This is a genomic window from Paenibacillus sp. WC2504, from assembly GCF_052682475.1.
Genome location: NZ_JBQZFH010000001.1, coordinates 4075731 through 4191073 on the forward strand (window position 1 = coordinate 4075731; position 115343 = coordinate 4191073).

107 protein-coding genes and 9 pseudogenes (2 of these 116 cut by a window edge) are annotated in these 115343 nt (G+C 40.1%); 80 read left to right on the forward strand and 36 right to left on the reverse strand.

Annotation, left to right across the window (positions count from 1 at the left end; translation table 11 throughout):
* The 11 genes from ACUN27_RS18250 to ACUN27_RS18300 form a co-directional block, all read left to right on the forward strand.
* On the forward strand, positions 1 to 658 hold the 3' portion of the coding sequence (locus ACUN27_RS18250; protein WP_326062855.1) for an ROK family protein. It extends 500 nt beyond the left edge of the window; only the last 658 of its 1158 coding nucleotides appear in the window; its start codon lies beyond the left edge, outside the window; the stop codon is at positions 656 to 658.
* Between the two features lie 48 nt (positions 659 to 706).
* A complete protein-coding gene (locus ACUN27_RS18255) occupies positions 707 to 1837 on the forward strand; it encodes an extracellular solute-binding protein (RefSeq protein ID WP_379174926.1) in 1131 nt (376 codons plus the stop codon).
* A 59-nt stretch (positions 1838 to 1896) separates the two neighbouring features.
* Positions 1897 to 2979, forward strand: coding sequence for an ABC transporter ATP-binding protein (locus tag ACUN27_RS18260; protein WP_315956068.1), 1083 nt, complete (start codon positions 1897 to 1899; stop codon positions 2977 to 2979).
* 15 nt (positions 2980 to 2994) lie between these two features.
* Positions 2995 to 4725, forward strand: coding sequence for an ABC transporter permease (locus ACUN27_RS18265; RefSeq protein WP_445559340.1), 1731 nt, complete (start codon positions 2995 to 2997; stop codon positions 4723 to 4725).
* Positions 4726 to 4900: 175 nt separating this feature from the next.
* Positions 4901 to 7399, forward strand: coding sequence for an NEW3 domain-containing protein (locus tag ACUN27_RS18270; protein WP_445560637.1), 2499 nt, complete (start codon positions 4901 to 4903; stop codon positions 7397 to 7399).
* Positions 7400 to 7484: 85 nt separating this feature from the next.
* Positions 7485 to 8234 (forward strand): creatininase family protein, encoded by a 750-nt coding sequence (locus tag ACUN27_RS18275; protein ID WP_445559341.1) that lies wholly within the window; start codon positions 7485 to 7487, stop codon positions 8232 to 8234.
* 21 nt (positions 8235 to 8255) lie between these two features.
* Positions 8256 to 9767 carry an argininosuccinate lyase gene (gene argH / locus ACUN27_RS18280; RefSeq protein ID WP_315956071.1) on the forward strand — a complete coding sequence of 504 codons (1512 nt, stop codon included), beginning with the start codon at positions 8256 to 8258 and terminating at the stop codon, positions 9765 to 9767.
* Complete coding sequence (locus tag ACUN27_RS18285; protein ID WP_315956072.1) at positions 9764 to 10753, forward strand: N-acetylglucosamine kinase; 990 nt, start codon at positions 9764 to 9766, stop codon at positions 10751 to 10753. Before argH ends, ACUN27_RS18285 begins: the two co-directional genes overlap by 4 nt.
* An 18-nt stretch (positions 10754 to 10771) precedes the next feature.
* Positions 10772 to 11536 carry a PIG-L deacetylase family protein gene (locus ACUN27_RS18290; RefSeq protein ID WP_326062859.1) on the forward strand — a complete coding sequence of 255 codons (765 nt, stop codon included), beginning with the start codon at positions 10772 to 10774 and terminating at the stop codon, positions 11534 to 11536.
* Between the two features lie 12 nt (positions 11537 to 11548).
* The gene (locus ACUN27_RS18295) at positions 11549 to 12328 is read left to right on the forward strand and encodes an SDR family NAD(P)-dependent oxidoreductase (RefSeq protein ID WP_315956074.1); all 780 of its coding nucleotides are present in this window, start codon (positions 11549 to 11551) and stop codon (positions 12326 to 12328) included.
* Positions 12329 to 12982: 654 nt separating this feature from the next.
* Positions 12983 to 13204, forward strand: a complete 222-nt coding sequence (locus ACUN27_RS18300) for a hypothetical protein (protein WP_445559342.1) — start codon at positions 12983 to 12985, stop codon at positions 13202 to 13204.
* A 625-nt stretch (positions 13205 to 13829) separates the two neighbouring features.
* Here ACUN27_RS18300 and ACUN27_RS18305 read toward each other — a convergent pair.
* On the reverse strand, positions 13830 to 15095 hold the full coding sequence (locus ACUN27_RS18305; protein ID WP_127458674.1) for an IS110 family transposase: 1266 nt from the start codon (positions 15093 to 15095) through the stop codon (positions 13830 to 13832).
* A 368-nt stretch (positions 15096 to 15463) separates the two neighbouring features.
* On the opposite strand from ACUN27_RS18305, the gene ACUN27_RS18310 reads away from it, so the two are divergent.
* Positions 15464 to 15805, forward strand: a complete 342-nt coding sequence (locus ACUN27_RS18310) for a hypothetical protein (protein WP_315956076.1) — start codon at positions 15464 to 15466, stop codon at positions 15803 to 15805.
* 184 nt (positions 15806 to 15989) lie between these two features.
* Complete coding sequence (locus ACUN27_RS18315; RefSeq protein ID WP_445559327.1) at positions 15990 to 17276, forward strand: IS110 family transposase; 1287 nt, start codon at positions 15990 to 15992, stop codon at positions 17274 to 17276.
* Between the two features lie 593 nt (positions 17277 to 17869).
* Here the strand turns inward: ACUN27_RS18315 and gpmA are convergent.
* Complete coding sequence (gene gpmA / locus ACUN27_RS18320; protein WP_315956078.1) at positions 17870 to 18643, reverse strand: 2,3-diphosphoglycerate-dependent phosphoglycerate mutase; 774 nt, start codon at positions 18641 to 18643, stop codon at positions 17870 to 17872.
* Between the two features lie 501 nt (positions 18644 to 19144).
* Positions 19145 to 20351: pseudogene (locus tag ACUN27_RS18325) on the reverse strand (IS110 family transposase).
* Positions 20352 to 20626: 275 nt separating this feature from the next.
* Between ACUN27_RS18325 and ACUN27_RS18330 the strand changes: the two are divergent.
* The 4 genes from ACUN27_RS18330 (at position 20627) to ACUN27_RS18345 (ending at position 22851) form a co-directional block, all read left to right on the forward strand.
* Positions 20627 to 21088, forward strand: coding sequence for a VanZ family protein (locus ACUN27_RS18330; protein WP_445559343.1), 462 nt, complete (start codon positions 20627 to 20629; stop codon positions 21086 to 21088).
* 161 nt (positions 21089 to 21249) lie between these two features.
* Positions 21250 to 21555 carry a hypothetical protein gene (locus ACUN27_RS18335; protein WP_445559344.1) on the forward strand — a complete coding sequence of 102 codons (306 nt, stop codon included), beginning with the start codon at positions 21250 to 21252 and terminating at the stop codon, positions 21553 to 21555.
* Between the two features lie 285 nt (positions 21556 to 21840).
* Positions 21841 to 22395: a hypothetical protein gene (locus tag ACUN27_RS18340; RefSeq protein ID WP_445559345.1), complete on the forward strand. Its 555-nt coding sequence runs from the start codon at positions 21841 to 21843 to the stop codon at positions 22393 to 22395.
* 225 nt (positions 22396 to 22620) lie between these two features.
* Positions 22621 to 22851: a hypothetical protein gene (locus ACUN27_RS18345; RefSeq protein ID WP_315956082.1), complete on the forward strand. Its 231-nt coding sequence runs from the start codon at positions 22621 to 22623 to the stop codon at positions 22849 to 22851.
* A gap of 823 nt (positions 22852 to 23674) precedes the next feature.
* On the opposite strand, the gene ACUN27_RS18350 is transcribed toward ACUN27_RS18345, so the two are convergent.
* From ACUN27_RS18350 to ACUN27_RS18360, 3 genes are all read right to left on the reverse strand, one after another.
* Positions 23675 to 24037: a YmaF family protein gene (locus ACUN27_RS18350; RefSeq protein ID WP_315956083.1), complete on the reverse strand. Its 363-nt coding sequence runs from the start codon at positions 24035 to 24037 to the stop codon at positions 23675 to 23677.
* 1507 nt (positions 24038 to 25544) lie between these two features.
* Positions 25545 to 26051, reverse strand: coding sequence for a hypothetical protein (locus ACUN27_RS18355; protein WP_445559346.1), 507 nt, complete (start codon positions 26049 to 26051; stop codon positions 25545 to 25547).
* Between the two features lie 841 nt (positions 26052 to 26892).
* Positions 26893 to 27609 carry a VIT1/CCC1 transporter family protein gene (locus ACUN27_RS18360; RefSeq protein WP_445559347.1) on the reverse strand — a complete coding sequence of 239 codons (717 nt, stop codon included), beginning with the start codon at positions 27607 to 27609 and terminating at the stop codon, positions 26893 to 26895.
* Between the two features lie 959 nt (positions 27610 to 28568).
* On the opposite strand from ACUN27_RS18360, the gene ACUN27_RS18365 reads away from it, so the two are divergent.
* The 13 genes and pseudogenes from ACUN27_RS18365 to ACUN27_RS18425 all read left to right on the forward strand — a co-directional run bounded on the left by ACUN27_RS18365 (position 28569) and on the right by ACUN27_RS18425 (position 35521).
* A complete protein-coding gene (locus tag ACUN27_RS18365; RefSeq protein WP_445559348.1) occupies positions 28569 to 29348 on the forward strand; it encodes a sulfite exporter TauE/SafE family protein in 780 nt (259 codons plus the stop codon).
* 13 nt (positions 29349 to 29361) lie between these two features.
* Positions 29362 to 30510: an MBL fold metallo-hydrolase gene (locus ACUN27_RS18370; RefSeq protein ID WP_315956087.1), complete on the forward strand. Its 1149-nt coding sequence runs from the start codon at positions 29362 to 29364 to the stop codon at positions 30508 to 30510.
* 27 nt (positions 30511 to 30537) lie between these two features.
* Positions 30538 to 30852, forward strand: coding sequence for a rhodanese-like domain-containing protein (locus ACUN27_RS18375; protein ID WP_315956088.1), 315 nt, complete (start codon positions 30538 to 30540; stop codon positions 30850 to 30852).
* 28 nt (positions 30853 to 30880) lie between these two features.
* The gene (locus tag ACUN27_RS18380; protein WP_315956089.1) at positions 30881 to 31453 is read left to right on the forward strand and encodes a sulfurtransferase TusA family protein; all 573 of its coding nucleotides are present in this window, start codon (positions 30881 to 30883) and stop codon (positions 31451 to 31453) included.
* A 29-nt stretch (positions 31454 to 31482) separates the two neighbouring features.
* Positions 31483 to 31881, forward strand: coding sequence for a DsrE/DsrF/DrsH-like family protein (locus ACUN27_RS18385; RefSeq protein WP_315956090.1), 399 nt, complete (start codon positions 31483 to 31485; stop codon positions 31879 to 31881).
* 121 nt (positions 31882 to 32002) lie between these two features.
* Entirely contained in the window at positions 32003 to 32227 is a 225-nt protein-coding gene (locus tag ACUN27_RS18390; protein WP_315956091.1) for a sulfurtransferase TusA family protein, read from the forward strand.
* Between the two features lie 201 nt (positions 32228 to 32428).
* A complete protein-coding gene (locus tag ACUN27_RS18395; RefSeq protein WP_379175275.1) occupies positions 32429 to 32644 on the forward strand; it encodes a DsrE/DsrF/DrsH-like family protein in 216 nt (71 codons plus the stop codon).
* Positions 32645 to 32659: 15 nt separating this feature from the next.
* A complete protein-coding gene (locus ACUN27_RS18400) occupies positions 32660 to 33043 on the forward strand; it encodes a peroxiredoxin family protein (RefSeq protein WP_315956092.1) in 384 nt (127 codons plus the stop codon).
* Between the two features lie 104 nt (positions 33044 to 33147).
* Positions 33148 to 33564 carry a rhodanese-like domain-containing protein gene (locus tag ACUN27_RS18405; RefSeq protein WP_445559349.1) on the forward strand — a complete coding sequence of 139 codons (417 nt, stop codon included), beginning with the start codon at positions 33148 to 33150 and terminating at the stop codon, positions 33562 to 33564.
* 59 nt (positions 33565 to 33623) lie between these two features.
* Positions 33624 to 34106, forward strand: a pseudogene (locus ACUN27_RS18410) (DsrE/DsrF/DrsH-like family protein).
* A gap of 39 nt (positions 34107 to 34145) precedes the next feature.
* Positions 34146 to 34406 (forward strand): metal-sensitive transcriptional regulator, encoded by a 261-nt coding sequence (locus ACUN27_RS18415; protein WP_315956094.1) that lies wholly within the window; start codon positions 34146 to 34148, stop codon positions 34404 to 34406.
* A 25-nt stretch (positions 34407 to 34431) separates the two neighbouring features.
* Entirely contained in the window at positions 34432 to 34647 is a 216-nt protein-coding gene (locus ACUN27_RS18420) for a rhodanese-like domain-containing protein (RefSeq protein WP_445560638.1), read from the forward strand.
* Between the two features lie 490 nt (positions 34648 to 35137).
* The gene (locus tag ACUN27_RS18425; RefSeq protein ID WP_315956095.1) at positions 35138 to 35521 is read left to right on the forward strand and encodes a DUF302 domain-containing protein; all 384 of its coding nucleotides are present in this window, start codon (positions 35138 to 35140) and stop codon (positions 35519 to 35521) included.
* A 792-nt stretch (positions 35522 to 36313) separates the two neighbouring features.
* Here the strand turns inward: ACUN27_RS18425 and ACUN27_RS18430 are convergent.
* Complete coding sequence (locus tag ACUN27_RS18430) at positions 36314 to 38581, reverse strand: discoidin domain-containing protein (RefSeq protein ID WP_445559350.1); 2268 nt, start codon at positions 38579 to 38581, stop codon at positions 36314 to 36316.
* Between the two features lie 1012 nt (positions 38582 to 39593).
* On the opposite strand from ACUN27_RS18430, the gene ACUN27_RS18435 reads away from it, so the two are divergent.
* The 5 genes from ACUN27_RS18435 (at position 39594) to ACUN27_RS18455 (ending at position 44908) form a co-directional block, all read left to right on the forward strand.
* Positions 39594 to 40379: a GNAT family N-acetyltransferase gene (locus ACUN27_RS18435; RefSeq protein WP_445559351.1), complete on the forward strand. Its 786-nt coding sequence runs from the start codon at positions 39594 to 39596 to the stop codon at positions 40377 to 40379.
* 278 nt (positions 40380 to 40657) lie between these two features.
* Positions 40658 to 40864, forward strand: coding sequence for a reverse transcriptase domain-containing protein (locus tag ACUN27_RS18440; protein WP_445559352.1), 207 nt, complete (start codon positions 40658 to 40660; stop codon positions 40862 to 40864).
* A gap of 465 nt (positions 40865 to 41329) precedes the next feature.
* A complete protein-coding gene (locus ACUN27_RS18445; RefSeq protein ID WP_445559353.1) occupies positions 41330 to 42616 on the forward strand; it encodes an IS110 family transposase in 1287 nt (428 codons plus the stop codon).
* A 561-nt stretch (positions 42617 to 43177) separates the two neighbouring features.
* Positions 43178 to 43954: a hypothetical protein gene (locus ACUN27_RS18450; protein WP_445559354.1), complete on the forward strand. Its 777-nt coding sequence runs from the start codon at positions 43178 to 43180 to the stop codon at positions 43952 to 43954.
* A 441-nt stretch (positions 43955 to 44395) separates the two neighbouring features.
* Positions 44396 to 44908: a DUF1003 domain-containing protein gene (locus ACUN27_RS18455; protein ID WP_127458603.1), complete on the forward strand. Its 513-nt coding sequence runs from the start codon at positions 44396 to 44398 to the stop codon at positions 44906 to 44908.
* A gap of 707 nt (positions 44909 to 45615) precedes the next feature.
* Here the strand turns inward: ACUN27_RS18455 and ACUN27_RS18460 are convergent.
* Both ACUN27_RS18460 and ACUN27_RS18465 read right to left on the reverse strand, forming a co-directional pair.
* Positions 45616 to 45771 (reverse strand): hypothetical protein, encoded by a 156-nt coding sequence (locus ACUN27_RS18460; protein ID WP_315956274.1) that lies wholly within the window; start codon positions 45769 to 45771, stop codon positions 45616 to 45618.
* A gap of 82 nt (positions 45772 to 45853) precedes the next feature.
* Complete coding sequence (locus ACUN27_RS18465) at positions 45854 to 46618, reverse strand: ATP-dependent DNA ligase (RefSeq protein ID WP_445559355.1); 765 nt, start codon at positions 46616 to 46618, stop codon at positions 45854 to 45856.
* Positions 46619 to 46967: 349 nt separating this feature from the next.
* On the opposite strand from ACUN27_RS18465, the gene ACUN27_RS18470 reads away from it, so the two are divergent.
* The 3 genes from ACUN27_RS18470 to ACUN27_RS18480 are packed head-to-tail and all read left to right on the forward strand — an operon-like array spanning position 46968 to position 48991.
* Positions 46968 to 47336 (forward strand): hypothetical protein, encoded by a 369-nt coding sequence (locus tag ACUN27_RS18470; protein WP_315956272.1) that lies wholly within the window; start codon positions 46968 to 46970, stop codon positions 47334 to 47336.
* Between the two features lie 6 nt (positions 47337 to 47342).
* Positions 47343 to 48614, forward strand: coding sequence for a DNA polymerase IV (locus ACUN27_RS18475; RefSeq protein WP_445560639.1), 1272 nt, complete (start codon positions 47343 to 47345; stop codon positions 48612 to 48614).
* Positions 48611 to 48991 (forward strand): YolD-like family protein, encoded by a 381-nt coding sequence (locus ACUN27_RS18480; protein ID WP_445559356.1) that lies wholly within the window; start codon positions 48611 to 48613, stop codon positions 48989 to 48991. The genes ACUN27_RS18475 and ACUN27_RS18480 overlap by 4 nt, the downstream gene beginning before the upstream one ends.
* A gap of 227 nt (positions 48992 to 49218) precedes the next feature.
* On the opposite strand, the pseudogene ACUN27_RS18485 reads toward ACUN27_RS18480, so the two are convergent.
* Positions 49219 to 49798 (reverse strand): annotated as a pseudogene (locus ACUN27_RS18485) (IS110 family transposase); the annotation flags it as partial.
* A 566-nt stretch (positions 49799 to 50364) separates the two neighbouring features.
* On the opposite strand from ACUN27_RS18485, the gene ACUN27_RS18490 reads away from it, so the two are divergent.
* The 7 genes from ACUN27_RS18490 (at position 50365) to ACUN27_RS18520 (ending at position 56769) form a co-directional block, all read left to right on the forward strand.
* Positions 50365 to 51786 (forward strand): PQQ-dependent sugar dehydrogenase, encoded by a 1422-nt coding sequence (locus ACUN27_RS18490; RefSeq protein ID WP_445559357.1) that lies wholly within the window; start codon positions 50365 to 50367, stop codon positions 51784 to 51786.
* 131 nt (positions 51787 to 51917) lie between these two features.
* Entirely contained in the window at positions 51918 to 52520 is a 603-nt protein-coding gene (locus tag ACUN27_RS18495; RefSeq protein WP_445559358.1) for a hypothetical protein, read from the forward strand.
* Between the two features lie 63 nt (positions 52521 to 52583).
* Entirely contained in the window at positions 52584 to 52826 is a 243-nt protein-coding gene (locus ACUN27_RS18500; protein ID WP_315956268.1) for a hypothetical protein, read from the forward strand.
* Between the two features lie 85 nt (positions 52827 to 52911).
* Positions 52912 to 53403, forward strand: coding sequence for a DinB family protein (locus tag ACUN27_RS18505; RefSeq protein ID WP_315956267.1), 492 nt, complete (start codon positions 52912 to 52914; stop codon positions 53401 to 53403).
* A gap of 750 nt (positions 53404 to 54153) precedes the next feature.
* Positions 54154 to 55716 (forward strand): FMN-binding glutamate synthase family protein, encoded by a 1563-nt coding sequence (locus ACUN27_RS18510; protein ID WP_315956265.1) that lies wholly within the window; start codon positions 54154 to 54156, stop codon positions 55714 to 55716.
* A 369-nt stretch (positions 55717 to 56085) separates the two neighbouring features.
* Positions 56086 to 56256 (forward strand): hypothetical protein, encoded by a 171-nt coding sequence (locus ACUN27_RS18515; RefSeq protein ID WP_315956264.1) that lies wholly within the window; start codon positions 56086 to 56088, stop codon positions 56254 to 56256.
* A 183-nt stretch (positions 56257 to 56439) separates the two neighbouring features.
* The gene (locus tag ACUN27_RS18520) at positions 56440 to 56769 is read left to right on the forward strand and encodes a hypothetical protein (protein ID WP_445559359.1); all 330 of its coding nucleotides are present in this window, start codon (positions 56440 to 56442) and stop codon (positions 56767 to 56769) included.
* Between the two features lie 561 nt (positions 56770 to 57330).
* Here the strand turns inward: ACUN27_RS18520 and ACUN27_RS18525 are convergent.
* Positions 57331 to 57767: pseudogene (locus ACUN27_RS18525) on the reverse strand (transposase).
* Between the two features lie 143 nt (positions 57768 to 57910).
* Positions 57911 to 59509, reverse strand: coding sequence for a COG4705 family protein (locus tag ACUN27_RS18530; protein WP_445559360.1), 1599 nt, complete (start codon positions 59507 to 59509; stop codon positions 57911 to 57913).
* 402 nt (positions 59510 to 59911) lie between these two features.
* Here ACUN27_RS18530 and ACUN27_RS18535 point away from each other — a divergent pair, with 402 nt between their 5' ends.
* The gene (locus tag ACUN27_RS18535; RefSeq protein ID WP_445559361.1) at positions 59912 to 60460 is read left to right on the forward strand and encodes a DUF1003 domain-containing protein; all 549 of its coding nucleotides are present in this window, start codon (positions 59912 to 59914) and stop codon (positions 60458 to 60460) included.
* 517 nt (positions 60461 to 60977) lie between these two features.
* Here ACUN27_RS18535 and ACUN27_RS18540 read toward each other — a convergent pair.
* Positions 60978 to 61946, reverse strand: coding sequence for an FTR1 family iron permease (locus tag ACUN27_RS18540; protein ID WP_445559362.1), 969 nt, complete (start codon positions 61944 to 61946; stop codon positions 60978 to 60980).
* A 559-nt stretch (positions 61947 to 62505) separates the two neighbouring features.
* On the opposite strand from ACUN27_RS18540, the pseudogene ACUN27_RS18545 reads away from it, so the two are divergent.
* The 3 genes and pseudogenes from ACUN27_RS18545 to ACUN27_RS18555 all read left to right on the forward strand — a co-directional run.
* Positions 62506 to 62883 (forward strand): annotated as a pseudogene (locus ACUN27_RS18545) (YheC/YheD family protein); the annotation flags it as partial.
* A gap of 538 nt (positions 62884 to 63421) precedes the next feature.
* Positions 63422 to 63730: a hypothetical protein gene (locus ACUN27_RS18550; protein WP_445559363.1), complete on the forward strand. Its 309-nt coding sequence runs from the start codon at positions 63422 to 63424 to the stop codon at positions 63728 to 63730.
* Between the two features lie 425 nt (positions 63731 to 64155).
* Positions 64156 to 64740: an undecaprenyl-diphosphatase gene (locus ACUN27_RS18555; RefSeq protein WP_445559364.1), complete on the forward strand. Its 585-nt coding sequence runs from the start codon at positions 64156 to 64158 to the stop codon at positions 64738 to 64740.
* A gap of 488 nt (positions 64741 to 65228) precedes the next feature.
* On the opposite strand, the gene ACUN27_RS18560 is transcribed toward ACUN27_RS18555, so the two are convergent.
* A complete protein-coding gene (locus ACUN27_RS18560; RefSeq protein ID WP_445559365.1) occupies positions 65229 to 66341 on the reverse strand; it encodes a glycosyltransferase in 1113 nt (370 codons plus the stop codon).
* Positions 66342 to 66943: 602 nt separating this feature from the next.
* On the opposite strand from ACUN27_RS18560, the gene ACUN27_RS18565 reads away from it, so the two are divergent.
* The 10 genes and pseudogenes from ACUN27_RS18565 (at position 66944) to ACUN27_RS18610 (ending at position 74911) form a co-directional block, all read left to right on the forward strand.
* Positions 66944 to 67636: a response regulator transcription factor gene (locus tag ACUN27_RS18565; protein ID WP_445560640.1), complete on the forward strand. Its 693-nt coding sequence runs from the start codon at positions 66944 to 66946 to the stop codon at positions 67634 to 67636.
* A complete protein-coding gene (locus ACUN27_RS18570; protein WP_445560641.1) occupies positions 67614 to 68921 on the forward strand; it encodes a sensor histidine kinase in 1308 nt (435 codons plus the stop codon). Before ACUN27_RS18565 ends, ACUN27_RS18570 begins: the two co-directional genes overlap by 23 nt.
* A 136-nt stretch (positions 68922 to 69057) precedes the next feature.
* Positions 69058 to 69480 (forward strand): LPXTG cell wall anchor domain-containing protein, encoded by a 423-nt coding sequence (locus ACUN27_RS18575; RefSeq protein WP_445559366.1) that lies wholly within the window; start codon positions 69058 to 69060, stop codon positions 69478 to 69480.
* Between the two features lies 1 nt (position 69481).
* Positions 69482 to 70147, forward strand: coding sequence for a PspA/IM30 family protein (locus ACUN27_RS18580; RefSeq protein ID WP_445559367.1), 666 nt, complete (start codon positions 69482 to 69484; stop codon positions 70145 to 70147).
* A 234-nt stretch (positions 70148 to 70381) separates the two neighbouring features.
* The gene (locus tag ACUN27_RS18585; protein ID WP_445559368.1) at positions 70382 to 71518 is read left to right on the forward strand and encodes an MGDG synthase family glycosyltransferase; all 1137 of its coding nucleotides are present in this window, start codon (positions 70382 to 70384) and stop codon (positions 71516 to 71518) included.
* Between the two features lie 29 nt (positions 71519 to 71547).
* The gene (locus tag ACUN27_RS18590) at positions 71548 to 72873 is read left to right on the forward strand and encodes a polysaccharide deacetylase family protein (RefSeq protein WP_445559369.1); all 1326 of its coding nucleotides are present in this window, start codon (positions 71548 to 71550) and stop codon (positions 72871 to 72873) included.
* A gap of 1 nt (position 72874) precedes the next feature.
* The gene (locus tag ACUN27_RS18595) at positions 72875 to 73543 is read left to right on the forward strand and encodes a TVP38/TMEM64 family protein (RefSeq protein WP_445559370.1); all 669 of its coding nucleotides are present in this window, start codon (positions 72875 to 72877) and stop codon (positions 73541 to 73543) included.
* A 222-nt stretch (positions 73544 to 73765) separates the two neighbouring features.
* Positions 73766 to 73861, forward strand: a complete 96-nt coding sequence (locus ACUN27_RS18600) for a hypothetical protein (protein WP_445560642.1) — start codon at positions 73766 to 73768, stop codon at positions 73859 to 73861.
* Positions 73862 to 73997: 136 nt separating this feature from the next.
* Positions 73998 to 74689 (forward strand): annotated as a pseudogene (locus ACUN27_RS18605) (response regulator transcription factor).
* A 42-nt stretch (positions 74690 to 74731) separates the two neighbouring features.
* The gene (locus ACUN27_RS18610; protein ID WP_445559371.1) at positions 74732 to 74911 is read left to right on the forward strand and encodes a hypothetical protein; all 180 of its coding nucleotides are present in this window, start codon (positions 74732 to 74734) and stop codon (positions 74909 to 74911) included.
* A 52-nt stretch (positions 74912 to 74963) separates the two neighbouring features.
* On the opposite strand, the gene ACUN27_RS18615 is transcribed toward ACUN27_RS18610, so the two are convergent.
* On the reverse strand, positions 74964 to 75473 hold the full coding sequence (locus ACUN27_RS18615; protein ID WP_445560643.1) for a C40 family peptidase: 510 nt from the start codon (positions 75471 to 75473) through the stop codon (positions 74964 to 74966).
* A 440-nt stretch (positions 75474 to 75913) separates the two neighbouring features.
* Between ACUN27_RS18615 and ACUN27_RS18620 the strand changes: the two genes are divergently transcribed.
* Positions 75914 to 76255, forward strand: coding sequence for a hypothetical protein (locus tag ACUN27_RS18620; RefSeq protein WP_445559372.1), 342 nt, complete (start codon positions 75914 to 75916; stop codon positions 76253 to 76255).
* A 57-nt stretch (positions 76256 to 76312) separates the two neighbouring features.
* Positions 76313 to 76633, forward strand: a complete 321-nt coding sequence (locus tag ACUN27_RS18625; protein ID WP_445559373.1) for a YheC/YheD family protein — start codon at positions 76313 to 76315, stop codon at positions 76631 to 76633.
* Between the two features lie 105 nt (positions 76634 to 76738).
* Here ACUN27_RS18625 and ACUN27_RS18630 read toward each other — a convergent pair.
* The 3 genes and pseudogenes from ACUN27_RS18630 to ACUN27_RS18640 all read right to left on the reverse strand — a co-directional run.
* Positions 76739 to 76981: pseudogene (locus tag ACUN27_RS18630) on the reverse strand (sensor histidine kinase); the annotation flags it as partial.
* A complete protein-coding gene (locus tag ACUN27_RS18635) occupies positions 76867 to 77244 on the reverse strand; it encodes a hypothetical protein (protein ID WP_445559374.1) in 378 nt (125 codons plus the stop codon). The pseudogene ACUN27_RS18630 and the gene ACUN27_RS18635, both read right to left, overlap by 115 nt.
* Before the next feature lie 672 nt (positions 77245 to 77916).
* The gene (locus ACUN27_RS18640; protein ID WP_445559375.1) at positions 77917 to 78615 is read right to left on the reverse strand and encodes a response regulator transcription factor; all 699 of its coding nucleotides are present in this window, start codon (positions 78613 to 78615) and stop codon (positions 77917 to 77919) included.
* A gap of 167 nt (positions 78616 to 78782) precedes the next feature.
* Here ACUN27_RS18640 and ACUN27_RS18645 point away from each other — a divergent pair, with 167 nt between their 5' ends.
* The 3 genes from ACUN27_RS18645 to ACUN27_RS18655 are packed head-to-tail and all read left to right on the forward strand — an operon-like array spanning position 78783 to position 81293.
* Positions 78783 to 79703: an ABC transporter ATP-binding protein gene (locus tag ACUN27_RS18645; protein ID WP_445559376.1), complete on the forward strand. Its 921-nt coding sequence runs from the start codon at positions 78783 to 78785 to the stop codon at positions 79701 to 79703.
* Entirely contained in the window at positions 79687 to 80643 is a 957-nt protein-coding gene (locus ACUN27_RS18650) for an ABC transporter permease subunit (RefSeq protein ID WP_445559377.1), read from the forward strand. Before ACUN27_RS18645 ends, ACUN27_RS18650 begins: the two co-directional genes overlap by 17 nt.
* 41 nt (positions 80644 to 80684) lie before the next feature.
* The gene (locus ACUN27_RS18655; RefSeq protein WP_445560644.1) at positions 80685 to 81293 is read left to right on the forward strand and encodes a DedA family protein; all 609 of its coding nucleotides are present in this window, start codon (positions 80685 to 80687) and stop codon (positions 81291 to 81293) included.
* Positions 81294 to 81299: 6 nt separating this feature from the next.
* On the opposite strand, the gene ACUN27_RS18660 is transcribed toward ACUN27_RS18655, so the two are convergent.
* Positions 81300 to 81545, reverse strand: coding sequence for a phosphatase PAP2 family protein (locus ACUN27_RS18660; protein WP_445559378.1), 246 nt, complete (start codon positions 81543 to 81545; stop codon positions 81300 to 81302).
* On the reverse strand, positions 81442 to 81963 hold the full coding sequence (locus tag ACUN27_RS18665; protein WP_445559379.1) for a phosphatase PAP2 family protein: 522 nt from the start codon (positions 81961 to 81963) through the stop codon (positions 81442 to 81444). Before ACUN27_RS18665 ends, ACUN27_RS18660 begins: the two co-directional genes overlap by 104 nt.
* Before the next feature lie 114 nt (positions 81964 to 82077).
* Here ACUN27_RS18665 and ACUN27_RS18670 point away from each other — a divergent pair, with 114 nt between their 5' ends.
* Entirely contained in the window at positions 82078 to 82875 is a 798-nt protein-coding gene (locus tag ACUN27_RS18670; protein ID WP_445559380.1) for a COG4705 family protein, read from the forward strand.
* 473 nt (positions 82876 to 83348) lie between these two features.
* On the opposite strand, the gene ACUN27_RS18675 is transcribed toward ACUN27_RS18670, so the two are convergent.
* Positions 83349 to 84107, reverse strand: coding sequence for a deacylase (locus ACUN27_RS18675; protein ID WP_445559381.1), 759 nt, complete (start codon positions 84105 to 84107; stop codon positions 83349 to 83351).
* A gap of 239 nt (positions 84108 to 84346) precedes the next feature.
* On the reverse strand, positions 84347 to 85081 hold the full coding sequence (locus ACUN27_RS18680; RefSeq protein WP_445559382.1) for a YheC/YheD family protein: 735 nt from the start codon (positions 85079 to 85081) through the stop codon (positions 84347 to 84349).
* Positions 85082 to 85837: 756 nt separating this feature from the next.
* Here ACUN27_RS18680 and ACUN27_RS18685 point away from each other — a divergent pair.
* Both ACUN27_RS18685 and ACUN27_RS18690 read left to right on the forward strand, forming a co-directional pair.
* Positions 85838 to 86107: a C40 family peptidase gene (locus tag ACUN27_RS18685; RefSeq protein WP_445560645.1), complete on the forward strand. Its 270-nt coding sequence runs from the start codon at positions 85838 to 85840 to the stop codon at positions 86105 to 86107.
* A gap of 15 nt (positions 86108 to 86122) precedes the next feature.
* On the forward strand, positions 86123 to 86890 hold the full coding sequence (locus tag ACUN27_RS18690) for a YheC/YheD family protein (protein WP_445559383.1): 768 nt from the start codon (positions 86123 to 86125) through the stop codon (positions 86888 to 86890).
* 286 nt (positions 86891 to 87176) lie between these two features.
* Here ACUN27_RS18690 and ACUN27_RS18695 read toward each other — a convergent pair.
* Positions 87177 to 87310 (reverse strand): annotated as a pseudogene (locus ACUN27_RS18695) (IS110 family transposase); the annotation flags it as partial.
* A gap of 155 nt (positions 87311 to 87465) precedes the next feature.
* Between ACUN27_RS18695 and ACUN27_RS18700 the strand changes: the two are divergent.
* Positions 87466 to 87750, forward strand: coding sequence for a hypothetical protein (locus ACUN27_RS18700; protein ID WP_445559384.1), 285 nt, complete (start codon positions 87466 to 87468; stop codon positions 87748 to 87750).
* A 76-nt stretch (positions 87751 to 87826) separates the two neighbouring features.
* Here the strand turns inward: ACUN27_RS18700 and ACUN27_RS18705 are convergent, their stop codons facing one another.
* Positions 87827 to 88183: a helix-turn-helix domain-containing protein gene (locus tag ACUN27_RS18705; RefSeq protein ID WP_445559385.1), complete on the reverse strand. Its 357-nt coding sequence runs from the start codon at positions 88181 to 88183 to the stop codon at positions 87827 to 87829.
* Between the two features lie 132 nt (positions 88184 to 88315).
* Between ACUN27_RS18705 and ACUN27_RS18710 the strand changes: the two genes are divergently transcribed.
* A complete protein-coding gene (locus tag ACUN27_RS18710; RefSeq protein WP_445559386.1) occupies positions 88316 to 88798 on the forward strand; it encodes a DUF6042 family protein in 483 nt (160 codons plus the stop codon).
* Positions 88799 to 88836: 38 nt separating this feature from the next.
* Complete coding sequence (locus ACUN27_RS18715) at positions 88837 to 89832, forward strand: DGQHR domain-containing protein (RefSeq protein WP_445559387.1); 996 nt, start codon at positions 88837 to 88839, stop codon at positions 89830 to 89832.
* 68 nt (positions 89833 to 89900) lie between these two features.
* Here ACUN27_RS18715 and ACUN27_RS18720 read toward each other — a convergent pair whose 3' ends face one another.
* The gene (locus ACUN27_RS18720; RefSeq protein ID WP_445559388.1) at positions 89901 to 90155 is read right to left on the reverse strand and encodes a helix-turn-helix domain-containing protein; all 255 of its coding nucleotides are present in this window, start codon (positions 90153 to 90155) and stop codon (positions 89901 to 89903) included.
* A gap of 151 nt (positions 90156 to 90306) precedes the next feature.
* Here ACUN27_RS18720 and ACUN27_RS18725 point away from each other — a divergent pair, with 151 nt between their 5' ends.
* The 6 genes and pseudogenes from ACUN27_RS18725 to ACUN27_RS18750 all read left to right on the forward strand — a co-directional run.
* Entirely contained in the window at positions 90307 to 90978 is a 672-nt protein-coding gene (locus ACUN27_RS18725; RefSeq protein ID WP_445559389.1) for a TnsA endonuclease N-terminal domain-containing protein, read from the forward strand.
* Positions 90971 to 92929, forward strand: a complete 1959-nt coding sequence (locus tag ACUN27_RS18730; protein ID WP_445559390.1) for a hypothetical protein — start codon at positions 90971 to 90973, stop codon at positions 92927 to 92929. Before ACUN27_RS18725 ends, ACUN27_RS18730 begins: the two co-directional genes overlap by 8 nt.
* Positions 92930 to 92944: 15 nt before the next feature.
* Positions 92945 to 93967: an AAA family ATPase gene (locus ACUN27_RS18735; protein ID WP_445559391.1), complete on the forward strand. Its 1023-nt coding sequence runs from the start codon at positions 92945 to 92947 to the stop codon at positions 93965 to 93967.
* Between the two features lie 66 nt (positions 93968 to 94033).
* Complete coding sequence (locus tag ACUN27_RS18740) at positions 94034 to 95578, forward strand: tyrosine-type recombinase/integrase (protein ID WP_445559392.1); 1545 nt, start codon at positions 94034 to 94036, stop codon at positions 95576 to 95578.
* Positions 95579 to 96014: 436 nt separating this feature from the next.
* Entirely contained in the window at positions 96015 to 97517 is a 1503-nt protein-coding gene (locus tag ACUN27_RS18745) for a TniQ family protein (RefSeq protein ID WP_445559393.1), read from the forward strand.
* Positions 97518 to 97888: 371 nt separating this feature from the next.
* A pseudogene (locus tag ACUN27_RS18750) lies at positions 97889 to 98398 on the forward strand (transposase); the annotation flags it as partial.
* A gap of 74 nt (positions 98399 to 98472) precedes the next feature.
* Here the strand turns inward: ACUN27_RS18750 and ACUN27_RS18755 are convergent.
* The 11 genes from ACUN27_RS18755 to ACUN27_RS18805 all read right to left on the reverse strand — a co-directional run bounded on the left by ACUN27_RS18755 (position 98473) and on the right by ACUN27_RS18805 (position 113017).
* A complete protein-coding gene (locus ACUN27_RS18755; RefSeq protein ID WP_445559394.1) occupies positions 98473 to 99576 on the reverse strand; it encodes a GerAB/ArcD/ProY family transporter in 1104 nt (367 codons plus the stop codon).
* 38 nt (positions 99577 to 99614) lie between these two features.
* A complete protein-coding gene (locus ACUN27_RS18760) occupies positions 99615 to 100736 on the reverse strand; it encodes a Ger(x)C family spore germination protein (protein ID WP_445559395.1) in 1122 nt (373 codons plus the stop codon).
* Positions 100726 to 102219: a spore germination protein gene (locus tag ACUN27_RS18765; RefSeq protein ID WP_445559396.1), complete on the reverse strand. Its 1494-nt coding sequence runs from the start codon at positions 102217 to 102219 to the stop codon at positions 100726 to 100728. Before ACUN27_RS18765 ends, ACUN27_RS18760 begins: the two co-directional genes overlap by 11 nt.
* A 371-nt stretch (positions 102220 to 102590) precedes the next feature.
* Positions 102591 to 103778: an epoxide hydrolase family protein gene (locus ACUN27_RS18770; RefSeq protein ID WP_445559397.1), complete on the reverse strand. Its 1188-nt coding sequence runs from the start codon at positions 103776 to 103778 to the stop codon at positions 102591 to 102593.
* A 343-nt stretch (positions 103779 to 104121) separates the two neighbouring features.
* A complete protein-coding gene (locus tag ACUN27_RS18775) occupies positions 104122 to 105273 on the reverse strand; it encodes a Ger(x)C family spore germination protein (RefSeq protein ID WP_315950309.1) in 1152 nt (383 codons plus the stop codon).
* On the reverse strand, positions 105270 to 106754 hold the full coding sequence (locus tag ACUN27_RS18780) for a spore germination protein (protein ID WP_445559398.1): 1485 nt from the start codon (positions 106752 to 106754) through the stop codon (positions 105270 to 105272). The genes ACUN27_RS18775 and ACUN27_RS18780 overlap by 4 nt, the downstream gene beginning before the upstream one ends.
* A gap of 5 nt (positions 106755 to 106759) precedes the next feature.
* On the reverse strand, positions 106760 to 107845 hold the full coding sequence (locus ACUN27_RS18785) for a GerAB/ArcD/ProY family transporter (protein ID WP_315950304.1): 1086 nt from the start codon (positions 107843 to 107845) through the stop codon (positions 106760 to 106762).
* Between the two features lie 101 nt (positions 107846 to 107946).
* On the reverse strand, positions 107947 to 109029 hold the full coding sequence (locus tag ACUN27_RS18790) for a Ger(x)C family spore germination protein (protein ID WP_445559399.1): 1083 nt from the start codon (positions 109027 to 109029) through the stop codon (positions 107947 to 107949).
* Positions 109026 to 110114, reverse strand: coding sequence for a GerAB/ArcD/ProY family transporter (locus ACUN27_RS18795; protein WP_445559400.1), 1089 nt, complete (start codon positions 110112 to 110114; stop codon positions 109026 to 109028). Before ACUN27_RS18795 ends, ACUN27_RS18790 begins: the two co-directional genes overlap by 4 nt.
* A 25-nt stretch (positions 110115 to 110139) precedes the next feature.
* Positions 110140 to 111591, reverse strand: coding sequence for a spore germination protein (locus tag ACUN27_RS18800; protein WP_315950299.1), 1452 nt, complete (start codon positions 111589 to 111591; stop codon positions 110140 to 110142).
* Positions 111592 to 111661: 70 nt separating this feature from the next.
* Positions 111662 to 113017 (reverse strand): aminotransferase-like domain-containing protein, encoded by a 1356-nt coding sequence (locus ACUN27_RS18805; RefSeq protein WP_315950297.1) that lies wholly within the window; start codon positions 113015 to 113017, stop codon positions 111662 to 111664.
* A gap of 117 nt (positions 113018 to 113134) precedes the next feature.
* Here ACUN27_RS18805 and ACUN27_RS18810 point away from each other — a divergent pair, with 117 nt between their 5' ends.
* The 4 genes from ACUN27_RS18810 to ACUN27_RS18825 all read left to right on the forward strand — a co-directional run.
* Positions 113135 to 114103 carry a DMT family transporter gene (locus ACUN27_RS18810; protein ID WP_445559401.1) on the forward strand — a complete coding sequence of 323 codons (969 nt, stop codon included), beginning with the start codon at positions 113135 to 113137 and terminating at the stop codon, positions 114101 to 114103.
* 129 nt (positions 114104 to 114232) lie between these two features.
* Positions 114233 to 114568, forward strand: a complete 336-nt coding sequence (locus ACUN27_RS18815; RefSeq protein ID WP_315950294.1) for an ArsR/SmtB family transcription factor — start codon at positions 114233 to 114235, stop codon at positions 114566 to 114568.
* Positions 114565 to 115095 carry an SRPBCC family protein gene (locus tag ACUN27_RS18820; RefSeq protein ID WP_315950292.1) on the forward strand — a complete coding sequence of 177 codons (531 nt, stop codon included), beginning with the start codon at positions 114565 to 114567 and terminating at the stop codon, positions 115093 to 115095. Before ACUN27_RS18815 ends, ACUN27_RS18820 begins: the two co-directional genes overlap by 4 nt.
* Positions 115092 to 115343, forward strand: partial view of an SRPBCC family protein gene (locus ACUN27_RS18825; RefSeq protein WP_315950291.1) — the 5' portion only. It continues 177 nt past the right edge of the window; the window shows 252 of its 429 coding nt (coding positions 1-252); its start codon is at positions 115092 to 115094; its stop codon lies off the right edge, out of view. The genes ACUN27_RS18820 and ACUN27_RS18825 overlap by 4 nt, the downstream gene beginning before the upstream one ends.

Sequence of the window (115343 nt, forward strand, 5' to 3'; positions counted from 1 at the left end):
GCCAAGCACAGGTTGGATGGGGCTGCCTGTTCAGCAAGAAATGGAAGAAAGATTGCGTATTCCAGTATTCATTGAAAATGACGTAAATTTAATGACCATTGGTGAATTTCATCAGGGGATTGGCTTTGGTATTCGTAACCAAGTTCATATGTATGTAGGTACAGGAATCGGTGCAGGAATTATTATTGACGGTCAATTTTATCGAGGCTTTCGTGAAGCTGCTGGTGAGATTGGCTATATGATGATTGGACCTGTAGGACGAACCCGACGCGGTGAATATGGCATTTTCGAAAGAAATTATTCGGTTTCTGGCATCATTGAAAAAGCAAGGTTGATTCTTACAGGCTGGAATGAAGATACGAGTGTAATCATCGAACTTATGAGGCAATCGGATTGCGGGAATCGGGAAGCGGAGCAGCTTTTGGAAGACATATACGTTCACTGGGCTCATGGCATGGTTAATATGATTAGTGTGTTGGATCCAGAGTTGTTAATCATTAACGGAGAAATGGTCAACATCGGCGAAAAGGGGATAAAGAAGTTAAACAGGCTTCTCGCTGAATGGGTTCCCTTTGTACCACCTGTCAAAGTTGCAGCATTAGGTATAAAAGCAGGAATTATTGGAGCGATTCAAATTGTTTTGGAAACCCTTACATAAACCTACATAATGAATCACCAAAAATAATTTACTGGAGGAATTTAAACGATGAGAATGACAAAGGGGAACGTATCGAAATGGGTTACCAGCATACTTCTTTGCACTGTTATGACAGCAGTTACAGCGTGTGGGAGCGCGGTTCCTAGCGGTGGGCAAGCAACCAAGCAGCCGGATAAACCGGCGGAATCGGCTAAATCTGCCGAAACTCCAAAGGCCTCAGAGAAGCAAAAACTCGTCATTTACACAGCTAGAGATAAAAACGTTGTCGATGAGATTGTTCCAAAGTTTAAAGAGAAGAATCCAAATGTTGATGTTGAAGTGCTTACGATGGGCGCTCAGCAAATTATGGAACGTGTCCGTGGAGAGAAAGCTAATCCGCAAGCAGATTTCTGGTGGGGTGGAACCCAATCCTCGCTCATGACAGCGGCAGATGAAGGACTTCTGGAAAGCTTCAAACCTAGCTTCGGCGACAGCATACCGGCGCTCTATAAGGATGCGAAGGACCGTTGGTACGGCGAAATGCTGCTGCCTGAGGTTATTATGTATAACTCTAAAGCGCTGAAAAAGGAAGATGCACCTCAGGATTGGGATGATCTGCTTGATGCTAAATATAAGGGGAAAATTATCATTCGCGGTGTTCTTGCATCCGGTACGATGAGAACAATCTACTCAGCAATGGTTTTTAAAGAAGGTGGAGCTACAGATCCGAAGAAAGGCTACGACTGGCTGAAAAAGCTGGATGCAAACACGAAAGAATATGCGCAGGATCCTACAAACTTATATTTGAAGCTAGCGCGTGAAGAAGGAACTCTGTCTCTGTGGAATATGCAAGATATTATGATTCAGAAGGAATTGCAGAAGCAGCCATTTGACTTTATTTATCCGAAAAGCGGTGCGCCGATTCTGGTAGATGGTGTAGGTATTGTTAAAGGTGCAAAAAACATGGACGCAGCTAAAAAGTTTTATGAATTTCTATTTGACTCCAAGTTGCGAGTGGAATTAGCCGAGAAACTATTCCAAATTCCTACCAGAACGGATATTAGCAAAGATACGCTTCCTGCTTGGTTGAAGGGCGTTGAATTAAAGCCTATGCAACTGGATTGGACAGTTATGGCGAATAAGGAAAAAGACTGGATGCAGTACTGGGATGAAAACATCAGAGGTAAAGGCGGTAAATAAGTCAAATTGGATGGCGGAGGATCCCCTCCGCCACGATTACAACAAGGGAGGTGGCCTGCTTGATTGATGTGGCTTTGGAACAGGTAAGTAAAGAATTCGGCAAAGTAAAAGGTGTTCAAAATGTAGATGTCAGAATTAAACCAGGAGAATTTTTCACTTTTCTTGGTCCGAGCGGATGCGGGAAAACAACGACGCTTCGGATGATCGCCGGATTCTATTATCCGAGCGCAGGACGCATTGTTTTCGGGCATGAAGATGTTACGGTCCTGCCTCCGAATAAACGTAATACGGGGATGGTATTTCAAAACTATGCACTTTTCCCGCATTTGACTGTATTTGAAAACGTAGCGTTCGGCCTGGAGGTTAGAAAAAAGTCGAAACTGGAAATCGCCGAGAAGGTAGAGCGAGCCTTAAGACAGGTACATCTGGGTGATTTCGCACATAGAAGAATTGACCAATTGTCAGGCGGTCAGCAGCAGCGTGTTGCTCTAGCGAGAGCCCTTGTGATTGAACCCAAAATATTACTTTTGGATGAACCCCTATCTAATCTAGACGCTAAGCTCAGAGAAGAAACACGTTTAGAGATTAAGCGTCTACAGATTGAGCTTGGAATAACTACGATCTACGTTACTCATGATCAAGCGGAAGCGATGTCGATGTCAGACCGCATTATGGTCATGCATGGCGGCGTCGTTCAGCAAATTGGGACACCCGAGGAAGTATATCACCACCCGGTTAATCGGTTCGTAGCTTCGTTCATCGGTGAGTCGAATTTGTGGGAGGGCGTTATTGAGGAAATCCGTGGGGAGGAAGTCAATGTCCGAGTTGCCCCTGGCCTCGTACTAACGGCTTTAGCACGTAATTGTTCACCTAACACAACATTGACAGTTGGCACAAAAATTACCTTATCCATACGTCCTGAGTCAGTTCGTGAAGCACTGCCGGAGGAGCAGCTTCGAACGAATGCGGTGATTGGTAAGGTGATGATTTCAGAATTTACGGGCATCAGCGTCAATTATTTGCTACAGGTGCAGGGGCTCTCGCTGAAAGCTATGTTTGTCAATCACAAAACACATGTCCAGCAGCGTGGGGACGAGTTATCTATCTATATTCCCAAAGAAAGTGTATACCTGCTGGGGTAGACGAGGGATCCGACAATGAAATCTGAAATGCAATCCTACACGCAGCCTGTCACTCGTAGACGTTCAATCGTACATTCACCTAATTTCGTTTATATACTAGTAGCACCTCTATTTCTTGTATTACTGGCATACGTGCTATTTCCCTTATGTCAGACCTTTCTACAAAGTGCCTTAGTGGATGGGCAGTTTTCGATGAAAAGCTACGCCAAGTTCTTTAGCTTGGAGCATACTGCAAATCTGGAAGCTCTTTGGACGAGTATTTATTTATCGGTTCTTAGTGTGATAACGTGCGCACTCGTTGGGATCACCATGGCTTTCTTGCTTGAGCGTTATGAATTCCCAGGGCGGAAAATATTAACCGTACTCGTTATGGTTCCAATGGCTTTGCCCCCGTTAATCGGTGTGCTGTCCTTTACGTTTTTATATAGTGAGAGCGGGATCATTCCCCGAGCCCTGAAACTTCTGCTTCATCTGGATCACGTCCCTTTTTCGCTTAAAGGTGTGTGGGGAGTGCTCGTTGTTCATACGTTTACCATGTATACGTATTTCTACATGACAGCTTCGTCCGCAATCAAAGGCTTGGATCCATCCCTGGAGGAAGCGGCGTCCAGTCTTGGAGCCGGAAGATTATATATTTGGCGGCGAGTTATTATTCCGATGCTGACACCAGCTATTATTGCTTCATCTCTATTGGTTTTTATGGTTTCTATGGCCTCTTATACGGCACCTCTCATCTTTGGAATAGAACGGACTATGACAATGCAAATTTACTTGTCGCGTACAAATGGCAATCTGGATATGGCTGCGACGCAATCGACGATTTTATCGTTCGTCTCTATTCTATTTTTGATTTTAATGCGATGGTACCAAAGTCTCCGTAATTATCAAAATTTGAGTAAAGGCGTCTCTGTGCACAGGACAGAGGTGAAAACGGTATGGGGTCGATATCTGGCGATGCTGCTTTCCTTCCTGGGTGTCATTGTCCTGCTTCTGCCGATTTTCGTCATTATTCTAATCTCTTTTTCAGTTGATGGAAAATGGACTACGCAAATATTACCGCCAGAGTACACTTTTAAGCACTATGTGGAGCTTTTTACGGATAGCAAAACGTGGCGTCCGGTCGTTAACAGTTTCAAAATGAGCTCCATTGCCACATTAGGCAATGTCATATTTGGCGTAGCGGCTGCTTACGCGATGGTTCGTTTGAAATTCAGAGGAAAATCGGTAATGGACATTTTTATTATGCTTCCATGGGCGCTGCCGGGTACAGTTGTAGGTATTAATCTGATAACTGCATTCAGTACACCGTCAGTATTCAGCTTTAACCAAGTACTGGTAGGAACCTTCTGGATTTTGCCTATCGCCTATTTTGTTCGCCATTTACCTCTGGTTTTCCGCTCGACATCCGCTACCTTGATACAAATGGACCCTTCTACGGAAGAGGCGGCACGCAATTTGGGGGCTACCTGGTGGTACAGCTTCCGGCGCGTGGTTTTCCCAATGGCGCTTAGCGGCATACTGGCCGGGACACTGCTTGCGTTCGTGGATGGCATTGGAGAATTTGTGGCTTCAATTTTGCTTTTTAAAACAAGTACCGTTCCCATCTCGGTAGAAATATTTCAGAGAATGTACTCTTTCGAATTCGGCACAGCTTGTGCATATGGCGTTTTACAGATCGTTCTGATTATCATTGTTCTCTTTATTTCGCGTAAGATTACAGGGGATAAAGCAGGTAGCGCATTCTGACCATCACTGATGATCTTCAAGCAGGCTCGGTCATATCGTGGGAACACCTAGGAGTTCACAACCACGTCATGATATACAGCGGGAAATTGGCCATTTCTTGCCGTGTGAGATAGGAATGATCAAAGGAGGAGTTCAATTGAGTGGTAAGTCGAAATCAAGCCCCAAATTAGTATCTATGATAACGAGCGTTGCGATCGCAGGAAGTATGCTCTTACCTGCAATAGCAAGTCCAGCTTATGCAGAACGAGGCGTAGTAGATCTATGGAAATCGATCAAGCCGTTAGCGACCATTGCAAGTGCCATGAATACCGGTGCCCATCCAGATGACGAGCACAGTGCTGTTCTTGCTTATCTATCTCTTGGCAAAGGCGTCAATACGTTCAGCGTTATTGCAAACCGTGGCGAGGGTGGACAAAATGAAATCGGCAGCGAACTGGGGAATCCCCTGGGAATCATCAGGACTCGCGAACTGCAGGAAGCCTCTAAAATCACTAACGTAACACTAGGTATGCTTAGTGAACAAATTAATGATCCGATTTTTGATTTTGGATTTTCTAAAAGTGTAGAAGAAACGCTCCAACATTGGGGAGAGTCCGTTGCGTACGAACGTTTGATACGTAAGATCCGTGAGGATCGTCCGGATGTCATCATTCCATCATTCCTTAATGAAGATTCGACGCATGGCCATCATAGAACGATTAACGTTCTTACTGTTCGGGCTTACAAAGATGCCGCTGACCCGAATGTATTCCCTGAGCAGCTAAAGAATGGTCTGCAGCCTTGGCAGGTTAAGAAGTTATATTTGCCAGCAGACGCCAAGAAATATAACGTCATGGTTCCAGTAGGCGATTATGATAACATCTACGGCGCTTCTTATGTGCAGTTGGGTGAGGAATCGCGCTTTATGCATAAGAGTCAAGGTATGGGCAGAGTCGTAGATGAAGGTCCCTCAGGTAATTACTATACGCTAGAATCAAGTACGGTAAAAACGAATGATAAGGAAGCAAGTTTCTTCGATGGAATTGCCTTCACTTTTGCCGACCTGGCTAAAGAGGTTGAAACCAAAGGCAAAGATAATAAAATAACGAAGGACTTACAACTGCTGCAAAAAGACAGTGAAGAGGTTATTAAGGCGTATCCAAACTTTACGGAAGTGGCCCGGGAAGTTCACGAAATGAAAAAGGATGTCCAAAACGCCTTAGCAGATGTGAAGTCTTCCAGTCTTGATCAAGCCGTGAAGGATGATTTGTTCTATCGATTGAATGTGAAAGACGTACAATTGAACAAAGCTAGCATGGAAGCCACTTCGTTGGTTGTTAAAGTGAAACCAGAAACGGGAGAGTTAGTAGCGGGGCAAACGGCCAAGGTCGTGGTTTCTGCTTTCAACGGTGGCGATGTGGACCTGAAAAGCATTCAATTAAACTTGAATGTTCCGCAAGGGTGGGAAGCGAAGGCCGCAGGGCCGGTTACATTCGATTCGATTGGCAGGAACCAAACGGTTTCCGTTACGTACAATGTGACCGTACCTAAGGATGCTGCTGAGTTCAAGCCTTATGCCGCACCGAATCTAACGGCTGATGTTACATACAAGGCGTTTGATACATCAAGTACGGTTAGAGCAGTTCCGCAAAATGCGGTTGCCGTTCTTCCAGCGTATGCGATGTCTCTTAGCCCTAGTGCAACTGTATTTAATACATTGAAATCGGATGAGGCGATTCCGGTTAAAGTTACAGTACGTAACTATACGCCAGGAGCTTCCAAGGCATCTATTTCTTTGAACTTGCCGGAGGGCTGGACGACTGAGCCGTCTGTAGAAGATATAAGTTTTGCTACTAAAGGCGAAACAAAATCCGTATCCTTCACGGTCAAAGGCTCCTCCAAAGTGGCCACAGGTAAGTACTCAATTACGGCGGTAGCTAAGAATGAAAATGTTCAAAGCAATGAAGGCGTTCAAGTGATTTCATATCCGCATATCGGTACAACGTATTTAATTCAGCCTGCCGAACTGAAAATTCAAGCGTTTGATTTGGTTGTTCCACAAAACTTAAAAGTTGGATATGTATCAAGTGGTTTTGACAACATAGATGAATATTTGCGTCAAGTAGGTGTTAATGTTGTGAAGTTGGATGACAAGGCAATCCAATTCGGCGATCTCTCGCAGTATGACACGATTGTTCTTGGCATTCGTGCATATGCTTTCCGTCCGGAGCTGATTCCGAGTAATCAACGTCTGTTGGATTATGTGAAGAACGGCGGAAACCTCGTGGTTCAATATCACAAGCCCGAAGATAAATGGAAGCCTGAGCTTGCGCCTTATCCGATTAAGATTGGTGAGCCGCTAATTAAATGGCGGGTAACCGATGAAAATTCCAAGGTTACGATGCTGGCCCCGGATCACCCGATCTTCAATTACCCAAATAAGATTACAAGTGCAGATTGGGATTCGTGGATTCAGGACCGTTCCGCTTATAATCCTGCAGAATGGGGCAATGCGTACACGGAGTTGATTTCTAACGGAGATCCGGGTGAAAAAGAATTCACAGGTACTTTCTTATCAGCTCCTTACGGAAAAGGTGTTTACACCTACAGCTCACTGGTTTGGTATCGTGAAATTCCAAATCTGGTTCCGGGCGCAATTCGTATGTTCGTTAATATGATTAGCCAAAAACAGTAATACAGCAATGAGCTAACCAATTACATATGGAGGTCACGATCAGTGTCCTCCATATGTATCATGATTTGGAGGTTGTTCAGGGGATATGAATGTAATGAATGTTCATGGGCGAGAGATAGATGAAGTTAAGAATACAGCGCAATTTGCTGTGGTTCCACTGGGTTCTTTAGAATATCATGGACCACATTCACCGTTGGGTACGGATGTTATCTTGGCTGAGGGCTTTGCACAAAAGGTAGATTTTGCTCTTAAGCCCTTAATCTATCCTGTAATATCATATACGCCTTGTCCAGGCAAAACCAAAGATTATCCTGGTACGGTTTCGGTCCGCCCCTCTGTTTTTATTGATTACTTATCAGACATCGTAGACGGAATTTGTCAGTTGGGCATTCGAAATATCGTCTTACTCAATGCTCACGATGGCAATATGGGTCCTTCCAGGACCGTAGCCGAATCCATCACCGGTATCTATCAAGACGCGAGCTTCTTGTTAATCAACTGGTGGCAAATGGTTGAGACTGGCTTTCCTGAGCAAATGGGGTTATTTCAAGGGACTGCGGGCAGAGGCCATGGGGGTCCATACGAAATGTCTACCGTTAAGGCTTTTCGACCGGACTTGGTTTCCGTACAGGATTCAGATTTGGAATTAGATTCATATTCACCTTTAATTTCAATACCCTATGTTTTAGTGGAGGGCACACCCCAAGGATGGGATGGATATACAGGTAAAATTAGGCAAACTTCCTATGAAGCTGGGGAGACGATCGTGGAAGAAGCCGTCCGGAATATGAATCAATTAATCGCGAATTGGCTTGAGATGAGAGCAAAACAATGATAGGAAAGGACGAATTGCATAATGAGATATCGTGAACAATTGCTGCAATCGGAAGGATCTTCTTTTCCGGGAAAAACGTATACGGAGGTTGTACTGGAGCCAGCTTTCAATGAAGCCAAAGAAAATCTGCTTAGCCCCATGATGGCAATCAATAAAGCACATCTGATCATGCTAAGTGAGCAAAAACTGATCACGGAAGAAGAAACCAAACAAATAGCTAAAGCCATTCAGAGTCTTGATACGGAGGCTTTGCGACGTAGCACCTATACCGGAGAGTTCGAAGATTTATTTTTTCAGGTCGAGCATCAGCTGCTGGTACATGCTGGGGATATTGCTGGAAATTTGCATCTTGCGAGAAGCCGCAATGATATGGGAATTGCGATCTATCGAATGGTGCTCAGAGAGAAACTAGCGGTAACACTGTCATCTGCACTTCTGTTGAAGGACCATTTACTGGATTTTGCAGAGGAACATTTGGGCACAGTGATGATTGGCTATACACATACGCAGCAGGCTCAGCCAACGACTCTCGCTCATTACATGACGGCTGTTATCGATTCCTTAAATCGTGATATTCGACGCATGAAGGCGGCTTATGCCAACTGTAACCGAAGCAGTATGGGAGCAGCGGCATTGACGACATCAGGATTTGCTATCAGCCGGGAACGTATGATGGAACTGCTTGCTTTTGATGAACTTATCGAAAATTCATACGATGCAATAGGCGGAGCTGATTACTTAGGAGAAATCGCGACAGCCATTCAGCTGGCGGCTATTAATTTAGGGCGGGTTGTGCAAGATCTTCTCTTGTGGTGTACGCAAGAGTTTGCGGTGCTTAAGGTAGGAGCTCCTTACGTACAAATCAGCTCCATCATGCCACAGAAACGCAACCCCGTCTCACTCGAACATATGCGGGCGTTATTGTCGAGCTGTGTCGGTAATACGAATACGATTCTTTCCATGATTCATAACACGCCTTTCGGAGATATTGTAGATACCGAGGATGATATGCAGCCGTATGCTTGGAAAAGTTTAGATATATTGGATAAAATGTATAGATTGTTAGCCGCCGTTATGGGCACAATGGAGGTCAACAAGGAAGTGCTTCGCCAGAGGACGGAAGGAAGCTTCGCAACAGTCACCGAGCTGGCGGATACATTAGTAAGATCGGATGCGCTGTCATTCAGAAAAGCCCATCATATTGTCAGCGATGTGGTGAAAAAAGCGCTTGCTAATGGTTTAAACGCGAATCAAATCACGCTTCAATTGGTGAATGACGCTGCAAGACAAATCATTGGGCGGGTTGTGTCCCTGAATGAGGAAGACTTGCGCAGAGCGATGGATCCCGTTCATTTTGTGGACATCCGTACGTTGCCGGGAGGCCCAAATCCTAAAGAAATGAAAAGAATCATAAATGACCGCAGGCTTCAATACTCGTCACATTTTCAATGGCTGCAAGAGGCGCGGGAGAAGAGCCGGTGTGCCATTCAGCATCTAGATGAAGTCATTCTTCAATGGAGTGAAGCCTTATGAAGAAATTAAGAGTTCCACTACTTGCTTTTGATGGAGGAGGTACCAAAAGCATTGTCGTTCTCACGGATAGGGAAGGAAACGTTTTAGGACAAGGAAAAGCAGGTCCATGTAATTATCAAGGGGTTGGCAAGAAAAAGGCGGTGCGGGAAATCGCTCATGGTATTCGCGAGGCGATACTGGATCTTGGTATAAGCGAGGATCTCGCATTACTCCCTTCAATCGAGATCGACTGCGCTGTTTTTGGAATCGCCGGCTTGGATACGGAATATGACAGGAAAGTGATTATGGAAATGGTGCAGGAAACTCTCTCCCTTCTGACTATCCAAGTAGGGCACTTATTGGTTCATAATGACGGATTAGCCGCATTATTAGGCGCAACCGAAGGCCAGCCCGGAGTGCTTGTCATTGCAGGTACAGGCTCGATCGTATTTGGTATCAACGAGTTCGGTCAAACGGGTAGGACTGGCGGATGGGGGCATCGGGTAGGGGACGAAGGAAGCGGCTATTGGATCGGCAAACAGGCCGTGACAGCAATCCTTCGGATGAATGATGGTCGGGGCGAAGCAACTAAACTACAAGAATGGGTGCTGCCGCATATGGGTTTTAACCATGTGGAAGAACTGTTCAATTGGGTCTATAGTGCGGACTACTCCGTGGATAAATTAGGGGAATTATCTCAGTTGGTTAGTTTAGCGGCGATAGCCGGTGATCATGAGGCTAAACGCATTTTATCCGCAGCTAGCGAGGAATTGTTTGTGAGTGTACGTGCTATCATTCAGCAATTAATGCTAACGGATAAACCGTTTAAGCTAATCCTGCAGGGCGGCGTTCTGCGTAATATTAGCCTGGTTCGGAAACAGTTGATTTCCCAAATCGAGGAATATGCACCCCAAGCTCAAATTGTTGACATGCAGGGGGAACCGATAAACAGCATTATTTCGATGGGGCTAGTTTATCTAAAGTCTTCGATCAGCGAATTGAATTGAAGGAAGGAGTTGAATGATGTGAGTAAGAAATTATTATTCGTGTTTGCTCATCCTGATGACGAATCCTTTGCAGCCGGAGGAACCATGGCTAAAGCCCATAACCAGGGGCACGAGGTGTTTTTAATATGCGTCACTTCGGGCTGTAAAGGGAAGTCCGGTGAATTTCAATTTAGCTCGCGAGAACAGTTAGCATTGCACCGCGAGGAAGAATTACGGAAGGCATGCTCCATACTTGGCGTTACCGATTTAATTTTATATAGATATCCAGACGGGACTCTCAAGGATCAAGATCCGGATATACTGGCCGAGCGAATTAGTCAAACGATTATTGCTTTAAAGCCAGATGTAATCTTATCGTTTCCGCTCGACGGGGTCACCGGACATCCGGATCATATTGCCGTTTCACTCGCATCAAAAAAGGCCGTAATCTTATCGGAGGCCTATTATCCCCCAGATCAGCTGCCCAAATTTTATTATATATCCGTTCCTCACTATTATGATCATTGCAAGGATGTAGGACCACTGAGTACATGCATCATTACAGGAAAAGTAGATATCAGTGAATTCAGATCATTGAAGGGGCAGGCACTGCAATCTTATAAGAGCCAAATCTACTCGGTAAACCGGGCCTACCCGGGTGTGATGCAGAACGATTTTTCGGTTATTGGGCCTTATGAATACTACACCTTAATACGTGCCAACGGTAATCAGGTCGACCTGACGGCAGAAAAGTTCTCAAACAAATTAATGATTATCGATTTATTTGATAAATCTAGCTTTTAAAAGGATTATTAAATGCATATCAATCAAGCAAAAAACGAAAAGGAGCTCACTATGAAAGCACTCGTCACTGGAGCAAATAAAGGAATCGGTTTCGAAATCGCTCGAAGTCTTGGTAAGCGTGGCTATGACATTCTCGTTGGAGCGCGTGATGAAGCCCGTGGGCAGGCAGCAGTCGAAAAACTTGCCGCAGAAGGCATATCAGCAACGTTCATCAAGATTGATTTGAATAATCTTGACAGCTTGCACGCAGCGGCTAAAATGGTTAATTCGCTCGATATTTTGGTCAATAATGCTGGAATTCCTGATAGTGTCAAGCCTGGGCGCGCGGCGCTCGACCTCGTAAAGCGCACATTTGACTATACAACTGAGGATTTACGTACGACGATGGAAACGAATTTTCTCGGCACACATGAGCTCATCAAAAGTCTGCTGTCATCTCTGACAGACAACGCGAAAATCGTCAATATCACCGTTCCGATTTCGCCGACCGACTTTTGGCACCCGCTCGCTTACATTACGAGCAAAGCAGCACTCAACGTGATGACACTGACTTACGCTTACGAGTTTGAAAAAATGGGCAGCCATCGCCAGATTTTCGGCATCATGCCTGGCGCAGTCGCAACCGACTTGAACGGCATGGAAGCTGGTGCGCACGGCGGATTCGTCAAGTCTCCCGAAGCCGCTGGGCAGATAAGTACCGACATTATCCTGTCTGATAAGAATCAAAATGGTCAAATTATTCAGTACGATGGAAAGATTGTTACAGATTATGAGATTCAACTGAGAGGTTAGAAACATCAAGTTCTGTCAGTGGTACTACTTCGACTGGCACTTTAGTTACTTAGGGCTAGCTTAATGGTTTACACAGCCTCTCCGATAGGACAAAATTTCGTTTCAATCGTCACGTTCGAGCACTTCAATGGGGATATAAGTTTATCCCAAGCATCACGGCCTCTAGCTCCACGAAGGGACCAATCCTTTCATGGCGCATTTTTATGAATGTCTTCCCTAGATTGGTGAACTGAACGACTTTTTCATTGATGGAGATACCATTTGTTTCTGGATTTCTTCTTGGGCCTTCCGACTCTTAACTAAAAGTGAAATGGTAGTTTTATTCATAATGGTGTCATTTCAATTCCCTTCTTCAATGTATAACTAGACAGTCATTAACTTATTATAAATTTCAAAATAGCATTCTCCAAAAGGCTTCGAATCCAGCCATACAAAGTCTGTCAGCGTTAGCCGAGTCACAGATCATGAAGTCGGTCGTTACTTCCGCTAATGGATAACGAAAGCGGAAAAGGTAGGGAGCAGCACGCCACGCGGCAGATGTTCCTTGTTTTCGTTAAGCAAAAGGGCAGGATTCCTAAATAGACAAAAGAATTTATTACTTCAGATATATTTAGAAAGAATATAAAAAGGGTTGTACATTTGAGAAACGATATATTGGATATGGTTAACTCATTTCCATTTAAAGAGGTTTCTGTCGGTTACCGAACAGTGACTTTATTTTCATCTGACGAATTAGAAAAAGCACAAATTGGATATTGCATTGATACAAACGGACAGTCCCTTACTGGTAATGGTGATGGAGATTGGCTGCAATCATGGCTTGTCATTGGTTATGAAGACGAAACAGGAGACCCCATTTTCATAGATATTTTTTAACAACAAAACCGCTACAGAGTAAAAAAACAACTTATTAATTTTTTTCAGAAAAGAAATGGCATATGGTGTTTTGACATGTCGGTTGTCAAGAACATTGTCCGAATGAGGTCCGCATAAACCGCGGGCTTTTTTAGTTATCAGATCAAGTTCTTGTCATTTGGCGATGACAAGAACTTGATCCGATTACCGATTCGTGACAAGAACATTGTCCGATTACCGACAAGCAATACGCCTGTAACTTACTAAACTCCCTCGGTATGATTTAATTTCCTCACGCAAGCTCGTCTATTCGCAGGATTTCATCCTTTAGGTTTCGATGCTGAATGAAAAGGAGCGAGATATATTTAGGGTGTTTCGTTAAAAGGGCATGCGGGAATAGAGGTGGAGTTGAATCACCCAGTTCATTCCAATTACTGCACGTATTCTCCACGGTGCCCTTAGCGATTTTCACTCCCATGTCTTGACGGGTCAATAGCCCTTTCATTCCTTCGTCACATCTATCTAAGGGGTGGAGGTCGGTCTTTCTAACGGAATGGGTCGGAGCCCTTTTGTTTAACGTATCCCGATACTCCGTGCTTTCTTTGTCTCCTGCGAATACGCCAACTTGCGTGAGATAAGGTTTATGTTAAGCTGCTAATGCAAAGATTTTATCGGGTTTGTATGCGACATCACTACGAGCCATTCCTACTAAGAGTCGAGCTAGCTTACCACATAGCTTCATGATAGACTTCATCTTTTTAAGCTTTTTCACCTGAACATTGTAGTGATGTAAGGCTTTAAATTCTTGGTTACTCATGACCATGCACATCGTAATTAAATAGAGAAAGTGACGTAGCCGTGGACGGCCTCGTTTACTGAGCTTCAGTTGTCCCTTCCATTTACCCGAGCTTGCTTCGGTTATATTAAGTCCTGCATGACGGAGTAGAGCGTTCCCGTGCGCATAACCTCGAAGATCTCCAGACTCTCCTAAAACACCAGCTAGAGCAATTGCACTTATTCCAGTAATGGCAAGGATTTTGCCTGAGTAGGGGATACGTTCAACAACGTCTTTGGCTTCTTTTTCGATCCTCTGCAGTTGTTTAGTGGCTAAGTCGTGCTCCTCTAGGAGCTGCTCTAGATGGAGCTTGTAAGCATGTGTTGCCTGCCTAGATCCAACCGTTTTCTTGGCCAGATCGATGAGTAGATGAGCTCTACGCACACCTGAATGCCGTTTCATTGATTTCTGCCATCCTTTAATGACATCGTCAGGACTTAGTTTACATAGCTCAGCTGGGAGCGGAAATAGCCGAAGGGTTAACAGTGCACCTTTGCAAGTTAAGATCTTAAAAACTTGTCTCAGTTCAGGAAAGACAATGTCGACCCAGCGGTGGATCTGGTTAACGGCACTTACGAGTCTTTTAACGACCGTTTCTCGGTTAGCCATAAGCACTCGTAGCTCCTCGTATTCGGAAGAATGGAAGCGGACAGGGGAGTAGTAGCCGTTTTTCACCATGTCGGCAATAACTAAAGCATCTTTTTTGTCGCTTTTAGAGCGTGTGTTGTCGCGGTTTTCTTTATTCTTTTTAACTAGATGAGGATTAACAAGTACGGCTTCAATGGCTTTGTTTTTGAGCCACCCGGCAAGGCTTAGCCAGTAATGGCCAGTCGGTTCCATACCAACGATGACTTGAGATAATTTAAATGAAGCTAGCAAGTCGCGAATCCAACGGTCGAGGGACTTGAAACCATCCTCGTCGTTACTAAACACTAAAGGATTACCAAGAGCGACACCTCGAAAGTTAACCGCTCTGGCAACGTGGGCCTCCTGAGCAATGTCTACACCAACAACAATATGATGAAAGGTAATGTTTTCAATGAGTTGATTTTGCTTATCTTGTGATTTAAACTTCATAGTAGAGCGTCCTCCTGGATGATGGAATTAAAGGGCTTTTGACCCGTTGCGTACTTCCATCGTACCGAGGCGCTCGTTTTTTTACAAAGCTGAAATTTATCCATCTACAGGAATCTAACGAGGAACTTTTGTTCAATAAACACAGCAATAGGAGGCTGCCAGTATGAACGGCAGCCTCCATTACATTAACGGGCAGTTTAGCGTGGTGATTGGCTCAAAAAGTGAAGTAAACTAATGGTACTAAGAACCAAAAATGGGGTGTCGTTTCACTCGAATGTTCTCATATCGAAACGAATTTATATTAGAAGGAGGAGAGTAATTGGATAATTATCCAAAGTGCGTAACGAAGGAAGCCATTGAAAGTCTTGTTGAAAAAGTTAAGTTTACCTGAACCAGGGCCATTTACCCAAGATTGGGAATACGAAGTGGCAGATGATACAAGAATAAATGAATTTCTTTCCTTTTATGAAAGCTCAAGTCTTAATGAAGAGGAAAAATTTGCTTTGATGATCATAATTATTGGTTCGATCAATGATGCTATTGAAAAGACGGATGTTGATGAATCACTATTGAGAAAAGCGAAAGAGCTACTATTAAAAGATATAGTTATCCATACAAATACAATATTATATTGGTCATTAGAAAATCAGGATTTAGAGGATTGTTTTGCTATAACTCCATTCATTAGGTGTGTTAAAGAGATGATATAAACCGTACCGGTTGGAATGAAGGATGTGCAAGCATAGAGAAGGAGAAATTGGTCCGAGGCAGTCTAAGTTGAGCTAAACATTCCTGTATAGCCTAAGAAATGGGCTTTGTCAAAAAAGGAGCGCCTCGGTATGATGGGTTTGTCGACGGGTAGATACCCAACACCATCAAGGAGGCGCTCTTATTATGAAGTTTAAGCAATCAGACGGTCAAAATCAACGTATTGAACGAATTACTACTTCACATCTTGTTGTGGGCATTGATATGGCAAAGGAAACTCAAGTAGCTCAAGCTACAAATTTTCGGGGAATTGTCCTTACAAACCAGCATCTATCATTCAAAAACACTATCCAGGGATTTGAGAAATTACAGCGTTGGATGGAAGGTTTGCAACAAAAACATCGACTGAAGGATATCATAATTGGCATGGAGCCGACGGGACACTACTGGTACAGTTTAGCTAACTGGCTTGCCCAGAAAGGCCTAAACGTCGTTTTAGTTAATCCAGCAACGACGAAACGAAACAAAGAGAACCGAGATAATTGTCCTTCCAAGAGTGACCCAAAGGATGCCCTTGTTATTGCGGATGTTGTTAGCCGTGGCTATTATTATGAATACATTCGGCAAGCAACTCATTTTCAGAGGTTACGAACCCTAATGAATGATCGAGAATTTTGGGTTACAAATAGTGTTCGGATGCAGAATCGGATCATACGCTGGCTGGATATACGCTTCCCTGAGTATGCTTCTGTGTTTAAAGATTGGACCTGCCCACGCTCCATAGCTACACTCAAAGAGTTCCCGTCTCCGTTGGATCTAAAAGGTCAATCTACATCAGAAGTTATTACAGGTTGGCGAAAATATATGAAACGAGCTGGCGGCTCCACAGGTATTCAGAAGGCAGCTGAGCTACTCTCTAAAGCGGTTCAAAGCGTGGGGGAAACTGTAGCGCTGAATGAGGCCAAACAGGATCTGCATCGCTTACTAGAAGAGTACGAGCGTATTGACGGTATATTGAACCAAATAGCAAAAGAAATCGCGGCTTTGCTTGGTGAGATCCCGATTGCTAGCCAGCTTCGTTCCATTAAAGGTTTGGGCACGATCTATATTGCAGCAATTCTGGCTGGTGCCGGTGATCTGACGCAGTACGTTCACGGTCGTCAATTGCTACGAAAAGCCGGTTTAAATTTGGCAGAAAGCATGTCTGGAAAGCGTAAAGGCCAGATCATACTCTCCAAACGAGGAGATTCCACACTCCGAAAATATTTGTATCTGGCTACCTTAACATTAGTGGGAACAAATCCTATATTTAAGCAATTACATCTGAATAATGTGCAAGTTAAACATATGAGTAAGCAGAAGTCGATATTTAAACTGCTTGGAAAACTGGCACGAATCTTAGTTGGCTTGGTGCATTCCGAGGAGTCATTCACTCCTGAAAAAACAGTCATTCCGTATACCCACGCTGCCTAACATCTTCGAACTAATGTAAATTGATTCATTCGCAGGACTTCAAAAAAGAAAGCACGGAGGACCGAGTTCGTTCTTCATAAGGGCACAGACCCATCCGCTAAACGCTATCGGTCTCCACACCTTGGATAGGTGTAACGAAGGAATGTAAGGGCGTCGACCCGTAGAGCCTTGGGATGGTCAATCTCCAAGGGATTGTGGAGTATGCGTGCAGTAGATTATTGAAATGGGGAAATGTTCCAATGTTTCTTCTGTTCCCGCATGCCATAGAAGGGTTCATTACGGTCTCAACAACCTAGTATTCTTAAGATTACTATATTTCAAGGTGATGAAATCCTGCGAATGAATGAGTTTACGTGAAATAAACCCTTAAAACTGAGGGACGCAGAACGATATCTCAATAAACACGAAGAAACGGCAGCCGCATAAGGACTGCCGTTTTCTCAACTAAACGGGCGGGATAGATTAAGATTATACGCAGGGAAACGTACTATAAGTAAGGGCAAGTTATATATCTTCCGCGCCTTGATTATAGCCGCTGTCGATCGCGACATGCTGAATGGACGCGATCAAGGCCACTTCTCCGAAGTCGCCTCTCACTCGGACGGAAGCGGTGACTGCCCGACATTAATAGTGGGGGGCATATGGGAAGGAATCGTTCCTTCCGGCATCTCGCCGTCAATGCCCAAGAAATAATGCCGGATCGGCGATAATTGCTCGTTCAATTCGTACACGAGCGGGATGCCGGTCGGTATGTTCAGATCGGCGATCCCGTCGGCAGGGACTCGATCCAGATGCTTCACCAACGCCCGTAACGTATTGCCGTGAGCCGCAATGAGAATGTGCTTGCCGGACGAGAGAGCGGGGGCGATTATCTCCTCCCAGTACTTTAACACTCTGCACTCCGTATCATCGAGATTTTCCGTTAACGGAAATTCCCCTTCTTTTAAATTCCTGTAGCGTGGCGCGGACGCTTCGTATCGGGCATCGTTTTGATCCAATGCAGGCGGGCGAACGTCGACGGACCTGCGCCACAAGTGAACTTGCTCTTCTCCGTATTTCTCGGCCGTCTCGGCTTTGTTCAATCCTTGCAGGGCGCCGTAATGTCGCTCGTTCAGCATCCAGCTTTTGAATTCCGGAATCCACGTCAAATCCATTTCTTGAAGAATGATCCACATCGTCCGAATCGCACGCTTCAGAACGGATGTATGTGCTGCGTCGAAAACGTAACCCTGCTTTCTCAGGATGATTCCGGCTTGTCTTGCTTCTTCGAGTCCGTTCGGAGACAAATCCACGTCTGTCCAGCCCGTAAATCGGTTCTCGAGATTCCATTCGCTCTGTCCGTGGCGGATCATTACTACTTTGATCATGCGGAATTCTCCTTGTATTAGGATAAGTTGCCCAACTCCATCATAGTTGTCAGCTTTGGCGAAAGCAAATGACCATAAAAATGGTCAGTATATAGTAATAGCGTCTACTTCCGAAGATTTAGTGCGAGTGGATACGAGAGATTTTATTAGAACTATTATAATTAATGATTCTTGTTGCCGTTTCCTGGCTACGAACGAACGTTCAGAAGGTGTGCTCATCAATCAATATAGTTATCTAAGGGCACAAAAGTAAGACATTTGTGCCGCGAGCAAACGACACAAATATGGGCACATTGTATGTATATGACACAAAAGATGGGACATTGCAGTGACTTTACGGATAATCGTCAAGAATTGATACTAAACTATTCCAGCTAATAGCTTGTCAATATTTAATTATAAAATGCAGAATCATACGGTGGTATACTGAGAAAAGGGCATAGGAAAGAGCCGTCCTACATAGCACGGAAACACATTCCATATACTTCCATTATACACTGTTTACTCTAAACGGAATGTTTCCTTAGTAGTCAAAATAGCAAAAATCCAGTGGATGAGTTTATTCACACAAGCAATTATTGCTATTTTGAACAGCTTTCCCTCAGCACGCTTTTTATCATAATAAGCTCTTAGTTTTTTGTTTCTATTACTACGGATACCACATCGTACCGCTTGATATAGGGCAGTACGAAGCCTTCTGGACCCGTGTTTAGTTATTTTATTTATGGTTGCTGTAAACTTGCCTGAAGAAAAGACACTAGGATCTATACCAGCAAAGGTAACAAGTTTCTTTGCATGATTAAACCGATCGATTTCCCCAATTTCAGCTAAAATTGTTGCAGCAATTTTAGTACCAATACCGGATATCGATTGGATTAAATCATACTCAATCAACTCTTCAGCCAGGGCTTCTACCGATTTATTAAGGTCTGTCTGCTAGATGGTCCTGGTATTGAAGAAGCAATTTGATGAGCAGCTGCATGGAGATTAGATGACTTGGAAAAGCTGTCTGTTTAAAGGGATTTCGCTTTGCAGCAGCTACCAAGATTTGAGCTCGCTCCAGACACCATAAAGCCGATTTGCCGCGTCCCGTAAGGTATCCTATAGTCGCAGCAATCTCTTTCTCATCCAGTTCCAAAACCTCTCTAGACGTTGGGTGTAAGTCTAGAAGTCGAAGGGAAACTTTTGAATAAAGGTCACCAAACACGCCATGATATTCCGGGAAAACTTGATCCAATATGGCCTGAAATTGTAGTTTAGCTTGGACATACATACCTGTTAATGATTCATATTGGCGAGTTAAGTAGCGTAATTTCATGAGGTGCTGACCCCGTTTTTTGTAGGGTTCAAACTCTTCTTTATAAAACAACGCCCCTAAAAGAAGGGCATCAGCGGCATCCGTTTTCAATCGTCACAAATTGGTTTTCTTGGCGTTATGTGAGATTAAAGGATTAATGACGATATTCAGATACTGATGCTCATCAAGAAACTGAACAACTGGACTATGATAATGGCCTGTTGCTTCCATCACAATCGAATGACGTATTCCTGCAGCTGATTCCACCATTCTTATATAATTCAGAAAAGATGCTAGTCCATCAACATCATGATTAAACCTAAAAATCTTTCCATGAGGTACTCCACGATCTAAAAAAACCTGTGCATGGCTTTCTCCCTTGGACACATCCAAACCAATTACTGGATTCATTGATCAACTCCCATAACATTTTAACCGGAAACCCCTAACCCTCTTGTCTTCCACACTATCGCATGTGATACGGGATCAACCGTCCCAACCAGCCTAGCCATGGTTGAACAAGTAGGGGGGATGAACTGAATAGCTCTCGGGATCCAAGTCCCACGTGGCAGAAACGTTCGATCCCCGGCTACTGCTATCTTACGACCTTACAAAAAAGAGGTCGACCAGAAAGATCTGGTGACCTCATAATACGAACGGATAGTTACAATATATGGTAGAATGGGATGAGTAAATTGAATGGAAGTTTGGAGGGAGAAGAAGCGTCAACTATCATGAGTAAAATAAATTCAAAGCATATCTTCATTCTGTATTTATTCGGCTTAGTTAACTTTGTGATTGTAAAATTCTTCGGTGATATAAAAAGGGTAATCAATAGGATTGCTAGTAATAAAGCACAGAAAGCTATGGGTTATTGGAATTTAGAATTGATTCCCTTTAGGACGATATTTTCATCTATTGATTCTTACATCCGAGTAGGAATGGTGCCTTCATCGATCAATCTAATCGCGAATATTGCTTTATTTGTTCCTATGGGGTATTTAATTCCGATCGTTGTAAGAAGACCATCATTAATTAAAACGATTATAATTTCGTTCGCGATTATTCTTGGCATTGAAATAATTCAATTTGCAACCTATTTGGGATCAGCGGATATTGATGATGTGCTACGTTTATATGATTTCTAGAGCACTTCAGAATAAACTGACTAAGGGTATCGCAACTAACGGGGAACGATAGCTCATACACCAACCAAAGATACTTGATTAACCGGAAGCCTTGCTGCACATGAAAGTTAATGAAAGTATATGTGAAAAAGGTTTATTATTACTTATGTGGAGGAATGCATTTGAACCTAGAAAATCAGGAATTGCTTTTCAGTATTTTCCACGATGGTGGTGTAGAAGACATCAGGAATACCGTTGACGGCATTGAATGTACCATCGACATTATGTATCTTGCTGAACTAATTAAGCCACAATTTCGAGGCATTATTATAAAACTTATTTATCCTGCTGAGTTGTACTTAGAAGACGTTGACACGAGTGAGACGATTCGGGACTTTAAGGAACTAAACAAACTTCATATTGAAATCTTGAAGGCACAAGTAATTGAGGATAAGGTAAAGGCTTTTTGCAGTATCAACGAAGGGTAGTCCTTTGGATATCTTAACGTTAAAGCAAGTGAAATCTACATTTATGACCCCGAGCGTAATTTAATTTCACTTGAAGACTTAAAAACAATTTGTAATCAATATTGGGATGACTTTAGCAACCGAGCCGATGATTATCTAATATAGTGCAACCCCTACGCGGATGCTGCAAGTCGGCGACCGTCGTTGAGCTAACGGCGAACGAGAGTTCAATTAACAGATAGACTTCACAGGTTATTAAAGGGCTCTCGGAGATAGATAAGAACAATAAAATTAGGAGTAAGTACTATGACAATGTTAGATTACATTAAGAAATTCAAATCACTAATAAGAGGCTCTTACATCAACCAGGCTAATGAACTTGATGAAAATGAAGGAGTATTTTTAAAGGAGATTACATTCGAAGTTAAAGCCAATAAAGAGGATTTAGATACTTTCCCTAATGGACTAATCTCTTGGATCAGTATAGAATCACCTGAAGATGAACTTGCACGATTGAGGAAAAAGAACGAAGTAGTTTTAAATTATAAAAGCATCTATATAATCATAGACTACCCATTAAAAAAGCCCAAAGTATTTGAAATAAATAATTCCAGATTATTAAGATCAGACTTAATCAATCAGATCAGTAAAATATATCATAATATTTATCAGGAAGAAGAAGATACGTCCAGCATTAAAACAATTCCAGTGATGGAGAGAGGGAAACTTAAAAACAGGAATGAAACAAACGGCAAATACGGTATCTGGGGTCATGATCTTCGAGATCTAGATTTAGGTTCAGTCAATGTCGTTAAGAAAAATAATGGAGAAATTTATTTATACCTTAATATCGAATCTTAAAGAAAAAATTAATTGTGAATGCTTTTTTTTAGAGCATTAATTATCATAACCGATACGCCATTGAGCTAACGAGGAACTATAGTCCAATCATAAAATGACGGCAGCTGGCACAAGAACCGCTGCAGTTTTCCGTTGGAGTAACGTAAGTATAGTTAAGCATTCTTGTGGGAAATTATAGTACAATGGCACTCATTGAAGGGAATGATATTAATAAGCCAATGGAGGATGAGAGATATACATAAACCAAATATGGGACTAAGAATTGCTTATATCATTCCAAATGTCTTTATGTATATTTTAATCTTTGGTCTCTCAGTGTTTGTGTTTACGAGTGTAGAAGAGCTAAAAGATGTCAATCGACTGGAAATATGGCTTTTTAACCTTGTTATTTTATTGTTAGCTGCACTTTTTGGTTCTTACCGAATTTGGTCTTGGGTAAAGCGGGGAAAGCTGTAGTATGAATTCTAAACAAAGGATAAGTATTTACTAATTAGATCGTACTTTTAGTTAAGCCTTTGCACTAAAGAGAGAACACTAGCACAACTCACAACTTATGCGTTAAGGTTAAACCCTCCCAATTCTAGTGTAGAACATTTATGACACAAACATGACTAGTTGAGAAATCGATATTGCGTTAAGTGAACATTATTGGAAAACTTTCCATTTAAGGCGTGTTAAGATTGATGGATAAGGCTTCTTGTCATGTCGGGCCCCAGTTCAATCAACTGACAGAAAAGCAAATAAACGCGCTGTTGGTGCGAGTTGTGCAGGTTATGGTATTAACATCGCAGCAGCTATGTTGGTGCTTGTGAATTTGTACCACCTTATAACACCCAGAAAAATAACCACGAATTCCCACTATGTGCCCACGCATTATTTTACAGCTTGAATATTATATTTTAACCCGTCACAGCCACTCATCTTATATTTCACCTTAAAAAGGTCATCTTGAGATTAAGATGAGTGATTTTTTTATGATAAAAGACAACGAGAAGAAACGAACGGTCCGCATTCTATTTAGCGGCCGCATTTTCTCGTTGTTCTTTGTGTTGGTTAAGGAATTACCATACAAAAGCTGATGTGATGATAACCAAAAGAATAAAAAGAATCAAACTAGCTGCGGCGCTTGAACCGTAACCTGCTAATAAAGCGAGAAACTTGAATTGGTTCTTCGAAATGTAAAAAGCATTAGATAAAGAAAAAAGCAGTCCGTTCCACGTCAAATGGCGGGCTGCTTTGATCTATCAACTTGACCATTTGCTTCACATTCATTTGTTCCTTAAACAAGAGGTGCTTGAATCAATGTAGCGAAGTTAAATTGGTGAACATGACCATCATTTAGTGTAGTTTGGCCTGTAACAAAATGTACATGTTTACCATTCCCTACTGAAATAGCTGGTCCCGTTCTAATTCTTTTCAGATTATGAAAATGGTTTAAGAAATCGGTCTTCGTGAGATCAATTTCATGGACATGACTATTTCCAACGCGAATCGCTTGCCCTGTAACACCTGCAAAGCGATGGTTGTGGCGGTCTGAGCCTCGTTCAGCCAGTTTCGTACTACCTTCAAACTCATGAACGTGCCTCTGCACTATGGCCGCTATTTTCATTTTTATTTTTATTGTAGGTTTTTTCTTCTGCATCGTTTACATTGCCTCCTTTTGGGATGTTGACTTCACAACATCCTATTAAGGTATATCTATATAAGTGCTAGGCAAACATAAACGTTCTTCAGATTTTTTTGTTTTGTCATTCCTATTTCAGAAACAAACCAGCAAACCCTTGAGTTTACTGGTTTGTTTCACTTCAAAACCAATTTGTCACCATACAATTCTTATTGGTTTACAAATAAGTCTTGAAGTGTAGACAATAAAGTTTTGATGTATAGAATATGACGTATCTGGGATCTTTTTTAGAAACAATCCGATTGATGTCGGTTAAAAATAGCGTATCTTCGATATCTTACACTAGACAAGCAATAAAAGAAATTCTGAGCAGTACATAACCTAGCCTAGACGGAGGCAGATGCGGAGCCGGTTAAGTCGACTGGGGGGGAGTGTTAGGGGAAACCCGACCATTGGGCGGTTGGGGATCGTCTTCAAATGCTTCAAAAGCGACGGAGAGGTTGCGTCGAGTCCGGGTTCCACGTTTCACAATTATTTTTTGTCCTAGTTTTAAAAATCAAAAATATCGTCCCTTGAAGTAAATAATTACAAGGACTGTTAGTAATTAAGTGGGTTCAAGTTGAATTGATTCAGGTATTTTCTTGTCTTGATTTTCTACGGTTTTTATGATTTCAGGGACGGACTTGGGTATTTTCTTGTCGTTGTACTGACTTGTCGGGTGACAAGAACATTGTCTCATTAAATGCCGCTTAAATAGCGGCTTTTTGTGTTTATCTTGTCAAAACCAAATGACAAGAACTTTATCCAATTCCCGACGGGGGGAGGGTAGAGGTGATGAAATTGTAATCATTCTGGACATATTCATTGAACTAACGGGCAGTAGAGCGTGGTGGGATGGCTATTTAATATCACCGTCTATTAGTGATACGGGTCACCGTAATGTTTCTAAGTGCAAAGTTCATTTTGACCACAATATATATATCAGCATATAAAGACAAAACCACTCCTGCCAATGGAGTAGTTTCTTTGGATAGAACTTCTCTTTTATTAAAGAACTAACTTACCTAGATTAATACATCGGTAAAAGAGTAAAGTCAAACTTAGAGTAAATAAATAAATTGGGATTGAAAATATTATTGAATATCCATTCTTGTATGTGATCATTTTAAAAACAACACTGATCCATTCGACTCCTAGAGATAAAATACACCAAACAACTACGTATAATACGACACTTTTCGTTTTTATTCCAAACAATTCATAAAAATAAATAAAGAAATAGGAAAATGGAGAATAAAGAAAGTAAGAAACTAAGTCAAACATGTCGTAATGAGGCGAATCGTTTACTTCATAAAAGTCAAACACCCCTCCTCCGATCGTAAAATCCCAAAACTTCGCTACAGTGAACCCCCACAAAAAAAGCAGAAAGGTAATTTCTGGTTTTAATTTCCTTGGCAGAAAGTACGAGAAAGTATACGTACAAACTATAGCAATGGTGATAAACCACTCGTTCATATCAAAATGTTCATATGGAGTCAGATTCATTGAGCACCCCATCTTTTTTTTGTCCAAAAGTATGGCGATACCAAGCAAGCATCACGTATGCAATAACCATTAAAATAATGTAACAAATAGACGAGTAGCTTAAAAACCAATTGATATATGTAATGATTTTATAATGCAGAAGTAACGATTCAAGCAAAAGGAGCAAAATTACATATCCCGAGCCAACTAATACTTTACTAAAAGGCGTTCGGTAAGCAAGGAGCAAGCGGAGAAAAAATAATACTACAAAGGGAATTGTGACACTGCGATATAACAAAAAGGCGATATATTCAGGGATCTTCTGAGATATTACAATCAACTTCATCTCTTCAGTCATAATCCATGTAGCATCAATGATGACGTTGAGGATAATCATAAACAAAAAAAATTCCTCTTTCTTTTTAAGTTTTCTAGAAAAAATAAAATATGATGTAACAAATAACCCAGTTATAAATATAAAAATGATTATTCCAACCAACTTTAGCATTCCTCATCTCCTAAATACTTTAAGGACTCAGATCCATTCAAAGAATTTCGTAATAATTTTCATTCTCGCCATTATCCCTGGTATTATTCAACTGAATGCATGCGGTGATAAATTCCAAACGGTACAAATTCTTTTAACTCGACACTCGTCTAAAATTATTGACCACATCCGAGATAGATCGGGATGTTTTAACCGTAGGGGTAAACCTCTGTGTTTTTTGTGTAGTAAAAAGTGAGAAATGAAGAAACTAAAACCAACGGAAGTGTAACAGTGATCAGTCATGTTGTATTGTTAGAATTAATCTTCATTTTTCTTGCCTTGTTTACAATGTGGTACGCGGTGACTAACTTCACTAATTTCAAGCGGGTGCACTTTTGCCCCGAAAATTGAGAACAGCCTAGTGTCAAAAAAAGCCACTCCCTAGAGGGTGGCTTTTTCATGCTATCCTTGTGACGGTATTTTAAATTGCAATAAATGCTGGGCTAGTCAAAGCCTTATTGTGGTTTCGCCAACATTTTAACGAAAAATATATGCTAAGCCAATCGCGACTGACTTAGCGCTGAGTCGTAAATGGGTTTTTGAAATAGGCAAATACCTAAAACAAAAATAAGCAGAGTGAATGTATATGAAAATAAGGGGCGAAGAATAATAACTCCCCCTTTGAATCGAATCATACACAATGTCTTTGTGAATGATTGGCTTGAGATAACGCGTGTTTCATTAACGGAGAATGATAGCTGAATAAAGACACCGCGGCAGCCGGCCATGATTGATCGGCTGCCTTTCCACGCTAACGGGCAGAGTAGCGCAATGCCATTCCGTGATTGCACCTTTAGTAAAACTAAGAAATTAGTTTAGCTATTAGAAAAGCAAAGCCTGCCGCTACCCCCCCTACTAATGTTGTTTGCCAGGCACTTTTGATTTGTTTGGATCCGGTGAATTTTCCCTTAATAAAGCCAAATATAAAAAGAACAATTAGTGTGATAAAAGCAGAAACGACCAGAGCAGATTGGGGCTTTTGAATGAAAATATAAGGAGATAAAGGAATGATGCCGCCTACAATGTAAGACAATCCGATCGTTAATGAACTATTTCGAGCTCTTTTAGGTTCGGGTTCCTCCAGTCCCAGTTCGTGTTTCATCATGAAATTAACCCATACTTCCGAATCTTCGCTAATCGCTTTTACTACAGCGGTAACTGTTGGCTCAGGAAGGTTCCATTCGCGCAAGATGTCTGCTACCTCTTCCCGTTCCCGTTCGGGTAATTCAATAATTTCTCTTCGTTCACGTTCCAATTCGGATAAATAATGTTCCTGATCCGTACGCGCAGCAAGATATCCACCTAGTCCCATAGCAATAGATCCTGCCGAGATTTCTGCCACTCCCGCAATCACAACTAGACTTGTGTTAGAAATGGTTCCGGATAATCCGGCAGCAAGGGCAAATGGGACGGTCAATCCATCCGCCATTCCGATCACAATATCCCGAATAAGGTCTGAAGCCAAAAAGTGTTTTTCTTCATGCCTCTCTTTTTGCATAACATTCTCTTTTTGTTGCATAACTTTCTCCCTTCGTTTAGTTCGAGGCATTTGCAAGCTCGCTTTGTTATTATGTAAATAAAGGGATAATTTTATTTTTAAGACTGATTGGCTGTCGTTGGAAAGGTGGATGAAGAGGTTTTCATTGGACAGATTTTGTTAACGAGGAACGTTAGTTGAGCGAATCAGGAGGAGCAGTTTCCGCGGCTGCTGCTCCTTTTGTCATTAAGCTATAGGGCAGTATAGCGTGGTAGAAGGACTATTTATCATCGCTCCTATTGTGATACGGCTCACCGTGATATAACCGATTGTTCCTTTTATGGCTCCGATAAACATTGGAACTGCTAAATTTAATAGATGCTCGGCATAAACCTAATTATCGTAAGAGGTTTAATAACAAATTGGGAAGTCATGTGGAGAATACTATTGAAGGAGCATTTAATTTGTGGTAGAGGCTAACTATTTTATTACTGTTGGGTTATTGGGTAGATGGGTCCTATATAGAAAAAAGGAAAGTGCGGACCAACTTTTGTTGATGCTTTTTTTACTGTAATAGTTCCCTAGTTGGTTTGTTTTTTAGGTGTGGCTTATAGTTTGTGGATTTATAAGATTAATTATTTCACTGTGCGAGGTTAGCAAGGAAATGCACCCTAAATGCAGGAATTGCAAGTACAATATCCACATTTGCAATGGGGGTTGACGAAATATAAAAAAATTATTATAGTATTAACATACCCCAACGGGTATATGTATATATCAAAAGAGGGGTGACTAATGGCACTAGTTCATGCCACAGATTATTATTACACTCCATGAAGCTAATTCTTTCTGCAAACTTATTCAAGCTCAATGGGTGACTATGCAAAAAAACAAATTGAGAAATGGCAATTTTTTTTGCTCAAAAATATACCCTATGGGGTATATGGGATTGGGTCATTTGAGCATGATAAACAGGAAATATTGTAGAAAGGCAGGAGTCTATGGATATAACGTGGATATTAACCATTTTCGTGATTGGCTTCCTTGGTTCATTTATCTCGGGTATGGTGGGTATCGGCGGATCAATCATCAACTACCCTATGCTGCTATTTATCCCTCCGGCATTAGGCTACGCAGCGTTTTCGCCTCAGGAGGTATCGGCCATCAGTGCGGTTCAGGTTTTCTTCGCAAGCTTTTTGGGGATGCTTGTTTTCCGCAAAGGAGGACTTTTACACAAACAATTAGTTGCCTACATGGGTATTTCCATCATTATTGGCAGCTTTTTGGGAAGCTTTGTTTCAAATTCCTTGTCAAGTGCAGTTATCAATATGGTTTATGCGGTATTAGCACTAATTGCAGCAATCATGATGTTTTTACCGAAAAAAGGCAGCGATTCACAGGATGTTAGCAAAGTTACGTTTAACAAGCCCTTAGCTGTTAGTCTCGCGTTAATTATTGGAACCGTGTCAGGGATTGTGGGTGCCGCGGGGGCTTTTATTACCGTGCCGGTTATGCTCGTTGTACTTAAGATTCCGACAAGAATAGCGATTGCATCGTCGTTAGCTATTACTTTTATATCATCCATTGGTTCAACCACAGGTAAGCTAATGGGAGGGCATATGCTATTAATTCCTTCCATCGTACTTGTATCTGCTAGCCTAATTGCTTCGCCAATAGGAGCCAAGTTAAGTAAAAAAATCAACACCAAAATGCTTCAATGGATTTTGGCTCTGCTCATAACAGCAACTGTGGTTAAAATTTGGATTTCAATCTTATTTTAGGAGGAATATAAACATGGTGAATCAAGTTCAATTGCAAGGGATGAGCGCGGCAGAATTAGCGAAAAAGGTTTTAAATAACGAGTCGATTTTTATCTTAGATGTACGTAATGAAAGCGACTTTAATGATTGGAAGATCGAAGGTAAAAATGTTCATGTATATAACACGCCATATTTTGATTTGATCGACGGGGTAGAGGCTGTGTTAGATCAAATTCCAGATGATAAGGAAATCTTGGTCGTTTGTGCCAAAGAAAACTCATCGAAATTTGTTGCGGAACAATTGATCGAACAAGGTAAACAACATATTTCTTACCTGGTTGGAGGCATGAAATCCTGGAGTGAACATTTGGAACTCGTTAAAATCGGTGATTTGAAAGATGGAGGAGAAATTTTTCAATTTGTCCGTATTGGTAAAGGTTGCTTATCCTACATGGTGATCTCGAACGGTGAAGCTGCCGTCATTGACGGCGTTCGGATGACAGAAGTTTTTGAAAACTTTGCAAAAGATAAAAACGTAAAAATTAAACATACGATCGATACGCATCTTCACGCTGACCACATATCTGGGGGGCGGCAATTAGCTGAAAAAACAGGAGGTACGTATTGGTTGCCGCCCAAAGATGCAGATGAAGTGGTGTTTCACTTTGAGGGGCTTGAAGAAGGAAACAGTCTTGTCGTGGGCGATACCGAAATTAAAATACAGCCTATTTATTCCCCGGGGCATACGATCGGAAGCACATCTTTAATCGTTGATAATCAATTCTTACTGTCTGGTGACATTTTATTTGTAAAGTCAATTGGTCGCCCTGACTTGGCGGGTAAAGCGGTGGATTGGGTAACAGATCTTAGAACAACGTTGTATGAACGCTATAAGCAGTTGTCAAATGACTTAATCGTGCTTCCTGCCCATTTTGGCAAGGTAACAGAGCTAGGCGAAGGAGGCAAGGTATCTGGACGTCTTGGTGATCTGTATAAGGCAAATCCAGGATTGAATATAGAAGATGAATCGGCATTCCGTCGGACTGTTACAGAGAATTTACCGCCACAGCCTAATGCTTACCAAGAAATACGGCAGACCAATATGGGCAAGATTACGCCAACTAACGAGGAACAAAGAGAGATGGAGATTGGACCCAACCGTTGTGCAGTTCATGATGCTTAAAAAGTAAATCATTATAGAGGAGGAACAATGGCGATGTATAAAGAGCAGCTCCCGGAAGAAGTTTTAGGAAGAATCAACAGGAAAGAAAATGTAGTTATTCTTGATGTGCGGGAACATGATGAGTGGGAGTCCGGTCACATTCCAGGTGCCAAACATATTCCGTTAGGGCAAATCGCAAGAGCGCTAAACGAAATCGACAAGAAGCAAGAAACGGTCGTCGTCTGCCGTAGCGGTAACCGAAGTGGGCAAGCGTGTGATTTCCTCTCTTCAATGGGCTATAACGTGCTCAATATGCCAGGCGGCATGTCGAAGTGGACTGGGGAAATAGCTTACGGTAAATAAGCATTTTATATAAACGGAGGTTATGATCATGACAACGCTACAAGTGAATCGCCTGTTAGAATGTGAAGGGCTTGCCTGTCCGCTGCCCGTAGTTAGAACCAAAAAGGCGATGGATGAAATGAACGCAGGCGAAGTATTGGAAGTGCGTGCAACAGATAAAGGATCGATTGCCGACCTTAAGAGTTGGTCCAGCCGTACAGGACATCAGTACCTAGGGTTAAAAGAAGAAAACGGCGTGTTTCACCAATTTATTCGCAAAGCTGAACTAGCGGATACGAAAGCAGAAAAAAAATACCCGCATACTGCTACAAATGAAGAAGTTCACACAAAAATTTCTTCAGGAGAAGCAATCCAAATCATTGATGTGCGGGAACCCGCTGAATATGCGTTTGGACGTATCCCAGGTGCCATTTCAATTCCTTTAGGTCAGTTTGAAGAAAAATTAAACGGGCTTGATCCGAGCAAAGCCTATTATGTTGTATGTCGTACCGGAAATAGAAGTGATATGGCCTGCCAAATCCTATCAGACAAGGGATTCCAGAATGTTAAAAATGTAACTCCTGGTATGACTGAGTGGAGTTATGATCAAGAGCAAGATTAAAAATAAAAATAAAAAGGAGACGAATAAACATGACAAATAAAAAAGTAGCTCTTATTGCATCAACGGGTGGCCTGGAGACGGCATATAAAGTTTTGAATATAGCTACAGCGGCAGCGGCATTGGATGCGGAGGTAGCCATCTTCTTCACTTTTGAAGGCTTGTCCATCATTCATAAAGAATCTGAACAATTGCTACAGCTTAAACCAGGCAACGAAGGACTGGAAGAAGGCTTTAAGAAAGCCAATGTTCCATCGGTTAAAGAACTTATTGAAATTGCCAAAGATTCGGGAGTGCGTCTTATTGGTTGTCAGATGACGATCGATGTAATGGGGTTGGATAAAGAGCATTTTATCGAAGGAATTGAACTCGGAGGCGCTGCGACATTCCTAGACTTTGCTTTTGATGCCCAAGTGAGCTTGAACTTCTAGGAGGAAATTATCGCTATTAATCGCGGTAAATTCATGTCGAACCTTGAACATGCAGTAGAACTAGGACTGAATCGCTGTTAAGTTCATTATCTTGAATGATTAGACAAGGAGAGATCATATAATGTCAAACTTAGTTGTAGATGCAAAAGGACTTGCTTGTCCTATGCCGATTGTTAAAGCGAAAAAAGGGATTGATTCCCTGGAACCTGGACAAATTATGGAGTTGCAAACAACCGATAAAGGTTCTATGAAGGATTTTCAGGCTTGGGTAAACCAAACCAAACATGAACTCATTGAATCCAAAGAAGAGAATGGCGTATTCACCTTTATTGTTAAAAAGGGATAAAGAAAGTTGAAAAAGGCTACCACTTTAATCAGTGGTAGCTTTTTAAAAATCTCAAGAAATGAGGCTATGGTCATGAACAGAAGTCGAATGATCTACTTTGTTACATTGAGCCTCAAACGCATCAATCGTTTTGAAGCAAGCTGTTGATCAATCTTCACAAAATGAAGTCTTTATTTTTTCGATTTAGATGGCTCCAGGGTTTTGGATAAACGTTATCTTCATGAACTTAAAGAAAAAGAGGCAATTGATTTTAGCGACTTGCTGCATAAAGCATTAGATAAAGGAGTCAAGCTGTACAGATGTCAGATGAACATTATGTTTCAAAATGGTTTGGAGTGTATAGATGGAGTAGAACTCGCTGTTGTTGCTACATTTCTAGATCTAGCCTATGACGCGGATGCCGTTTTAAGTTACTAGAGGGAGTGGAATGAAATGGATCCTAAAAAAGTAATTGTTTTCGCACTGCATAACGAATTAGAGTCCGTATATCCACCTTTGAATATATCTATAGGTGCTGCGGCAACAGGTGCTGATGTCCTTTTAGCCTTCTCTAGAAGTGGTGTAAATATTTTGGATCACCATTATATCCCTATACCTTCAAGGGGCAAAGAATATCTAGCCAATGCTATACACGATTTTAAGGCTTCTTCTATAGGAGATCTTTTATCGATAGCTGTTAATTTAGGAGTTCGTTTTGTTGTTCCAGATAGTGACGATCCAGATAGTAAGATTGTATCTGAGCTGCCTTTTGAAAAAGTACCTTTAAAATGGCTATTAAACGAAGCTGCTACCGCAAATTTATTTGTACATTTTTAAAATTGTTTATTTCCAAAACTGCTATCATACATTCATTGTGCATATACCTATAGGGGTATATAATTCATCTTGTGAATATAGTAAATGGAATAGGAGGCTACTAATTGATTAAATATTTAATATTATCGATCTTCTTCGTTTATTTTATTCAACGATTAAGACCTGTAAAAGGTCTAAAAAAAATAAAAGCAATATCGTTTTCTTATCTTCTAAAGGACATACCGGCTAATTTGAAAATACTTGATGTTAGGGATCAGGTTGATTTCTATGCTGGTCATATTGAAGGAGCATTCAATATCTCTCTTGGAAGATTACCTTTTGTTAAGAAACAGGAAATACATGTTGATGATGAAATCATAATCATTGCGGACTCGAAGTACCAATCTAAGAGAGCAGCAAGAACTTTGAAAAAAAGTGGGCACCACCATTTAACATATCTACAGAATGGTATGTCGGCTTATAAAAAATTTCAGAAGAATCAACAGAGCTATAGTAAGCTTCAAACATGTGTGTGCATGTAAATTTTTTTGCTTTGTTTAATACCCATACTAGTATAAGTAGTAATGAGAGGATGAATTTCATGTTAGAAACCAAAGAAAAATCAACGATCGTACTTTTTATGGTGAATTAGATAAGGCTATTGCAGCATTTATTATTGCAAACGGTGCAGCTGCTTATGACCACGAAGTTACAATCTTCTTTACCTTTTGGGGACTTAAATGCGCTGCGTAAGGATGAATCAGTTCTTATCAAAAAAGGATGGTTGGAGTCCATGTTCGCTAAAATGATGCCACGTGGTGCGAACAAGCTGGGATTATCCAAAATGAATTTCGGGGGGCTAGGTCCCCAAATGATCAAGCATGTTATGAAAAAGCATAATACTCTAACATTACCGCAACTAACTGAATTAGCTCAAGAGCAAGGGGTTAAAATGGTGGCATGTACGATGACGATGGACCTGCTTGGATTGCAAAAGGAAGAACTTCTCGATGGTATCGAGTATGCAGGGGTTGCTGCTTATTTAGGTGATGCGGCAGATGCAAAAGTGAATTTATTTATTTAAACTTTTTACTTCTTATATAAATGAGAGGGAGGACATTCAATGCAATACGATGATGATGTGAAAAAAAGATTAAAGAGAGTAGAAGGTCAAATTCGTGGTGTTTTAAAGATGATGGAAGAAGAGCAGCCTTGTAAGGATGTTGTAAGCCAATTGTCTGCTGTAAGAAGTGCTGCTGATAAAGTTATTGCCTATATCGTTGCCGTAAATTTAGAACAATGCATTTTAGAAGAAAAAGAAGCAGGAAGAGACTCGAGTAAAATGGTCAAACAAGCAATCGATTTGCTAGTGAAAAGCCGTTAAGTACGAAGAAAAGAGCCTGAAATGAATTGTTCTCCTCGTCTGGTTTGTTTATTCTAGATTTGGCGGAGTAAAAGGTCTTAAGAATTTAAAGCCCGATCAATTTCAAGATGAATTGAAGGGAAACCGTTATAGAGTATTAATTGATGTCCGTGAACATGGTGAAGTAAAACAAGGTTATATTGCGGGAGCGATAAATATTATCTCAAATAAAACAACGACATGGAGAGATCCCAGTAGATAAAATTGTTTATTTATATTGCCGAAGCGGTATGAGAAGCAAACAAGCAGTACGAATTCTTCAAAAAATGGATTTCGAGAGCATGCACACTTGCAAGGCGGAATTATGTCTTGGAGAGGGAAATTAACAAAATGAATAAAAAATCATTAGCTCATGGAGATGATGCTAATGATTTTTTTTGTGCTCTACATATATTTCAACCGTTTGCAAATACTTATGTTGTTACAACGTTATAATGCTCTACGTAGCCCTCTAAGGATGGTATGAATTCCTTTTCGTAATGATCTTTTGGGCAGGACTTAATAATATGCGAAAGTAATGCATTTGATTTATGGGTGAGAAGTGTATCTTTGCAAATAGGGCACTTTTCTTTAGTGAACTTAATTATAAATCCCATTCAACATACCTCCAAATTCCGATTAGTATACTATGAATTATACTATGGAGCCGGATTAATTGTAAATAAAGAAATTGAAAGGGAGTTAAAACGAATATGTTTCATTACACCGTTGAAACAAGAAAGACAGTAGAACAAGTCATTGAAAGTCTCGAACTTAATTTAAAGGAAGAAAAATTCGGTGTTTTATGGCACTTAGATATGCAGGAGAAGTTAAAGGAAAAAGGAGTTGAGTTCAATCGGAGATACCACATTCTTGAAGTCTGCAATCCAATTGAAGCGAAACGTGTCCTAAGTGAAAATGCAATTGTTGGATATTTTTTACCATGTAAAATAACTGTATACGAGGATGAAGGAAAAACAAAAATTGGATTTCCCAAACCAACAGCATTAATTGGAATGGTCGATAGCGAAAAGCTTCAAAGTATTGCGGAGGATGTTGAAAAGCGATTAATTTCTTGTATTGATAAAACCATATAGTCTAAGTAGCCAAAGAGACCGATAATGTAGTTAATTTATGAATTAAACGAATGTTCCATTACACGGTCGAAAAAAAATAAAACGGTAGAAGATGAAGTAATTGCAAAACATGGAAGGGTCTCGATTTTAATCTAAGTTATCACATACTTGAAGTATGGAACCCCCTTGAAGCAAAACGTGTATAAACTGAAAATGCCATTGTGGGATTTTTCATATCTTGTAGAATCACTGTATCCGCTTTTTATCATTGTAGTGAAGATAAATGCCAGCAAGGATACATAAAATAATGACACCCATCTGAGGCTTATCCCCGACAATGTGCTTAGTACAAGATGAAGAGGGGATGTGTCCAATGACACAAATGTGCCAACATAAACCAGGGTGAAAAAGCTTGAGAAATCAAGCTTTTATTTTTTTATGTAGGGAAATTTGTGTCATTTAAAAATGCACAAATTTCCCTACATTGTAGTCTTGTGACACAAAACTACCTACATTCTAGCTCCAACCTCCTAGAAGGTAGAAGACTCGATTAAAGGTGTTTCAGAGAGTAGGCTTTAAACTAATGTGCAGACTTGCGTGGTAGCAGCATAAGCAAAAAGTGCAGGATACATTGGGACAACCGACTGAACATTGTACAATTGATGTACAAGACAATTTGTTAAGGGCCTAAGGACGAGTATCGAACTATGGTTCAGATTTATTAATCGATGCTGTCAAACAGTTTAATTTATAAAAGTCCAGGAGTACCTTTTTAGAGGTGTTCCCGGACTTGTCTTTTAATATGCTCTAGAATTAATAGACTTCAAGTTCGAACAAGGAGTAGCCGTATTGTGTGGTCCGCTCAGTTCCCGTTACTTTGACGTAACGAGCTTCTGTTCGTTTGATAAGTAGATTAGCAATACCCTCGTGACCATTATTTGTCGCATATACTGTCGTCCAAGTTGCGCCGTCTGAAGATACCTCCACTTTGTAAGCTTTAGCGGCAGCGTTCTCCCAGTTTAGTACAACACGTTTAATTTCAGTTGCTTCACCAAGATCAACGGTGATCCATTGTGGATCAATGCCGTGCTGGGACTCCCAACGTGTATCTTTCTTACCATCTACTGCAAAGCTGCTGTTCTGCAAAGAACTTTCAGACGTTGTTGTTGATTTGTTTAACGCCAGGTTTTGCGATGATCCTAGTGTTAGAGATTGTACAACCGAGTCATTTTTATAACCTGTTGCGCCAATTGTAATTGTATAAGGTTTAGAGTCGATGAGCAGGGAGGCATCCAATGTAAGTTTGCTTGCTTCCAATTGATATTGGGAAGGGCTCAATGCTACGCCATCCAATTCGATGGAGTTAACGGCATTTCTCCACGCCGCGTTATCTGCGAAAGTAAGTTCGACAGGTTCTCCAATCGTAGCAGTCGTACTAACCGCCAGAGTTGGACTTTCAATTAAGTCAGCAGTGCCAGCATATACTTCGAACTCCCACAAGGAGAAGCCGTAAGGTGTACCGCGTTTAATACCGTTCATTTTCACATATCTAGCTTCTACGGGCGAGAAGGAGATGTCGTCAATGTCACCATTTCCGTTGTCAGTAGAGTAAACCGTATGCCATGTTTCACCATCGATTGATACATCAATCGTGTAGGCTTTGCCGTAAGCATTCTCCCAGTTAAGAAGAACACGGTTAATGGTTTGCTTGGCGCCAAGGTCTACGGTCATCCATTGGTTATCCGCGAATGCAGATTCCCAGCGGCGATCCAATCTGCCATCAACTGCGTCAGCACTAGAACGATGGTAATCAGGTGAAGATGCAGTCTGCTTATTCAAAGCAAGATTGCTGCCAGGGTTCGCTGGTGGACTCGTCGGGTCTGTAGGCGGATTTGTCGGGTTTGTAGGTGGATTTGTCGGATCCGTGGGCGGATTCGTTGGTACACCAGGGTTACCTTTAGGAAAAACCGTTTGGTATACGACTGTATTTCTAAATCCTGTAGCCTGGACAGAAATCCAGTAGGTCTGTGCTTCCGGAAACAATGAGCTGTTAAGTGTCAATTGACCTGCTTTAACTTGATATTGAGAAGGACTGATGACCGTGTTGTTTACTTTTACTTCGCTAATCGTGCTTCTCCATTCCGCATCATCTGCAAACGTGATATCAATCGGTTGACCGGCTTCATCGGCTGTAGTATCTGCATATAATACAGGTGCCGACTCTATTCCGGAGAACGCGTCACCGTATACTTCCATTTCCCGTAACGAGAAGCCGTAGTCTGTTGTCCGTGTATGACCGTTCATCCTTACGTATCTTGCTTTAGTGGGCTCAAAATATACGTTATCCAATAGGCCAGATTCTCCTTGGTTGGTCGTATAAACGGTCGTCCATGTCGAACCATCTACAGATAATTGAACATCGTAGCTTTTGCCGGAAGCATTTTCCCAGTTAAGAACGACGTGGGTAATATCATCGTACACCGCACCTAGATCGACTGTGAGAAATTGGTTGTCAGCAAATTTCGATTCCCATCTTGTTGCAGGATTTCCATCTACGGCATTATTGCCTGCTTGCAGCGCATTGTCTGATGTGAACACTGGTTTATTCAACGCAAGGTTTTGTGAATAGAACGATAGGATAGGCTGCATAACGTCCGTACTCGAATAGCCCGCTGCTTCAATGCTTATGTTGCGTACAGACTCACTGCCGAAATAGATGCCATGCACTGTGATTTTACCTGGTGTTATCGAATAACCGGATGGATCTTGAAGCGAATACCCGTCTATTTTGACGGCAGTGATCGCAGCCCTCCATGCGGGATCATCTGGAAACTCAATGTCAATATCCCGTCCAACCATATTCCTCGTGCTATCCGGAATCAACTTCGGCGGATTCAGTAGCAATTGCGCACTATTTGCGCTGCTTACGATCGGCGAAGCCTTGTAGGATTGCATGTTGGATGCTTCGGCAGCCTCTGAGACAGACGCCATGTTTAAGGTACTCAGTAGCACGGATAAAGCGAGCGATGTTGAAGTAACGATGAGTGCTTTTTTTCGTGTAATACTTGGCAATTCTTTCATTCCTAATTTCCTCCTAAAATAATTATCTAAATTAATCACGAAATCCTAAAAGTTAACTTGAAACTATTGGAAATGAGATTGGGGCTATTATATATTGTCGAAATAATAATGAACAATAGGACTTATCTCCTGTGCAAACACAATGTTTAGGGCATGGTGGATATGTTGAACATCACTTTTAAAATGCATTATGAATCTTTTGAACTATTAGATTTTTCGCAAGTTAGCTAGGAAAATAAAGGCAAGAAAACCAGATGAATAAGAAAAAAACGTCTATTTTATTAGCGAAAAGCCATGTTTGGTAACTATAGTGCGTATTTCCTAAGAAGAGAGCGGCACGAGGCAGGGGTGAGTGAAATCTTAATTTATTGTAAACATATGAAAATACACAGTGGCGTCAATGTAAAATATTGGGGGATGGATTTCTTTTTCACCTAAATTGACTCTAATCTATCCGGATGCGAATCACAGCTTGTTGTACTAATACCCGCGTAAAAGAGGCTAGTGTGCTTCGTTCGCATTTTAGAAATTGGAGCTAGGTGAATTCTTTTTATGGGAATGAATGGTTTGAAAATATTCTTTACTATTCGTTCCCGAAATGCTATTATGTCGTCGGGAGGTGAACGTGAATGGCAATATACAAGGAATATGACGAGAAAAGGCAACTCCTGCTTGTTCGGAAGTCCTGCTCTAGATGGATTGTAATCTTGTCGGGTGTTCACGATACGTAAGACTTACGTGCAGATATAGAACTATCAACAATCCTGTCAAGGTATTCACTATATATCCTGGCAGTTTGATCATAAGAAAGTTTCTTATGATCTTATGAGAATGATAATTCTCATAAACCGAGTTGGTTAGACTTATCACTTTAATTATTACCCATTCATGAATATAAATAATTAAATCAATTATTATTATCAATTAGAAATATCGTTAATGTAGGGGTATGCTAATACTTGTGATCGAAAATAATTATTTTTTACCGTGAAAACGGGAGGAGAGATCTAAATTGTCAGCGACTCAGAAACTAATTTTTGAAAATATGGTCCGCGCTTACGAGAAATTGAGTCAGCTTAGCGAAGTTTTCACATTCGTGGAGACGAATCGCACGCAACGATTTGAGTCGGAAATCCCATATGGACTATTCAATAGCGTTTTTACATACAAACGTTCTGAAGAGATCAATCCCGAGGATGAGATGGCATCAATCAAGTCCTTTTACCATAATCGCGGCCATAAATTGGCCTGGTTGACCACCTCGCACGATCAGGACGAAGTCATTAACCAAGCGCTTGCGACTAATCATTTTCATCAGGTTGGCGTCATTTCGGGTATGGGGCTTTCACTGAAAGACTGGCGTTCGGAATTGCCGGAATTGCCGGGGCTGGAAGTCCGAGCTGTACGTGAAACTCAAGAGATTGAAGAGTTCCGAAGGGTCATACTAGCAGGGTATAACGTTCCAGAGCCAATGGCCGATATTTTTTGTAAAGTGTTTGTGGATGGCCCCAATCAAGATATCACCACGGTTCAACATTATCTTGCTTATATGGATGGAGTACCTGTAACTACACTTACGACCTTTACCGAGGGCGATGTTGCAGGCTTTTATAGCATAGCAACCTTAGAAGCCTATCGTTCGAGAGGAATAGCCCGTACTATGCTTGCTCATGTATTGCACATTGTGCAGCAAAAAGGTGTGAATTTAGCTGTTATTCACGCAACTCCAATGGGACGAAGTGTTTATCCGAAAGTTGGATTTAAAGAAGAACTGAGCATAAATATTTTCTCCAGCTAATGCGGATTCGTTTCATTAAAGTTCTTGTCATTTGTTTTTAATAATCGACACGATAAAGGGCTGCCACACGGCAGCCCTTTATTATTCTTATGAACGGCGATTAAGCATTGGACAATTATTTTCATGAAAACTTGAGACAAATCCTTGCCTTAATACAACAGAGGCTTAGTCTATTAAATTGCTTTCTCTATAAGCGCCACTAATCAAACCGCCATATATTGACGCCCAGGAAGTTCAACACGGAACGCCCCTTCAAAAAATGGCTCAAAGAGGGGCATATGGAGGAAGGGAAGTACCACGAGGTAAATTCTGGAACGCCGCAAGGCGGCGTCATTTCTCCTCTTCTGGCAAATCTGTATCTCAATGAACTAGACTTGAAGCTTGAAGAACATGGAGTCCGATTTGTGCGCTACGCAGATTTCTGCTGTTCGCCAAAACCGAAGAGGCGATACATAAAGCCGCTGAGATTACCAAGGAAACGTTGAAAAGGTCAAAGCAAAGACGCGGAAGACGCTCACGTTAAACAAGAAAGCATGGCTTGAAAAAAACGAAAAGTATCGAATTATTAGAAGATTTATTTTGCAGTTACTCAGAATAGAAAAATCAATAAAAGATTATTCCGTCAAGAATATATATAGAAACTGTCGGGTGACAAGAACATTGTCTCATTAAGTGCCGCGAAAATCGCGGCTTTTTTTGTTTTATGGGATAAAGTTCTTGTCAAAACCAAATGACAAGAACTTTATCCCTTCCCGATTATGACAAGAACTTTATCTCATTCCCGACGGAAGACCAAGGGAGTATTTTCCAAATGATTAAACTAACGGGCAGCATTCCTATTATGAGGAAATATGAGGTTTGAGAAATAAAAAGACTCCTTGGTATGATGTTTATGGGTCCCAGATGCTGGCCAGCGTCGGATCCAAAAACAAAACCAAGGAGACTACAACATGCATTCTACTCAAAATGAACGAATTAATCAAATTACTTTTTCTACTTTAATTATCGGAGTCGACATCGCAAAATTTAGGCATGTGGCGAGAGCCCAAGACTTCCGCGGGGTCGAGTTCGGGAAGCCACTTACGTTTGAAAACAATCGAGAAGGCTTTGAATTATTCGTTAGCTGGTTCAGGAAGATTGCGACGGAGCAGGGGTTCAAGGACGCCATAGTTCGTATGGAACCAACGGGTCACTACTGGCTAAACCTAGCTCATTTTCTAAAAGAAAAGCAAGTGAAATATGGTGTAGTAAATCCACTGCATGTTAAGAAAAGCAAAGAACTCGATGACAACTCGCCAACGAAGAATGACATGAAGGACGCAAAAGTGATTGCACAGTTGGTCAAAGACGGGAGATACGCTGTACCGAGCCTTCCTCAAGGCGTTTATGCCGAACTGAGGGAAGCCATGAAAATTCTCGAGCACCTGACAACTGACCTTTGTGTTGTGCAATTACGTGTCCATAATTGGCTAGATCGGTATTTTCCAGAGTTTTTGACGGTATTTAAGGACTGGGAGTGCAAGTCTGCCATCCAAATGCTAAGCCTTCATCTACTGCCACATGAGCTTGTTTCTGTGCCTGACGAGACGTTGCTGCAGCATTTAAGAGAAGCTGCAAAACGTGGGCTTGGTCTAGGTCGAATACAGAATCTGAAGGCAGCAGCCGGCTGTTCTGTTGGCATCAGGCAAGGTTCTGAGTTGGCTAAAATGGAGCTAAAGTTGTTGCTGACACAGTACGAATGGCTTAAGAACAAGCTTGAGGAATTGGAAGCAAAGTTAGATGAACTGCTAGCGCAGATCCCTCATGTAAAGCAAGTATTGGCCATGAAAGGAATTGGGAGGGATACGATCGCTGGCTTTTTAGCCGAGGTAGGTAACATTGACCAATACCGACATCCAAAACAGATCACAAAACTTGCTGGACTGAATTTGAAAACAAATTCATCCGGCACACATATAGGACAAACCAGGATCACAAAGAGAGGCAGGAAACGCCTTCGTGCTCTGCTCTTTAGAGTGATGATGCCGCTAGTCGCTAAAAATTCAGCCTTTCGAACCCTACACGAGTATTACACCAAACGGCCTGTGAATCCATTAAAAAAGATACAGTCTCTCATCGCGTTATGTAACAAGCTTATACGCATCCTTTTTGGTATCTTACAGAAGGGTCATGAGTTTAGTGAAGAAAAAATGATCAAGGATATCCCTCGATTTACGGAGATACCACAAGCAGCTTAATTTTCGCTTTTATATGATGATGATCTAGGTAGACAAGATAACAACAAGAAGCACGGATGAGTCGGAAAGGCACTAAACTTACGGACAAAGATCCTGTCGGGCAGCATATCTGACCTCCACCTCATGGTAGGTTGAATGAAGGAATGTGGGAGCGTAGACTCTGCGAGATGTGGGAGGGTTGACCACCATGAGCTCATGTGGAGATCCAAAGGTGCAACCATACATTACCATGCCATCCGTTATTTACAAAAGATGGTTTAGGTAGAGAGTCTTTTGTCCCTCAGCATATCCATAAATTCCTTCCTCTGCAACTTCATACCATTGAATGTTATCTGCTAAAAAGTATTTAAAGATCAAAAGCTGAGAAAACGAGAGTATTTGAGAGCAAAGTGATTCTCCAAAGAGGCAGTTTAGTTCCAATTATGGTATTATTAAGAAAATAATTTTTTGGCAGGATTACAATAGATCTGGTTAACAATGCGCTAGTTATACTAATGCCAAAGGGGAAAATCTTTAATGCAAAGGAATGCTCAATTAGACATAAGGGGAACTGTTTCGGACTTGAACGATATCATAGAAAAAATAAATGGTAAGGTGGACGAAATTAGTTCTCGTACTATTGCTTATGGTTTAATTACAGTAAAAACCAATGAAGCTCGGGAAGGGTATCAGGAGTTACTTAAAATGCTTGAGGAACGTAATCTCGAGTATACTTTTGCAGAAGGACGGAAATACACAAAAAAAGAAATGGACTCAAGTTATTTCTTTCATGTGAATGTTCCATTTCCATGGGAACATGAACCGTTAAAAAATGCAGCCTATTATGGCACAGTCTATGAAACATTAGAAGTAGACTGTGAATGTCAATTACAGCAGATATCTGAGTTGAGACTGGATGTAAAGAAGATGAAAAAGAGTCATCTTATCACGATCTACCCTCAGTTGATCGTTACTGAGCATGCTAAAAATATCATTATTCAGAATGAATTAACAGGCTGTGAGTTTCTCCCAGCCAATGATTATAAAGAACGTGAATTAGGTCAAGTGTTTGAAATGAGAGTAATTAATATTCTCCCTCTATTAAGTGAGAGAACTAGACTGGAAAAAGTAAAGCTTAAACATTGTTCCCGGTGTATTGCCGGTGCTGTTTTGAGATCAGAATTGATTTATGAAAAAGCAGATCTTAAATTGGTGTTGGATTTCAATTTGACCACTGAACGGTTAAACGCGTATGATGCTAGGCAATTGGTAGTTAGCAAGAAAGTCAGAGATGTTTTTAATGAGAACAAAATAAAAGTTTATGGTTATGAACCAGTAGCCTTTCACGAGACGTGTTAAGCTATCGGGACACGTTAGTTGAACGGATATTGGAGTAGTTTGCCGCGTCAGCTGCTCCATTTTTCAATACGTCTAATGAGAAACGATAGTTGAGGAGCGTGCTACGGGGCAGCTCCTTTTTCGTTTTTTTAGTAACGGTTAGTGAAATAGATTGTGTTAAAATATTGTTGATAATATCTTTTGGATTGGGTAGGGGGAAATTTAGAGATTATATGGAATGCTTAATCATGAGCATCCCTATATTAAGTATACTGCAGCTATTTACTTGCTTTCTAGGAGAATCGATCTTTGTATGAAATCCATTGGTATTTATTATTCTTAATGATAAAGATATTGCGAACTCGATTGAGCCTAAATTTGAAAGGACAATGATAAGGCCTGTGAGCCTAATATTGATTAGTAAAGGATGAATTAAACAAATACAATGGGAATGGTGATAACATGGAGAAGGAAAACACAAAAGATTTAAAAGAATACGCAGGACGAATTCAACAATTGGTTGAAAATTTTCAAAGCAATATACATGACCATTTAAATGAAGATTATGCAAAATCAACAAAATGGTCAGATAAACTTGCTGATAATGTAGCGGAGTTTGTTGGAAGTTGGAAATTTATTAATATCTTCATTGTATTTTTGGCAGCTTGGGTTATCTTAAACACATTGGCGATCACTAAGGTCATTCATTTTGATGAACCACCTTTTATTTTATTAAATCTTTTATTATCCTTTCTTGCTGGATTCCAAGCTCCAATTATCATGATGAGTCAGAATAGACAGTCAGCAAGAGACAAACAAGAAGCTATAATTGATTTTGCAATCAATTATAAAGCGGAGCAAGAAATTGATGATATGCAGGGTCATCTGCATAGACTTGAGGCAGATTTTGCTGAGTTTAGGAATGAAGTGAAAGAAGATTTGGCGGAGATTAAAAAGCTTTTACAGGGGAAATAAAAAGACTTTTTTAAGAAGAGAAACTGTCGAAAATTTCAATTCTCCTAAGCCCTGTTTTAGTTAGGTTGGGGTTTAATCTCGGAAATCTTGTGAAAAACAGAGAACGGCTCTTACGCTCGCTCTTGATGCGAACGGAGCCGTTCTTTTATCATTGTTCTACGGAAGTAAAATCGGCTTCCACTGCGGGATTGGGCGAATAGCAGGCTTGAAAACGCAGAGAGGATTGAACTAACGGGCAGGTTAGTGTAATAAAATGTAAAAGATAAGCATTATATTTATGGTATTATTAGATGAATTGCCCTAATAATGAGGTTGAAGATTGGTATAGAACGAGCACTCTTTTGAAAAGAGTTGAGAATATGAGAATTAATGAGTTATGGCAATATGTTATGACGAAACTTGCTGCGTCGGGACTTACTTTATTCAGTTTTTGGGCAAACGGATTTGATACTTGTTGGAATAAGCGAAAGCCTGGGGCACCCCCCAGGCTTAATTTTTATTCTATAACATTGGTGCAATACCTAAATACCTTCGACATAACTACTCTTTCGTAATCATTTTTTACATAATAGCAGTGACGTTTCCAGTCTAGAAGCCTCAGGGCTCCATCAATATCTCCAGCCATTGCATCATTAAATGCCCTCTCAACCTCTTCCAATGAAGGGACTCTTTGATGTTTTCGGTGAAATCCAATGATTCTCGACAATTCAGTACTCTTGAACTTCATCAATTAAAAAATATGCCTCCATGTTTGTATCGAAAACAACGATTCGGCTATTTACATCATATTCCATATCATTCACTTCTAAATGACTTAGTGTTTTCTCTTCGCCGGTCTCTGTATGCTTAACTCGGTATTCCATAAGTGTCATCCCCTAAACAATAAATTCCTCAAAGACTGGAAGTCGCATGAATCCAGATTTATACCAATCCCTATATTTAACTCTACAGCGTACTACAGCCTTTATAAAAGTCGTAATCTTTGCTCTCACCACTTTTAAAAGAATGAAACACAGGCATCATTGATTCACGAGCAGACTTACTTATTCCAAGCTCCATGGTGCCAATACTGCGGACAGATTCACCCTCTTGATAGCTAAGAAGCCAAGAATGTTCTTTCTTGCTGTATCCGGTTATGTATACCTCTGCCGTTTGGTAGTTAATAACCTTCTGCCATGACCAGGAGCGTACTCCTTTTTCATTTTTCGAGTCTTTTTTCTTAATGACAATACCTTCAAGACCATGCTGACATACGATTTTAAAAAAGTCCTTTGCACTGCCTTTAATTGGCCGAACAATTCTATATTGTTCCGTCTCCATAAGTGTCTCTTCAAGTAGTTGCTTACGTCGAACTAATGGCAATCCAGTCACGTCCACGCCTTGATGATACAAGATGTCAAAAGCCATAAATAGGACTGGTTTACGCTTTTTATTGGACCGGAAACCTGCATTTGTTGCTTCGAAGTCCGCCCGCCCTTGTTCATCAAGGACAACAATTTCTCCATTGAGAATAGTTCCTTTAGGAATCGGTGGATTGTGTAGTTCAGGATATTTTACTGTTGCATTCGTGTTCTTTGTGTATAGGTTAAACTCATCCATATTTGATACAATCAACCGAATACCATCCCATTTCAATTCGGCGAAAGTAGAATCATTATCAAACGGTTCGTTGTTTTTGGCATATTGGAGAAGCATTGGAGGAATAAACATTTTCTTTCATCACCCATAATAATGGTACACCTTAGAGATGACTAATGGGATTTGAAGGAAGCAAGGAGCATTAGAATGAAGAAATTAATTACCCCTAGTTCATTTGTTTGTTTGCGTATAGCAACTGCAATCACATTTCCAGTGTACTACGTCCTTAAAGGTAGATGAAGTACTCATGAGTTCGGAGAGTATTACTTTGCCAATAGAACTTATTTAGTAAATAAGTAAATCCCCACTGCTTAAATGGCTTTGGGGATTTTTGACTCCCTAAAAATAACTTGCATAGCGAATACGTGTTCGGTATATAATATAAAAATGCAAACAAATGTTCTTATTTTGAGGTGATTAAATGAGTATCATGACAAATGTAGAGACCGACGAAGATGTTCAATTAATCAAAGAATTTACATTGTTTCCTATTTTACTTGATATGCTGGCAAGGGATTCGGAGGAGCTTAGGGTTCACAAAGATAAAATTATATATGGTCATATTCTGTTTTATTTAAAAGAAGTTGAGGACGCAATTTATCCTGAAATACAAAATATTAAGAGTGCAATGAAAGAGCGTGACATCAGAGTGTTAAAAACATCAACCACAGCTTTAGGCATTAATGTTGAATATAAAGTTCGCGGATACGTCCACCATTTTACAATGTTACGCAGTTTGATTAAGGCTGAACTCATGACAACATTAATGAGAATGCGGAGGTCGTTGTAAATGGTATTGAGAGAAAAAAGTGATCGTACGATCTATCTCTCGGATTGCCAATCTTTTTACGCTAGCGTCGAAAAAGCTTCTCATCCGGGCTTAGAAAATCTCCCGGTTGTGGTGGCCGGAGATCCAGCTAGGAGATCAGGAATTATTCTGGCTGCTTGCCCAATAGCCAAGAGTTTTGGTATTAGTACAGCACAGAGGCTTGGAGAAGCACTACAGTTATGTCCGAATGTAATTGTAATGCGGCCGCACATGCAACGCTATATAGATGTATCTCTTGCGATTACGGATATTTATAAAGAGTACACAGACCTTGTGGAAGTATTTTCGATTGATGAGCAGTTTCTGGACGTGACAGGCTCGCTCAATCATTTTCGCTGTAATGCAGAAGAACTGGCAGTTATGATTCAAAAGAAGGTCGCGGCATCAATGAATGTACGTATTCGTGTTGGCATCGGTCCTACTAAAATCCTTGCTAAACAAGCGACGGACAATTTCGCGAAGAAAAACCAGAATGGTATTTTTACACTTGGTAAAGAAGATGTAGAACGTGTGTTATGGCCTCTAAGTGTAGATAAGATGTACGGAGTTGGATCGCGAATGACGAGACATTTTGTTAACCTTGGAATGACCACAATCGGTCATGTTGCAAAGACGCCATTGCATGTTCTCAAGCAGAAGTTCCGAGCACGCTTTGGTAAACAGTCAGACATTCAGGCGGAGGTTATGTGGCGTACTGCTAATGGTCTCGATGATAGTCCAGTCACGCCAGGAACGTTCAATGTAGCTCCGAAATCAATTGGTCACGGAATGACTTTACCAAGAGATTATACTACGGCAGAAGAAGTAGATATTGTGCTTTTGGAATTAACGGAGGAAGTTTGCCGTGATGCTCGAAAGAAGGGTTATACGAGCGGAACCATTCACGTATTCTGTATGTGCTCACCTTACGATGCACCTACTGGATTTAGCCAGCAAAGGAAAATGCCTTTTGCAACGAACAATACACTAAAAGTTTTCGAATCAGTTCGTGAGATATTTCATCGTAATTGGAATGGTCATCCAGTACGTAAAGTTGGTGTCACACTAGGTTCTCTTGATGATGAGGAAATCACACAGTTAGATCTTTTTGAGGACGTGATAAAGCTGCGTAAGCTAGATGGTGTATTAGACGGTATCAAGGATCGGTTTGGTAACACGGCCATTATTAGGGCTTCAAGTTTAATGAAAGCCGGTCTCGCAGCGGATAGAGCTGTCAAAATTGGAGGTCACTATAAGTGAGTAAAAAATTAGAACTTAATGGACTTTGGGAGTCAAGCCGCATGATGCTTCCACAGCATAAGGAAGCCGCGATTAGAAAGCGTAAAGAATCTCAACGCATATTGCGACCTATCCGAGATGAGCAAGAAATTCAAAACATTTCAGCAGTGCTGAGCCTTTCGCAAATGTATAAAAAACCAGTTGTACTAAAATTATATGAAGAATTTAAAACTCGATCAGTTACCGGCATCGTAGTACGCAGTAAACATGGTGAATTTCGATTAGATATAATAGAGACTTCTAGCGGAGAAGGGGATTGGGAATGGATTGCTTACAGAGATGTTTTTAAAGCCGAATTATGTATTGAATGGACAGAAAATGGAATGGTCGACCTATAAACAAACAAATAATTAATTAAAACGGTGACTACTCAAAATACAGCAATGAATTAATGAAGAATGATAAGTGTTAGAAGAAAGTAAAGTAGTAGACTGAAAGATAAACTATTAGACTGGAGTGGCGATTAAGCTAAACCAGCTAATAACTTGTCAAGATTTTTCAATAGAAAATCGAAAAGATGATGCTATACTAATTACTGAGCATGCTAAATTGCCAATCAGATTAATTAGAGGTATGCTTCTTTTCGTTTAAGCATGGCAAAAATCCAATGTAGTAACTTGTTCACACATGCAATCATCGCTACTTTGTGGGGTTTTCCTTCGGCCATTTTTTTATCGTAAAAAGCTTTGAGTTTCTTACTCCCAGTACGGCCTCAATCCGCAGAGTACTGCCATGTACAGGGCATGTCTTAGCCTACTAGAGCCACGTTTTGTGATCCGTTTAATCCTAGCCGTAAACTTTCCAGAGATATGAACACTGGGATCTACGCCAACAAAGGCAACAAGCTTTTTAGGATGATTAAACCGATCAATTTCACCAACTTCAGAGATAATCGGTGCCGCGATTTTCTCACCGATACCGGGGATGGATTGGATAATCTCATATTCTTCAACTTCATTAGCGAGTGCATCTATTTGCTTTTCGAGGGTAGATAGATGCTCTTTATAATGCAGGAGCATGCTAATGTACATATTCATACTAAATAAGTGACTTTGATAGGTTGCTTTGCGAAATGGATTTCGAATTGCAGCTGCCATGAGCTTCTGAGCCTTTTCTCTAGCCCATTTTTCGGAACGACCTGTACATAAAACCGCAATGTACAAGTAGTTCTGATCATCTAAAAACTGTGTGACTGGAGCATTGTAATGGCCCGTAGCCTCTAGAATAACCATTGGTTTTTGTCCAGTCGTGGCTTCAAGATCCTTTAAAAGCTCATGGAAAAGCTGCAATCCCTCTCCCTCCTAATACTGAATTTGCCGGCAGCCCCTAGTCCTTCTTGCAGTGTCATAGCTTCGCTTGTTATTAGAGATCGTTGTCTCAACCAGCCTCAAACATGTTTCTACAAGTAGGGGGTGAACAGTTTAGCTGATGGGATCACGGTCCCACGGGCAGTGACGTTCGACCCCGGCTACCGTTTACTAAACCTCTTAAATGCAAAGAGGTCAACCAGTAAAACCTGGCTGACTTCATAATACGAACGGGCAGATTTATTCAGGAGAAATTATCCGGGGGAATCTGATGTGATTTCTCCGACGATAATGTGGAAATGGTGCAATGCCTTGTCAGATACCCCGGCCCTAATTCGATACTAATTGAACATTTCTAATCATATTCTTAGTAAAAAAATCAATATGAGGGAGTGTAAAGTAATTTGATAAAAGTTAAGGTTAGTTTACGGCCCATTGTAAGTAAGATAAATTTACCAACTGTTTTGAAAACAACTATACTGCCGGGTGATTCGATAGAAAGATTATTTATTGCAACCCAGGTAGGAGAGATCTTTTACATAGGAAATGGGGTTATAAAGACTTTTCTAGATATTCGTCCACGAGTTATAAAACTAGGTGCTTCTAGTGGTGGATATGATGAAAGGGGATTGTTAGGGCTAGCATTTCATCCCGAGTTTTTTTATAACGGTCTCTTTTATCTTCATTATTCAATTGCTGGGACACAAGGTCCAGGTGCTCTTCCTAAACCTTTTAAGCCCAACCCGTGTGATCCGAGAACCTTAAACCTAAGGTGGATAAATAGAGAAACTCAATATGATCATATTGATACAGTAGAAGAATGGATCTTACTATCGAATGGTCAATCTCAAAAACGACGGACATTACTTAACTTAAGAAGACCGTTTTTAAATCATAATGGTGTCAATAGCTTGAATTTTTCACCTGAAACTGGAAAACTTGTTCTAACAACCGGAGATGGTGGATCAGGCTATGATCCGTTTAATTTAAGCCAGGATGACATGGAGATAGCTGGTAAAATTATTGAAATTGATGTAGATAAGAATACATTTTTCTATGATCTACCCGTGGTCTCACGTTTTAATGAACTTCCTGCACCTATTCAGGAAACGCTTACGGTTATTGCCAAAGGGGTTCGCAATATACCAGGCATTTCATATCAAAGGTTATATAATCAGTACATCAAATATGTGGGAAATGTCGGACAGGATTTGGTAGAGTCGATTTTTTCTTTCGTTCATTATAAACCAATACCGGTTACTCAGCTTATTCAAGCTTATTTAATGAAATCTGAACCTGACCAAGAAGGATTTATTAACTTTGGCTGGCGTGGGTGGGAAGGTGCTTTTCCTGCGTCGATTATTAGTAGCTGCTCTGTAAATCCGAATTTGGATGAGAAAACAATTGCTTATTACAATGAAGCAGTAAAAACTTCAGTGAGGCGTCTTCAGCCTTTAACTTGTTATTTTCATAAAGAACCCCGACCGGATAAGTATGGAGGAACTGCACTTACAGGGGTCCAGGCATATATGGGGAATGGAATTCCCGAATTAACGGGAAGCGTTGTGTTTACTGATCTTGCCCGGAATGAAGAATCTCAACCTCCAGTTAGAGGGGTTTTAGCTTATACTAAAGTAAGAACAGATTGTAAACTAAATGATTTTAGTGTTATTGAAACTGATTATAATTTTGGAACTCAATCAGCTTATTATGTTAGTTTGGGAACGAATCTGGATCAAACCAGACTATATTTAGGGGTTTTTGGTTCTATGAAAGTGACTGATTTTAACCAAGGTACTGTATATGAAATTGTTCGGGAACTATAGCTTAATAAAGACATCGCGGCAGTCGGTCATGACGATCGGCTGTCGTTTCCACGCTAACGGGCAGGTTACTTCCAATATGTGTTAATATTAAGTTGAGATTATTGATGAAAAAAACCATAAGGAGGACAATGATGAAGCGGATGCCATTTGAACGCCCAACCGAGCATTATGACGAGCGAATCTTTCCTATTGATAAGCAAATATGCGAATTGTTAAAACAACGCAAAGAAATTTCGAGCAATAATCCAGGGTATCCGAAATTTGAGTATATTGAGAAATGGGCAATATCCTTCAACCTCTATGAGGATTATTTGAAATCAGTTTTCCATGTTCTGAGAATTGAGGAGCATTATAAACCGATAGTCGAACCTTGTGAATTCAGAAAAAATGTCCCTATTCTGAAATTCAAGGAACAAGAAGAGTTTTTCTATACCTTGACCTCTATGAGGCAGTACGGTAACGCAAGCGTAATAACCTTTAATATTGATTGGGATGTAATGAGTGACCAGTCGGTCAAGTCAAATAAATCAAAACACTTTGAATTATATATAGGTGAAACATACCATTGTCGAATGGATAGTGGTGGAGGTAGTTCAGGGCATTTATCATTTAACTATGTCGTATCGCCCGCATTACCTGATGATATTTCTGGTATGGATTTTATCTTCAGGGAGTTCAATTCACCATTTAAAGATACATCGACAGGAAATGAAATCGTTTTTCGTATCGAGTGATTTTGAATTACGTTAACGGGACACGAAAGTTCATTAAATTGCTCGACAGCTAGGAGGCGTTACATGAGTACTAAGCTTGTACCGCTCCGTGTTCCAAGTGGTTGGAAAGTAAGATTTAATGAATTTACTGAGACAGATTCTGACTCTTTTGCCAATGATGATTATGAGCATTTGTGGGAGTTTAAAGAGGATATCCTTCAGCTTGAGTATGAAGAGAAACGAACGTTGGATTTAGGTTGGTATCCCGAATTTAATCCCGAAGGTAAATATAAACTTCTGCTTATTGACTCAACGAACAAAATCTAGACTGTAATACGCTCAGTTTATTGAGCTAACGGACACGATAGTTCAATGCTTTAAGTTACATATTTTGCATGGAGGATGATGGTGTGTGAGTCAAAACCGGGTAGAGAGTTTGGTCTGGCAATGGGATCATATTTGGGAGAGGGAAGAATGGATCGTTCCGGTGTCTACCGTGTTGGAGGGAATACCAGCCGCAGCGGCAGCATGTACACCGCAAGGGGGAGGTAACTCGATCTGGGGGACGCTTTTACATATGAATTTTCATAATGAACGCAGGTTGCTTCGGCTGAATGGGGTTGAGCTCGGGCCGCCAACCATCTCCAATGAGGAGACGTTCCAAGGCAGCGTGGATCCAGAAGATGAGGCTGAATGGCAGGCGCTGGTGAATCGAGCGAAGCGCGTGGCGTCGGAGCTGCGCGCTTCGCTCGGCCGTTTGACGGAAGAGCAACTGGATGCGCCATATGTCAGAAGCGGACTTACGCTCGGGCAAGAATTACTCAATTGGATCATGCACGATGCGTATCACGCAGGCCAGATTGTTCTGATTCGGAAGCAGCTAGGGGTATGGCGTAACGCATAACAGTAGTAACAAAAGCTAAGATGCCTTTCCACATAAAAGTATCTCTGTAATTTTACAAGAAGACGACGAGAAATGGATTAGCGATGTAGAGGATAAACTACCATATCCACTTCCCTTGTCCCCTATGAAGTTGGTAGAGTTACACGACATTGATTCTCCTGAGGATGGGGAAGAAAGAGATCTAGCCTTTCAAGCTTTTGGATCAGAATATATTTGTAGAATACTTGGTAACCCTTTTTTTGCTACTGATGAGATCCTCGAAACGTGTCTATGTTGTGAAAGTGATATGCATTATGTAGCATCAGTTTGTAGTGAAGATTATCATTCAGAGTTTTTGGTTCACGACAAATTTTCCTTCTTAATTGAGGAGTCATTTCTTTACTTTTACTACTGCAAAGAGTGCTTGGTTATCAAAACTGTAATGCAAAAAAGCACTTAACCAATTCTTAATAATTTAGGCCTATGTATGCTACGGCATACTGGTTGCGATTGAACTAACGGGATACAATAGTTTAAAATAAGTGAGCAGATTGCTGAGGACCGGCAACTGTTCTTTTTTAATGACGTAAGGGTAGATTACTTCCAATATGTGAAAATATTGTATGATTCTAATTAATCAGATCGCAGTTATACAAAGGGGATATATTTCTGGATATTTATTTTTTGAGACATGGCGTGATTGAATGTTTATTGGGAAATTGAGGCAATATAAGTAGGATTCGATTTACAATTTGGAAGGGGTTAAATAATATGATTAATAACCTTCTTATTATCGTATTGGTAATTCTTACGTTACCTCCCATCTTTTTTTTCGGTTACATGTATGCATTATCTAAGAATCCAAAGCATTCCATCATTCGTTCTCATCCGTTTCTCGGCTGGATAAGATATTTACTTGAAAAGTTGGGGCCAGAATTTCGTCAATACTGGTTTGACAATGATATAGAAGGGAAACCTTTCTCGCGGGCTGATTTTGTTGGACTCGTTTATGCCGCGAAATATCGAACAGATCTTATTTCCTTTGGAGGCAGACGAGACTACGAGAAACCAGGATTCTATTTGTCGAACGCCCTGTTTCCGAAATTGACCAGTGAGCTAAAAGTTGATAATGATGTGCTTTTACATGGAAGGAAATATGTTATTACTGACGAAGGGCTTTTCACAAGAAAAGAAATGATAGTAGATGAACAAATTAAGCCTTGGTTATTACATGATGACGATACAATCGTTGTCGGACAAAATCGCTTGCATCCTTGGAGGCTAAAAGGCATGTTCGGCGCCTCAGCCACTTCGTACGGAGCTGTAGGCGAGAATTATATACTGTCTACTGGAAGCGGTGCATTCATGGCAGGCGGGTCATGGATCAATACTGGTGAAGGCGGTGTAGCGGATGTACACTTGGCTACCGGCGTTGATGTTATTTCCCAGATCGGACCCGGCATGTTCGGATTTCGCGATAGTACAGGTCTCTTTTCTATAGATGCATATAAACAAAAAGCTAACACCTCTAATATCAAGGCATTCGAACTAAAATTTCATCAAGGAGCTAAAATTCGTGGGGGGCATTTGGAGGGCTCTAAGGTTACGGAGAAAGTTGCAAGAGCTCGTTTGGTACCCGTGGGAAAAACCGTAAACTCACCAAACCGGTTCGAATTCCTGACTAATCCCGAAGATGCATTACGCTTCATAGATAGGTTGCAAAGAGAAGGAGGCAAGCCGGTAGGTGTTAAAATCGTTGTAGGCGATCCAAAGCGACTCGAACCTTTTTTTCAAGCAATGGTGGACTTGGATATGTATCCCGATTTCATTACTGTTGACGGTTCTGAGGGAGGTTCTGGAGCAACCTTCAAAGCGATGGCAGACGGAATGGGACTGCCACTCTTTACCGCACTGCTGATTTTAGATGATACGGCTAGAAAATTCGGCGTGCGCAATCGTTTTAAAATATTCGCTTCCGGCAAGCTCGTTACTCCAGATAAAGTAGCAATCGCGTTGGCATTGGGGGCGGATTGTGTGAACTCTGCACGCGGCTTTATGATGGCTAATGGCTGTATTATGGCTATGCAGTGCCATACTGGCAAGTGCCCGACTGGCATTACGACTACGGATTCTAAATACCAAAAGGCTCTGGCTCCTGAAGAAAAACAATGGCGGGTGATGAACTATATTCTTCAGTTGAGGGAAGGCCTGTTCTCTTTGGCTGCAGCATGCGGCTTAGAAACTCCTCGAGAATTTAGGCGAGAACATGTTGTGTTTACTAACGAAAAGGGTCAAAGCATAAGAATCATAGACATGTTTCCTTATCCAGGATAAACTTAACCTAAGAACTTCACCTCTACATAGTCTTGTGACACAAAACTCCCTGCATTCTAGGATCCGAATCCAAGACAGGATTGGAAAAAAGGTGTTACAGCAAGAAGGAGTTAAACTCCCTCAGAGAATAAAGATTTTCTCAAAGATGCAAGGGAAATTTCAAGATTTTCTTGGTATTAAATCAAGAACGTTATATCAAAAAGAACACATACATGTAATTATAGAGCCTAATGATGAAAGCAGTGTATTGAGCTTTGTAGCCACAATACGTGCAGCAAGTACACATGCAGAATCCATACAGATTGTTATTGGGATAAAATGCATGCTGCCATCTCATACTAACAACGAAAAAAGATGGAGGTGAATATTATGCCTAAAAATGAAGCAGATCCTAAGTATGACCGCGAGAATAACCGAGCAGATAGTAAAAACCATCAGCAAAATGACACTAGTATTCTTGAAGAAGCACAAACACTATCGAGCAGCAAGGCCGCTGATTACGTCCCGAGTTTAAATAATATTAACAAAAACCAAGTTTAAGTAATAAGGCTGTTCTTCTCATTACTGAGAGGGCAGCTTTTTAAGTTGTAAAGAATTAAAAGAAGGAAATGGAAATTAGACCTACAGCTTTCCTAAACTCCGCAAATATTATCAGTTTAAATAAATTGACAGACTAGATATAATTAAGCCAACGGAATGTAAGAAAGGTTGGCGAGTTGATATATGAGCTTCGAACATCTAAGTCCTGAAGATTTCGTAGATTTTTCTGTGTTTAGGCAAGAGGTGAAAGTGTATCTGGTTGAGGTATATAAATTCACTGAAGAAGACGCAATTAGAGGTATTTATACGTATCGTAATGTTTTTCCGAAATTGCAAGCTCGCACGGAACCGCGGGAAGTTGCTTCGAAGATTAGGAACAACCCATACATTGGCGGAGCAACAGAGTTAGGTCAAGAATATAGTCCGATTGCCGACAAGACCAAAATATATACTTTTGGGCATTCAGCTAACGGGCAGCATTCCTATTATGATTTTCACCCAATTTCAGAATAAAACTAATTTGTAGTAATATCATCGTCGGGTTAGACATACGAATACTTTTACGGGACACTCAATACAGTGGCATAGAGGCACCACCGGAGGTCAGACACTGCTATGAGAATTCGGGATTGGGACCGCAATTTAAAATTTCGCTTAGGCGTACAAGAACCGGCGCATCGAATTGCATGATAAACTGGGAACTCATCATTACAGAAAATTGATGGTCAAACATACATGTATGTTCGCCGAGTGTCCAATGACACAAATGTGCCTACATAAACCAGAACTAAAATGCTTGAGAAATCAAGCTTTTATTTTTTTATGTAGGTGAATTTGTGTCATAGAAAAATGCACAAATTTCGCTACATTGTAGTCGTGTGACACAAATCTCCCAACTATCTAGATACCGACCTCTAGACAGTTTAAAGACTCGATCAATTTTCAGCAAGCAGGCGTTAAACTACCATGAAAATTAAAATGCAGGCAGTCGAAGAAAAAGACATCACTAAAGAAGACGCGGCTTAGACGTTTTTTAAAATCTGAAATGCATAGGAGGGATTGGTAAACCTTGGATCAGGAGACTTCAGAAATTGTAACGTTGTAGCCTAAGGTTTCAAGTCTTCGGACTGAATTTCTTACAATAGATCCAAGCTTTTGTTTATCAAAATAATCTTCACCTAAATCTACATACATTTCTTTTCTTGTCAGTAGATAAAAAGCGATTCTTAGCATGGCATGTGCTACTACAATAGCTGCGCGTTTCCTGCCTTTTCGCGCTAATGTTCGCCTGTACATAGCGCCAAGGTAGTTTTTGGATGCACCTACGGAGTGCGCGGCTTCTGTTAATGCAGATTTTAGATATTTGTTTCCTTTCTTTCTTTTAGAAGACTTCCTTTTGCCAGCGCTCTCATTATGTCCGGTACTAGTGCTGCCCATGAACACAAGTGAGCTGCGCTTGGAAACTGGTCTTTAATGTTTGTTCCTATTTCAGCTAGGATTTGTTCAACCATTCGAGTGGCAATTCCGGGTATAGAATCGAGTGAGTATACGTTAGATAAACCATTAAAACCGAGGGAAGGGCAGTTTTGCGAAGTCAGATTTTGATATAAACGAGAAAAAGGGTCGTCTGAAAACAGACGACCCTTTTTCTCGTTTATTTATTTGCTTCGTTAAAGATGCTAAGCGAATTATTAAGTGCAGATTTGCACTTGACGGCATCAGGTTTAGACGAACGAACTGACGCTAATACCACATCAATCGTTCCATCAATTTTGGTCCATGTTGTGCCATCTATTTTCCTAAGCTTAGGCTCAGAAGTGTCCCATTGATGTTCCAAACTGTCTGCGCTTTTTTTCGCCGAAGCAAAGTCATTTGAGTTTACAGCGTTTAACATATCCGTTTCAATTTTAACAAAATCGGATAATTGCCCGGCTAATTTATTTTTTGGAGAATCGGGTTGCGATTTTCCAACTGTTGTAATTTGCTGTGAATCGGTTTGCGAAGTTCCGACGGGTGTAGTCGTTTGCGAAGAATATGTTTGCGATGCTGATTGATTTGCTCCATTGATGATAGTAAGTGAATTGTTAATTGCAGTTTTGCTTTGGCTGATATCAGGTTTTCCTGAACGAACGGATGCCAATACCACGTCAATCGTTCCATCAATTTTGGTCCATGTTGTGCCATCTATTTTTCTAAGCTTAGGCTCCGATGTATCCCATTGATGTTCCAAATTGTCTGCGCCCTTTTTCGCCGAAGCAAAGTCATTGGAGTTTACATTGTTTAGCATATCCGTTTCAATTTTTACGAAGTCGGATAATTGTCCAGCTAATGCAGCTTGTGCAGAATCGGTTTGCGATGATATACGATTGCTTAACCCAACATAACCGCCTATTCCAACTACTAAGGAAATACATAGAACCACAGTGGTTTGTACCAAAACATGTTTCTTGCTTCTATCTACTTGGTTCGTTTCTGTTGGCTCACTTTTTACCGTAGTATCTAATTTTGTAATTGCAAGAAAAACGATGATGGCTAGAATAGCTATAAGAAAAATGACACTAGTAACTGTTGTCCCCAAAGCCAACGCACCATTCTCTTTCGGTTGAGATAGGTAATCACCTAATGATGCTCCGAGTGGGCGAGTAAGAATATACGCGATCCAGAACGCCAATACCCCATCAAGCTTAAAAAATTTCCATGCCAAGAATATGCAAGCTATGATGATAACGACTGCGGTTCCTGTGAGAAGATAACCAAGACCAAGTTGTTCAGAAAATAAATCGCCGACTGCGGTTCCAAGTGCAAATGTGAAAAGGATGGTAAGCCAATAGAAAACTTCTCTTTTTCTTGTATAAATCGAGTGTATCGAGAGTGTTTTCTCACTAAGATACCAAAAAAGAAATGTAAATCCTAGTAACACGGAAAAAACGAGTGTACTAGTTTCAAGAGGTATTCCGACATTGTCGGTCAAATTATCCGTTACTAACGTCCCAAATACGCTAATAAGCACAACCGTTAGCCAATAAAGACCTGGAACATATTTCTTTGCTCTGAATTGAAGAAATAATGCGATGAAAAACGATACTCCCATAATTATAGTAGTGACAGTTAAACCAAATCCGAGATTGAAATTGATGAAATCAGCAAATGTTTCACCGACTGTTGTGCATAAAATCTTGATTATCCAGAAGAAAATAGTAATTTCTGGCACCTTATTAAGTAACATTTTCATTTTATTTTGGATTGCTTCCATAATAATTTCCTTTCTTTGCAGTTTATTTTTCCCTCAATCCACAAAAGATATTTGTTTATTTAAAAACGAATCCTTTTACTCAACATATTGTACATGCTTCAAATGAGATTCTAATGAGAAATAATTAATTCAGAGCAAAAAGTAGCGATAGGTAAATGTGTTTGCAATGTTCGAATGACGGGAGTATTATGAATAAGACATTTGCAATCCAATTTGAAGGAGTTGAGATTTTTTTATGGGTAGTCGAAGTTCTAGCGAACCTGAGCCAGATTTACGAAACGGGGGAGTCATGAATACTAATTATCATTTGAGGTTTGGTTACTTCATAATAAAGTCATCAATCCTAAAAGAATAGGTATGCTGGGTTCCTGACTTCCTCAATTAACAAGAGGAGGGATTCCAATGACAAAAAAGAATTACTTTATTAAAAAAAATAACATCCAAGACGCTTCTAAAATTCAGGGTTTCGATATTGAAATCAATCAAACGGATGCCAAACGAATTGATAGGTTGGTGGATAATTACGAAAAAAGCATTCTCACTCATTTAGACGAAGAATATGCGCGAAAAACGAGTTGGTCGGATCGAATTGCAGACCGTATTGCATCATTTGGCGGTAGCTGGAGATTTATCATATACTTTGCTGTATTTTTAATTTTGTGGATTATATGGAACACATTACCTTTTACGTATCACTTTGACTCACAGCCATTTATCCTATTAAATTTGTGTTTGTCTTTTATCGCAGCCTTTCAAGCTCCTGTCATTATGATGAGTCAGAACCGTCAAGCGGCAAGGGATAAACACGAATCCATTATTGACTTTGCCATTAATTATAAATCAGAGCAAGAGATTGATGACATGCAGAGTCATCTCCACAGAATAGAAGGAGAGCTTATTGAAATAAAGCTGCTTTTGTTAGCGAATCAATTGAAAAAGCAAGAAGTGTAATGAAATTAAAGGAGCTGCAGCTGCAGCTTCTTTTTCATATGTGCGCGTTAGTAGGGAACAAATGAACCCAACCGTATTTTCTATAAATAGGTTACATAAATAAACAAATAGGTCGTGTTCTAGAGTTATTGAAAAAAACAAAGAAGTTATTATCCTTTTGAGGCTAAAATGAGGGCAACTAAAACAGCTAGATTAAACCTGCTTGTAAGATGTGAAATAAATATGTGACTTTGCTGCTTATTGCTAGTTAGACATAAAGAGAATTTGAAAGTTCGTATCTCAGTGACCTTATATGTTATTTAACTATGTCTCTAGTTGGGATCAGTCGCGTCTTCTTTTATGTAAAATTCCCAAGTGATGTGCTTGCTGGTTACATATATCGGGGGGCTTGGTTCAGTTTGAACGTGATCCTATTAGAGATTTATCGAATGCAGCGGAGAAATGAAATTCATTTTTTTAGAAAAATAGAGAAAAAGCCGGTGCTTATGCACCGACTTTTAATGAACCTCAAATGATCTTAATTCGTTAATTTTTCTGCCAATTTTGGCTTCCATACTCTTATGAATTGTAAGAAGACATAAGAACCAACGACAAAGACGAAAGCAAAGGCCTGTGCGCTTATGGTTTCAACTGTGGGGAAGAACGCAAACCATAATCCCATCCAGGAAGGAATATTAAAGTCAAGATTAGTCGTTGAAATCCAACCGGCAAGCTGCATTTCTTGAGCGGTCTCGCCTGTCATAACTAATAGTACTAGGATGAGTAATCCACCGGTTAAGATCAACATTTTCTTGTAAGGAAGTTTTTGATGTCCGACAAATGTCAGAATGGCAACAATTCCAGTAAAAACCAACCCGATCAATGCACCTAATAAAATAACTTGGCTGCCTACTTGCAGTCGAATGTTCTGTAAGAATAGAACAACTTCAAATCCTTCCCGATACATCGAGGTTAAACCGATAATCACAAGACTCCAATAGGATGCCGCAACATTTGGAGTTGCTTCTTTGGATACATCTGTAATCTGACGACGTTTTTTATTATGTAAAGAAATCCACCCAGTCCAATAAATCTTATGGAAAAACCAGTTCATGATAACCAGAAGGACTATATTCGCTAAAAGCCCAGTCCCCGCTTGAACATTAAGTTCCGACGTTGTTGAACCAACTAAGGAAATAATACCTACTACAACAAACCAAGTGACAATGGTTGCTGCTAATGAGATGCCCGAACCGACAAATATTGGCTTCCAAGAATCCTTTTTATTTCTGATAAGACCTGCCGTTATTGCGGATAGAACAAGAATGGCTTCTAAGCCTTCACGAAATACGAGAATTGCCGTATTTAGAATAGCTGTAGCTGGTGTTATATTACTTGTCGATGGATCGGGTGCACCGTTCGCCGTAATCCCTTGCCACACTAGGATGCCGATTACGATAAGGGTCATAATCCATAACATAATTTTTTTGGGGGTAAAATGCTTCATGTAAAACAATCCTCATTTCTCAACGTATTCAAGTGATAATAAATATCATTATCACTTGACCAGTATAAGTAATAACTGATATTTCTGCAACAAAAAATAATTAATCCTATTAATCTATGGAACTAGCCCTCGCATTTATGAATCTTAAGAATAATATATATTAACTCAATTGAAAGGAGTTAATATATATGACAATTTTGGTCAACCAGTTTTATGGAATTGTTTACAGAAACACCAATGGAACAACAACTGTTTTTAATGCACGCGTTGTGGCAAGAGGGTTAACTAGAATAAGAATCAAATTCATGAACGCAAGAGGAATCATCGTTTTTAGATTTCTTTTCATTCGCCAAATTCTTAGATTTGTCTTAATCTAATAAAACTTAGAAATGATGATAAAGAATGAACCCGGAAGATGGACGTTAATAGCGACATCTTCTTTTTTGTGTTTTTCAGGATTCAATTTCCTTCCTTCATACACAGGCTTATATATCATTCAGAGAACGATTGATTTAGCAAAAATCAATGCGAGACCTTTTGATGATATCAGAATCAGTGGCAGTACGCAGGAATGTTAGCCAAAGTTGCTGGACGATCTAGTTTGATTACGAACGTAAATAGGGATGGGGATATGCAAACACCCATTGACCTTGCGTTAGACACATCACTTCGTTTATCCCACAATCAGAAACAAAGAATTATTCATGAATTAATTCGTTTAAATCATCGTATCTGTAAACGATTTAATCGCTACAAATATTCTGCTCAAATTGGAATCGATTTTGGGATCGATCAACATCACAAATTATGGATCATTGAAGTCAATTTTTACTATCCATCGCATGAACTGTTTAACAAACTCAAAGATAAAACGATGTATCGAATAATTACAAAGCTTAAGAAATACGTATATGAAGCTCTCCGCTGGAAGGATTAGAAGAAAGTGAGTCTCCTCCACGGCGAAAAGCTCCGATACCATGTTTAAGTTGGATTGGAGTTTTTTAGTTTACTTACATTTATACCTAAGAAACGACCGTTTGCGTTTCTTAGGTATAGATGAAATTGAATGATTCACAGTAGATTCTAATGATACGCATGTACAATTCATTTATCATTCAATTTAAAAAGGATAATGAGGGTGATTTTGATCAGATCACATTATTCTTCACATCTATACATAACTTTATAAAAGGTATCTTTCAAATTCTTGTTTCAAAGGAGTGACTGAGCATAGAAGCATTGTATGCCTTATTCATTGGTTTTATTGGAACTGCCGTGGAATTTGTTGAAGCTTTAACAGTCATTTTAGCAGTCGGGCTGGTCCGTGGATGGAAATATGCCATAGGGGGAGCGGTCACTGCTTTCATTATTCTAATTTTGTTAGTATGCCTAATTGGTGCTCCTTTAGCTCTCATAATCCAAATTAACTGGGTTCAAACCATTGTTGGATTATGCTCACTTCTATTTGGGATTCGATGGCTGCGTATAAAGCTATCCTACGTTACGGCCGGTTAAAAGCACTTCATGATGAGGAAGAAGCATTCAAAGAGGAATTTAATCGTATGCAAAGTGTTGGCTTCGTCAAACAAGGTTTTGACCGATTTGCATTTATGACGACCTTTGGAATTACAATGCTTGAGGGTCTAGAAACTATTATAATTGTTATCACTTTCGGTCATAGCCTGCATAAGATGAATTTTACTGTATTAGGGCGCTGCACTTGCTCTGATTCTCGTTATTTCAGCTGGCTTTATTTTGCGAAAACCACTATCCAAGGTGCCTGAAAACACGATGAAATACGTCGTTGGTGTGATGTTAACCAGTTTTGGAGCCTTCTGGACAGGCGAGGGATTCGGGGTCATTTGGCCAAATGAGGATGCATCCATTTTATATATTGCTTTAACGATAGTGGTATTTTCATATGTTATGGTAAAACGTATTAAGAACAAATTACAGAGTGTAGGACTAAAGAAAACGAATAGAACATATCTGAATGATGCTTCATACGGATTATTAAACTCCTTGACTTGTTTATTGTAGCTGCAACAAATGAGAAGAGGATGAGAAACGTTTACTGAACGAACGCTATCCGATCTGATGTTTATGGTAAAATAAAGCACCTAAATTCATACACAATTTCTTCATCAGTTTTTAATCTTGGTTTAGTAAGCTTGCAACCAGGTTTAAAAAACAACTGAAGGAGTAACTTATGAATATAGCTCAATTAGATTACCAATGGTTTCAAACCATTAATAGCTTTGCCGACAGATTTTCCGCTTTGAATCCAATCGTTGCTTTCTTTGCCAACAACTTGGATTACGTTTTTTACTTAGGTGTTATTGTTTATTGGTTTATTCGTACGCCAGATAATCGCAAAATGGTCGTGAATACACTCCTTTCAGGAGGCGTAGCACTGGGAGTCAATAACATTATTGGAGTGATTTATCATCGGGATCGTCCGTTCGTAGCTCATCATGTCATCCAATTAGTTCAGCACGATGCATCAGCTTCTTTTCCCAGTAATCATGCAGCAGCAGCTTTTGCGGTAGCGACCTCAATTTGGCTTTGGCGCCGAAAAGAAGGAAGCGTTTGGTTCGTTCTTGCCATACTCATCGGATTTTCCCGGATTTGGTCTGGGATTCACTATCCATTAGATATTATTGGAGGCGCGATTTCTGGAACTGTTATCGGGATCGCCGTTAAAAAGATTATGAGTCAGCAAGTGCTGAAAAAGGTTTCCGATTCTGTAATCTGTTTTTATGAATCCATTGAACATAAGGTATGGAAACCATAGCTACTTACACAAGTCAGGACAGAGAATGCTCAGTCTTGGCTTTAAGGTAAAAATTAGATCCTAGGCCATGCATTGTGGCAAGTTCACATTGATGATTGGCGGGGTCAATTTTCTTGAAAAAACTCCAATCCACATCTAACAGGATTGGAGTTTCTTAGTTTCATAATTTGCAGCCTCTTGTCATAATCAGCTACCAGTTTATAGTAAAACGAGTGATCTCTTCTAGTACAAGTTCATCATCTAACAAGACTTCCTTCAACTCAAGATTTGTAACAGCCTTGATTCGATGTTTAATTCCTACTTGATAGGAACCCATCTATTCTTTCCAAACATTGGTAACTGAGGCAATTGGCCAAGTATTTCCTTGATTTGATTAGTTTTATCTTTATGAGCGATCAAAATTCCGTTAGAACATGCAGCAACAATGATATTGGGAATGTTATTCAATTGTCTGCATATTTTCAAAATTTGAACATCACCCTTTAAATTTATTTCTTAGATCGCATTACTTTTTCAACCGCACGCTTCATTAATTTTCCCGCGTGATCCCAAGATAATTTAAACATATCTCTCCTGCCTTGGCGTCCTTTTGCTTTGCAAAGACCGGGATTCTCATAAGCTTTCCTCATGATCTTCTTCAAGCTGTGCAGATCCGGTTCCGCCCATAGTTGTCCCTTTTGTGCAAAAAGATGGCTGAACCTTCTTGAGATGGCATGCCGACTGTTCATGCTAACAGATGGGCTCATCAACTTAAAAGGAATTAAGAACGAGTTATTGGGCGTAAGGAAATCCATTTGTCCTCCCCAGCCTGTTGCGATGACCGGCACACCGCTCGCCAACGCTTCTAGAAAAGGTAGACCGACACCCTCGCCACGAGTGGGGAGAACGAAGGCATTACCGAGCGTATACAAACCCTTCAGCTGGCTTTCACTGAGTCGTCTGCCGATAATGACAACAGGGGCTGTATCTTTGCGGATACCCAACCTTTTTTTATATATTGATATCTGATGCTTGATCCATTGCTCATTCTCATAGGCTGTATTTCCGTTCGTTTTGATTACTAGAATGACGTTATCTTTTGATGAAAACTCTTCCCAGTATGCTCTAAGCAAGCCTTCTGGATTTTTACGATGCTGGAAGCCAAAGACAGACACGAATGTAAATTTTCCCACCGCACGGGGCAAAGTCATCTTCTTATTGTTCGGATGAAACTCCCTTGTGTTAACACCATGAGGAACATTAAAAATCGGTATTTTTACACCGCTATTCTTTAGTGCCCTTTTATTATGTTGTGAAGGTACACAAACCGCATCAAATTTGTTCATATGGGGACGCCATCTCTGGGGGATCCTGCTTGTTTCCCAAACAGTATTCAAAATAATTCGATCAAAAAGACTTCGTTCTTTTTTCCATTGAATATGACTAGGAATATGATGATAAATAAGTGCTTTTCGTCTTTTTACCGATATGCCATGGCTTAAAGTACCAACTCCAACAGTAACGCCCTGGCGCTTTAGTGAACGTACATACGATCTGCTTGCACGACCAAGACCGCTACGTTTGTGTACGGGTCCTTTCCAGACAACATAATAGGGCTTCATATAGACATCACGTCACACATAACATGGGGAAGTATAACTAGGACCTTTTCAACTGCTAGGATTAACACATCAATTCGGGTTGTCATTCGCTCATCTCCATATAATCAAAATATATTTATTATGATATGTGGAGAGAAAGAAATGGAATGGAGTATTTAGTATTAATTTGTACTCATAATTTAAGTGGTTGGCGAAGGGGAATTGATAGAATACAGCGCTACTCAAGACTTTTGTATGGATGTTCAGTTCTACTGTTAATCTCCGAATGGCACGAATTATCTTTAGCATCGCAAGTGATTTTACATAGAACCTTATCAGAGTGGTTATAATACTTTTCGACGGTGAAAACAGCGAGGTGTAGTGTCGCGGAGCATGTAATGATAAAACACCAGGGAAGTTGTTTTTGAATCCATATAAAAGCGAGGCAATGTGCCGTGAACTCATTAATGTAGTCTTGTACTGCAATTAGTGTGATGAGGTAGATACCGAGCAAAGTAAGGATCAAGGCAAAAGTACCATCAATCTATTCACCGTCGAAAAGGACTCCGAAAGGAGTTCTTTTCTTGTTTTTTTATCATTATTCCATTGGGACGGTGAGTTCAGTGAATATTCTACTTGCAGAAGATGATCTAAAGCTTGGAAAGCTGGTGAAATATGTCCTTGAAAAAAAAGGTGGGTACCAAGTAGATTGGGTAGAAAATGGTGAAGATGCTTTGGTTTATGCGGAAAGTTCCATTTATGATGTTCTAATTGTTGATTGGATGATGCCTAGAATGGACGGCATTGCTGTTTGCAAGAAACTGAGGTCTGGAAACTATGGCAGAGCTATTCTGTTGTTAACTGCAAAGGATGCACTTCAAGAAAAGATTGTTGGTTTGGATGCCGGAGCGGACGATTACCTAACAAAACCTTTTGAGATGGATGAATTACTCGCGCGTCTTCGTTCCTTGAAAAGGCGTAATTTTGCTCCTATTCAATCGGATGTTGTGACATTCAGAACATTTTCATTAAACCGTAGTTCCCATCAATTATTTCAGAATAATGAAGAGATTATCCTCAGTCAGAGGGAATATCAGCTGCTGGATCTATTTCTTCAAAATATTGGCTATGTTTTAACACGGGAAGTTATTTTAGATCGTATATGGGGTGTTGGTAGTGACGTATCCTATAAAAATGTGGATGTCACAGTAAAGATGCTACGCGATAAATTGGAATTTGAGCATGAACAGCCGATGATCTATAGTATCAGGGGGGTGGGGTATCGATTTGAAAATGAATTTTCTGAAAAAGGCTGATGTATTTGTACAAACTGAGCGAAAGTTAACCTTTACTTACTCCTGGCTAATTATTCTATTCTTGGTGTTGTTCTCGATCATAGTTTCTGTTTTCTTCGGTGGTATGGCATATCGAGAGAATCGTCAATTGATTCGAACTACGTTGTATGCGACGGAAAATGGCAGCCCTTTAATTCCCGATCTAGTAAGTTCAGATCATGAGGATTTATACTTTTACTATCTGGTGAATGGAAGCGGAAATGTGGTTGGGGGCAGTGAAGTTTTTCCTCTGAACAATAGCATTAATCTAGAGATGATTGAAGAGTGGCATCCCAATAAGGAGGAGTTTCGCTTAAAATGGCTTTCTGTTCCTCACAGTCATCATGAGGGTAAAACGTTAATAGATAGAGATAGGCTGCTATTTGTTGGGGCACGTCCAGCGATTCTGCAAGACGGCAAGAAAGGTACGATTTACGTTGCTAAAGATGTGACTTTTTATTTGGATGTATTTCAAAATCTTCTCATTGTGTTTCTATGTATTCTTGTAATCTTTTTTATCGCAGCCGTATGGTTAAGTTTGACTATGTCCAAGAAAGCCATGATCCCCATTCAGCGGTCATATCGGCAGCAACAACAATTTCTTGCAGATGCCTCACACGAACTTCGAACTCCGTTAAGCATTATGAACACCTCACTGGATGTCATAGAGCTTGAAAACGGGAAAGATTTCACTTCGTATACGAAAGAAGTCATCGTAGATATGAAAGAAGAAGTAGGACGGATGAGCCGCATGGTTCATCATTTGCTGTTATTAGCGCGTTCTGATTCTGGATCTGTCGAATTTGAGATTGTTGCTTTTGACTTAGTCCCGAGGATGCGCCAGTGGGTACAAGCCTTTGAAGCTATTGCTAACCAGAAGGAAATTGTTTTGAACGCACATTTGCCGAGAGAATTGTCCATTAAAGGTGATATTGAGCGCATGAAGCAGCTGGTGTATATACTTTTGGATAATGCGATCAAATACACACCTAAGCATGGAAACGTTGATGTAATCGTCGATCAACAATCTAAACAATGGAGCTTAACGATCCAAGATACGGGGGTTGGTATTCCTATAGAGGACAGGAAGCGGATATTTGACCGGTTCTATCGCGTAGAGAAGCATCGCTCTCGGGATGAAGGTAGCGCGGGTCTGGGATTATCAATAGCAAAGTGGATTGTGGAAGCTCATCACGGCTCAATTGAAGTTGAGAGTGTTGTCAATCAGGGAAGTACCTTTACAGTGAAGTTCACATATCTTGAATAAGCGGTGCCCTTACTCTTTATATCAAAGAGGAGGGTACTTTTTTTCATTTACCGTACTTTTACTTTTCAAAGTTATAGTTACTTATGTGAAGAACATGAACAAGATTAACTGCCCAACGAAAGGATGGATGTAGAGAATGAAACCACGTAAGACTTGGATAAAAAAGGTGTTTCTTATCGCTGTGATTGCCGGAGTAATCGGAACCGGTATAGGTGTGGCAGCAAAGATGGACAGACCCGCCTTTAAAGAAGCCTTCAACCATGATAAACAAATTGCCCAGCAATATATTCCGAAAGGTAACGATAAGGCGTTGGCAGGTAAAGGCGAACATCAAGTGAAAGGCAGCCGTGAAGGTGACCACGAGCATCATGATGGTATGGAAGCCGGCATGACGATTGGAGGAACCGTTCTAGCAATTGGGCTGTTGTTCTGGATTGTTAGAAGAAGAAAAAGAAATGGCGGCATGCTTAAAACCAATAGTACGCGTGCCATGATCAATACATCAGATTTCTTGGATCAATGGGAAAACAAACTAATCAATTCAAAGGAGACAAACTAATATGGGTATCTTAAGAAGAGTAAAAGAGTTGTTTTTAGCGGAGACGAATGGACTTTTAGATAAGTGTGAACAGCCTCTCAATATGGTGAATCAATATATGCGAGAATTCGATCTAGAACTTGCGAAAGGACAGAAAGCACTAGCGAATCAGTTGTTCATTGAAAGAAGACAAGCCGCGCTAATCGCTGAGACCGAAAATCAAATTGAAAAAAGAGACCGCCAATCTAGACTTGCTGTGAAACAAGGCGAAGAGCATATTGCTAAGCTTGCCATTCAGGAGAAACTGTTGCAAGAGAAAAAATTGGCGACTTACCAGTCACAATATGCAACTATCCAAGAGCAGACGAAGGTACTCGAGGAAAGAATCGCTCAATTGCTTGTTCAATCTGAAGAATTCAACCATCGTCGTTTATTGTTAGCGTCAAGGGCCAATGTGGCTAGTTCCTTAAAGGAGATGTCTCAAAGCGTCGTTTCCTTCCAAACGGAGAATGTATCGAAAGGCTTTGCACGCGCAGAAGAGAAGGTCATGTTGATTGAAGCTGAATTGGAAGCCATGCAGCGGTTTCAATCGCCTCTCAAACGATCCGCACCGCAATATTTAGATCCAGGCCTCAAAGACCATATTGAAAAAGCTTTAGAAGAATTAAAGCTGCAAACAGAAGATTAACTATGTAAAGATTCAGGACATTCTTAGGGATGCCCTGAATTTTTTTTGAATCTCATACACAATTTCTATGCTCAGTCCTGGCTTGTCTTATCTGCATTTCTCTTAGTGAATTAATAAAAACTTAATAATTAATCCATAATAACTTAAATAATATTCATTATGATGAGATAAACTTTAGAAATATTATTTTGGTAAGTACCAGGCAGTGTACTAACACTGTGGAGGAAATGCGAATTGACACAATTACCTCGGATTCTAATGCTTACAGCGGGCTATGGCGCGGGGCACGAACTAGCAGCATACGCGATTAAGGAATATTGTCATCGACATGGACTTGCTAACGTTCAAATCATTGATTTAATGAAAGAAGCTCATCCGCTGCTAAATAAAATATCAACAGCTGTGTATATGAGTAGTTTTCATGCTGCAAGATTTGGTATTAATTATTATGGTTGGAGCTATTATTTGACTCAAAAAAACAATGCTTATAGTCCTGTCCTTGCTGGTTTAAATCGTTTAGGGATCAAACAATTATTTGAGATCATTAAGAGAGAAAAACCAGATGGCATTATCAATACATTCCCTTATGGAGCTTCTGCGGTTGTAAGCGAGGTTTTCGGTATACCAACGTTTACCATAATGACCGATTATGTCTTACATGCAAGATGGCTTCATCCTACAATTGACAAATACTATGTTGCAAGTGAAGATTTGAAGTCTACTATGATCGCAAAAGGGATCAATGAAGAGGTCATCGAAGTAACGGGAATACCTATTCGAGATGTGTTTGAGAAAAATAACTATTCGAAAGTGAATAAAAATAATAAAATGATACTTATTATTGTTGGCGCATACAGTCAACTCGATCTTACAGCTAAAATGATAAAAAGTGTTGAAGTTATTAGGGATTGTCATTTTACTGTGGTATGTGGCCGAAATGCTAAGCTGAAGCTACAACTTACTAAGCAATTTCAGAGTAATAAGAGAGTCACAATTCTGGGATTCGTCGAGCAAATGGATGAACTCATGGCTTCAGCCACATGTATCATTAGTAAAGCAGGAGGACTAACTTTAACTGAATCGCTTGCTTTAAACATTCCACTTTTCGTATATCGGCCATTCGCGGGTCAAGAGAAGGATAATGCAACTTATTTTTCTGAAAAAGGTATTGCATTTATCAGTTATCGTATGGGTGATCTCGTAAATCAAATTCGTCAATTTGTAGATAATGAAACTTGTGTTTCTCTAGTAAAGACCAGAATGGATATCTTACATCATAGACAAGCAGCAGAACGAATCGTTAAGGACGTTCTTAGTACGATATTTGAACATAGAAGAGAGCAAGTGCAATCGAATTCACCCATGATCTAATAATTCCCTCTAGAAAGAATGTGATTGGCTTGCATACATTGGTATGGAGCATCTTCATAGTATTGCTTTTATATACAATTTTGCCTACTCTTACTGTTCGTTTACTTGGTTTGTGGGTGTACAAAAAGAAAGTGACCAGGGATGGCATAGCTTTAACCTTTGACGATGGTCCTGATCCAGATTTTACACCGCAATTGTTGGATCTTCTCTCCAAATATCAGATCAATGCTACTTTCTTTGTACTTGGGTCTAAAGCGGAGAAGTATCCAGATATCATACTACGTATTCATCATGAAGGTCATCTGGTTGGCATTCATAATTATGTCCATTGGACGAACGCACTTATGACCCCCAGAAAAGTTCGCAAGCAATTGAAAGACTCTGTAGAGGCGATTGAAAAAATCATTGGGGTAACGCCGATTTATTATCGTCCTCCTTGGGGTATTATTAATGTCTTTGACTTGTTTTTAGTAAAGCGATTTCGTTTGGTCTTCTGGTCGTTAATGGTAAAAGATTGGAGAAGCAAGGGAGGCACTGAGCGAATAAAATCAAAGTTACTAGCCAAACTACAATCGAATCATATTATCGTGCTTCATGACAGTGGGCAGACTTTTGGGGCGAATAGAGATGCTCCTCAGTATATGTTGGCTGCCCTCGAGGCTTTCCTTGAAATCTGCAAACAGCGAATGGTTATCTTCCTTCCCATAGATACCTATTTAGATTTACTTCAATTTAAAAAGCGAGCAGCTAGTCGGCTTACAAAGAAATTTCTCATTTTCATCTGGTTAAAATGGGAGCGTGTATTCCATTGGCTATTCAATATTCGGCCAATTGATGTTGATAATCAAATTTTCTATAGCCGAGTATGCAAATATCACGGAAAAACGATCCATTTGGGAAGTGGGGAAGAGCTGATTTCCGGAGATCTAGTTATTGAACTTCATTTTAATAATGAGAAACTACATCAATTGATAACTGAATCTGATTCGATGTTTCAACTTGCAATACAAATGAAACAAGCTGTAAAGAGTTTTCTGCCCACGCTGACGCAACATGTTCATTTTATACCCGAAAAAGTTAAAGCGATTTACGGAATCACTATGATACATAGAGGTTCTAAACAATTAGGCTTTACCGTGACAGAGCTGCCAAGTGGTTTATTTAGCAGACTTACGCAGTTTTATTTAAAATTGTTATTATATGTTCTTCATCCAAACGGGAGAGATCGATTAAAAATGAAAAGTGAATTATTGTCTCCGAGAATTGCCACTATTTCTACGCAGGAACTCTATAAAAAATACGCGGTTTCTGTGGAACCAATAGCAATCTTAGAACATGCGATTCCGATCAGTTAGGATGATTAATATCAAACAAACAGGGCCCAATACGAAGCTTATAAGTGGAATAAGTATACTTATTATTGCAGGCCTCATAGGCTATTATCTTTATCTTGTTCATACAGGTGAAGCAGAAAAGCTCATAAATCATATTCGGGATTATGGGCAAATAGGAATTGTAATTGGCATCCTTGTTCAGACTATCGTGAATATTATTCCAGTACCCGGAGAGTTTATATCTATTGCACTCATGGAAATTTACGGGCCTATTTGGGGTGGGATTTATTCGTGGGTTGGTGGTGTATTGGGTGCGGTTTGTGCTCTCTATTTAACCAAATGGATTGCAAAGCCTTTCTTCGGTAAATTAGCGCAACCGTTTCTTCATAGAGTAGAAGAATTCACAAAAAAGCATGCAACGTTTGGTTTATTACTCATTCGATTCCTCCCGTTGGTTCCGTACCATTTTGTGAATTATACGATGGGCTTTTTGAAAATAAACATATGGACTTTTATATGGACAACTGGTTTTGGAATACTCCCTTATACGATTGCAATGAGTGGGATTTATGCGGGAGTTCGCAATGGAACATTTCTATGGGGAGCTATTGGTATCATCGTATTTATCGTATTGCTAGGAATAAGTTGGCTGCTAAAGGGCAGGCGAAAACGCATCTCAAATCGGACGTGAGATTGGAAGATATCCATAGGCTGGACACTTTGTAAAGTGATCAGCTTATGGATATTTTTTGATATTGGTTAACTTGCTCCCATGCTCGCATCCTGTTTCCAGACGACTCATTTATGCATTGCGAAAACGGAGTCGAATGGAAGAAATATTTGAACAAAACGGAGAAATATATTACTTTACATGCAGAATTGGCAAGGGATCACGTCATGATCGAAATAACGGATAACGGATAACGGTATCGGTGTTGATGCAGAAGCACTACCTCATATCTTTGATCGGTTTTACCGAGCTGACCCCTCTCGTAAGTCAACAAGGTAGAAGCGGTTTTGGACTCGCGATTTCGAAGCAAATGATTAAGGGCATGGTGTAACGATTGAGGTGCACAGTGTAAAGGATGAAGGAACATGCATTACTATAAAATTGCGCTTAGAAGGCTCAATGATGGTGGATCAGATTGAAACAAATGCTCATTGTAGAAGACGAGGAACTTATTTCACAACTCGAAAAGGATTATTTAGAAGTGAGCGGCTATAAGGTCGATCGATATCGCGATGGATGGAGAGAAAGGTCTGCAGCTAGGCCTAAGCGGGGAGTATGATCTGATTATACTTGACGTGATGCTGCCACTGATCAACGGCTTCGAGGTATGCAAGCAGCTTCGGGAGAAACATCAAATCCCGATCCTGATGGTTATGGTTAAGAAAGAAGACATCGATATGATTCGTGGTCTTGGACTTGGTGCGGATGACTATATTACAAAGCAGTTCAAGCCTGTAGAATTGGTCGCTAGGGTCAAGGCGCATTTATCAAGATACAATCGACTAATAGGGACCAAAGAATATAAGGATGAAATCCGCATCCATGGACTGCTCATTGATTACGGATCATGCCGTGTATTTGTCCACGAGCAAGAAATCAATCTTACGACCAAGGAATTTGATTTACTGCATTTCCTTGCGATGAATCCAAATCGTGTGTTTAGTAAGGAACATCTTTTTGAACGTATCTGGGGTATGGATGCCGTTGGAGATTCTCAAACCGTGACGGTTCATATTCGCAAAAATAGAGAAAAGATTGAGTTGAGCCTTCTAACTCGCAATATATTTTTAAACTGTATGGGGAGCAGGGTATCGTTTTCGCATTTAGAAGACATTTTTTATACAAATGAACACGAAAGGATGCGTTAGAATGAGAGAACCATTGGATGAAATGGATGTTTTTCTGCATACGATACACGATCTTGAAGAAAAAGTGGCAAAGCTTATTCATGGTTCGAATTTAGCTGAAATGGAAAAGAACTTCATCCTTGAGCATATTCTTATCATTCCCGGAATGTGTAAAGATCATGAAGCGAAGAATGTACGATGATACAATACAAAGAGACCTCCCTCACGTATGAAGTGAAGGAGGTTTTTCTGCTTTATTTAATGACGCGGCGAGCCGTCTTGAAGTGCGTGCTCCACCAACCGGAATTCATATCCGAGATGGTTACACCAGGGCTGCCATACGTATGCATGACTTTGCCATTTCCAATATAAATACCAACATGATGAATAGGTGAATAGAAGAAGACTAGATCTCCTGGTTTTAATTGATTTCTCGGTACATAACTACCTACTTGTGATTGCTCTTTAGACGAACGTGGCAGGGAAATGCCATACTGGCCATAGACATATTGCGTAAAGGAAGAACAGTCAAATGTGTGTGTAGTTCCTTTCTGAGAGCCGAACTTATAGGAAACACCGAGATATCTTTTACCCAAGTTAATGATGCCATCGGCTTTGGTGGATACGGAAGTTGATGTTGCTGACATCGTGTTCGTTGTAGAAGCGTGTGCCGCATGTGGAGCGGCCATCACACTAATAGAAGCAAATAAGGAAACACTAAGTGTAATTCCTAATAGCGACTTTTTCAGGCGATTCGTTTTCATAGGATTCATGATTGGATATCCTCCTTAAGGATCGTGTATTAGGCTTTCACTTGGCCTGGGATAACCTTAACACACTTAGAACCTCCTAAGGATTACTAACTAGCTCTGGAATAAATAGCTGACAAGGACATAGCACGATTTATTAGAAAACGATGAGAGTTTCGTGAGTAAAAAAATATTGACATCATAACTAAGGGACGTAAAAGCAAGTTCATGCATCCCGTTTATGATATCATTTTATTCTATCCTCTTAGGTAGCAACCGTGATGGCTGGGATACTATGGAAATAAACTGTACCATAGTCCATATCTGAATTGTGGTGTACTTATGCTTGATACGGTCGGTATCTTGGTGGATCGGCAAACATTTAAAGGAATTCCAAGCAGAAGGAAAGGAATGAACGACTTGCTCTTTACAATAAAGCGGCAAAGCAGTTTTATATGTCACTTGATCGAATTGGGAGAAGATCAGCTTCTGGTTTTACGTATCGTAATAAGTCATACAAGCTGGAACGCCGTCCTATTCTTGTAGTGACACATAACCGCGTCATTACCTTTTCGTCCAAGGAGATTGGGAAGCTAAAGCAATTATCGAAAGCTAGTTTCTTATTCAATCGACAAAATCGATATGATAAGATTAAGATGTATAAACTGATCTATCAGAATCCAACGCAACGAGCTAATTTGCCTGTATCAATGCCCTTTACACAAGAGCAGCTGCAATCGGCAATGAAGTATTATTCCTCTTTATACACGAATAGCACCATGGAGAAGGGATTATAAAGCTCGAAGCATAAGATCGGGAAATGGCTTTTTTACTGGAAGAAAGGTTCACCCAAATTGCTATCGAGAAAAAAAGCAGTGACTACGTTCACGAGGCATGTGGATAAATTGAGATATATGATTCAAGAAGCCATTCCTGTAGCAACATACGAGGGAAGACCTTATGGCATACGTGTAACGGTACAACACGGCAGATTAGGTAGTTGGCAAGTCATTGGCATGATTGACAGGGTTGCAGCGACAGGAAGACATGTAACGAATGTGACCAAAGGTGGAAAGGTAAAAAAGGTCGAGGAGTTGTTCCGTGCTAGCAGATTTGAACCTGAACAGATGGCGTCTGCTATCCGCGAAGCTTCCATGCAGATTATTCATATTTGAGCGGGAAATTGCCTCAATTGGCAGACGTCGGTCTATTTTATCGGACCTATGAAAGGCCAATGAAATATGCGAAGTATATATTGAATTAAAAAGCATCAAAAACTTCTAACTTTTAATGGTTAAAGGGTTTTTCATGGGGAGGGAAATGATAACTTCCGTTCCGCAATTCCATTCACTATTCAATTGGATGGTCCCACCATGTAGGGTGACAATCGATTTGGCTATGGCTAGGCCTAAGCCAGATCCGCCTGTTTGCCGGCTCCTAGACCGGTCAACGCGATAGAACCGGTCGAAAATGAAAGGCAAAACTTCGGTAGGAATACCGATGCCATCATCGACAATTCGGATACAGGTTTTAAACCATTATCCAAAATAATTAATAGCACTTGTTTGACCTGTAAGCGATCCGCTGCTAAAAATAGATTTGAAGCAGAAGGGGAAAGCAGAATATTTTTACTTGAAAGTGGCTGCAGAAGGTGAATGGTCTCCTTACAGAGTGAGATCAGATCAAAATTACTAATGGAGGGACTCGACTCATGTTCTAATTCAGCTAATTCAAGCAGTTGGTATGTAACATGCTTCTGCATGCTAGCCTCAATTCGTTCCATCATATGATTAAATGTGACTGACAGCTGGTAAGCTCATCATTTGACTTGGCATTCAAGGGCAATTTTCTAATCTCCAGACTGGATTCAATCTCTCTCATAATTTTAATCATATGGGAAAGGGGTAAGAATAGCAGTCTGGACAATAAGAAGCTTCCTGACAGTGATAGAAGTATAGCACCTATGGCAACATAACAATGATCACGATTAAACGATATAAACTCTGTTCTAACTTTGTTGGCTCAGAAATGATCCCCAGGGTTTCGATGATTTCTGTCCCATTACGAATAGGTTCTCGCACGATTATGACCTTTTCCTGATGATACATATCGAAATAAGCCTCTTTATGTCGGAGTACTGGGGAGGTATAGCTAATAAATCAGAACGGTTTGAAACTTGGTTTTTTACCGTTAATGACTATGACTTGTCTATAGCACGAATCATCGTGTGATTCGGGAGATATTTATTTAGAAGCCGGTTGTTTTCCTTAAAAAGCAAATCTTAAGAAGATATATTTGAGAAAATCTCATTTGCGGCATGTTGTAAGAGTTCGGTTTCCTCGTCTTTTTCGAACTGTGCGTAAAAGTAGTAAATAACAAATATGAGGGGGAAGGGGAATAAGATACCTATTAACCATACGAAAGACAGCAGAGAGGCTTTTGTTTTGATTTTCATACGCTAAGTCTCCAAGATGTAACCAACGCCGCGAATCGTACGGATCGTCGGGAAAGATGTATGCAGTTTTTTACGGACATAGCGGATATAGACATCTACCAGATTGGAATTCCCCAGAAAAGCATATCCCCACACATCATTCATGATTTGCTCCCGGCTGAGGACTTCATTCGGATGCTCGATCAAATAAATAAGAAGCTGGAACTCTTTAGGTGTCAAATCGATCTTAACGCCGTTTACTACTACTTCTCGTGTCCTAATGTTCACGTGGGTTCCTTGAAGCGAATACCTGAATGTCTCACTTTCCATGTAGTCTTTATAAGGTTCACGCGGCCGATTGTGATAACGAATACATGCACGAATACGGGCTAACAATTCCTCCATATGGAAAGGTTTAGTCACATAGTCCTGCCCGCCAAGATCAAGGCCATTCACAATATCAGTCGGTGTACAGCAGGCAGTTAGTACAATGATAGGTGTATCTGTATTTACTTTTCGGAAATTGGTTATAAGTTCAAACCCGTTCATGCCAGGTAACATAATATCAAGAAGAATAAGACTCCAATTGTCATGCAATGCTTTCTTTAATCCATCAGAACCATTATTGGCAACCTCAACTGCATATCCGGCATGTAGGAGCTCTAACTGTAAAAGCCTTGCTATTTTCTCTTCATCTTCGATGACGAGTATTTTGCATGTCATGGGATACCACTCTTTTCTACATATCACTATTAACACATAGACCATGCATTTTATGCTTCGGGCAGGTGGCAGGTTCGATTTCTTTTTCTCATAATATTCTCATGTTTCATCTTTATAGTAGGGGCAGTAGATCAGCGTGTGAGATATGAAAAAGGAGGCTATTTGTCATGGCAAAACCTATTCTTCAAATATTAAATTTGACGAAGCGGATCGGAAATAAAACGATCATCGATAAATTAAATATTGACGTGCCTAGAGGAGAAATATTTGGGTTTCTGGGGCCTAATGGGGCAGGTAAGACAACGACCATTCGTATGATGGTTGGTTTAATGCGTATCACCGATGGAGATATTCTCATTGATGGAGATAGCATTACGAGGAATTTTAATAAAGCGATTCTCAAAGTAGGGGCGATTGTTGAAAACCCGGAAATGTACAAATATTTAAGTGGTTATAAGAATTTGATTCATTTTGCACGAATGGTACCTGGTGTGACCGAGGAACGAATCCACGAGGTCATTCGGTTGGTAGGTTTAGAAAATCGTATCCAAGATAAAGTTAGAACCTATTCGTTAGGTATGAGACAACGGTTAGGTGTCGCGCAAGCGCTTTTGCATAAGCCTTCCTTACTCATTCTAGACGAACCAACCAATGGACTTGATCCCGCGGGGATTAGAGAGTTAAGGGATTACTTGTACACCTTAACACGTGAAGAAGGAATCTCCGTGCTTGTTTCTAGCCACCTACTTTCTGAGATGGAGCTTATGTGTGATCGTGTTGCGATTATCCAAAATGGCAAATTAGTTGAGGTACAGTCCATTAAAGATTTAATGAATGAGGGACTCCTTAGTTCAGTTACTTTTGAAGTAGACAACCTAGATGGAGCTGTACAATCGCTTACAGATTTCCCAGAGGCACAAGCAATGAGATCGGAAGAGGGATTAGTCTGTTGGCTAGAAAGAGAACAAATTGCCCTGGTGGCCGAACGTTTAATGCGAGCTGGTATCAAGCTCTATGGGATTAAAAAGAACTCCCCTACGTTGGAAGATAAATTCTTGAAAATGACAGGCGGTGAGTCCATTGGTTAATCTGCTCTTAAATGAAAATATGAAGATATACCAACGATTGCGTACGTGGTTACTGATTATTGGTCTGGTTGTCACGACGGTTTGCTTTTTAATTGCCCAACAATACAGTGTGAAGCCTACGCAGGTGGCAGATGCGAATTGGCAGATCAATATGCAGAAACAGATTCAAAATGATACTCTGCAATTAAATAATATGAACAGAGGACCTGAATGGAAAGCACATGTTACTTCGCGTATCAATGTGAATCAGTATCATATTGATCATAATATTCCGCCTACAGAGGAAACGCTTTGGGGGAACATGCTGAATGCTTCAAGTCTTATGATAGTGCTCACCTTGATGACTGTTATTATTGCAGCGGATAGTGTAGCTGGGGAATTTACCGATGGTACGATCAAGCTTCTACTTATACGGCCTTCATCTCGCTCCAAAATTCTTCTCTCCAAATATATATCGGCATTTACTTTTTCTATATTGTTATTCATTCTCTTGTTCGCTACGGCCTTCTTAGTATCAGGACTCCTGCATGGATTTAAGGACATAAGTGCTCCGTATGTTTACGCATCGAGTGATACGATTGCTCATGAAACAAGTATCGTGAAACATGCTATTAGTACCTATTTATATCAAGGTATTCAAATGGTGTTGGTTGTCACTATGGCCTTTATGATATCTACGATTTCACGCAGCAGTTCGATCGCTATCGCGCTTTCGATTGGTATCATGTTTGCTGGGACAAGCATCGTTGGATTCTTGAGCCAATATAACTGGGCGAAATATTACTTATTTGAAAATACGGATTTAACACAATATTTGAATGGTGCTCCCAATATTGCAGGAATGACATTAGCTTTCTCAGTTAAAGTGATTATCGGCTACTTTATTATTTTCAATATTTGTTCATGGCTTGTTTTTAGGAAAAAAGATGTAACGGCGTAACGTTTATAAGCATATAGCAAGGGGTGGCTTTATTGCATCAAATGATTGATTGGATTTCTACACATGCGACTTCGTTAATTGAAAGTTATGGGATATTTGGTATTTTCATCGGCATGCTGTTGGAAAGTGCATGTATTCCGATTCCAAGCGAAGTCATTATGTTATTTGGCGGTTTCTATATCCAACAAGGCTCTTTTACTTATTTCGAGGTTGTGAGCGCTGGTGTAATCGGAAATTTAGTTGGCTCTATGCTTATTTATTGGATAGGGGCTACGGGCGGTAGAGCATTGCTTATGAAGTATGGGAAGTATGTCTGGATCAAGCCTGAGCATGTAAATAAAGCAGAGGCATGGTTTAGCCGATATGGAGAATGGGCGGCTTTCTTTGGGCGCAATATGCCCCTAATCCGTACCTTCATATCCTTGCCAGCCGGAATCGCAAGAATGAAATTCTCGCGATTCGTTCTTTTTACTTTTCTAGGTTGTTTGCCGTGGAATATGCTGCTAACTTACCTTGGATTTAAGCTCGGAGAGAATTGGCAGCAAGTTGAACCTTATATTCGACCTGTCAGCTACGTCATGCTTGCCGCGATCATGATCTTCATAGGTAGACACATTTATAAGCTGACTTTCAAAGCCAGCAGATCATAATCCTTTTCAGCGTTCAATTGAACGAACTCTTTTAGCGCGGTTTTCCATATACCATTGGAAGATCCAAACACTAAAAGCGAACCAGAATCCGCTAGCAAAATAAGCGCCAACAACGTCACTCGGATAATGGACACCGAGATAGATCCGACTAATACCAATCATAAGTATCATCAGAATACTGATTAAAATGACTGTCGTTCGACCGCGTTTTTTTAGGGACATGTCGCCACAGTAGAAAGGCAAGTGCGGCATACAGCGCAAAAGCCTCCATGGAATGGCCGCTAGGGAAGCTGTACCCTGTTTCTTGAATTAGTCTGTGAAGAGACGGACGATCCCTTTGAAAAATCATTTTCAAGATAAAATTCAAGATGGCGGTGCCCGCTATAAGGACCAGAAATAGAACTAATTCTAGTCGGTGGTGGAGGAATTTAAAGAAGAGGAATAAACAGCCTATTGTAATGACAACCACAACGGGCGTTGAACCGATGAAAGTAAAAGCTTTCATTAGCGAAGTCAGCCAGGGTCTTTCCATTCCTTGAATCGCAGCGATTACGCTGCTGTCAAAATGTGCAATCAGCTGCCCTTTTAACAGGGAAGCAACCACTAGAAAGCAAAGCACAGAAATAACGCTTAGAACAAGGGAAATAGATACTTTTAATTGTGAATGCATGGTGAAGTTAGCTCCAATTCTCTGTATTAGCATGATAAGGATAGTATTGCAATTTAAGTCGTTACTATGTCGCCACGCAAAAATTCGCAACTTCAAGGTAAGGAGAGATCAACAATGAGTAATGCTAGATCATCTATATTTAATCACATTAAACAATTAGCTGCCAAGGTACCCGAAATTACGCTCTATTTTTGGATCACCAAGCTGCTGACAACCGGCATGGGCGAAGTCGCTTCTGATTACTTATTCGAGCACCTGAATCCGCTTATTTCAGCACCACTTAGTGTTCTTATATTCATCGCAGCCATGTTCTTGCAACTCAAAGTGCGCAAATATATTCCTAGTGTCTACTGGCTAGTCGTCATCATGGTTAGTATTTTTGGCACAATGGCCGCGGACGTTGTTCGTGTAGGTTTGGGTATTCCCTATATCGTATCGACCCTTTTCTTTGTAGCGGCACTAGCTGCTATTCTCATCACTTGGTTTTACAAGGAAAAAACGTTATCTGTTCATAGTATTATTACACGTCGCCGCGAGATTTACTACTGGCTTACGGTTCTAACGACATTTGCTCTTGGTACTTCTGCAGGGGACATGACCGCGACGAGCATGCACTTAGGATACTTCACTTCTGGCTTGCTGTTTACCGGGATGCTTGTCATACCAGCTGTAGGGTATTTTATGTTTGGTATGAAAGAAATTTTTGCTTTTTGGTTCGCTTATATCTTGACGCGACCAGTAGGTGCCTCGTTTGCTGATTGGTTATCTGCATCGCAAAGTAACGGTGGAATGGGGTTTGGCAGCGGTGCGGTTAGTCTTGTATTAACTATTTTTATTGTTATCCTTGTTGTATTCCGTGGAGGTTCTCCCGCACAATCGCAAGATACAAATGGAGATATCAAAGTTGCCTAAAGAAATCTAATGACCTGCCATTAGTGTCAAAGCGGAGAAATATCCAGAACTCATCAGAAGGTTGCACGAAGAAGGACATTTGATTGGCATTCATAATTGGAGGCTTGCTGAACGTAGCTAGTTGAATCCCCCTGTGGTAGAACATCTTGGAGACTTGTACTGCGCCAATAATAGCAGGATCCTGCTTCGAGCACCAGTATACCTACAACTACGACTACTTGCCAGATGACGGCAAATCCTTTCGTTTCATAGGCGGCTTTTGTTGATGAGGGTGCGACTAGATCTCGCTTCGTGATGGAAAGGAAAATGATTAGGGATGGAGATGGAAGGGGCGAAGGCAATATTCGCAGTTAATCCAAACGGAAATTGAAACTAAGTGAATAAGAATACCTGAACAAACAGGACGTATAAATGCAAATATGACGACAACTACCCAAAAAGATGGAGTAGAAGTCGTCTTTTCATATACAGCATCAACCAAAGAAAGAGCGGTAACCTTCCCTATTGAGTTGCCGCTCATCATTCTGTTGAGGGAACCTAGCAATATCTTCTTTTAGCACGCCTGCTTCATTTAGAATATTCCGAAGGATTTTCATTTGATAATTTACTCGATCAGAAAGGGGTAAATTCCAACTCGTTTCGACGGTGATAGCTCTTGAATTTAATAAACGATATGCGGCATTACGACCCGAACCAGAGGGTAAATTCCGCAAGCGAACCGTAAAATGTCTTGATTTTTGTTTTATCGTGAGATTCATGAGACGCACAATTCGTCTTACAAAAGGTATTACTTTGCTTTTAGGATTGGCAATTAATGTTTGTCCTAACACCTTTGGGTTAATTTTTGATAAACCGTTTGCTTCATGTAGATCAATATACCAGGATGGCTGGAAATCCTTTGCCAATTTAAATAAGGCAGTCGAAAGAGGATGACTTGCCACATGACTGTGTTTACGCGGGAAAGTCCGATTCAAATCGGGAATACCCCTAATCCGCTCTTTATAGGCGTTTTGATTAACAATTGGAATGATAATCAAACTCCCTTTGTTAATGTGGAGAAGATCCTTCTGTATCAAACCCAAAAATTTTTTAGCTGCGAGAATGCTTGCTCTTTCATCACCATGAATACCTGCTGTTACAATTACTTTATTCCCTGCTGAGGAACCCTTGATAATGTAATAAGGTGTTTCGAACTTCGTGTCTTTCGCTAAAAGACTCTCCGTTATGTGCATTTTGCAAAAGTCACCTCCAAGATCATTTATGGTATGCACCTACTTAAGTTATTGAAATAGACACAAGCACAAACAACATCAAAAACGCAAACTTATGCTCAATGTTTAAATTTCGTTGAGGAGAAATGGATTTAATGTGAGGGTTTGCAACCAAGCAGAATGTAAGTAAATCGATAATAAAAGTTCTGAAACTTAGACGAAACGTTCCTGAAACAAGGCTAGTTCATCGAATTGATCGTTCAAAATCTTGAATACCTTAAAATCTTTCTATACATTGTTTTGTCTTTAAGCGTATTAAAAATACTCATATCTGGCCCAGTATTAATCTCTAGAATCCATGGCTTCATATTTGTATCAATAGCAATATCAACTCCGAAAGCTTTTTTTCTTCTATAACTTTCACCGAGAACAATACTCACTTCTCTCCCTAATGATTTAATCTTCTTTATAAAGTTTGTCCTATCGGCTCCTCTGAGATGTGATTTGAGTAATGTGTCTATTTTTAATGGTGTTCCTCCACTGTGGAAATTAGTTACTATCTTGTTCGGTTTAGCCAACCGCCCAATTATACCTGTCGTTTGGAGTTGTCCATTTCTGTTCTTTTGCACCATAACCCGTATATCAAATGAGCGACCGTCATGTTTTAACAGATCAATACCTTGTTGAACAACATATTTGTTTTTATATAAGAACTTGTGAAGAGAACTGTATAAAGCATCAAAGGTTTCATAATTTCTTGAGGTAGTTCCACCTCTTAAAACAAATCCATTTTCGGTTTTAGTTATTTTATATATTCCACGACCTCCGGTGCCTTCATCTGGTTTTAAGTAAAGAGAGTCATACTTACTTATCATATTAAAGATGTTAGATTTTGTTGCAGCTTCTGTGTCAGGTAATAACGTGTTTATATTGCTATATTTTCGCATGAAAATATGTTTGCCTAATTTGCCCATTTTGTATTTCACTTTCTTCATTACAGTAACCTCCTACATATTCATTTAGAGGTATTATATGCGAACAAATTTACAGGGGGCACAGGATTTAGATGGCTTTAGATAAGTGTGATGCTCGAAACTGTAAGAAGTGTTGTTTTTGCCGGAAACGGCACCCAATCATTTCAATTGTCATAATCTAAGAAACGTAGACATGACTACGAACGAAATGAACCCGGGAAGATGGAGGTTATTAACGACCATCTTATTTTAATGTGTTTTTCCAGGGTTCAAATTCCTTCCTCTAAGAATATAAAGAAGTAATTGAAAAAAGGTGAAGATTGTTATGCCAATTATACAAAGACAAACGATTGACATTTATTTTACAAAAGGACTTTTTTGAAAAATACGCGTAGAACTTTTAAAAACAAAATAATTAGCATTCTAAACGGAAATCGCTACCTAGCTTTGGATGTATTGGAAATTCTAGATTATGATTTAAAAGGAGGTATGCCAGGTTCCTGTTTGGCTACAGGTGGTATTGAATTCATATCTTTTCACAACAGGGAGGGATTTCCGGAAGGGAGGGAGATAACTTCCGGATGGATCCCCTCCTAACTGACCAGGGAAAACGATACTTGAGTTTTAGGTCAATCAATAGGCTCTTTAATGTAGATATCACTTCAAATAGGATCAAACAAACAGAAAAAGCACCTGCCATAATAGCTCTCGGAATGAGTTTGAGAGGGACGCATTATCGGTTTGGAGCAAAACCATATATCCAAAGGTCAAGAAGATTTGATTGTTCATCGTATCTCCAATACATTTCGTGAAAATGGCATCAGCTTGCCCAGAACGACTAGATCTCAAGCAACTGTGGGCAAAAGGATCGCTCAAAAGAATGTTGAAGCCGGTGATGTCATCTTTTTCCGTAGACCGCACTATTCGGATAATAGGATTGGTCATTGTGGGGTTGATATCAAAAATGGCAGGATGCTCAATACGTATAAATCACCTCCCGACGTGACAATTACGAGAAGGAGAAGCCCTTATTGCGAGATACTTTAACAGGGAGAGGATGGCATGCCAGGTAAGTTAGGATTGCACTTATTTTATTCGAAGGATCCCCATATCAGAGCAACTTTGCCGCCGACAACGGTATTAAAACGGGATTCATTTTATCGGTTTATGAGACGCTATCAATCGGTTTACATAAAACCGAATATGTCTCACATGGGTAAAGGCATTATGAAAGCTTGGTCTACGGATAAGGAGTATCGATTAGTTAAAGTGAAGGGGGGGTACAAATCCTTTCGGAATCTGAAGTCCACCTATAACGCGATACAAAAACTGACTTCGAAAGATCAATATATCCTCCAGAGAACGATTCATTTAGCCAAAATCCAAACGAGGCCTTTTGATATCAGAGTCATGATGATGCGCAACTCACAGAATGAGTGGCAGTATACAGGAATGTTAGCCAAAGTTGCTGGACAGTCTAGTGTCATTACAAACGTAAATAGGGGAGGTGGATATGTAATTCCGATTGAGAATGCATTAGACACTTCACTACGTTTAACCCATGAGCAGCAACAAAGAACGATTAAAGACCTAATCGACTTAAGTCATCGCATATGTGATCGATTTAATCGCTACAAATATTCTTCTCAAATTGGCATCGATTTTGGTATCGATCAACATCATAAAATATGGATCATTGAAGTCAATTTTGACTATCCATCCCATGATCTGTTTAACAAACTCAAAGATAAAACGATGTATCGAAAAATTAAAAGCTTAAGAAATAAGTATATGAAAGCTCTCAAAGCTGGAAAGATTAGAAGGAAATGAGTCTCCTCCAAACTAAAAAACTCTAATTACATGTTTACTTGTATTGCAGTTTTTTAGTTTACTTACGTTTCAGCCGTAAGAACCGACCATTTGCTATCGCGTTGTTCAACGTGGCAGCACGGGGAGCTGGCAAATCATAGGCATGATTGGCAGGGTTGCCGCGGTAGGGAGACATGTAACGAGGTTGTGGCTAAAGGCGGAAAGGTTAAAAAGGTAGAGAAATTATTTCATCCGAGCGTTTTGGAGCCTGATGAAAAAAACTAACGGATACAGATAGCTGAATAAATATAGATTTCATCTTTTTAAGTTTTTTTACTTGAACATTATAGTTGTGTAAAGCTATAAATTCTTGGTTACTCATGACCATGCACATCGGATTAAATAGAGGAAGTGGCGCAATCGTGGGCGACCTCGTTTACTGAACGGTGGTAAACACGCTACTATCAGCATCCGGGTGTTAGGAACTAACGGTATAATCGGTACCATCTATCATCGTGATAGTCCATTCGTGGCACATCAAGTTGTCCAATTAGTTAACACGAGGCGTCCGCCTCTTTTCCACTCTGCTGCCGCATTTGCCGTCTCAGCCTCGATCTGGCTTTGGCGGCGGTTTGCTCGGTTTCGGTACTGCACTCGTATGTCCAACTCTGCAAGCTGCAGTTACCGATGCATCTGACCCTTTATGGAGAGCATCGAGTTTAGGCATTTATCGCTTTTGGCGAGATAGTGGATACGCCTTCGGTGCACTTGCCGCGGGGCTGATCACTGACTGGGTGAATGTGTACTGTGCGATTGGAATTGTGGCTGCTATACCTTTATTCGCGGGAGTTAATGCTTTATTTGGAATGAAGCGAGCTTAATTTATATTATAAAAAGCACACTTATTTCTAAGTGTGCTCTTTTTGTGTTGTAGATTGACTTTTAAAATTTTATTGACTATCCTCTTTCCTCCATTCTTTTAAATATTTCTTTGGTAATTACATGGATCATTTTAACATCTTCAATCTTTTTTACTTTGAGATAATTATGGTGAACTTCTAGAATTGCCTCCAATTCAATTTCGTTAGAACTTAGATTGAGCTCCCTATAATCAAATAAATCACCAGGTCTTATTTCCAGTGCGTTCATAATTTTCTCTAATGATTCTAATGATATATTTCTAACTCCTCTTTCAACATCACCTAAATATGTATATTTTATTTGTGCTCGCTCACTTAATTCTTCTTGTGTAAGACCTTTATGTTTTCTAATTTCTCTTATTTTTTCTCCAACCATTTTTTTTAAATAAGTCATATAACCACCTCATATTCAGAGTAGGTATCATTCCAATATTTATACACCCCATTATCAGTTGTATATATTGTTTTTATAACTTATAAGTGGTATATTTGTCTTGAAATTATTTGAAAGGGGGGATGTCCAAAAATGGATCACGGGAAAATATCCGTTAGACAACTTTCCCAATTAGATATGATTCCAAAAGGTAAGTGCATTATGCCCCAAAGTCTTTATGATTATGGATGGATATCATGTTTGCCAATTGTTAATATAATTACACTTCCACAAATCAGTAATTGTATTGCTCTAGAATACACCAAAGATCAAATCATCGATTTTTTAATTAATAATAACGATCGCGGCTTATTTTGGAAATTTCATGAAACGAAACCAAATTTAAATTCACTAAGAGAAGTAAATGAGTTTAATCTTTACTTTACAAGAGAACAAAATCTTAGATTGCGCTTAGAAAACAATAACTTATTTTACCCGCAAAATATGCAAGAGGTCATAAATTTATTTATACGTTTAGGTTTTATAATAGAAATATTAGATAACCAGAGGAACGTCTTATTAGACCTTATCATTCATCCGTTCCCACGACCTGAAAATATTTTTAAAATCATATAACAACTTAGAGAATATGTAAACCTCAGGAGAATGCTATCATGAATAACTTACTTCCAAGCCCAATTGTGATTGAAAATGTAATTCAAAGCAAAATGCGAGGGAAAATAACATATCAAAGCACTTTTTCAGCTTCAATTGCACTTAATTTAACATTTGTTAAACCATATGATGAACCCTCCGGTAAAGGATATCAAAGACCAGTCGACCTCAAACGCTGCAATGATTTTGCTGTGTATCTTTCAAAGGGAGAAGATGCTTTATTTACCCCAATATTGTTTAATGCTGGATCCTTGTGGGAATTTACTAGCTATGATAAGCATAGACCGCAATTTGGAAGGCTAATTTGTAAAGGGAAAGCATCCTTGATGGATGGTCAGCATCGTCTTGGCGGAATTAAACGTTATATGCAAGAAACGAACTCAGAAATAAATGTTCCATTTTTGGCCTTTCATTGCTTAGATGAGGATGAAGAGATTAAATTATTTGATACAATCAATACAAAAGCACGAGGGATTGGATCTTCTCTAAGTAAGTTTTTGCGAAGAGATTCAGATGAATTGAGTTGGATTGCAACTGAACTTTTGGTAAGACAAGAAAGCCCGTTTTATAATATTGGCAGCATAATTGGTAAAAGAAACAAAGGAAGGCATATAACACTACAAAACATTTATAGAACATTACATCTTCTTATTAAGGATCCCGCGATTATTGGTTTCTCTAAAGAAGAAAAGTTAAATATGTCAATCAACTATTATAATGCTTTAAAGGAAGCTTTCCCAAATCAATGGCTAGATTACAATGGCTATCGAATTACCCATATTGTATGTCTCGATGCGCTTTCAATTGCCGGCTCTAAAATCTTAACTATGTGCACTTCGCAAAATAAAAAACAATTTGATTACACTGGGATTAAGAAAGCAATATCAAAATTCAAGCACATCGACTGGTCAACTCAGGGACCATTAAAATATATCAAAGGGATGAATGGTTCAAAATCATTATCAATTGATCTTATCGATTTAATTCTTTCATAAGAAATACTTTGTAACAAAAAAACAATCTCCTAATAATGAGATTGTTTTTTGTTTATTAATTATGACACTCATAATTCACTAATTTCACTTTCATTCCTATTTTCAGTATTCTCAACTAATAACGTTATAACGTTCACCTTTAATACTTCTGCAATTTGAAAAAGTGTGTGCAATTGGATACGATGATTTCCATTTTCAATATTAATAACTGAGGGACGAGAAAGTGATATTCTATTTGCCAACTCTAAAGGCGATATTCCACTATTAATACGTAACTTCCTAATGTTTCCACCAACTTTTTTATATAACTCATTATTACTCAATGATCCACCTCATTTCCTTATCCTGATTTCTCATAGTCTAGTATTACCAATTCAAGAAATAATATGATCATAGATTGAAATATTCTGTTTCTGTTTATAAATCTTACTTATTGGAGAAAATAACCAACAATGAAGGAAAAGGTGATCATAATTGTATACTCAACCGGTTATAAAAAAACGGCGCAACGGAAGGTATGGTAATAATAATTGGATTAAATACAGTTCTAAAATCCAACGTGATGTTTTTCTTTATAGTGACCTCGAGTATGATCATTGGATACTGATTGAATTTGATAAAAATGTAAAATATTTTTGTGAGCAACCGCTGCACGTTAAAGAGTTTGTAAACGGTGAGTGGGTAGATACAATTTTTGACATGTGGATTATGACAGTTGACAATAAATACAAGTTCGTCGAAATTAAATATGCAGCTGACTTAAATCCAAACCATCAAGACTTTTCAAAACGGTCATCCGAACAGGTTGAAAAACAACGCAAATGGTGCTCTTCATTTGGTCACCCTTACGAAGTTCATTCAGAAGATTTTATTTATCAGAACAAGCTGCTACTAAACAATTATAAAATTATGTTGCCATATATTGATAATCGTAAAATAAAGAATGATATTGAACGCAAAAGTATTATTAATATTTTGAAATTGAATGAGAAATCCACAATCAGAAATATAGAGGTACAGTTACCACATCTAAGTAAACAAAGTGTTCGTGATACTTTATATAACCTAATTTACGAAGGAGTACTTAATGCAAACTTAGGCTCCACTGCGGTAGGCATTAATACGGAGGTGTGGTTAGTTGAGTAGAGTTAGAATTACTGAAAACATTAAATATTCAATTGATGATCTTGATTATACTAAATGGCCAACTGTATATTTCGATTTACGGGAAGAAGTTTTTGAAAATAGAAAAACAGCAGTTGAATTGTATTTGGATAATGAAAAATCTATCGAAGAAATAACTCAAATTACTGGCATACAAAGGAAAGAGTTAAATAATTTTGTGAAAAAATGTTTACAACGAGACAATGAAGGTGTTTTATGGGGATTCAGAGCTTTAATTTCACATAAACGCGTTGGTGAATCTTATGTGAGAATAAGTGACACTGAAGGTTTTGACGGCAAGAAACTTACAGGAGCATTCAAAAAATTGCTAGAGGAGTACCCTGACATAGAAAAAATGATTAAAGAGTATGTTCTTAACCGACGTAAACGTCCAGTAGCAGATCGAATAATTAGAGTTAAAGATCTACGTGATGATAAGTTCCTTAAACTCTGTCGTGCACTAGGGATTAAGCTCAATGAGTATCCATTTAATACAAAAGACAAAGGTCTTAGATCTTTATACCGATTTGTTGACGATTTAATAAATGATAATCTATCCGAAGCAAGTAACCGATTCGGAGAAGATACTGAAAGACGATTGGAGGATTTGGACGGTCAATCTTCACATAAGGAATTAAGGGTTATTCCTTATGAATGTGTTCATTTTGATGGTCACAAGATTGATGCAATCTTAACTATCAAATTCACTAATATTTATGGCGATGAAGTTGTTGAAGAAATGCGTAGAATATGGTTGCTATTAATGATGGATGAAGCGACTCGTGTCGTACTTGGGTACTATTTATGCTTGAGCCCTGAGTATTCTTCTGCAGATGTCCTACATTGTATAAAAAAAGCAATTGTCCCTTGGAAGCCAATGAATTTCACGATACCAGGGCTAAAATACCCGGATACAATAGGTTTTCCAACAGCAGTAATTCCCGAAACAAATTGGGCGGTATGGTCAGAATTAAAACTAGACAATGCATTCGCAAACTTAGCTGATATTGTTAGGAATAAACTAACTGGTCTTATCAATTGTTCAGTAAATCCTGGAAAGGCAAAATTTCCAGAAGCAAGATCAATAATTGAACGATTCTTCGGCCTATTAACACAAAACCACATTCAAAGATTAGGTATTACAACTGGTAGTAATCCTAAAGATCCTAAAAGGAAAAACCCTGAGAAATTGGCTAAAAATATTGAAGCAAAAGCTGAAGAACTTGAACAATTAATTGAAGTGGTAATTGCAGAATACAATTCCAAGAAACATTCAATTTTTGGAATTAGTCCTCTTGCGTCAATGGAACAAAGAATTAAATACCGCGATATGTTACCACGAGTTCTTGATGAAAATAAGCGATCAGACGTAAGTTTCTTTAACTTTCAGACAACAAGAGTTATCAGAGGTTCAAAAAAATCTGGAAAACGACCTCACATTAACTATGAAGGTGTAGAATATACAAGCACACTTGTTGCTAGGAATTTTAGTCTTGTCGGGACTGAAATCATTATCGAAGTTAATATTGATGATATCTCGATTATTCGAGCATTTTTACCAGATGGACAGGAGCTCGATTTCTTAAAAGCAAGGGGAGGATGGGGAAAAAGGCCACATTCTTTAAGGACAAGGAAAACAATCAATAAACTTGTTAGAGAAGATAAGATCAGATTAGATTTCAACGATTCCCCGGTAGAGGCTCTAGAAAAGTATTGGGAAGAGAAGGCTACTACAGATAAAACAACCCGAAATCATTTAGCAGCTCTACAAAGATATAATCAAGAACATACTCAAAATGATGGAATGGTTCTTATTGAGGAAAATGAAATCGTATTTGAAATTGAGACATTAGATAAGAACGATACTCAGAATAATAATAGTAATGAGGACGATCTTGCTGAATTCAAACGTATGTTAAAAACAATTTGTTAATGTGAGGTGAATAGCATGTCGAAACCGTTAGCTAAAGTCACAGATGATTTAATTTTATTTGACTTGAACAGACCCGATATCCCATCAGGCAGCCATCCCATCGATACAGATGATTATCAAATACCAACAAATGAGATTGTTAAATTATTTGCATCTGTTTGCAGATGGGTACAATTACGAACGACTGGGGCAACGATTTTCGGCCGACCGCGATTAGGAAAAACATGGATGATTAAATATTTGGTTAAAAATATTCCACAGTATTTCAAAGAAAATATCCCAATATTTCATATTGTGAGTCTTCACTCAAAAATAGCAAAGGAAGAGGAGTTTATTGAAACCCTTCTTTCAGACATGGATCATGACCTTGCCTTAGTAGGAAAATTAAACGCAAAGAGGCAAAGATTGATTCACTTCTTAACCGAACTTGGTAAACAAAACAGCCGTCGATTAGTAATTTTATTTATAGATGAGGCACAATGTCTTGATGAGCAACATTACGAGTGGCTAATCGACTATTTCAATAAACTTGAAAAGGTGCAAACTACATTAACTATCTTTTTAGTGGGACAAGATCAACTAAACTCACAAAAAACAATTTTCAGTAGAGGAAATACTGATCAAATTATTCAGCGATTCATGATTGATGAGCACAAGTTTTCAGGAATTAAGTCTGTTGAAGATATTGAAACTTGTTTGAAATGTTATGATACTGAAAGTGAGTATCCATTAGGCAGTGGTTGGTCATTTACCAGATTTTATTTTCCAGAAGCATTTGCAACAGGGGAGCGACTTGAAAAGTTTGCAAAGGATATTTATGAGATTTTCTCAAGTTTGCGGCAAAAAAATAATATTAAAGGAACATTTGAAATACCTATGCAGCACATGGTAAAAGCTATAAAAATTATTTTTATTGATTATGGTAAAAACAGTTCTAAATCTCAACATTGGATTTCAAAAAGTAATTGGATGGAAGCAATTCTAAAGTCAAACTATGTTTCATCAGAAATTAGGAAGAAGATAAATAAGGACAAATAAAAGGTATATTCATGGAACTTGATGGAAAGGATTTAGAGTATTCCACTAGGTTTGGGGGTATACCTGTTGAAGGTTGGTAAAATACTTGCAACTGAAAATAAATATGGTAACAACAAAAATAATCTCAACCCAGATTACTTGACTGAACTTGAGCAAGATAAATGGGATGTTCGAAAAATTGGTATCCCACACTATCTAACACGGACAGACTATTTTATTACTTTTACTAAAATTCATGAAAATTTTAGGCCCTTAGTTAAACGCTATGTAAAAGAGCGCTTAATTGATACCGATAGTATCCGCTGGAATACAGCCATTCAAGACGTTTGCCGCTTAAACGTCTTTTTTGCTTATTTATATGAAAAATACCCTCTTTGGATCGATTTAAAAGAACTTACAAGATCAGATATTGAAGGTTATTTTTCAAATATATCAACTAAACCGATGGGTGGTGAAAGTCCACTTTATAGAAATCAGGAACCCTCGGATTATTATTTATGGAGCATGGTTGCTAATGTTGAGAATTTCATTTATTTTATGCAAAGATATGAATGGGTTGAAGCACCATTAAAACCTGTGAGATCCTTAATATATCAAGAAGATCGACCTAAGCTTAAACCTCGTGAAATCACAGAATATAAACATGTTACTGATTATATTTGGAATCAGATACTAGATAAAATTTCGCTTCTAGATCCTCAATATGTAACTATATTGTTGTTAATGGAAGAAACAGGACTTCATCTAATTGACATATTAAATCTTAAGTTAAATTGTCTAATAGAAGGTGAAGATGGCATCTGGCTTAAAAGCGAACGCACTAAAGCAATACAAGTACCTCTTCGAGAAAATATTGCACAATTTGTAAGAGGGCAGCGGCAGCAAGTAAATGAAGATTACCCTGAAAATAAAAGTTCAGGACAGTATCTTTTTCTAAAATATAAAGGGAAGTTTGAATGGCGAGGAAAGCCCTATCTTCAGGCAAGCGTATTACGTCAACTAAATTCTTTTGCACGTGAGAATAACATTCGTGATGAAAATGGGATCGTATATAGATTCAGCTCTGTAGCATTTAAACATAGATATGGCCTGAAACAGATTAGTAATGGATTAAGTATTATTGACGTACAAAAACTTCAATCAAATACAACTCCTCTGATGGCTGTTACTTATGCTAAAATTCACGATTTAACAAGACAAAATCATTGGGAAAACTCCTTAGCATTGAACGCAGTAAGATTAAATGCAAATACAGGGATTGTAGAAACAACTAATTTAAATGATCAAGCTTTAGAAAATGGAGTTAGACTTGATTGGTTAAGTAGGAATTTTGAGGAGTTAAGACTAGAGCATGGATACTGTATTAAATCTCCTAAGACACATTGTATGTATGTTAATCAAATGGTGGATTTGCCTTGTATCTCGTATAAATGCTCGAGTTTTTATATAGATAACACTTTTTTTGAGTATTACAAAGTTCAGATTACTGAGCTTCAAACAAAAATTGAGCAACATAAATTAGCTGGTAGATTCAGGATGATTGAGATTCTTGAACCCAAGTTACATAAGTTTTTAGATATTCTGAACAAATTGAATATTTCGTTGTCATAGAGCCATTGAATTGTGATATGAAGATCGTAGAAGCATGCGTAGACTAGTTCATCCAGTAGTAGCTTGCTCCGCGTGTGCAGCTATGTTTGTTTTCAGGCTCTGATCTCGCTCCAGAGCAGGCTAAGGATACAACCTTGTTATGATGCTTGCTCTCTTTCGGGGAACAGCAGGGGGATGCAAGTCCGCCTCCAGCATGTCTTCTGGAAGCGGTCATGGCACTGGCAACTAGATGCATACTTTGTCACTCTGTGATCTTCCACTGAATGTTTGTGAGCTGTTTCCAGCAACACATCATTCCATATTAGCTGAAAGATACAGCGGTGGGTCTAGATATTAACCTGTGTATCTATTTTTTAACACAGTGGGCTTCCAACGATAAACTTTGTGGCTCACTACTATAAAAAATATACACAAATTAAAAGGTGGGGGTAAATAAATGAGTCTAACATGGAATAGAGAGTGGATTCTCCCTAGTGAATCTCTATGGTCGATACTAGAAAAATTAAAATATGCAAACCAAATAAATACCAAACAGTTACTCCAGTCGTATGGAAGTACTGAGGCCAAGAAGATAAAAGCAGGAAAGTTAGGGAAGAGGTTCCGAAACATTAATTCACTTGATGGATTAGATGTAGATTTACTTGAGAAGGCAACTGGGATAAATCTCGAAAATTACAAACGTGATGCTATTCAATCGGTTTATCGAGTTGTCCCTAAAATTATCCAATCCAAAAACATTATTAATGAAAACTTGGTATATTGCACTGAATGCATCAGTCAAGGTTTCCATAGTTTTCTACATCAAGTTGTGCTTTTTGAAAAATGTCCTTTTCACTTAAGCAAACTCGAGAAACTATGTAAAAATTGTAGTAATAATATTCCTTATCTACTTCCTCAACATGAGTTAGAATCAGGTTTCTTATGCAATTGTGGAGAGAGCATGGTAAGAAAGAAAAGTGGTTACAATTTTATGGAATCTTGGACACACGAATTAGCAATTAGAGATGAACGAATATTAAGTGGATTCTCGATGAGTACAAAATTACTTAACAAAATAGAAAGCACTATATTACATGGAAAATTGGTTTTGAATGATACAAACAGATTCAAAATTATGGACCATTTATTTGCGTCAATGGAAAACGAAAATAAAGGAGGTACTAGATTAACTTTTAAAATGAATTTTAATAATAGTAACAGCAAAGAAGTAGAAATTAATCTTTACGACGAAATATACAATACTTCTAGAGATGTCCTCATATCATTCGAGAAATTTTTACTTAGAACAATTTTATTTGAGCATAGCCACTGTATAAGAAGATTCTCTGGACTGTATAAATCTAGAGAGGACAAAGAGTTCCCCAAAATATGTCCCTATGCTTATGCATATATATTTTGGAAAGAATCACTATTTGGTATCAATCCATTTTATAATGAAGTTATACCTAGAAAGAAGAGGGCGCTTAAAGAACTTGAATTACCTTTTTATTGCAATAATGATGCTATTAAAGAGACAATTGCCTACATATTAAAAAATTTCGGAGGTCTATTAAATCACAGATCTTTAATGTGGGTTATTAGGCACATGGTATGGAATGTTGCAAAGAATCATTTTAATGAATGGATTGTAATAGCAAGAGAATACGCAGAAAAAAGTATTAGACCAAAAACTAGATATGATGAATTTAACTTTGCTGAAATTATCTCATTTACAATTGATGAGAATGAATCTGTAATAGAGTTGTTTTTAAGCAGCAGTGATGAAATACATCAGAAAAAGCAAATGCAGTGTCCATACAACAACCAAATGAAAGAATTCAGAAAAGATGAATTTTCACATTTACCTATGAGATTAGCGATTAATCCTGGCTTTAATAATGAAAAAAAAGCAGCAGAAAAGTATCTATACGGATTAAGAATAATATCTCTTATAAAATAAGAATCAATTTTAAGTAGGGGAATTTGTGTCATTAATGTTGGGAAATTTGTGTCGTTAGACACCGAGATAGGGGCATTCAGAGATATGCTGTCACACGGTAGGACATATGTATAAAATACGGGTTTTGTGAACATGTATTACTTTGAACAAAGTTCATCTACAACGCTGCTAATCGCACACTGCTTGTATGATTATTTGTCCGATTTGAACTTCATCAGGATTCATAGCTGAACAAATGTGGTATACAGACCTAATTCCGACTAATGCCTCATTTACAGCCTTTTGATCCAGCATATCTCCTGTAACGACTTCCATCTCACCTAATGATTTAATGTCCTCGATTTGTTCAGTTCTACGAAACTAAAGCCCTTGTTGGTTCTACCCAGGCAACACACGCTTACAAACTCCATCTTGAGCATCTTCTTGAGGAATATGACTTAGCGAGCACACAGCTGCGGAGAATCGAAGATGAAGCCAAAAGCGTACTTAAACGAATTCCCTATACTGGCAAAATCCTTGCCATTACTGGCATAAGTGCGATTGCTTTAGCTGGCGTTTTAGGGGAGTCGGGTGATCTCAGCGGTTTTATCCATGGAAATACACTACTCCGCCACGCAGGCCTTAATCTGACCGAAGCAAGCTCTGGAAAATGGAAGGGCCAGATAACGCTCAGTAAACGAGGACGACCACGCCTGCGACACTTTCTCTATCTAATCACGATGTGCATGGTTATGACGAACAAAGAATTCAAGGCTTTGCATCAACATAATGTTCAGGTCAAAAAGCTGAAAAGAATGAAATCAATTATGAAGTTATGTGGAAAATTAGCTCGGATACTAGTAGGTCTGGCACGTAGCAACCAAGCCTACAAGCCAGATAAAAAAGGGCTCAGACCCGTTCCGTTAGAAAAACCGACCTCCACCCCTTCATTAGGGCATCTTCCCGTGAGTTTTCGTTATTTCGCAGAATGCGTCAACCTTTTTCTAATAAGCATACAAACGAACATAAAAGGGATATAGGCATAAATAAAATAAAATCCGACGGGCGAGTACAAATTAGAAACCCATTCAATACTTCTTTGGTCCTTAATCAAATAATTTATCGTCACGATTGCAATTAGAAATACAATTAGGCTGCTTCGCTGCCCAATATGAAAAGCAGTTTTCATTCCTCGGCAAGCCACCCATAAGTAGATGCAAATCCCGGCAATCATTTTTATAAACCATATGGATATGAAAAAGTATTCGAGTCTCTGGAGCAGAGGTACTTCAAAAATACTGAGCATATCCATTGTTGGCCATATGGAATGGCGCAGCTGATCTTCGCTGAAAAACATAATTGCTATGATTAAAACCATCAAATATATCATTGTAATTAAGATCATCATACTATGAGCCCATTTTTGCGACTTTGCCGGTGTCTTTATAAACGGAAAAAATATGAGAAGCGTCTCAAGCCCCAAATATTCAAACACCATGGTTTTAGAAGAGAGAAAAATTTCGGTCGCCGAATGGTTTAGCAGTGGCAGCAGGTTTAATGGATGCAAAAACGGCAATGTCAGTACAATCTGCGGAATAATTGAAGCAAAGGAAATTAGAGTCGCCCAAAAGCTGATTCCTGCAACCGACCGGAATCCGCCGAACAACGTATAGTAGATTATCAGAGCGATGCTGATACTCATGGGCAAAATGTTCATTACTGGAAACATGTTGACTTGAATCAGGCCAAGATAAATTTTAAATTTCAGAAATGCTCCGTAAACAAAATAAAAGACCACTGCTGAGTTGAGTATATTCCCGAAAACGTTTCCGAAAAGCGTTTTGTTCAGCGTGATAATTTCTTGACCGTCAGAGGTAGAGGATAACATTTTATACATCATCCATAAGATGATATGCATGCTAATCCCCGTCAAAATTACGGATATCCAAGCGTTATATCCGGCATTCAGAATTAATTTCCTCTCAAAATTCAGTATTCCAACTCCCACAATGCTGACATACAATAGAATGCTGACAAAGTAAGGAGACACCATATATTTTTCACTTATTTCGTTTCTCACTTCACATGCCGCCTCCTAAACATTGAATCGCTGCTTCACTAACTGGAACCTGTCTGAACAATCTTAACTTTAGCGCTCACTGTTATTTCCAATTCACCATAGTGTTCTTGAAACTCTCGAGCATTCCATTTATTCGATCTGCTTCTTATTAGATCGCCAAAGCCTACCGGATCCACGTTGTTTTTTTTGCAAAACGATACAAGCTTTTGAATTTCTTTCTCAAAATAGGCCTCCATTCTTTTCTCAAGTGATGAAATTTGATCCTCTGATGTAAGATCCATCCATGGTGGGACATCTCTAACCAGTGCGTCCAATTCCAAATGAATGGCAACGGATGCCGGAGGTCCGATACTAATCACCTTGAATTTTGACTTGGAACCGATACTGTACATAAGGAAGGAGTCCTCTTGCTTTTGGTTCGATTCTTTTATAGGAATTGTGATGCTCCCAAACTTAGAGTTTCCTAGCAGCATTTTCAGCAGCAATGCATCCCTTATACTGACGGTTGTTTTGAATTTGTCACCTTCGAACAATACTATTCCATTGACTTTCACTTCTCTGCCCTCTTCTGTGATATACGGTAAAAAGAGATCTCTCCCTTTGCCGTAAAGATTAAAATTCACAACATGAAGGTTCGTCAAAGGCAAATTCCCTTTCTTATAGTTTTGTTCAATCATATCGGATAAAAAATACGGATCGCTTTTGTTTTGGGGTATGTTCAATATGTTCAAAGCGTCTCGATCGGCAACGCCGAATTGCATACGGCGAGATATTCTGGGATTGCGGATCAGACTATCGATTGTTGCTTTGATTCCTTTACGTGCGAACGTTTCTCCGAACAACGCCAATCTCAGCTGTCCATATTCAAGTGGAAAATCAAGCTTCGTTTTTAGCCTTGGGATACTATCAAACATGTTATCCGAATTCGTTACGTAAAACTCTAATTTTTTTGCTCCTTGTTCTTCGTAATTGGCGATAATGGCTGCGTTTTGTACTCCATTTTGGATGATATCATAACCAACCGTTTGAACAAGCTTAATATCATTCACTATATATTGATTTCCGCACGCGGTCATCAATCCACTAAGAACAATCAGTATAAATGTTGGAAATGTTGTTTTCATTAACTCCATATTCCCACTTTCTTCATCATTCATCATCGTCAAAACCATGTTTCCTTCTAACCGGCTTTGGTTTGTACTTTATTAAAGAAAACGGCCTTAAGAACCGCATCCTAAAATTAATATATTGAAAAGACGGACGTATAAAACTGTCTCTCAGGTCGTGGACTCGAAGAGGATAGATAGGGACCATATATGGATTGCCTAATGAAGTCAACCGGGAAATATGGACGATCAGTAAAGTAATCCCCATAAACAAGCCTACTCCACCCCATATGGAAGTCATTGCGATCATGGGGAAACGTAAAAACCGTATCGCATTCGACATCTTATAAATCGGCGTGGCAAACGAGGCCAATGCCGAAAAGGCAACGATGATGACGAGGATATTGCTTGTCAAGCCAGCTTGGACGGTAGCTTGCCCAATGATAATACCTCCTACGATACCTAAGGTTTGACCGATTTTTGACGGCAATCTGGCGCCGGCCTCACGGAGAAACTCGATGGTTATTTCCAAGAAAAGCACTTCGATAAAAGGGGGAAAGGGGACATTCCTTCTGGAAAAAATGAGCGGTTCCAATAAATCCCTTGGGATGACTTCGTAATGGAAAGTGGTTATAGCGATATAAAATGATGTTGCGATTAACGAAAAAATAACCCCGAAAATACGAATCATCCTGAAAAAGGAACCCAGGATCCAAGGTAAATAATAATCTTCCGGGGAAATGAAAAAGTCAAACAATGTCGAGGGGCCTGTAACAAAATATGGCGACCCGTCGCTAACAATCGCAACTTGCCCGCTGATCAGAGCATACACGACCCGGTCCCGGCGTTCCGTTGTTAAAAAGAGCGGAAAGGGCGTGGATGAGTTGTCCGAAATGAATTGATCCAGAATGGAGGAATCCCAGATCACGTCATAGTCAATTTGCTTCAGCCTCTGCTCCGCGGTTTGGATGATTTGCGGATTTGTCACCCCGTCGATGTAGATAACTGAAACTCTTGTTTTAGATGTTGAGCCGATGGTTAATTCTTTTATAATCAAGTTGGGGATGTTGATCTGAGCTCTTAGCAAGCGTATGTTCGTATCAATGTCTTCGACGAACCCTACCTTGGGTCCAACAACACTGAACTCGTTTTCCGTATTGTTATCTTTTCGCAGACCTTCTTTACTCGCAACATTCACCAACGCAAACTTCCGATCATGATCCACAAGCTCAACAATCGCATGTCCTTTGAATAGCTTGGCTTGAATGTCCACAACATTATCGGTTATCTCTACGTCATCCGTCGGGAGCCATTCTTTTAGATCCTCAATCTGGTTGAGCTCGGAGAGCATGGTATGGTTTTGCAATGGAATAATTACATTGAACTGCAGCAACTTATCGTCGATTAATGATTTGAAATAGGAGATGCTAACTTGTTGACCGGAAGTAAAAATTTGAGTGGTTTTAAAGTCGCTTGATTGTCTGGATAAATTTATTAATTGGTCGATGTCCTGGAAATCCGTTTTCAGCATATTCATCCTATTTCCAACCCGTATTTAACAATTTGTTAAAGATATATTTACCAAATTTCCTGTAATTATTCTTGCTTGTGAAAGTTGGTAATCGGACAATGTTCTTGTTACGAATCGGGAATCGGATCAAGTTCTTGTCATCGCCAAATGACAAGAACTTGATTCGATAACTAAATAAGCCCGCGATTTACACGGACTTCATTCGGACAATGTTCTTGACAACCGACATTTCAAAAAAGTGCTTCAGGAACTGGATCATTGCGATCAGTTTTTATGAACACACATATTTGTTCTATCTCGCGTTCCGTTTCCTCTCGTTGCCCCTTTGCCCCCTTTGAACCTTTGACCGTTTTTTTCTCTATCTCGAAATCCCTTCTCTAACGAAATGGTCGGAATGCCGTGCGAAGCTCCTCAGAGAACAGCATCGGCACCTGCCAAGCGGCAAAATGTCCTCCCGTGGCGACACGGTTGTAATAGAACAGCTTCGGGTACGCTTCCTTGGCCCAACTTAGCGGAGCCTGATAGAGCTCGTCGGGAAAGACGCTGATGGCGACTGGGATGTTATTGACGCCTTTGACCGAGAAGAACGGGAGCTTGTTTTCCCAATAGAGACGTGCCGCAGAGACAGGCGTGTTCGTCAGCCAATAGAGTGTAACGTTATCAAGGAAATCATCTCGCGAAATACCCCCGGGGTGACCGAAGAAAGCTCCCGAAATGAGATCCAGGCTTTTTGCATCATGGTCAAGATTGAATGCCGCGAGACCCGCCGGCGAATCAGCCAGCCCAGTTAGCGTTTGCGGACGCCTCCCCATAATTGCGGAGTAACCGACATGCTGATAAAAGAAATCCATCTGCATCCAGGCGTTTTTCTGTTCTTGTGTTAAATCGGCTGGCATCGACTCCCCGTTAATGATTGCCGTTTCGTAGGTGGGAGGCACCGTGCCGGGCATATTGCTGTGAATGGCGAACAACCCCGGAACCTGCTGCACACCCATCATGTCCGAGACTAATGCGCCCCAATCGCCCCCTTGTGCCACGTATTTCGTATAGCCTAGCCGGTTCATGAGCACTGCCCAGGCCCAGGCAATTCGTGGAATATCCCAACCGAGCTTGTTCGGCTTGCCGGAGAACGCGTAACCCGGCAGCGAAGGAATCACAACGTGGAACGCGTCCGAAGCCGAAGCTCCATACGCCGTCGGCCGGGTCAGCGGATCTATGACTTTTAGCAATTCGACAATCGAGCCCGACCATCCGTGCGTCAGAATCATTGGGATCGCTCCTTCATGACTCGATCGTACATGAATGAATTGAATATCCAAGCCGTCGATTTCCGTCACGAATTGTGGGATGGCGTTCAGTCGTGATTCGAATTTGCGCCAGTCGTATTCGGTTGCCCAATAGCGCGCGATGGTTTGAATCGTCTCAAGCGAAACGCCTTGCGACTGACCCGTCGCTGTTTCCTTGTCGGGCCATCTTGTCGCTGCGACTCGCCGGCGTAGGTCCATAAGCGCCGATTCCTGAGCAAACCCAGGTCTAAACGGTCGAACGGCGGTATTGTCTCTCATTGGCAATCTCCTTTTTCTTTCCAATGGTAGCCTTTCTCCCGATTTATATGATGGTCATACCCGAATTATTAGTGATAGGTGTTGACGTTCTAATAAACCCTATCCCCCTGTTTGCTCTCGACAGCGATTAGTAGCACTGCGGCAGCGATCCAATTTATCGTTTTTGTCTGCGGACTTGAATGGACTTTTATCATTCCGCCCCATCTACCTGTCTATCTTTAACACAGAGTGGTTTATGTGAATTGTTGTTGGCAGTGTGCTGGGCATCAACTTCATCGCCCCTGTTATTGTTGCGCGGTTTTTCTATAGATAAATGCTATCTTGTCCTGCAGCAGCGCAAACATTAATGCGCTCTAGCCTTATATTTGCCAGTGTGCTGCAGTTTAACCTTGACCTCCACTTTATCAAGAGAGTCGGCATCCAAATTGAAGTCGTTGCGCTGGTTGAGTTCATGCCATTTATTCGGATAGTTCCTGTAAAGCCGCTCGCCCAATTGCAGCACGTCTATTTTTTTGCTAAGTCCTATCTCATAGGTTTTTCTGAGCTGATCTTCAATCACATGCTCCGCAAGTTTCTGCATGTCTTGTGGTGAAATATCCTCCACCATTTCATCTACATAGGCATTTATTTTCAATTTAATCGTATAGTACACCTGTCCATTTCGAATAGTAGGCAGAATACGCGATTTCGGCTCAATCATAACTATTGCCGCAATAGGCTTCTTCGTATCCGGAATGTTGATCGGGGAACGCGACAGTTTTTCTTGAAGCCATCGGAAACCTTCCAGTTCTTTTTCGGACATCCATCCTAGGGATTGGCTACCCCTTAGATAAAACGCCCCATCGATTCTAAACATCGATCTTGGCTGTTTATCTTCGGTCCATTCTTCCCTGTCAAGAGCGATTGAAGGAAGCATGGCGTATTGCCCTGGTTCATTTATCTCTGAAATAATCTTGAAACCGTAATGCGGCGTAATATACGAACGCTGAGAATAGATTTGTGCCGGATTGTCCAATAAGGTATCTGTCGGAGATAAATTCAGAATCGACTTCTGCTGAAATAAATCGTTTAACGACTCTTTTGTTCCATACAAAAGAACGTTATAACGGATTTCCCGATAGCGGTTTATCATATCGTAAGCCTCTTTGACTCTTTTACCATTCTTTAAAAATCTTTCCGTGCACACAATTGATTTCACATGCCCCCAATACACTCTCAGTTGGGAAGTTGCATAAATCGCATTAAACGTTTCAGTGACCGTTTCCCCTTCTCCTTTCCCAATCCATATGGGGATATTCTTCCCTAGCTGTGATGAGTCCGCTTTGGACACATTGGCAAAATTGAGCACTTGTACATAGGTGATATATTTTCCATTTTCGTAATCCAATCCGATCGCTGTCACATAGGCCATGGTTTGAATATCTTTGGAATTCCAACAACCCGATTGGAGAATTAGAAAGGTTAGGACGATTAGAAAAAGACCGAGTTTCCTCATTCGGGATCTTTCCCTTTATGGTCTGAATCGACTGTGTGCAGCTCTTGCGGACGAAAACGCATTTTAGCCCATGGAAACCTTATAAAGCTCTTAAATAGGTCTTTGTAATTAGGCGGGGACAACGGGGATAAAAAAGGGATCCCGAACGATTTGATTTTGGACATGTGAATCACTAACAAAACCATACCCAAAATGAGCCCATACATCCCAATGACGGCTGAAGCTAGGAAAATAATCAACCGGATCACACTTACGACTGTGCCCAAGGTCTGATTAACAAGCGTAGCTCCCATGATTGCGGTAATCGCCCCAACAACCACTACCGAAGGGGAAACCAAACCTGCGCGTATGGAGGCATCACCAATGACTAACCCACCGATAACCGTTAATGTTTGTCCAATGGAGCTAGGCAATCGCACACCGGCCTCTCGAAAAACCTCTAGGAGGAACAGCAAAGTAAACATTTCCATCTGTGCTGATAAAGGTAAACCGATTCTTGCTACCGATATTGTCGCCATGAGCCGAAATGGAATTTGATCTTGGTGAAACGCAGTAAGAGCCACCCAGAAACCAGGCAAGAGAATCGAAATCCAGAAACTTAAAAAACGGATCAAGCGAGCAAAAGTCACGTATTGAAAACTGAAATGAATATCCTCCGGGGATTTCATAATCAATGAAAAGTTCCCTGGTGCAATTAAGATCAAAGGGTTGCCGTCCACAATAATAATAAATCGTCCGGCCAACAGGCAGTTGACTGCATAATCGGGCCTACCCGTGAAGTCCGTTATAGGAAATAGCGCAAATTTCTTATCGGTAAGTGCTTCTTCCACTTGACTGATACTATAAATGCCATCGACATCGACTTTATTTAAGCGAGAACGAGCTTCCTCTAAAATATTTGGAGCCAAAATGTCATTAATATACATAAGTCCGATCTTCGTTCTCGTTCTTCTTCCGAGAATGAACGTTTCACAGCATAAGGAATTGCTTCGAATCCGTTTGCGAATCAGGGCTATATTCGTCGAAAACTCTTCCACAAATCCATCTTTCGGCCCTTTGATAGAAATCTCGACACTCGATTCATCAGGTGTGCGCTGAGGACGGTTGCAAATGTTAAGCTTATACATCGCATCTGAAGCAACAAAAACAAGCAGAAGATCGCCTTGAAAGACACAATCTGTCATCTCTTGCTCAGTCGCTTCTCCATCAAATGAAATGAGAGGTAAAGAGCTAAGCACATATCCGTTTTGCAAATATTCGAAGCCATTTTCTCTATAAACTTTATTCAACTCCGGCAGGACGATTTTCCCCAGTTGAACGGCATCACATAAACCTTCTGCATAGATCATCATAATCGTGGATGACGGATCATCCTCACCAAATAAGTAAGTCTGTATTTGCACGTCAGAACAGTTTGCGAATAATTGCCGAAGCATCTGCTCTTTCGTTACATCGCCAGATTGAGTATTGCTAACGCTCATGTTGCTCACTCCTTGGTGGGTTTGGCCATCCATGCAATTACAGCTAAAACAATTGTTATGACTAGAGTGAAAATCAGAGTTACAGGAAAATAAATTTTGTACATCCATAAATAGAACGAATTTTGGTGCGTTACAATCATTGAAAACATGAAAATGCAAAGCGTTAAAACCAGAATGAACCAACGCCGCATTTCTGCCTTTTTATATGGGATTATTTCCGCTAATAAAAAAAGAGAGAGACTAATTCGTATAGTTGCTCCAGCCAACCATTGATACACAGACAAGAAATCGACGTGCTCGATATACGAACCTATTTTGACAAGGCGCCATTGCTCATACGGGGATACCATCTGCTTGGCAGCTTCTTGAGGACCAAATTCCGTGATCGCTCCTACCAAAGGACCTAAAGTAATGTATACCAGAATTATACCGAGCAGCAGCACTTGCCAGACCCGCATTTTCGATTTAAAACGGTGTTGGAACAATAGCAGCAGCATGATCTCCACTAATGCTCCTCCCGTATAAACCATTCCGTTCAGAGCCGGCTGCCAACCATGTTCAAGAAAAGGCTTGAGAAGCGCGTAATCTTTCTCCGGCGTATTGGCAATGGAAACGAAGTATCCGAGGCAGACAACCGTAGGAAGCAGAATACCGGCTACTATCGTTATCGTGCGAATGCCATTATAGGCCGAGTAATAACAAACCGAAACTAACGCAATAATTAATATATATTGTGGAGTTGCAGGCAAATAGTTAGTGACGGTCCATATCTCCGTTTGGATAACCGTCATGCCACCAATCAAAAACAGCTCCACGCAAATCGGAGCTATGATGATCCAAGCAATAAGAGGGCTTGTTTGCTTGATTAACCATGTCCGCAGCTCCTGTTGACCTGATTTTCTCATTATATAAACAAGAAGTGCGCACCAAGGCAGGTAGAGAACTGCCGTCATTAGAACAGATATCCAAGCATCTCTACCCGATGTATCCAATACCAACGGATTTACAATAACATGACTAGTCAAACCATTGAACAGCATCATGACCATAATGATGGATACAATACCGATTTTCCCTTGTGTTCCGTCCATATTATTTTCCTCACAATGCTGCTATGAATTGACATTTATTATGAAAAGATTCTTTGTAATTTTATCCCTTTGTTGCATTTATTATTCACTTATATTTCCTTTCATTTCCTGATTCCGATCTCCGTTAAATTCACTGTTACATTCAATCTAACGTTCATCATTGGATATTCCTCTTTCCACGCTTCTTCGTTCCAATTTCGTGTTTTGCTTCTAACGAAATCCCCTAAACCGAGTGGATCAATCTCTTCCTTTCTAAATAGTTGTAGGAGATCCACACCAGTCGTACGAATATCTTTTTCGAAACTCTCTTTTATTCTCTGCTGCTCTTGTTTCGTTAACGCAATCCCCTTTGAGTCGATAACTTCCGTGTTTAAGCTCAGATTTATCGTCACTTTTGGACTTTTCGGTTCCTTACCGATGCTATAGTTCACTTTTGAACCGATGTTTTTAATTGCCATGTACGGTCCATTTTCAAGCTTTGTTTCAAGTGTGCCGTACCTTACATTTTCGAGTAAAAGCTTCATGACGCGCATTTGCTTTTCGCTCAGTGACAGGACGTATTTGTCATCCTTAAATAACGCCAATCCGGAGATCTGCACTTGACCATTAGGCTGCAAGGAAAGAAGCGGCAAAAAAGGGTCCATTCCTTTGCCCAAAAAAGCGTACTCAAAATCGTGAAGGTTCTGCCTCGGAACAAGTCCAGTGCGTACATTCGAGTCGAATAGATTATACAAATACATCCCTTTTTCTTCATTCGAGCTGAAATTTGCTTGCAATATTTCCTTTCCTTTGCCTTCAGCAACGGCTACATACATCCTTCGTGAAGCTATAGCGTCCCGCAAGATCACGTCTAATTTATCCGCTAACCCTCTTTCCGCCAATTCTTTTCCAATTAAGAGGACTGATATTTTTCCAGGTTTAATAGGACGGTTTAATTGCATATCCATTTTTTCCAAAATGTTCTTACTTGTATGTCCGACCTTTGAATACAAAGCATTAGATACAGAGCGGGATTTATCGGCTTGAAACTTTATTGCCGCTATCGTAAATTCGATTTGATCATCGGGGGCTTCATCGAAAGCGCCGGTGAATGAAATCGTGATTTTGTCTATAACATCTTGCTTTACGCAGCCAGTCAATAGCATACTCACGATGAGCACTACGAAGTATAAAAAACGAATCATACGGTTCTTCTCACTTTCATTCTGATAACGTCAACTAAAAATACAAATGGAATATAGGCATAGATGAGGTAAAATCCGATATCGTATAGTATTTTTTGAACGACTTCAATATGAGAATGATCTGGAATAAAGCATACCGCCACAAAAACGAGAATTAATAAGATCGGCAGTGCTCTTCTTTGTTTCACAGTAAACATGAGTTTACACACTCGGCTTGCAGCCCAAATACAGAAGCACAAAATAGGAACTACCCATAATAGCTGTGCTGCAGCGCCAATATAGTCAAATCGTTCTATAAAAGGGAATTGTATAAATTTATATTTGGTTAATTGCGACCAGATTTCTACAGATAATTGCTCCGGTTTAAATAATAACAAGGAAAAGAATATAACGAGTAGGTAAGATACTGTGGTGATGAAATTCGCGAAATGCGCCCATTTTTGAGATTTTTGAGGAGTTTTGATGAATGTGTAGCAAAAGAAGAGCATTTCCACACCTAAGAAGGGAAATGTCATCTCCTTACCTGCTTTGAAGATTTCACTTAACGAGTGATCGAATAGAGGAATTAAATTGTTGAAATGAAAATAATCCGCTGGAAAAAACATGGCTAAGATGGTCACAATTCGCAATAAGCTAAACATACAAATGCCTACAATAACTCGAAACCCCCCTGCGACAATGTAATAGACAAGTAGGAGCATGACTAATGCCAATGACCATGTTTCGAGATCTTTAAATAGCCATACTTGTATTATTTCTATAAAAAAACGCAATTGAAAACTGGCAATTAGCAGGAAGTAAATGATAAAGATAAAGTTAAGACCTCCACCTGCCAATTTCCCGAAAAATTGTTGATGGATTTGAATTAGATCCGTCTCGTTTCGGTTAAGTATTCGATACATCATCCAAATAATGACGTGGAAACTGAGACCGCAGAGGATAATAGAAATCCAGGTATCTTGTCCAGCCAATTGAATTGGAATATTCGACATGGACAGATATTCGGGTCCGAACTGCATGCTATGAATCAAAACGAAAACCAGATAAGGTGATATGGTAAATCGTGGATGTTCAGTTGATTTCATCTTTTATATCACTCCCAGAGCTGTTTCAATCATCGATGTCTCTTTTTGCGTTTACATTTTTCTTATTAAATCTCGCAGGTTTGAGTGTACGGAGAAAGCTATATCTGTAATGAAATTTGGAATATGGTGGACGAATGACGGTATCATATAAATCGGAAGTGCGTAAAGGGTAGAAAGGAACCAGATATGGCATCCCGAGAGATGATAACCGCAACAGATGTGCAACCAAGGCAATTGTGCAAATAAAAATACCTAATAACCCCCATATTTGCGCTGCGATAATAAACGGAAACCGAAGAATTCGTATGGTAGCGCTCATGCGAAAAATAGGCGTTGTGAACGAGGCCAATGCCGATAGCGCCACGATAATTAATAGGAAATTGCTTGTTAGCGCAGCTTCGACTGCCGCCGTACCGAGAACAATACCTCCAACGATGCCGATGGTCTGTCCGATTTTCGTAGGCAATCTAGCACCAGCTTCCCTTAATAATTCAATAACAAGTTCCATAATGATGACTTCTACTATTGGTGGAAAAGGTACATTGATCCTCGAAGAAACGATCGTGGGCAAAAAGACGTTGGAAATGCTTTGTCCGTGATAAGTCATTACAGCAACATAAAATGATGAGGCAAAGACGGAAAACAGCACTGAGCACATGCGAATCAGCCGCAATAAGGAGGCAATAATCCATGGCAAATAATAATCTTCATAGGTAATGAAAAATTGCCACAGGTTCACCGGCGCAAAAAAAGCACTTGGGGATCCATCCTTCAATGCGCAAATTTGCCCAGAAGATACGGCCCAGGCTACGTAATCAGGCCTTTCGGTTCCGATCGACTGGGGAAAGATGGAGTTGGAATTATCCTCGATCATTTGTTGAAGCAAAGAGCTATCCGTAATTTGATCAAATTGCACATCCTGAATGCGCTGAATAAATGTTTGTAAATATTGTTTGTTCGTTAATCCTTCCAAGTAACAAATCGCAACTCTTGACTTACCTAAACTCCCCACCATGTACTCTTTTATACGTAAATCAGGACTGGGAACTCGTTTGCGAATCAAGTTCAAATTGATGTCCAATGATTCAACAAAGGCTTCTTTCGGCCCTTCCACGGTGAATTCAACTTCGGGATTGGTTACATTACGACCATTAGATGAAGCTGCGTTGACCAAAATACAAGGTATGCTTTGATGGCCATATTGAATGGCCACGTATCCCCGATATATTTTACTTTGAATGAGATCCCAATCGGACGATATTTCTTTCTCGGCTATGGGTATCAATGGGTACAAATCCTCGAAAGATCTGTTCGTTAAGTTACTCAAACAGCTCAGTATATGCTGCTGCAAGATTTCTGACTCTATGAGAGATTTAAAATAACCGATATACAAAGGAACCGAGTTCATTTGATGTTCGTAGCACACGAAATCTGCTGATTGACTTAGCTCCTTCCATAATGGAGGGATTGAATTCACTTCTAATCACTCTTTTCTCCGTATAATTTCTCACCTCATTGTGTCACACTAAGTGGAAAATTATACAAAATCAATGCAACTGAATCGACTCCGCTATAATGGCGCTAATCCGTTCTATCCCTCTTTCAATCTCATCCTCGTTCACGTTCGTAGCGTTTAGTTTCACTATATTTTCCCTCTCGAAATTGTTTAAATAATTCCGGTCCATTGACTCCAACAGAATTGAGCTTCTCTTTAATTTAGCAATTAGCTTCTCAGCAGAAATTGTTTCATGCAGCATGATATGCGTATGTATAAATGGATAATTAGAATGTTCGTAAGTGAAGGCGCCGCCGCTGCGGGCAGCTTCCTTCTTAAGTGCAGCATCGAGCAGCTTCGCCCGTGCAGCATATCTGCTCCGGATTTTGGCAAGATGGCGATCGAACATACCACTGCGTAAATAGATTTCAAGAGCGGCCTGCGACAACATGGAACTGTCGATATCGTCATGTTTCTTGTACAGCCTGAACGTTTCAGCGAGCTGAACAGGTATGACTGCAATGCCGATGCGTAGACCGGGGAAAATGATTTTGGAATAACTTTTCAAATAAATGACATGTGACGAATCGTCCTGCGCAAAAATGGGATCGGCCTTGCTGTCCTGTTCGAAGTCGGCGAGGTAATCATCTTCAACGATGTATACATCATATTTGGCAGCAAGCTTAGCAAGTCGCTTCTTCTCTTTGCTCGTATAAGAACAGCCCAAAGGGTTGTGAAACCGCGGCATAGTATAAAAAAACTTGATGTCCTCGGTTTGAAAAATTTTCTCCAGTCTGTCAAAATCAATTCCCGCATAGCTGCGCTCTATTCCGATCACCGGCATACGGCGCGTCTCCAAATTCTCGATAAACAGATGGTAGCTAGGCTGTTCGATCAGAATCTTCTGCTTCCCGTTAGGGAAAGGCATTGCGGCAAGGAGTGACAATGCCTGCTGAACTCCGGATACCACAAAGATGTTCCGCTCTTCCGTAAACACCTGATAACCCATTAACTGCTTACGTACGATTTCGATTAGAGATGACATGCCTTTGGCAGTACCATATACAAATAAATCCTTCTGGTAGGTGTCAATCGCTTTATTGATGCAATGTTGAAAATCTAGATACGGAAACACATTTGGATCAGGAGCAGCGGCTGAGAAATTCAAGATGGGAGACGCTTCGCTCTGAGCGGCATTCATCCCTTTGACCACATAATAGCCGCTCTTAGGCATCGCATAGATGAGATGGCGCCTCTCCAACTCATCCAATGCTTTAATGATCGTACTCTTGCTGCATTTATACTGCTCCGAGAGCATGCGAATAGATGGAAGTTTCTGTCCATCCTTATAGGGCTCCTTCCGTATCAATTCCTCCAGCTCATTCATTAGCTTCAAATATATGTACATCGGGCAAACTCCTTAGTTGCAATCTGTAACGGTACAGATTGCTGTTTTCTTTATTGTAGCATGATGACAGGGTGAGATACGATATACGTATCAAGTATAGATACTAGGAGGAACGTCATGACAACTGCTCAAATCGACACCAAAACAAAACGCTTCGCCTACTCAGCCATTGTTATTTATTCCACCATTGTAGGACTCTCTTTTCTGTTTGGAAAATTAGCTTTAACGGTTGCTTCTCCGCTGGATAGCCTTGCTCACCGTTTTACGATCTCTCTTCTCGCCGCCACCATTCCTGTTCTATTAGGATGGGTGAAGCTGCAAATACAACTGCGGGATGTGCTGGCTATTCTTCCACTTGCTGTCTTATATCCGTCGCTGTTCTTTGCTTTTCAAGCGTTTGGCTTACAGTTCACAACTTCTGCAGAAGCAGGCATTATTCACGCGACCGTGCCGATCTTCACGATGATTGCAGCAGCTTATTTCCTGAAGGAACGTGCAACAAGGTTGCAACAGCTTTCAACGTTACTTTCTGTTGCTGGTGTTATCTTCATCTTTGTCATGAAAGGCACGACAATTGATTTGACGAATATGAAAGGTACGCTGCTCATTCTTTTGTCAGCCCTTTCTTTAGCGGGTTACAGTGTGCTTGCAAGGAAGCTGACTTTGCGATTGAAGGTGTTCACCATGACCTATGTGATGACGATGATTGGTTTCCTTGTTTTCAACCTCATGGCGGTTAGTCAGCACTTGGCATCAGGAACGCTATCGCTTTATTTTGAGCCATTTGCAAGCCCTGTGTTCTTAGTGTCTATTCTCTATTTGGGCGTTCTCTCTTCGCTCGTTTCCAGCTTGCTCAGCAACTTCGCCTTATCCAAATTGGAGGCATCGAAGGTAAGTGTGTTCAATCATCTTGCTACCTTGGTTTCAATTGTTGGGGGATTCGTTTTCTTAAATGAACAGCTTGCTTACTACCATATTATCGGTGCAATTGTTATTATCGCGGGAGTGCTTGGTACGAATGCAGGGTCATGGCGAGGCAAACTAGTAAGCTCCACCCAGTCCTCGCGCACTAGTGATTTCCGTTAATCAGTCCGTAAAATTAAAAAAGACACCTTCTCGGTGTCTTTTTTAATTGTTCATTTTCCTATCACATCTTATATGCACTTGTATTTATATAAATAAACATTTATACTTTAATCAGACAGACAAGAGGTGATGATCCTGCACGATATTTATGCTATAATTGCCGAGCCTTCTCGGCGGCGAATCCTGGACTGTTTGCTGCGTTCGGATTCAACGGTCAAAGATTTAACCGAAGAGTTGGGTTTATCTCAGCCGCTTATTTCCAGCCACTTACGATTATTGCGTGAGTGCGGCCTCGTACGTGTCCAAGCAGATGCGCAGCGGCGTATTTATTCTTTGGATGCAAGTCCTCTAGCCGGTGTGGATGATTGGTTAAGTACGTATCGCGCCAAATGGAATCAACACGTCGATAAGCTGGAAGAACATCTTGATCGGCAAAAACGGATTAAAAAGGAGAACCTGCAATGAAACCACTCGACGAAGAAGTTATGCCCATCCTTAACCATTCGGATGAAGAATGGGTGTTAATTCTTGAACGAACGCTTAAGCATCCGATTGAAGATGTGTGGGCTGCTCTGACGGAATCGGATCAACTACCCGCTTGGGGCCCTTTTGCCACAGATCGAGATCTTGTATCGACTGGACCGGTCGCACTCTCCCATGTGAACCATGCTGAGGAAAACGTCAAACGGCAAGGCGAAGTGCTTACGGTGGAAGCCCCTCACCTGCTTATTTTCAAGTGGGGCAATGACATTTTACGTTGGGAATTGAGTGTGAGTGATAACAACACCATTCTTATTCTCCGTCATCGCTTCACAGATTATCAAATGGCACCTTCCCTTGCAGCGGGTTGGACTTTATGTTTAAAAGGCCTAACCGGTATACTCGAGGGCAAACAGATGCCATCAATGGCTGGAAGCAACGCTGTTCTTTATGGATGGCAAGAGCTGCATGACGAGTACAAAAAATTGTTTGAAAGCGAGGGTGACCGATGAACAATGTAACAAAAATGATCATTGCCAAACCGGCTAATGAAGTATTCGAAGCATTCGTCGATCCTGAGAAGATCGGAAACTTTTGGTTCTCTTCCAGTTCTGAGAGATGGGAATCCGGCAAAACAATCAAGCTGCGCTATGATGAATATAATGCGGATGGCGAGATTAGAGTTAAAGAAATCGTGCAAGACGAGAAAATTGCCTTCGAATGGGATTACGGCCATGTACACCTCGTCACCATAACCTTC

What these genes read in the sequence shown, in the direction of transcription:
- ACUN27_RS18575 (WP_445559366.1), top strand. Translation starts at nt 69,058, where the DNA reads ATGAAACCACGTAAGACTTGGATAAAAAAGGTGTTTCTTATCGCTGTG.
- ACUN27_RS18790 (WP_445559399.1), bottom strand. Translation starts at nt 109,029, where the DNA reads ATGATTCGTTTTTTATACTTCGTAGTGCTCATCGTGAGTATGCTATTG.
- ACUN27_RS18270 (WP_445560637.1), top strand. Translation starts at nt 4,901, where the DNA reads ATGATAACGAGCGTTGCGATCGCAGGAAGTATGCTCTTACCTGCAATA.
- ACUN27_RS18265 (WP_445559340.1), top strand. Translation starts at nt 2,995, where the DNA reads ATGAAATCTGAAATGCAATCCTACACGCAGCCTGTCACTCGTAGACGT.
- ACUN27_RS18390 (WP_315956091.1), top strand. Translation starts at nt 32,003, where the DNA reads ATGTCAAACTTAGTTGTAGATGCAAAAGGACTTGCTTGTCCTATGCCG.
- ACUN27_RS18385 (WP_315956090.1), top strand. Translation starts at nt 31,483, where the DNA reads ATGACAAATAAAAAAGTAGCTCTTATTGCATCAACGGGTGGCCTGGAG.
- argH (WP_315956071.1), top strand. Translation starts at nt 8,256, where the DNA reads ATGAGATATCGTGAACAATTGCTGCAATCGGAAGGATCTTCTTTTCCG.
- ACUN27_RS18425 (WP_315956095.1), top strand. Translation starts at nt 35,138, where the DNA reads ATGTTTCATTACACCGTTGAAACAAGAAAGACAGTAGAACAAGTCATT.
- ACUN27_RS18275 (WP_445559341.1), top strand. Translation starts at nt 7,485, where the DNA reads ATGAATGTAATGAATGTTCATGGGCGAGAGATAGATGAAGTTAAGAAT.
- ACUN27_RS18470 (WP_315956272.1), top strand. Translation starts at nt 46,968, where the DNA reads ATGAGTATCATGACAAATGTAGAGACCGACGAAGATGTTCAATTAATC.
- ACUN27_RS18465 (WP_445559355.1), bottom strand. Translation starts at nt 46,618, where the DNA reads ATGTTTATTCCTCCAATGCTTCTCCAATATGCCAAAAACAACGAACCG.
- ACUN27_RS18715 (WP_445559387.1), top strand. Translation starts at nt 88,837, where the DNA reads ATGAATAACTTACTTCCAAGCCCAATTGTGATTGAAAATGTAATTCAA.
- ACUN27_RS18775 (WP_315950309.1), bottom strand. Translation starts at nt 105,273, where the DNA reads ATGAGGAAACTCGGTCTTTTTCTAATCGTCCTAACCTTTCTAATTCTC.
- ACUN27_RS18690 (WP_445559383.1), top strand. Translation starts at nt 86,123, where the DNA reads ATGCCAGGTAAGTTAGGATTGCACTTATTTTATTCGAAGGATCCCCAT.
- ACUN27_RS18495 (WP_445559358.1), top strand. Translation starts at nt 51,918, where the DNA reads ATGAAGCGGATGCCATTTGAACGCCCAACCGAGCATTATGACGAGCGA.
- ACUN27_RS18780 (WP_445559398.1), bottom strand. Translation starts at nt 106,754, where the DNA reads ATGAGCGTTAGCAATACTCAATCTGGCGATGTAACGAAAGAGCAGATG.
- ACUN27_RS18440 (WP_445559352.1), top strand. Translation starts at nt 40,658, where the DNA reads ATGGAGGAAGGGAAGTACCACGAGGTAAATTCTGGAACGCCGCAAGGC.
- ACUN27_RS18305 (WP_127458674.1), bottom strand. Translation starts at nt 15,095, where the DNA reads ATGAAGTTTAAATCACAAGATAAGCAAAATCAACTCATTGAAAACATT.
- ACUN27_RS18785 (WP_315950304.1), bottom strand. Translation starts at nt 107,845, where the DNA reads ATGGACGGAACACAAGGGAAAATCGGTATTGTATCCATCATTATGGTC.
- ACUN27_RS18640 (WP_445559375.1), bottom strand. Translation starts at nt 78,615, where the DNA reads ATGACATGCAAAATACTCGTCATCGAAGATGAAGAGAAAATAGCAAGG.
- ACUN27_RS18765 (WP_445559396.1), bottom strand. Translation starts at nt 102,219, where the DNA reads ATGAATATGCTGAAAACGGATTTCCAGGACATCGACCAATTAATAAAT.
- ACUN27_RS18380 (WP_315956089.1), top strand. Translation starts at nt 30,881, where the DNA reads ATGACAACGCTACAAGTGAATCGCCTGTTAGAATGTGAAGGGCTTGCC.
- ACUN27_RS18645 (WP_445559376.1), top strand. Translation starts at nt 78,783, where the DNA reads ATGGCAAAACCTATTCTTCAAATATTAAATTTGACGAAGCGGATCGGA.
- ACUN27_RS18350 (WP_315956083.1), bottom strand. Translation starts at nt 24,037, where the DNA reads ATGCAGAAGAAAAAACCTACAATAAAAATAAAAATGAAAATAGCGGCC.
- ACUN27_RS18255 (WP_379174926.1), top strand. Translation starts at nt 707, where the DNA reads ATGAGAATGACAAAGGGGAACGTATCGAAATGGGTTACCAGCATACTT.
- ACUN27_RS18330 (WP_445559343.1), top strand. Translation starts at nt 20,627, where the DNA reads ATGAGTAAATTGAATGGAAGTTTGGAGGGAGAAGAAGCGTCAACTATC.
- ACUN27_RS18515 (WP_315956264.1), top strand. Translation starts at nt 56,086, where the DNA reads ATGCCTAAAAATGAAGCAGATCCTAAGTATGACCGCGAGAATAACCGA.
- ACUN27_RS18555 (WP_445559364.1), top strand. Translation starts at nt 64,156, where the DNA reads ATGAATATAGCTCAATTAGATTACCAATGGTTTCAAACCATTAATAGC.
- ACUN27_RS18315 (WP_445559327.1), top strand. Translation starts at nt 15,990, where the DNA reads ATGAAGTTTAAGCAATCAGACGGTCAAAATCAACGTATTGAACGAATT.
- ACUN27_RS18595 (WP_445559370.1), top strand. Translation starts at nt 72,875, where the DNA reads ATGATTAATATCAAACAAACAGGGCCCAATACGAAGCTTATAAGTGGA.
- ACUN27_RS18665 (WP_445559379.1), bottom strand. Translation starts at nt 81,963, where the DNA reads ATGCATTCACAATTAAAAGTATCTATTTCCCTTGTTCTAAGCGTTATT.
- ACUN27_RS18810 (WP_445559401.1), top strand. Translation starts at nt 113,135, where the DNA reads ATGACAACTGCTCAAATCGACACCAAAACAAAACGCTTCGCCTACTCA.
- ACUN27_RS18550 (WP_445559363.1), top strand. Translation starts at nt 63,422, where the DNA reads ATGGCTGCGTATAAAGCTATCCTACGTTACGGCCGGTTAAAAGCACTT.
- ACUN27_RS18510 (WP_315956265.1), top strand. Translation starts at nt 54,154, where the DNA reads ATGATTAATAACCTTCTTATTATCGTATTGGTAATTCTTACGTTACCT.
- ACUN27_RS18745 (WP_445559393.1), top strand. Translation starts at nt 96,015, where the DNA reads ATGAGTCTAACATGGAATAGAGAGTGGATTCTCCCTAGTGAATCTCTA.
- ACUN27_RS18795 (WP_445559400.1), bottom strand. Translation starts at nt 110,114, where the DNA reads ATGAAATCAACTGAACATCCACGATTTACCATATCACCTTATCTGGTT.
- ACUN27_RS18815 (WP_315950294.1), top strand. Translation starts at nt 114,233, where the DNA reads ATGATCCTGCACGATATTTATGCTATAATTGCCGAGCCTTCTCGGCGG.
- ACUN27_RS18735 (WP_445559391.1), top strand. Translation starts at nt 92,945, where the DNA reads ATGTCGAAACCGTTAGCTAAAGTCACAGATGATTTAATTTTATTTGAC.
- ACUN27_RS18500 (WP_315956268.1), top strand. Translation starts at nt 52,584, where the DNA reads ATGAGTACTAAGCTTGTACCGCTCCGTGTTCCAAGTGGTTGGAAAGTA.
- ACUN27_RS18675 (WP_445559381.1), bottom strand. Translation starts at nt 84,107, where the DNA reads ATGCACATAACGGAGAGTCTTTTAGCGAAAGACACGAAGTTCGAAACA.
- gpmA (WP_315956078.1), bottom strand. Translation starts at nt 18,643, where the DNA reads ATGATCAAAGTAGTAATGATCCGCCACGGACAGAGCGAATGGAATCTC.
- ACUN27_RS18820 (WP_315950292.1), top strand. Translation starts at nt 114,565, where the DNA reads ATGAAACCACTCGACGAAGAAGTTATGCCCATCCTTAACCATTCGGAT.
- ACUN27_RS18445 (WP_445559353.1), top strand. Translation starts at nt 41,330, where the DNA reads ATGCATTCTACTCAAAATGAACGAATTAATCAAATTACTTTTTCTACT.
- ACUN27_RS18570 (WP_445560641.1), top strand. Translation starts at nt 67,614, where the DNA reads ATGAATTTTCTGAAAAAGGCTGATGTATTTGTACAAACTGAGCGAAAG.
- ACUN27_RS18770 (WP_445559397.1), bottom strand. Translation starts at nt 103,778, where the DNA reads ATGAGAGACAATACCGCCGTTCGACCGTTTAGACCTGGGTTTGCTCAG.
- ACUN27_RS18580 (WP_445559367.1), top strand. Translation starts at nt 69,482, where the DNA reads ATGGGTATCTTAAGAAGAGTAAAAGAGTTGTTTTTAGCGGAGACGAAT.
- ACUN27_RS18705 (WP_445559385.1), bottom strand. Translation starts at nt 88,183, where the DNA reads ATGACTTATTTAAAAAAAATGGTTGGAGAAAAAATAAGAGAAATTAGA.
- ACUN27_RS18670 (WP_445559380.1), top strand. Translation starts at nt 82,078, where the DNA reads ATGAGTAATGCTAGATCATCTATATTTAATCACATTAAACAATTAGCT.
- ACUN27_RS18805 (WP_315950297.1), bottom strand. Translation starts at nt 113,017, where the DNA reads ATGTACATATATTTGAAGCTAATGAATGAGCTGGAGGAATTGATACGG.
- ACUN27_RS18400 (WP_315956092.1), top strand. Translation starts at nt 32,660, where the DNA reads ATGGATCCTAAAAAAGTAATTGTTTTCGCACTGCATAACGAATTAGAG.
- ACUN27_RS18355 (WP_445559346.1), bottom strand. Translation starts at nt 26,051, where the DNA reads ATGCTAAAGTTGGTTGGAATAATCATTTTTATATTTATAACTGGGTTA.
- ACUN27_RS18620 (WP_445559372.1), top strand. Translation starts at nt 75,914, where the DNA reads ATGTCACTTGATCGAATTGGGAGAAGATCAGCTTCTGGTTTTACGTAT.
- ACUN27_RS18615 (WP_445560643.1), bottom strand. Translation starts at nt 75,473, where the DNA reads ATGAAAACGAATCGCCTGAAAAAGTCGCTATTAGGAATTACACTTAGT.
- ACUN27_RS18540 (WP_445559362.1), bottom strand. Translation starts at nt 61,946, where the DNA reads ATGAAGCATTTTACCCCCAAAAAAATTATGTTATGGATTATGACCCTT.
- ACUN27_RS18295 (WP_315956074.1), top strand. Translation starts at nt 11,549, where the DNA reads ATGCATATCAATCAAGCAAAAAACGAAAAGGAGCTCACTATGAAAGCA.
- ACUN27_RS18455 (WP_127458603.1), top strand. Translation starts at nt 44,396, where the DNA reads ATGGAGAAGGAAAACACAAAAGATTTAAAAGAATACGCAGGACGAATT.
- ACUN27_RS18520 (WP_445559359.1), top strand. Translation starts at nt 56,440, where the DNA reads ATGAGCTTCGAACATCTAAGTCCTGAAGATTTCGTAGATTTTTCTGTG.
- ACUN27_RS18415 (WP_315956094.1), top strand. Translation starts at nt 34,146, where the DNA reads ATGCAATACGATGATGATGTGAAAAAAAGATTAAAGAGAGTAGAAGGT.
- ACUN27_RS18340 (WP_445559345.1), top strand. Translation starts at nt 21,841, where the DNA reads ATGACAATGTTAGATTACATTAAGAAATTCAAATCACTAATAAGAGGC.
- ACUN27_RS18535 (WP_445559361.1), top strand. Translation starts at nt 59,912, where the DNA reads ATGACAAAAAAGAATTACTTTATTAAAAAAAATAACATCCAAGACGCT.
- ACUN27_RS18360 (WP_445559347.1), bottom strand. Translation starts at nt 27,609, where the DNA reads ATGCAACAAAAAGAGAATGTTATGCAAAAAGAGAGGCATGAAGAAAAA.
- ACUN27_RS18430 (WP_445559350.1), bottom strand. Translation starts at nt 38,581, where the DNA reads ATGAAAGAATTGCCAAGTATTACACGAAAAAAAGCACTCATCGTTACT.
- ACUN27_RS18760 (WP_445559395.1), bottom strand. Translation starts at nt 100,736, where the DNA reads ATGATGAATGATGAAGAAAGTGGGAATATGGAGTTAATGAAAACAACA.
- ACUN27_RS18710 (WP_445559386.1), top strand. Translation starts at nt 88,316, where the DNA reads ATGGATCACGGGAAAATATCCGTTAGACAACTTTCCCAATTAGATATG.
- ACUN27_RS18530 (WP_445559360.1), bottom strand. Translation starts at nt 59,509, where the DNA reads ATGGAAGCAATCCAAAATAAAATGAAAATGTTACTTAATAAGGTGCCA.
- ACUN27_RS18560 (WP_445559365.1), bottom strand. Translation starts at nt 66,341, where the DNA reads ATGAAGCCCTATTATGTTGTCTGGAAAGGACCCGTACACAAACGTAGC.
- ACUN27_RS18680 (WP_445559382.1), bottom strand. Translation starts at nt 85,081, where the DNA reads ATGAAGAAAGTGAAATACAAAATGGGCAAATTAGGCAAACATATTTTC.
- ACUN27_RS18375 (WP_315956088.1), top strand. Translation starts at nt 30,538, where the DNA reads ATGGCGATGTATAAAGAGCAGCTCCCGGAAGAAGTTTTAGGAAGAATC.
- ACUN27_RS18370 (WP_315956087.1), top strand. Translation starts at nt 29,362, where the DNA reads ATGGTGAATCAAGTTCAATTGCAAGGGATGAGCGCGGCAGAATTAGCG.
- ACUN27_RS18345 (WP_315956082.1), top strand. Translation starts at nt 22,621, where the DNA reads ATGAGAGATATACATAAACCAAATATGGGACTAAGAATTGCTTATATC.
- ACUN27_RS18660 (WP_445559378.1), bottom strand. Translation starts at nt 81,545, where the DNA reads ATGCCGCACTTGCCTTTCTACTGTGGCGACATGTCCCTAAAAAAACGC.
- ACUN27_RS18285 (WP_315956072.1), top strand. Translation starts at nt 9,764, where the DNA reads ATGAAGAAATTAAGAGTTCCACTACTTGCTTTTGATGGAGGAGGTACC.
- ACUN27_RS18365 (WP_445559348.1), top strand. Translation starts at nt 28,569, where the DNA reads ATGGATATAACGTGGATATTAACCATTTTCGTGATTGGCTTCCTTGGT.
- ACUN27_RS18635 (WP_445559374.1), bottom strand. Translation starts at nt 77,244, where the DNA reads ATGATGGAACGAATTGAGGCTAGCATGCAGAAGCATGTTACATACCAA.
- ACUN27_RS18460 (WP_315956274.1), bottom strand. Translation starts at nt 45,771, where the DNA reads ATGGAATACCGAGTTAAGCATACAGAGACCGGCGAAGAGAAAACACTA.
- ACUN27_RS18610 (WP_445559371.1), top strand. Translation starts at nt 74,732, where the DNA reads ATGAGAGAACCATTGGATGAAATGGATGTTTTTCTGCATACGATACAC.
- ACUN27_RS18655 (WP_445560644.1), top strand. Translation starts at nt 80,685, where the DNA reads ATGATTGATTGGATTTCTACACATGCGACTTCGTTAATTGAAAGTTAT.